Genomic DNA, 111,820 nt, shown 5'->3' on the forward strand with positions numbered 1-111,820 from the left:
ACACTGGCTGCACACCTACAACCACCACCGCGGACACACCGCACTCGCAGGCCACCCACCACTCAGCCGCGTCCCCAACCTCACAGGTCAGTACAGCTAGGGCCGCCCGAGCGCCTCGGCGAACAGCGGCGCGACCTTCGCCAACACGGACCGGCCCGGCTTGTCGACCCAGTCCGTGTTCGTGAAGACGAGCGACTCGGCCCGGTCACCCTTGCCCAGCACCAGCACACAGATCCGCACCCCGATGGGGTCGGTCGGCGCCGCGCAGAACCCGTACTGCGCATCCGCCACCTTCGGCGCCGTGAACTCGCTGACCGACCCGAAGTCAAGGTGCTGCACCGTCACGTGGCCACAGGCGAGCGCCTTCTTCACACCTGCCACGACCTGAGCACCGGTGTAACCGTCGTACTCGGCCACGAGCTGCGCGATCTCGCCGCTCTCGCTGTTCGAATGCGCCTGGGCACCCAGCTTCGCTTTCGCGTCCCAGGGCTGCGCCGCACCGCAGGCGTTCACCAGCCGCAACGGCGTGGTCTCGCCGATGACGTACTCGACCGGCTGCACGTACTCGTCCTGCCCGACCTTCGCCAGTTCGTCCTCGGTCGGCAGCAGCCGCTCCAACGTCGGCGGATGCACCACCGACGAAGGCGGCGCGCTACTCGACACGGGCGGCGCCTTCGTCGTCGCACTCGGCCCGGTCGTCGCCGCACCGGACGAACATCCCGCGACGATCACCGCGAGACCGGACACCGCCGCTGTTTTCCACAAAATCCGTCTGTGCACGCACCAAGATCGCCGATCACCCGGTGATCGTTACCGGTCCTTGGCGAACGCCGCGGCGAACATCGGCAGCGTCGTCAGCAGGCTCTTCTTCGCCTTGCCGGGTTTCAGGCCCTCGTCGTTGATCTCGGTCGATTCGAGCACCTCCGCCCGATCGCCGTGGGCGAGAAACAGGACGCACTTCCGGACATCAGGAGTGTCGGTGGCCGCGCCGCAGAACCCGTGCTGCGCGTCGACCCCGGGGAGCGCGGGGGCGGTGAACTTTTCGTCCACCTTGAAGTCCTCGGCCGTTTCGGTGAACGTGCCGCAAGCCATGGCGGCCTTGATCTGGGCAACCACCTGCGCGCCGGTCACGCCGTCGTAGCGGCCCATGCGCTCGTCGACGGTCTCGGAGGTCAGTGCCGGGTTCGCGCCGCCGCCCATCTTGAACCAGCCGGCCGAGCTGCCCTCGACCACGGCCTTGTCCCACGACTCCATCGCCTCGTTCTCACAGGCGACGATGAGCTTCTTCGGGTACACGACGCTGATGGTCGACCGCGGCTGGTCCTCCACCGCGAACCCCGTCGGGGCCAGCGCCTCGTCCGTCGGCAGGAACTGCGACAGATCCGCCGGCTTCGGGATGTGCGACTTCCGGCTCGTGGTCGGAGGCGGGGTCGACGTGCGTGTCCCGATCCCGGCCTTCACCTCGCCCGAAGAGCATCCCGCGAGCACCAGCACGAGACCGGCTAAAACGACCGTTTTCCTCAGCACGGCAGCAAGATCGTCGATCACCCGGCGATCGTTAGCGGCCGTCGTCACACCGTTACGAGAAGGACCAGCCGTGCCACGAGTGCACGGTCGTGAGGACCACCGCGTGTTCCGGCGGGTGCTCGGCGTACTGCGGGTACTTCGCCACCAGCCACGACACCGGCTCGGCCCGCGCGGCCGGATCCAGCACCTGCGCGACGCCGTCCGCGCGGGCCCACCACAGCTGGGACCAGTCGTCGGAGTAGGCGTCGACGAGGAAGGACACGGCCGGGTTCTCCGCGATGTTCGCCAGGCGGCGCAGCGCGGTCGTCGACTTGGGTTTGTGGTCGACGGCGAAGGCGATCGAATCACCGGACACCGCGAAGGTCACCGGTACCAGGTGTGGCACGCCGGCAGCCGAAGCCGTCGCCAGGCGGGCCACGCGGGAGGCCGCGAAGCGAGCTCGCGCTTCCGAAGCGGACAACCGCATGATCAGGCCAGCGCGGGGGAGTCGAGGGTCAACGTGCTCAGCTCGGTGTCCAGCGAAGCCCGCGCGCCCAGTGGCAGCGTCGGCGAGGACGCCACGTGGCCGAAGCCGAAGTCGCCCAGCACCGGGATGCCCAAGGGGGCCAAGCGGTCCAGCACCAGCGCCCGGATCTCGGCCGGGTCGCCGCACGCGGCCCACGAGCCCAGCACCACGCCCTGCGCGCCGGCGAACCAGCCCGCGCGCAGCAGCTGCGTCAGCATCCGGTCGATCCGGTACACGCTCTCGGTCACGTCCTCCAGCAGCACGATCCCGTCCGCGGCCGAACCTTGCTCCGCCGTGCCGAGCCCGGCCGCGAGCAGCGACAGGTTGCCACCCACCAGCACGCCCGAGGCGCGGCCCGGCACGAGCACGTCGGCGGCCGGCGCGTGCAGCACGCGCGTGCGCTCCGGTTCGAACAGCGTGCGCCGCAGGTGCTCGGCCGCGGTCTCGTCGAACAGGACCGAAGCGGGCATCGGCGAGAACAACGTGTCCAGGCCCAGGTGGGTGGCCACGGCGCGGTGCAGCGCCGTCACGTCGGACGAACCCGCCAGCACCTTCGGCCCGGCAGCGCGCAGCGCCGCCCAGTCGATCAGGTCCAGCATCCGCTGCGCGCCGTACCCGCCACGGGCCGCGAGCACGCACGACACCTCCGGGTCGAGCCACGCGGCCGTGAACTCCGCCGCCCGCACCTCGTCCGGCGCCGACAGGTAGCCCGACGTCGAGCCGTGCACCGCCTCGCCGACCCGCACCTTCACACCCCACCCGCGCAGCACCGGCAGCGCCGCGTCGAGCAGATCCGGCGCGACGGGACCGGACGGCGCCACCAGCGCCACCGTGTCCCCGGGCGCCAGCCGCGGCGGTCTCATCGGGACAGCTCCAGCTTCGCCACGTCCGGCGTCGCGAACCCGAACACCTGGCCGTAGAACGACAGTTCGGCCTCCAGCGCCGTCACGATCGTCTCCGCCCGCCGGAACCCGTGCTGCTCACCCGGGAACCGCAGGTAAGCGTGGTCGACGCCGCTGCCGGCCAGGCCGGCGACGAACCGGTCCGCCTGCTCCGGCGGGCAGATCTGGTCCTCCAGCCCCTGCAGGAACAACACCGGCCCCGCCAGCGAACCCGCGTGCGTGATCGGCGAACGCTCCCGGTAGCGGTCCGCGGTCTCCGGGTACGGGCCGACCAGCCCCACCAGGTACTGCGACTCGAAGTCGTGCGTCTCGCCACCGGCACCCGTCCACGTGGCGAGGTCCAGGATCGGGAACTTCACCGTCGCCGCCGCGTACGTGCGGGTCATGGTGATCGACGCCGCCGACGTGAACCCGCCCGCGCTGCCACCCCGGATCCCGAGCCGCGCGCCGTCGGCGGCGCCCTCGGCCACGAGCGCCTCGGCCACCGCCACGCAGTCGCCGACGTCCACCACACCCCACTGCTCGCGCAGCCGCTCCCGGAACGCCCGGCCGTACCCGGTGGAGCCGCCGTAGTTCACGGCCACCACGCCGATGCCACGGCTGGTGAAATACGCGATCGTCAGGTCCAGCGCCGCGTCGCTGCGCCCGGTCGGCCCGCCGTGCACGTGGACCAGGAACGGCGGCCGCTCACCCTCGGGACCGGTGAAGTCCGGGTTCCGCGGCGCGAACACGAACGCCGGGATCCGCGAACCGTCCGCCGCGGTGAACACACGCTCCTGCGGCACCGGCAGGTACTCCGCCGGCGGCAGGTCGGACGGCTGCGGCGTCAGCGCCGTCCACGTGCCCGCTTGGAGATCCACGCGCACCACGGCGCTCTCGCGGTCCGCGCCCCCGGCGATCCCCACGACGCCACCCGGCACCACGGCCAGCCCGGACGTCGACCACACGCTCAGCTCCGGCACGACCGGCGTCACCGAACCGGCGTGCTCGTCGAGCACCGCCAGCCCGTCCGTGGTGAGGACGGCGTGCCGCCCGCCGCCGAGCGGCACGAACCAGCTCGCGCCGAGCTTCCACATCGCGCCGCCGATCTCCCGCTCCACCGGCGCCAGGTTCACTACCGTCCCGTCGAGCCCGACGCGGTGCAGGTTCCACCAGCCCTCCGGATCGAGCAGCGCCAGCAGCCGGTCCGGCGTCTCCCACTCCACCTGGCAGACCGCCACGTCGGCGCCACCGGCCAGCACCCGGGCCTCGCCGAACACCCCGTCGCCGTCCACGGGCGCGACGAACAGCTCCGTGCCGTCCCACGGCATCGCCGGGTGGTCCCACGCGAGCCACGCCGCGTGCGCACCGTCGGGCGAGAGCTGCGGCGCCGTGAAAAACCGATGCCCCGCCACGAGCACGCGCTCGGCCCCGCCCGCGACGGGGATGGCCACCAGCTCACGGGAGATGTCCGTGCGGCGCGGTCCGGTGCTGCGCTCCCGCACCGCCCACACCTCACCGGCGCGGCCCGCGCGAAGATCGCTGTAGCGCACGCCCTGCGGCTCGGCCGGCTCCGGCGTCAGCGCGCTCACCTCACCGGCGACCGACGCGTACACCCGCTGATCGGCCCAATGGGTGAAAACCACGACGTCGCCGATCGCGACCCACGGCCGGCCGCCGTACTCGTGCACCCGGTTGCGGACGTTCCACGGCGCCGGCAGCACGTCCTCGACCCCGCCACCCGGCACCGCGCGCACGAGCGCCACGCGGCCGCCTTCGGCCGGTCGGGCCTCGGCCCACCACAGTTCGTCACCCACCGTCGCCGGCCACTGTGCGCCACCTCCCGCGGCCGCCACGTCCGCCGCCGAAACGGGTGAGGTCCAGGTTCCGTATGAAGAGATCTGTGGCACCCGGAAAGCCTAACGGCGATCCGCTGCGTGTCCGCACCCGCACGCACCGCACCGAAATCCCGGTCAACCAGGGGCGGCGGATGCCGATCATGCGCCCGTGGCCTAGGGTCGGGGGTGCTATGTCTCGCGTAATCCACGTCTTCCGCAAGCCCGACCGGTTCGTCGCCGGAACGGTCGGCGAGCCCGGCGATCGCACGTTCTACCTCCAGGCGTCGGAAGATGTCAGGACGATCAGCGTGACGATCGAGAAACAGCAGGTCGTCGTCCTCGCCGAACGCCTCGGCTCCCTTCTCGAGGAGGTCGCCAGCCGCTTCGGCGCCGACGTGCCCACCGACGTCCCCGACGACCATCTCGACGTCGACCCCCTCACGGTGCCCGTCGAGGAGGAGTTCCGCGTCGGCACCATGGGCCTCGGCTGGGACGCCGACTCCAGCGCCGTCGTGATCGAGCTGCTCGCGATCACCGAGGGTGAGGTCGACGAGACGGTGGTCCTCGACGACACCGAGGAGGGCCCCGACGCCGTGCGCGTGTTCCTGACCCCGGTCGCCGCCCGCGCCTTCGCCGAGCGCGCCGACCGCGTCGTCAACGCCGGGCGCAAACCCTGCCCGCTGTGCGGCGAGCCCCTCGACGCGACCGGGCACATCTGCCCCCGGCAGAACGGCTACCGCCGCGACGTCGACGTGGCCGAGGACTGAGGGCGCCGGTGGCCAGCACTCCGCCGGAGCCGACGGACCCCGCCGCGCGCGAATTCGTCACGCACGGCCGCATCGACGTCGAGGGTCGGCTCGTCGACGCCTCCAACGTCACCCTGTTCTGCGCGATCGAGCTCGACGGCGTCACCGGCCGGGTGGTCTACAAGCCGGTGTCGGGGGAGCGGCCGCTGTGGGACTTCCCCGACGGCACCCTCGCCGGCCGTGAGGTCGCGACCGCGATGATCGCCGACGCGTCCGGCCTCGGCGCCATCCCGCCCACCGTCCTGCGCGACGGCCCGTTCGGGCCCGGCATGGTCCAGCTGTGGGTGGAGACCGCCGAGGACGGCGACGTCGTCGACGTCTGCGCGCCCGACGAGGTCCCCGAAGGCTGGCGCACCGTGCTGCACGCCCACGACCGCCTCGGCGACCCGGCGGTCCTGGTCCACGCCGACCACCCCGGGATGCGTGAGCTGGCCGTGCTCGACGTCATCGTGAACAACACCGACCGCAAGGGCGGGCACCTGCTCGCCGGCACCGACGGCCGCGTCTACGGCGTCGACCACGGCATCTGCCTGCACACCGACCCGAAGCTGCGGACCGTGCTGTGGGGCTGGATCGGCGAGCGCCTCGGCGACGAGGCCGCGGAGAAGCTGCGCAAGCTGCGGTCCGACCTCGACAGCAAGCTCGGCGCCGACCTCGGCGAGCACATCACCACCTTCGAGGTCCGCGCGCTCTCGCAGCGGACCGACTTCCTGCTCGCCGAAGGGGTCTTCCCCGAACCCGGCGACGACTGGCGCGCGATCCCCTGGCCGCTCTTCTGAACGACTCGCTCGACGCCACGGCCCGCGCGAGGCTCGTCGACCGGTTCGGCGCAGGCGTCGGACCGTGGTGCGACGCGCTGCCCGAACTCGTCACGCGCCTCGCGCAGCGCTGGACCCTCACGGTCCGGGAAGCGCGCCCGGGCAACACCGGCCGGACCCTGCTGTGCGACAGCCCCGACGGTCCCCGCGTCCTGAAACTGTGCCCCGATCCCGCGATCGCCCGGGCCGAGGCCACGGCGTTGCAGGCGTGGGCCGGCCTGCCGCGAGTCGTGCAGCTGCTCGACACCGACCTCGCCGCGGGCGCGATCCTGCTCGAAGGCCTCGTGCCCGGCACCCCCCTGACCGGCGCCGACGTCCCCTGGAACCAGGTCCGCGACCTGCTCGGCCAGCTCCACGGCGTCGGCGCGGACGGCCCGTTCCCGACCCAGCTCGAGCGCGTCCACGCGATGTTCGACCTCGCCGAACGCCGCTTGCGGGGCAGCACCGCGCAAGCGCACCTGCCGATGCACGTCCTGCGCACCGGGCGCACCCGCGCCGAAACCCTCGCCACCACCGGCCCCGTCGCTCTCGTCCACGGCGACCTGCACCCCGGCAACGTCCTCGACGCCGGCCCGGCCCGCGGCCTCGTCGCGATCGACCCCCGCCCGTGCATCGGCGACCCGGCCCTCGACAGCGTCGACTGGGCGTTCCTCCCGCTAGCCGACGGCGGCGCACTCGACGACGGCCTCGCCGAGTTGCCCGACCCCGGCCGCACCCGCGCGTGGTGCGTCGCGCTCGCCCCGCTCGTCGCGATGGGACCCCTGCGCCGCACCGGCCCGACGCCCTTCACCGACGCGGTCCTCGCGCTCCTGCGGTAGGTGTGGCGCTCGTCACTGTTCGGCTCCGGGTTCAACCGTTGCGGTGCCGAGCTCCGTGTCGCGGGATGCCGGACGAGCACGCGCCGGCTCCCGCTGCCGAAGGACTGACATGACCGCAACGAAGGCTCCCGGCGCGATGACCCGCGAGATGCGCATGGTGCACACCGCGCTGCGCCGCGAGTTCGGGCTGATGCCGAAGCTGATCACCGGCGTCGCCGAAGGGGACACTGCGCGCGCCGCGCTCGTCGCGGGCCACCTCGAGCTCGTCAGCACGATCCTGCACCACCACCATCACGCCGAAGACCTCGAGATCTGGCCGCACCTGCTCGACCGCTGCCCCGCCGACGTCGCGCCGCTCGTGCACGGCATGGAACGCCACCACGAACGCATCGCGTTCCTCGGCGTCGACCTCACCGAGGCCGTCGCGGCCTGGCGCAGCGAGCCGGACCCCGTGCACCGCGACGCCGTGCTGGCCGTGCTCGACCCGCTGATCACCGTGCTGTACGAGCACCTCGGCGCGGAAGAGGACTACGTGCTCCCGCTGATCGAACAGCACATCACCGCCGCCGAGTGGAACACGATGGCCGCCCAGGCCGCGGCCGCGCTCCCGGCCGAGAAGCTCCCGCTCGTGCTCGGGATCATGATGTACGAAGGCGACCCCGGGGCCGTCCAGGACACCCTCGGCAATCTGCCCGCCGAAGCCCGCGACACCCTCGCCGAGCTGGCGCCGCGCCTGTACGCGGACCTCGCCGAAACCCTCCACGGCACCCGCACGCCCCCGAAGGAATCCGCGCACGCCCGCTGAACCGGCCCGTCACGGCCCAGCGGCACGGCCACTCGTCACGGCCACAGGAGCGGCACCGCCTTCTCCAGCGCCCAGCCGATGACCACGAACCAGCCGGCGATCCACACGAACGCCGGGATCGAGGTGAGCTCGGCGAGGCCGGCCGCGTCGTCGGTGTGGTCGCGCAGGCCGTGGCGCACCCGGTTGGACACGATCGCGGCCAGCCCGCCGATCTCGCTGGTGAGCAGCAGCCACGCCTCGCCGTACGCGACGGCGTTCTGCACCCACCCCGGTGCCGCCCGCCAGACGGTGAAGGTGACCATCCCCAGCGCGACCACCGCGGCGAAGGTGATCAGGTCCCGCGTGACCACCAGCACGAGCACCATCACCAGCGTCGTGAGCGCGAGAACGGCGGGCGCGTGGCCGTGGCGCAGCAGCCCGGCGGCACCGAGCCCGGCCAGCGACGGCATCGCGTACCCGGCCACGCGCGTCAACGTCCGCGACCACGGCGACGGGGCCCACGACCACGTGGCACCGCTGTCGGCGCCGGTGATCGCGATCCGGTACACCCCGCCGCCGGTGAGGACGCTCGCCAGCGCGTGCCCGGCCTCGTGGAACACCGTCCCCAGCACGTTCGCGTGCCCGATCAGCAGATCCTTCTCGCTCGACAGGAACGCGAACGTCCCCGCCGACACCGCGGCCGCGAACAAGCCCGTCACCAGTACCAACCACTGCCCGGGCGCCTCGACCGTCCCGGTCAGCGACCCGAAGATCCCCCCACCCGCCATGACCTCGACCTCCCCTGGGAACGGCAGGAACCCGAAGAGTCGCACGTGGGTACGACATTTCCGGCGCCTCGAAGGACGTCAAGGATCAAGAGCCGCCCGGCGTGGCGGCACGACTTCGGCCTGCGAACCGCACTACGGTGCTCGGCCGTGCGCTCACATTCGTACGACGACGTGCTGTCGGGTCCGCGCAAGCGGAAGATCCCCGAGATCCCGGCCGAACCCGGCCTTGTGGTCGAAGATCCCGCCAGCGGCTACTGCGGCGCGGTCGTGAAGATCGAGTACGGCAATGTCGTGCTCGAGGACGCCAAGGGCCGCCACCGCGTGTTCCCGCTTGGCCCGGCGGCGTTCCTGCTGGAGGGCAAGCCCGTCACGCTCGTGCCGGTCCGCAAGGCCGCCGCGCCCGTCAAGAAGGTGTCGGCGTCCGGCTCGGTGAAGGTGCAGGGCCTGCAGGCCCGCGTCGCACGGGACTCCCGGATCTGGGTCGAGGGCAAGCACGACGCCGAGCTCGTCGAACGCGTGTGGGGCCACGACCTGCGTGTGGAAGGCGTGGTCGTGGAGCCACTGGACGGCGTCGACGTGCTGGCCGGGAAGATCGCCGAGTTCGGCACCGGGCCCGGCCGCCGCCTCGGCGTGCTGGTGGACCACCTCGTGACTGGCAGCAAGGAGTCACGGCTGGTCGCGCAGATCCGGGACGAACAGGTGCTCGTGACCGGTCACCCGTACGTGGACATCTGGCAGGCCGTGAAACCCGCCGCCGTCGGCATCCGCGCGTGGCCGGAGATCCCACGCGGCACCGAGTGGAAGGTCGGGATCTGCGAGGCGCTCGGCTGGGGCGAGACCTATGAGGGCTGGCAACGGGTCCTGGCCGCCGTGAGCAGTTTCCGCGACCTCGAGACGCCGCTCATCGGCGCCGTCGAACGGCTCATCGACTTCGTCACCGAACCCGCCGAATGACCCGGAAATGAGCCCGGTATGCCCGATTTCGGGCAAGGTCACGCGTCGGTCACGTCGAGTCACTTGCCCGGTGCGAACCGGCGCGATCTGAGAGCATGAGCACATGGCAGCAGCATTGATCTGGCTGATCATCGGCATCGTCCTGATGATCGCGGAAGTCATCTCGGGCGACTTCGTGTTGATCATGCTCGGCATCGCCGCGCTGCTCGGCGCCGGCTCCGAAGCGATCACCGGCAACATCTTCATCGACGTCGCCGTGTTCGCCGTCAGCTCCGTCGCACTGCTGGCGCTGGTCCGCCCCGCGCTCAAGCGCCGCTTCCTCGCCGGCTCCCACACGCCCACGGGCACGGACGCGCTCATCGGCGCCCGCGCCGTCGTGGTGTCCACAGTGGACTACGACGCCGGGCAGGTGAAGATCGGGGGAGAGATCTGGTCGGCGCGCGCGGTGCACGAGTCGCACCCGCCGATCGCGCCGGGCACCAGCGTGACCGTCGTCGAGATCTCCGGCGCCACCGCCGTGGTGGACGTCGTGTCGTGATCGCGAGAACTCCGGAAAACGGTACTAGGTAAGGGGAAACGCTCTTGTCGACAATTGCGATCGTCGTGGTCGCGCTTCTGGTCTTGTTCGTCATCATCACGGTGGTCAAGGCGATCATGGTGGTGCCGCAGGCCCAGTCGGCGGTGATCGAGCGACTCGGCCGGTTCCGCACGGTCGCCTCGCCCGGCCTGACGTTCCTGGTGCCGTTCCTGGACAAGGTCCGCGCCCGGATCGACCTGCGCGAGCAGGTCGTCTCGTTCCCGCCGCAGCCGGTGATCACCGAGGACAACCTGACGGTCAACATCGACACCGTCGTGTACTTCCAGGTCACCGACTCGCGCGCCGCAGTGTACGAGATCTCCAACTACATCATCGGTGTCGAGCAGCTCACCACCACCACGCTCCGCAACGTGGTCGGTGGCATGAGCCTGGAGCAGACGCTGACCTCCCGCGACGCGATCAACAGCCAGCTGCGCGGCGTCCTCGACGAGGCCACCGGCCGCTGGGGCATCCGTGTCGCGCGGGTCGAGCTCAAAGCGATCGACCCGCCGCCGTCGATCCAGGACTCGATGGAGAAGCAGATGCGCGCCGACCGGGAGAAGCGCGCGATGATCCTCACCGCCGAAGGTCAGCGGGAGTCGTCGATCAAGACGGCGGAAGGCCAGAAGCAGAGCCAGATCCTCTCCGCGGAAGGCCAGAAGCAGGCCGCGATCCTCGCGGCCGAGGCCGAGCGGCAGTCCCGCATCCTGCGCGCGCAGGGTGAACGCGCCGCCCGCTACCTGCAGGCCCAGGGTCAGGCGAAGGCGATCGAGAAGGTGTTCGCCGCCATCAAGGCCGGCCGACCGACGCCCGAGGTGCTCGCCTACCAGTACCTGCAGACCCTGCCGCAGATGGCGCAGGGCGACGCGAACAAGGTCTGGATGATCCCGAGCGACTACGGCAAGGCCCTCGAGGGCTTCGCCCGCGCGCTCGGCGCCCCCGGCGACGACGGCGTGTTCCGCTACGAGCCGCCGAAGGACGACACCCCCGAACGCCCCGACCTCGACGACGACGAGGTCGCCGGCTGGTTCGACACCTCGACCGACCCGAAGGTCGCCGAGGCCGTCGCCGCCGCGGAAGCCGTGGCGCGCAAGGAGGTGCCGAGCCCGCTCAACACCCCGCCGCCGCGCCGCGCTCTCGGCGGCCCCACCTCGACGCCGGAAGCCGCGGCTCCGGCCGCACCGGTTGAGGAAGAGCCGCCCGCACCGCCGGCCCCGACCACGCCGCCGCCCAGCACGCCGCCGCCGGGGCTCCAGCAGCAGAACCCGCAGTCGCTCCCGCAGCCGCAGCCCCCGACCACTCCGCCGAGTGGTCCGTACCAGGGCCCGCCGCAGCAGTTCGGCGGTCAGCAGGGGCAGGGTCCGGGCAGCGGGCCGTTCCCGCAGCAGGGCCCGTTCGGCGGACCCCAGGGCGGGCCGCCGCAGCAGCGCCGCTGACGCACCACGCGAAAGAGGGGCGCCACACCGTCATTCCGGTGCGGCGCCCCTCTTTCGTCGTCAACGGCGGGCGTAGACGCTCACGTCGTCGATGTTCGCTTTCGACCGGTCCGGCAGTGCGATCACACACAGGACCGTGACCACCGCGGACAGCACGATGTAGATCGACACCGAGTACGGCGTGCCGGTCAGGTGCAGCAGCCACGTCGCCAGCAGCGGCGCGGGCCCGCCCGCGAACACCGACGCCAGCTGGTACCCGAGGCCGGCGCCGCCGTAGCGCAGGTGCGTCGGGAAGCTCTCGCCGATCAGCGCGGCCTGCGGCCCGTACTGCATCGCGTGCGCGGCCAGCGACACGATCACCGCGACGAAGATCAGCACGTGTCCGGCGTGGCTGAGGATCGTGAAGTACGGGAACGCGATCACCGCCGTGAGCACCGAGCCGCTCAGATACACCCGTTTCCGGCCGATCCGGTCGGAGAGCTGCGAGAACACCGGGATCAGCACCAGCTCCGCCAGCGCGCCGACGAGCACCGCGTTGAGGATGAACGTCTTGCTGAACTCGGGACGTTCCACCACGTACACGAGCACGAAGCTGGTGAACAGGTAGAACGGCATCTGCTCGCTGAAGCGCAGGCCCGCCGAGAGCAGGATCTCCCGCCAGTGGTGGCGCACCGCGTCCTTCACCGGCGCCTTCGACGTCTTCTTGTTCGCCACCACCCCCGCGAACATCGGGGTCTCGAGGATCCGGAGCCGGATCACGAGACCGATGACCACGAGCACCAGGCTGAGCAGGAACGGGATCCGCCAGCCCCACGAATCGAAGTCCTCCTGCGACAGCGTGGCCGACAGCAGGGTCATGCCACCGGTTCCGAGCACCAGCCCGACCGGCACGCCGACCTGGGCGAAACTGGCGAGCAGCCCGCGACGGCGTTGGTCACCCCATTCCATCGCGAGCAGAACCGATCCGCTCCACTCACCACCGATCGCGATGCCCTGCACCAGGCGCAGCAGCACCAGGATGATGGGAGCCGCGATCCCGATCGACGCGGTCCCCGGCAGCACCCCCACGAGTGCCGAGGACAAGCCCATCAGGAGCAGGGTGACGATGAGCGTCGCCTTGCGCCCCAGGCGATCGCCCCAGTGCCCGAAGATCGCCGCGCCGACCGGGCGTGCGGCGAACCCCACCGCGTAGGTGGCGAACGACTGCATCACGCCCGCGTAGCCGGTTGAAGAGGGGAAGAACAGGTGGGGGAAGACGAGTGCGGCGGCGGTGTTGTAGAGGAAGAAGTCGTACCACTCGATCGTCGTCCCGATCGACCCGGCGAGCGCCGCCCGCCGCACCTGCACTCGACGGTCTCCGGAGGACGCTGCGACTGACTTGGTGACTTCGTTGTCGCCTAGAACCATGATGCACACCTCTCGTGACTGGCGTCACTCAATAGTGTGAGGCACCTGCCCCGGTTCGGCGATTCCTGACGAACGATGCGGGAAGGCCGTTTCATCCCGTCACCCTTTGTGGTCGTATTCCGCCGAAAACCACGGTCTGCGATTGTTCCGGAAAACTTCGCGACGGGATGTCGGGAACCCGGGCGTGACTCCGTCCCCGCGGCGAACACAGACCGAGCCTCACCGAGGAGACCCCCGTGGACCGCAGCGAGATCACCGAGATCCTCAACCGCCCGCTCAGCCAGGACCTGCTGGCGCGCGACCTGACCCGCCTGGCCTACGTCGCCCAGGACGGGACACCGCGCACCGTGCCGATCGGGTTCGCCTGGAACGGCACCGAGATCGTCATGTGCACCACCAAGAACGCGCCGAAGCTCCCTTCGCTGCGCGCCAACCCGATGGTCGCGCTCACCATCGACACCGAGGTGCACCCGCCGAAGATCCTGCTCATCCGCGGCCGCGCGGAGCTGGACGTCGTCGACGGGATCCCCGAGGAGTACCTGCGGATGAACGGCTCCTACGAGATGACCGCCGAACAGCGCGTCGAGTGGGAGGCCGAGGTCCGCTCGCTCTACGACGGCATGGTCCGGATCGTCGTGACCCCGACCTGGGTGAAGCTCATCGACTTCGAGACCACCCTGCCCAGCGCCGTCGAAGAGCTCGTCAAGCAGCGCGCCGAGCGTCAGCACGCCTAGAAGATTTCCGCCGCCGGATGTCGGGAACCCGCGAACGGCTGCGTCCCCCTACCGAACCCGGCCAGAATGGGCCGGACCACACCGAGGAGAACGACGATGGCCAAGTACCTGCTGCTCAAGCACTACCGCGGCGCGCCGGCCGCGGGCAACGACGTGCCGATGAACCAGTGGACCCCCGACGAGGTCACTGCCCACGTGCAGTACCAGCGCGACTTCGCGGCCAAGCTCCAGAGCACCGGCGAGTTCGTGGACAGCCAGGCGCTCTCGCAGGAAGGCACGTGGGTCAGCTCCGGCGGCGAGGGCCGGCCGCCGGTCACCGACGGACCGTTCGCGGAGACCAAGGACCTCATCGCCGGCTGGGTGATCATCGACGTCGAGTCCCACGAGCGCGCGGTCGAGCTCGCCGGCGAGCTGTCCGCGGCGCCGGGTGCGGGCGGCAAGCCGGTCCAGGAGTGGCTCGAGGTGCGCCCGTTCTACGGCGAGTGCCCCGCCATCACCGAATGACGGTGCCGGTGGACGAGACCCTGCTGCGGACCCTCACCCCGGCGGTGATCGGGATCCTCGGCCGCCGCGGAGCCGATTTCGCGGCGGCCGAGGACGCGGTGCAGGAAGCCCTGGTGGAGGCCGTGCGCGTGTGGCCGGACGACCCGCCGCGTGACCCGAAGGGCTGGCTGGTCACCGTCGCGTGGCGCAAGTTCCTCGACGCCGCGCGCGCCGACTCCTCGCGCCGCAACCGGGAACTGCGCGCGGACGAGGAGCCGGAACCGGGCCCGAGCGAGGTCGCCGACGACACGCTGCAGCTGTACTTCCTGTGCACGCACCCGTCGCTGACCCCGGCTTCGGCCGTCGCGCTCACGTTGCGCGCGGTCGGCGGGCTGACCACGCGGCAGATCGCGCAGGCCTACCTCGTGCCCGAGGCGACGATGGGCCAGCGCATCACCCGGGCCAAGAAGACCGTGGCGGGCGTGCGTCTGAACCGGGCCGGCGACGTCGCCACGGTTCTGCGGGTGCTGTACCTGGTTTTCAACGAGGGCTACTCCGGGGACGTCGACCTCGCCGCCGAGGCCATCCGGCTCACCCGCCAGCTGGCCGCTCGGATCGACCACGAGGAAGTCGCGGGCCTGCTCGCCCTGATGCTGCTCCACCACGCCCGCCGCCCCGCGCGGACCAGCACCGACGGCCGGCTCGTCCCGCTGGCCGAACAGGACCGCAGCCAGTGGGACACGCGCCTGATCGCCGAGGGCGTCGACATCCTGCAGGCCGCGCTCGCGCGCGACCGCCTGGGCGAGTTCCAAGCCCAGGCCGCGATCGCCGCGCTGCACGCCGACGCCCAGTCGGCCGAGGAGACCGACTGGGTGCAGATCGTCGAGTGGTACGACGAGCTGGTGCGCCTCACCGACAGCCCGGTGGCCCGCCTCAACCGAGCCGTCGCGGTCGGCGAAGCCGACGGTCCCCGCGCAGGCCTGGCCGCGCTCGCCGAACTCGACCCCACCCTGCCCCGCCACACCGCGGCGTCGGCCTACCTCCACGAACGCGCCGGCGACCCCGCCACCGCGGCCCACCTCTACGCCGAAGCCGCCGCGGCCGCCCCCAACCTGCCCGAACGCGACCACCTCACCCGGCAGGCCGCCCGGCTGAACTCCCGGCTGCGCGAGTGACGCCGCGTCGTTGAGACTGGTCGGCCAGGACATCGCGTAGACGTCGCGGTAGAGCTCAACCCGCGGCAGGTCACGTCGCCGCCCTGCCCGGCGAAGTGGCCGGGCCGCGGCGCGCGCGACCCACGTGCCCTTCACCAGCGAGCGCCCCGCGACTTCTCGATCGCCGTGCGCATAGCCTGCGACCGAGAAGTCGGCCGCGAGCTCAGTGGCCCAGTGCCGCTCCGGCGATCCCACTCCGGCGATGGCGATGTTGCGCGCGTGCGCCCTCCGAATCCGTGCTCACCCCCTCTGGCGCGGCGCACTGCGGGTTGACACGTAGGATTTCTCCTACCTATTGTTTCCGGCATGACCGTCTCCCGTATCCAGTTCGTCACCGTGCCGGTGGCCGACCAGGCGAAAGCGCGCGACTTCTACGTCGAGAAGCTCGGGTTCGAGGTCGTGGTCGATCGCGGCGGGCCGGCCGGGCGGTTCGTGATGGTGGCGCCGAAGGGGGCGCAGACCGGTCTGGTGCTGGTCGACTACCCGATCTCCGGCGTCACGCTCACCGGGCCGCTGCACTTCCAGCTCGACACCACCGACCTCGACGCCGACGTGGCCGCGTTGCGCGGCCACGGGATCGAGGTCCCCGAGCCGCAGGTGATGCCGTGGGGTCGCGCGACCTCGTTCCGCGACCTCGACGGCAACGGTGTCGGCCTGCTCGAGCCGTCGGCGTTCGGCAACCGGCCGGGCTGAGCGGCGTGCCGGTCAACGACGACGTCTTCGCCGCGCTCGCCAACCCGGCGCGGCGCGAGGTGCTGCGGATGCTGCTGGAGGGCCCGATGGCCGCCGGTGATCTGGCCGGGCGCTTCGACATGCGCCGGCCCAGCCTGTCGGAGCACCTGCGCGTGCTGCGGGAGGCCGGACTGGTCACCGAGCAGCGTGCCGGGCGCAACCGCGTCTACTCCCTCGAAGCCGCACCGCTGGAGGAAGTGACGACGTGGCTGCACCCGTTCGAGCAGTTCTGGCGCACCAAGCTCACCAACCTGCGTGACCTGCTCGACGAGGAGGACCTGTGACCGAGGCCGTGCCGAACGCGGAAGTCCCGACGGCCGTGCACGTCGACCAGTTCCTGCCGCACCCCGCGCGCAAGGTCTGGCGCGCGCTCACCGAACCGGAGCTGCTGGAACGCTGGCTCACGATGCCCAACGACATCAAACCCGTGGTGGGACACCGGTTCGAGCTGCTCGCTCAGCCCGTGCCGGCGGCCGGGTTCGCGGGCGGGCCGGTGCAGTGCGAGGTGCTCGTGGCCGACCCCGAACGCGAGCTGAGCATCAAGTGGGGTCCGAAGTGGACGGTCACGTGGCGGCTCGTGCCGGAGGGCACCGGCACCCGGCTGTTCCTCAGCCACGAGGGCTTCGACCCGGACGACGAGTTCGAGCGCGTCTCCCGCCGGATCATGGGCGGCGGCTGGCGCTCGCACGTGCCGCGAGCCCTGGAACGCGTGCTCAGCGCGCTGCCCGGCTGAACCCGGCTACGATCAGGCACCGTGACGGAGTCCAAACCGCTGCGCGCCGACGCCCGGCGCAACCGGGCCAAAGTGCTCGAAGCCGCGGAGACGGTGTTCGCGGCCAAAGGCACGGGCGCCCCGACCGAAGAGGTCGCACGCGAGGCCGGCGTGGGCGTCGGCACGGTGTTCCGGCACTTCCCGACGAAGGAAGCACTGCTCGAAGCGGTGCTCTACGCACGGCTGCACCGCTTCGTCGACGAGGCCGAGGCGGTCGTCGCGCAGGACTCACCCGACGCCGGCGCCGCGTTCTTCACGTTCCTGACCAGCTGGATCGAGATGTCCAGCGCGAAAAACGCCTACTTCGAAGCCCTCAGCGCCGCCGGCATCCACGTGCCACAGGCCGGCTCGGACGTCGCCACCCGACTGCTGGAGGCGCTCGGCGTGCTGCTGCGCCGCGCGCAGGACGCCGACGCGGTGCGCGCCGACCTCACCGTGGCCGAGCTGATCCCGGTGATCATCGGCACGGCCAAGGCCGCCGAGCACATCGGTGCCGACTGCGCCCTGCGCGACCGCGTGGTCGCGATCCTCTTCGACGGCCTGCGCCCCGCCTTGTCAGCCGCGCACGCGCCGCGCGTCGGCGCTTGATCCGAGCGTGCCTGATCCGAGTGCACCGGACCCGAACGGCTCCAGCACGGGGCGTTTCGGGCTCATCGTGTCGCCGGACGACTCGCCCCGCAGGCGGCGCTGAACCCACGGCCACGCGTGCTCGCGGCTCCAACGCAGGTTCTCCTCCCGGCGTTCGCGGGCCGACAGGCGCGGGCGCGGCCCCAGCTCGGCCGAGGTGAGGTCGTGGGGGACCCCCAGCACGCCGAGGACCGCGATGGCGACCTCGAGGTGGCCGCGGGAGTTGAGGTGCAGGCGGTCGGGTGCCCAGAGCCGCCGGTCGCGCAGCTGCCGCATCGACCACATGTCCACCAGTAGCGTGCCGTGGCGGGCGGCGATGCCGCGCACGTTCTCGTTGTAGATCGCGACGCGCCCCCGCATCTGCCGGAACAACGCGTCTTCGACCCCGTCGACGCCGGTGAACAGCACGACCCGCGCACCGGTGCCGCGCAGCCGGGCGACGGCGAGCTCGTAGGAGTCGGTCAGCGCGTCGATGTCGACCTTCGGGCGCATCAGGTCGTTGCCGCCCGCGTAGAGCGTGACCAGGTCCGGTTCCATCGCGATCGCCGGCTCGACCTGCTCGGCGAGCACCTGGGGCAGCAGCTTCCCGCGGATGGCGAGGTTGGCGTAGCGGAAGTCCGGCTCACGGGCGCCCAGCACGTCGGCGACGCGGTCGGCCCAGCCGCGCACGCCGTTCGGCGCGGCGGGATCGTCGTCGCCGACACCTTCGGTGAAGGAATCGCCCAGGGATACCAAGCGGTTGGTCATAACGGGAACCCTAATGCAGCCCGAAACGTCCCTTGATCGGCTGCGGTGTCACAGAGTGACGAGATTCGCTGAGATTTCTCCACGGATGGATGAACTTCTTGGGGTCTCCGTCCGTTGTTGCGAGTGTGAAGTCACGATCCGGTCACCGTCGTTCCCGGCACGGCGCGCTGGCACTCGCCATCGTCGCTGGTGCGGGCCTCGCCGGCGGCTACGTCACCGTCCAGAAGGGTGCGGCCGCGTCCGCCGAGGGGCACGCCGACACGGCCGAAGTCGCGCACACGCGCGCGGGCGCCGCCGGGCAGGGCTCGTCGGCTCAGCCCGACGCGGCGCCCAGCAGCACGGCGCCGGCTCTGCCGCCGAGTGTGATGCCGTTCAACGCGAAACTCACGTCGAAGGACATCCCCGTCGAAGGCGGCGGCGTGCGCGGCGGAGGCTGCAGCGGTTCGCTGATCGCGCCGGACTGGATCATCACGGCCGGGCACTGCTTCCACGACCTCGACGGCACCCGCGTCGGCGGCGCGCCGCAGTACCACATGACGGTGGCGGTCGGGAAGATCAACGACGACGACCCGCGCGGGCACGTGGTGCAGGCGGTGGACGTGCGCCAGTCGCCGGTCAACGACCTCGCGCTGGTCAAGCTCAGCGCCCCGATCACGGACATCGCGCCGCTGACGCTGCCGACCGGTCCGCCGAAGGTCGGCGAGGACGTCGACTTCGTGGGCTGGGGCTCGCTCTCGGCCACCGTCGTCGCGCCGGCCGACCACATGAAACGCGGCCACTTCGAGGTCAGCGACATCCGCCACACCGAGCTCGACATGAGCCCGCGGGAGGCGCGCACCGTCGAGAACAGCCCGTGTCACGACGACTCGGGCTCACCGTTTTTCGTCCCCGAGGGCGACCAGAAGGGCCGGCTGGTGGCGGTCGAGGACAACGGCCCGGACTGCCCCCAGCCCGGCGTGGAGACCACTGCGCGCGTGGACACGATCCTCGACTGGATCCACGAGCAGATGAGCTGAGTCAGGCGCTGAGCTGCCGGGCCCGGTGGTCGGCGACGTTGACCCGGGTGCCACACCGCGTCGAGCAGAACCGGCGGCGGCCGTTGCGCGAGGTGTCCACGAACGCGATCCCGCAGCCCTCGCGCGCGCACAGGCCGAAGCGGTCGGGTGCTTCGCACACCAGGTGGGCGAGCCCGCCGGCCGAGTGCGCCTGCACGCGTTCCACTGCCCCCGCGTCCTCACTCGCGTAGTGCAGGTGCGGGGGCTTGCCGTCGTGGCCGGAGATGTGCGGGCGCACGGCCGCGGTGGCGAGCAACCGGTTCACGAGCCCGATCCGATCTGCGCTGCCGGCCGCGAAGACTTCACGCAGCCGCCGGCCCCAGTCGAGGATCCGGGCGCCTTCGTCGTCGGTGAGCCCGGTCAGCATCATGCCGTGGGCGCGGCAGGTGTCCAGCACGTCGTCCGCCGGGACGCCGTCGTCCCGGACCAGAGTGGCGAGCGCCGCGGCCACCTGCGCGCCGGAGCCGCCGTAAGGGTTGAAGTGCACTGACTCATTACAGCACGATCGGCGCATGGATGAGAACCGTTGCCCCCGTTGTGGCTGGCCGCTGGCCGAACTGCCCCCGTCCGCCGTCGTGCCCGGCTCACGCGGCAGCCGGGCCGACTACGTCCGCTGCCTGTGCGGCAGCTGGGTCGCGCGGCTCGGTGGCGTGGTGGTCGGGTCGACGCGCCCGGCTACCAGTGGGCGGGCCGGCTGAGGCGCTCGGTGAGCCGGGTCGTGGCGTCGCCGCGGGCGGCGTTGACCTGCGACTGCGTGAGGAACAGGCACGCGGTGAGGTCCGCCCCGCGGACGTCGGCGTCGCGCAGGTCCGCCCCGATCAGGTCGGCCTGGCGCAGATCGGCGCGGCGCAGGTCCGCGGCGATGAGGTAGGCGCCGCGCAGGTTCGTGCCCCGCAGGTCCGCGTTCGCGAGCCTCGCTCCGATGAGATCGGCGCCGCGGCGGTCCTTCTTCTTGCCGCGCACCCCGCCCCGCACGAGCCGGCTCGTGGCCTGCAGCAGCACGTCCACGCGGGCGCGCTGCCCGGCGACGTCCACGGCGAGCAGGGTGTCCGGGTCGGTCAGCGTCAGCGCTTGAGTCTCGCCGAGCGCGGTGTCGAGTTCGGTGTGCAGCTCCCGCGTGACGTCGAGGGACCGCGCTTCGGTGAGGTACCAGAGCAGTTCGTGCAGCTGGCGCATCACGGGCAGCGCGGCGAACATCTGCTTCGCACCGCCCGGTTCGCTGCGCCAGTCCCGCCCGCCGAACGTGATCTGTGAGATCTTCTGCCCGGCGCCGAAACAGTCGTAGACGGTGCAGCCGGAGAATCCCTTGTCCCGCAAGCGGTCGTGGATGCCGCAGCCGAACTCCGGCTCGAGGTTCGGGCACGGGTCGCCGGCGGCCTTGTCCATCGCGAAGTCCGCGGAGCGGGTGAAGGTGAGGGCGACGCAGCAGAGCCCGAAGCAGCTGCCGCAGTCGGCGGTGAGCGGATCGTGGTGGGGCAAGTGTTCTCCAGGCTGCGGGGTTGCTGCCAGCGTATCGGCGGCGCTTTCGCCGCTCGGCGCAACGGGTGTGCAGCGCGCCGGGCGGGCGGTGGCTCCTCGGTCAGGGCACCCAACCGGCCGGTTTGTCCGGGGAGAAGTAGGCGGCGAACATGTCGAGGGCGGGTTCGACCAGGCGGGCGTACCGGCCCTCGTCGAAGCCGGCGTGCTGATCGTTGCCCAGCTGGAGCGAGCCGACGCCGGCGCCGAGGGCGATGAACAGCCCGACGCCCCGCTCCGAGGCGGCCGCCGGGTGCAGCTCGTGGCGGTCGACGGCCGCGGCGAACGCTCGCGTGGTCAGCTCCTGTACCGCCAAGCTGGGCCGATACGCCCGCGCCGACGGCTCGAACCCCGGCACCGCCGGGAGGAACAGCAGCTGGGACAAGGCCGGGTGGTCGACCGAGAACCGGACCGTGGCGGCGGCGATCGCGCGCAGGGCCGCCCAGCCCTCCGGCACGGCCGCGACCGCCGTCCGGACGACGTCCAGGTGCTGCTCCATTCCCCGTTCGAACAGCGCGTTGTACACCGCGAGCCGCGAGTCGAAGTACTGGTAGAGCGACGACTGCCGCAACCCGACCCGTCGCGCCACCTCCGACAGGTTGAGCGCGGCGGCGCCCTGCTCGGTCACGACGTCGAGCGCCGCGTCGAGGATCTCGTCGATCGCTTGCAGCCGCAGCCGCTCACGCCGGCCCGCCGGTGGCGAGGCGTGGCGAGGGCCGCCGTCGGCGTCGAGGCCGGCCGAGCCGGGATGCGGGTTGAAAGATCCCATGACTTGCAGCGTAGACAGCCCGATAGGCTATCGGCCACACTATGGCCTATCGGAACCGCCGTCGACGAGTGTCGAGAGGCTGGTCGAGCGGCGGTGAGAACGCTTCTGCTCCCGGGAGGGGACGATGGGCGAGCTCACTCGCGACGAGGTGCACCGGCACGTCGAAGCCGACCCTCGGACGCTGTACGACCTGGTGTCGGACGTGACCCGGTCGCCCGAGTGGAGTCCGGAGGTGATCGAGTGCCGCTGGCTCGACGGTGCGAGCAGTGCCGCGGTGGGCGCCACGTTCGTCGCCCGCAACAAGCGGCGCTGGTTCACCTGGTCGAACAAGCCGGTCGTCGAAGTCGCCGATCCGGCGCGGGAGTTCGGCATCCGCCGCACCGAACGCGGCGGCGGCAGCATCCGGTGGCGGTACGTGTTCCGCCCGGATGGGACCGGTACCGCGGCGATCGAGTCCTACGAGGTCGTCGAATCCGTGCCGCGGGGCCTGCACGTGATCCTGCGGGTGTTCTTCGGGGTCCGGGATCTGGAGGCCGACCTCAACGCGAACATGCGCGTGAGTCTGGAGCGGCTTGCGCGGATCGCCGAACGAGAATCCGCCAAGGCCTGACTCGCCACGACCGCACGTCAGCCGGTGCCGGTGTCGTCGGGGAACCAGCTGGCCGCGACCAGGTCGACGGCGCTGCGTTCCGGGGCGCGGGCGGCGTGGTCGTAGGTCTGCTGGGTGGTGTCGATGCTGCTGTGGCCGACGTCGGCCTGCACGTGGACCAGCTGGGCGCCCGCTTCCACGGCAGTGGTGACGTAGAAGTGGCGCAGCGCGTGGGGGTGCATGGCGCCGGCGATGGGTTCGAGTTCGGTGCCGCCGGTGGCGGTGATGCGGCGGAGCAGCTGCCAGATCGCCTGGCGTTGGTAGCGGTTGCCGGTGCGGGTCTGCAGGAGAGGTGACGGTGGGGCGTGACGCGCCTGCATGCGGCGTTCGACCGTGGTCTCGCGTGAGGCGGCCGCGGTGTCGCGGGCGGAGAGGTAGCTCATAAGCGCGTTCTCCGCCGGGACGCTCAGGTAGACCACGCGCGTCTTGCCGCCCTTGCCGAGCACGCGCAGGGCGCGGCGGCCGCGGGTGACGTGCAGGTCGGAGCGGTCCAGCCCGCACAGTTCGCTCACGCGCAGCCCCAGCGTGAACAGCGCGACCACGGCCACCGCGCGTGCCGTGTCCAAGGGACTCGCGCCGCGGCGGGGGGTGCCGGCGGCGGTGTAGAGGGCGCGGACCTGGCGCGTGGTGAGCGTGACGGTGCCGGACGTGCTGCTCGCGGCCGTGGCGAGGCCGAGCCGGCGGCGGTTGAGCGCGGCGGGGTTTCCGGTGACGAGGCCGGTGTCGGCGAGGTAGCCGTAGAGCGCTTTGACGGTGGCGAGCATCCGGTCGCGCGTCGCGGGTGCGGCGTCGGCGGTGGCGAGGGTGTCGAGCCAGCTCTTGACGTCAGCCGAGGTCGCGGCCATCGGGTCGAGGCCACGGGTGACGCACCAGCGGAACCAGTGGTGCGCGCGCAGCCGGCCGCGGGGTGCGGGCGGGGGAGCGGTGGCCGTGGCCGGGCTCGGGGTGAGGCGGAGTGCGTCGGCGTAGTGGAGGACGGCGGTTCGCCAGGTGTCGAGGTGACGGCCCGGTTCGGCCCACTCGGCGAGGTCGGCCGCCGTGACGGGCAGGCCGAGTCCTTCGGCGTAGGTGCGGCGGGTGGCCTGGTTGCCGTAGCCGGCGAGCCACTCCGCGATCGCGTCGAGCAGCGCGGCGGGGTCTTCGACGCCCGGCCAGACGTCGTGGTCGGCCGAGAGGGGGTACCCAGTTTTCGAGCCGGTTCCGAGGCTCACGATCTCACTCACAGCAGCCGGTTCCGTCACTCTCCGTCGACCGATCATCTTCTCGGGTAGCTTAGCAACAAAAGCTCTGTTCTGTAGCTGACCTGGGTATTAAGTTAGATAACTACAACCTCGGTTATCGGTTACATAACCAATCGGATAGGGTTCAGGGGTGACTGAAGGAGCTGTGATCGAGGACCGGACGGCCGCGCTGTGCGGGTTCAGGCAGTGCCGGGCGCCGTTGCCGCCGCCGGGGCCGCGCGGGGGCCGGCCGTTCGAGTTCTGTCCGGACCGCCGCTGGCCCGGAGACCGCACGTGCAAGCAGCTCGCCGCCGCCGACCAGGCGCTGCGGGAAGCACTGGGCGGCTCGGTCTCCCACGCCGGGCTGACGGACGCGGCCGCGGAGTTCGTGCGCGCCGCCACGGAACTGGGCGGGCCGCTGCAGACGCTGCGCAACGCCCTCGACAGCGTCGCCGCCCGCGCGCAGGACGAGGTGACCTCCGCGCTCACCCGCGCGGAAACCGCGGAAGCCCGCGCCACCGAAGCCGACGGCCTGCGCCAAGCCGCCGAAGCCCGCGCACTGGAGGCCGAAGAAGCCACCGCCGCCGCCCAGGCTCACGCCCAGGAACAGGTCGAGCTGGCGAAAGCCGCGCAGGAAACCGCCGCGCAAGCGGTGAAAGCCCGCAAGACGGCCGAGCTCGACCAGGCCCGTGCCGAAGCGGCCGCCACCGCCGCGGCCGAACGCGCCGACCAGGCCGCCACCGACGTCTGCTCCGAACGCTCCCGTGCCGACGCTCTCGCCGCGGAGCTCGCCCAGCGCTCGGAGCAGCTCGCCGTCCGCACCACCGAACGCGACGCCGCGCTCACGAACCTCGCGCAGTCCCGCGCCCGTGAGGAGGAGGTCCGCCGGGACCTCACGGGCCGGCTCGACCAGACCACCGAGACACTCGCCGTCGCCCGGGCTTCCCTCGGGGACCTGGAGCAACGCCTGGACGCTGCCCACCAGCACCAGCGCACGGAATCCGCTGCCTCAGCCGAAGCCCTCGCCGAGGAACGCAGCCGGGCTGCCGTCCTGGCCGGCCGGCTGGACGCGGCCCACGAACAGCTGACTTGCGCCGCGGAGCACCACAACGGCCTGCGATCCCGGCTCGAGCGCGTGCACCGGCTCGCGCTGGTGACCCCCACCGAGAACACCGACCTGCGCGCCGACCTGCTGGCGGAACTGCTCGACCTGCCCGGGGAAACCCCTCGGCCCTGACCGTGAAGTTTCACCCTCGCGCCGCCTGGCCACCGTGGTGACTGCCCGCTCGGGCACCTGCCGCAGGCGGCCTGGACCGGCCGTTTTCCCTTGCGCGGCCAAGGGAAAACGCGAGCAGCATGCTGCTGCCGCACCGCGTGAGCAGCGGCCCGGCAGCTCTCGCGGAGCCCGCGCCGATGCCGTCTGACGTGCGCGTTCATGCCTTGCGGCCCCGACGGCACGCGCGGGACATTGGCCGCGGGGAATCGGACACGGGAGGCAGAACGTGACGACGGGACAGTCAGCACAGGCACAGACCGATCCGACCTTCTACCGCAGCCCCGGCGACGCGATCGCGGCCCCGCCGGAGACGCTCGCCTATGTCGTGGCGTTCGACCGGACGGCCGCCAAACCGGACGCCCTGGCGACGGTCGACGTGGATCCCGACTCGGGTACCTACGGCAGCGTGGTCGGCTGGTCGGAGCTGCCGGGCAGCGGCGACGAGCTGCACCACTTCGGGTGGAACGCGTGCAGCAGCGCGTTCGCCCACACCGGCCACGACACCGACGGCCTGCGCCGCCGGTTCCTGCTGCTGCCCGGGCTGCGTTCCTCGAACGTCCACGTCTTCGACACCCAGCCCGACCCGCGGCAGCCGGTCCTCCACAAGACGGTGACCGCGGCGGAGCTGGCCGAGAAGGCCGGGTACTCCCGTCCCCACACCTCCCACTGCGGGCCGGACGGGGTGTACTTGTCGTGCCTCGGCGCCGGCGAAGGCTCGGCCGGTCCGGGCGGCATCGCGCTGCTCGACCACGACACGTTCGACGTGGTGCGCGCGTGGGAGACCGAGCGGGGCCCGCAGTACCTGGCCTACGACGCGTGGTGGCACCTCAACCGGAACGTCCTGATCAGCAGCGAGTGGGGCACCCCCGCGATGATCGAGGACGGCATCGACCCGGAGCTGCTGCTGGGCCACAAGTACGGGCATTCGCTGCACTTCTGGGACCTGGCCGAGGGCCGGCACCTGCAGAGCGTCGACCTCGGTGAGCAGCACCAGATGGTGCTCGAGGTGCGTCCGTCGCACGACCCGGACGCCACGTGGGGGTTCGTCGGTGTGGTGGTGTCCACCGAGGACCTGTCGGCGTCGGTGTGGCGCTGGCACCTCGAAGGCGACACCTGGGCGGTGGACAAGGTGATCACCGTGCCCGCCGAGCCCGCCGACGCCGCCGACCTGCCGCCGGCGCTGCGGCCGTTCGGGGCCGTGCCGCCGCTGATCACCGACATCGGCCTCAGCGTGGACGACCGGTTCCTGTACGTGTCGTGCTGGGGCATCGGTGAGCTCAAGCAGTTCGACGTCAGCGACCCGGCCCACCCGAAGGAGACCGGCTCGGTGCGCCTCGGGGGCATCACCGGGCGGGTGCCGCACCCGTCCGCGCCGTCGCTGCAGCTCTCGGGTGGTCCCCAGATGGTCGAGGTGAGCCGCGACGGTCGCCGGATCTACGTCACCAACTCCCTCTACGGCGCCTGGGACGACCAGTTCTACCCGGACGGTGTCGGGGCCTGGATGGCGAAGCTCGAGACCGATCCCGTCCGCGGCGGCCTGCGCGTCGACGGGAAGTGCTTCCTGCACGGCGAAGACTTCCGTGGCCTGCGGCCGCACCAGGTCCGGCTGGAGGGCGGGGACGCCTCGTCGGACTCGTACTGCTACCGCTGAGGGCCTTGGTCAGTTCGCGATTTCCGTGAAGGGCGAGTTGCAGAGACTGCACGTGATCGGCCCCAGCTCGAGAACCGACCGAGCGGCCCGGATGCGGCGCGGCTTGTCGCACCCGCACACCGCCGCCACGTAGTTCGGCCCACCGCGGTGAGCGCCGCGGCCGTCCACCGGCGCGATCACGACCGGAACCGGTGCCGGCACGACGACGTCGGGCTGGTCGGGATCCGTGGGCAGCGGTTCCGGAGCCCGCGCGCGGACCGCGACCTCCTGTTCGGTGTGCCGCCACACCGTCAACGCCCGTTCGAGAACGCGCAGGGAACCCGCGTAAGCGTCGATCGTCGCGGGCAGGGCGGTGGTGGCCGACCACCCGATCCGGTCCGCCTGCTCGGCCCGCACGCCCAGCTCGTGGGCGAGCGCCGCGAACCGCTTGTTGTGGTACCGGCCGTCGCTGACGTCGACGATGTCCCGGGTCGCGGCCAGGCCGTGCGCGGCTTCGTGCAACGTGGTGGCCAGGATTTCCGCGGCGGGGCGGCGCAGGCCTTCGGCACCGAGGAAGAACTCGGCGCGAGGGTCCTCGCCGGGGCCGACGTGCCAGCGGGAGCGGGCGAAGTGGCCGTGGATCTCGGTGGTGGTGCCCATCGTGCCGGACGCCAGGACGAGGATGGCGTCGGGCACGTCGGGGTGCCGGCTGCGGATTTCCGCCCACAGCTGTTCCATCGCGTGCATGACGCGGGTCGTCGGGCCGAGCTCGGGGGTCACGCCCGCGATCTTGCCGCTTAAGCGGTAAGCAGGCCACCGAGGGTGGGTAGTACGTCCTGCCTCGGGGCCTGGAAGCCGCCGATCTTCTGTTCGAGCAGTTCGGCCAGCCGCAGCGGGGTGCGGTCCTCGAACATCGGGCCGATGAGCTGGACCCCCACCGGCAGCCCCTCGGGGGACTGGCCCGCTGGTATCGCGGTGGCGGGCAGGCCGGGCATGGTGGCCAGGCCGGCCCAGACGAGCTGGTCGAAGTACGGGTACGCGGCGCCGTCGATGTCGATCCGGCGTTCGAGCGGATTGGGGTGGTGGTCGTGACCGAACGCCGGAGTCGGCGTGATCGGGCAGACCACGGCGTCGAACTCGGCGAAGAGCTGCCGCCAGCCGTGGCGGTGGAGCTCGCGGCGGTTGTTCACCTCGAGCCAGTCGCGGTGGCTCAACACCATGGCGCGCAACCGCGTCGCGTCGAGGCTCCGGTCGTCCGCGTTCAGTCCGGCCGCGCGGGTCTGCAGCTGCTCGTAGGCGTCGATCGGAAACCGTGCGACGGAGCCCGAAACCAGCAGCTGCATGTACAGCGTCGCGGCTTCGGCCAGGTCGGGCAGCAGCGGAGTTTGCCGTTCGACCCGGGCGCCGGCGTCGGAAAGTGCGTCGGCCACCCGGTTCACGCCCGCCCGCACCGCGGACCCGGTCGGGACGAGCGGGTGCTCGTCGAGGACCAGGACGCGGAAGTCACCGAGCCGTTCGTGGCGCGGGGGCGGCAGTGTCACGTTGTGCGCCTTGCCGTGGGTGAGCGGGTCCGGTCCGGCCATGACGTCGAGCAGGAGTGTGAGGTCACGGGCGGTGCGTGCCATCGGGCCGACGACGGCGAGGTCGAGGTCGACCGGCAAAGCCGGTGCCGGCGGCGCGACCATGCCACGGGTCGCGGCCAGTCCGAGTGTGGGTTTGTGCGCGTAAATGCCGCAGAAATGCGCGGGGGTGCGCAGTGAACCGGCGAGGTCGGAGCCGATGGACAGCGCGCAGAATCCGGACGCGAGGGCCGCCGCTGATCCGCCGGAGGATCCGCCCGCCGTGCGGTCGTGATTCCACGGATTGTGGGTGGTGCCGTAGATCTCGTTGAAGGTCTGGATGTCTTGCAGCCCCAAGGGCACATTGGTCTTGCCCAGCACGACCGCGCCCGCGGCCTTGAGCCGCGCCACCTGGACCGCGTCCTCGGCCGGCACGTAACCCCGGTGCTGCGGCATGCCCCAGGTCGTGGGCAGCCCGGCGATGTCGTAGGACTCCTTGACTGTCACCGGGATGCCGAGCAGCGGCCGGTCCTCGCCGCGAGCGCGCGCCTGGTCGGCATCGCGCGCGGCGGCTCGCGCACGGTCGAAGTCCGGCACGCAGATCGCGTTGATCACCTTGTCGTCGCGCTCGATCCGGGCGATCGCCTCGTCGGTCAGTTCCGCCGAGGTCACTTCACCGGCATGCAATGCGGCCGCCAGCTTTTCGGCCGGCTGAAAACTCCACTCCATGATTTCGACCCTAGGGGCCGCTCGAACAGGTCATAAAATGCCGATTCGCACAACGGGATACCCGGCCCGATTTCTCGTGCTCTCGGGTCACAGAAAATTCGCCGCGCGGTGCCCAGGGGTGCTGGACCGGATGCGGACCCTGGGCGCCCGCGACGTCGGTCAGCTGAGGTGCTTGATGACCTCGGCGAACGCGGCGAGGTGCGGTTCGAGCACGCTGATGTAGGTGGTGCCGAAGGTTTCGCGGTAGCGCTCCAGCCGCTCGGCGATCTCGCGCGGCGAGCCGACGAGCACGCCGGGCAGCTGGGTGAGCTGTTCGTCGGGCAGGCCGCTGGCCTGGCGGATGATGCCGAGGTCGAGCTCCTCGACGCTGTCTCCGACGGCCGCGACGAACAGGTTCAGCTCGATGTCGCCGAAGCGGTCGCCCGCGGCGTCGCGCAGCACCTGCACGCGGTGGGCGAAGGCGTCTTCCGGGGCGGTGCCCGGAGTGACGCCGGCCATGATCGAGAAGCTGAAGATGTCGGCTTCACGGCCACCGAGCGCCACCATGCGGTCGCCCGAGCCGGACAGCATGATCGGCGGCACGGGCGCACCCGTTTCGGCGGCGAGCAGTTCGCGCGTGGCCTTGAGCGTGGACTCCAGCTTGCGGATGCGCTCGCCGCCGGAGCCCATCGGCACGCCGGCGGCCTCGAACTCGTTGGGCATGTAGCCGGTGCCGAGGCCGAGCTCCAGCCGGCCGTCGGTGAGGCGCTGCACGTCGGCGACGTCGCGGGCGAGGTAGGCGGGGCTGAGGACGCCGGCGTTGAGCACGTAGGTGCCCAGCCGGATGCTCGTGACGTCGGCTGCCGCGACCAGCGCGGGGAACGGCGAGGCCATGCCGAGGTGGTCGGGGACCTGGAGCACGTCGTAGCCGCGGTCCTGCACTTCGCGGGCGCGGGCGCGCCAGTCCGTGCGGGAACCGACGTTGAGCAGGGAGACCCCGAAGCGGAAGGGGTGGTTCGTCATAGGGGCGGATCCTTCGCATGCGAACGGACGGAGAGAGCCGGTACGGCCTGCGGCTCACACGTACGCCACGCTAGCCCCGTTCACCGCCATGATCGAGATCACGGGATTTCGGAACCCTTACCGGTGACGCGGGGCTCGCGCAGGTGGTCGAGGACCCGCCCGAGCTGGTCGACGAACTGCACGCGCTCGGCCGCGAGCAGGGGTGCGGTGAGCTCGGCCTGCACGTCGTCGAGGGTCCGGGTCATCGCGGCGAGGTGGGTGCGGCCCGCGCCGGTGAGGGTGACGACGTTGCGGCGCCGGTCGGCCGGGTCGGGGGCGCGCAGCACGAGGCCGCCGGCCTCCAGCTCGCTGACGGCCTCGCTGACGGCCTCGACGACGTAGCTGCGGTCGATGCGGCAGCGCCGTCCGAGCGCGGCCTGGCTCGCGGGGCCGAACTCGTCGAGCGCGGCGAGCAGTGCGTAGTGGTAGCGACGGAACCCGGCGGCGTCGAACGCCTCGCCCACCAGCCGCGTGACCTGCGTGGCGAGCTGGGCGACGAGCCAGCTGGGCCGGCTGCGCAACAAGATGGGGACGCGGTCGTCCGCCGGAGTGTCCATGGTGGAAGCGTAATCAGCGGCCCGCACCGGCACCGCCGCTCGGCCCTGACCCGTGCCGGCGAGCAGAGCGCCTCGCTGGTGTTTGGTCCTTCTCGATGGCGGCGGCGGAGACGAGCGTCGCCGCGGTGAGGCTGCCCCAGAGGGCGGCCGGGCCGTGGGCGGCGAGCGCGGTGATGACCGCCGGGGAGACGGCGAGGCCGAAGCCCGTGGACAGCTGGAAGCGGGCGAGGGCGCGGCCCAGGACCGGTACCGGGGCCAGGGTGGTGACGAGCGCGGTCGCGCTGCCGGCGTAGATGATCTCGCCGAGGGTGCAGACCACGGACACCGCCGCGACGGCCGGGGCTCCCCAGCCAACGCCCAGCGACGTGGCCGCCAGAAAGCCGAGGTAGGACCCGGTGATCACCACACCGGCGAGAGCCAGCACGGTGCGCCGGGAGAAGCGGGACAGCAGGACGGTGACGGGAACCTGCAGGGTGACCACCAGCACCGTGTTGGCGACGAAGATGGCTGCCGGCCACACCGGGGACGCGTGCAGCTGTGTCACCAGGACCAGGGGAAGCGCGACTTCGGGGACGTTGAGGCAGAAGACGTAGACCACGTTGGCGGCCAGCACCGTGCGCATCCGAGGTGCGGGCCGATCGGCCCCGTCGTCGGCCGGAGCAGCGGCGGGATGTGCGCGGATGTGCACCGACCACGCCAAGGCCGCCGCGGCGAGGTAGGCGAGTCCGGTGACGGCTGCCAGCGCCTGAAGTGCGGTGGTGCCGCCGGTCAGGCATGCGGTGGCGAGGAGGGCGCCCGCGCCGAGGCCGGCATTGCGCAGTGCGCGGCCTCCCGCGAGTGCCGCGTCCCGTTCCCGGCCGTGGGAGACCGTGGCCACGAGGGCGGCGTGGGCGGCCGGCCAGGCCTGGTTGCCGATGCCGAGGAACAGCGCCGCCGTCGCGAACAGCCAGACGTGCCCCGCGGGGACGGCGAGCAGCAGCGCCACGCCCAGCACCCGCACCAGCATCGACGCCGCCACGGCCGTGCTGCGCGCGCCCCGGTCCAGCCACCGGCCGACGGCGGGCATGCACACCAAGCCCGCGACGGCGCCGACGGTCATGGCGATGCCGGTGACCGGCGGGGAGAGCCTGAGCACCGTCACCCCGTAGAGCAACAGGAAGGGCCGCAGCAGGCCGGTGCCGAGCGCGTCCACGGCCAGGGCGACGGCGTAGCGGGGGCCGCCGGAGGCACGGACGAGGGCGCCCGGCCGGATCTTGGTGGTGGTTGCCATGGCGTCCACGGTGCGGCCGGCCGCCGGGATCACCGCGTCGGTTGACGGACCCCGTCAATCGACGCGGTCTCCAGCCGTCGGACCGGCGAAGATGAGGGGATGACGTTGAGGATCGACATCGGCGGCCTGCCGTCCGGGGGTCTCCGGTTCGCGGCGTCGCCGCTGGCCGAGCTGACCGCGATGCTGCACGTGCTGGCCGAGCCCGGGCATCACCCGCAGCTCGCCGGCTGGGCGGGCGAGGTGTGGGCGGGGCTGCGGCCGGAGCTGGCCGAGCGGCTCAGGGAGGCGGAGTTCCTCTGGCGTTCCTCACGAGCCGACTTCCTGGTCCCCGCGCGGCCCCGGCCGACCCTCGCCGAGGAGCTGGACGACGTGGACCGGATCGACGACGAAACCTACGTGACGGCCGCGCTCATCACCACGTGCGGCAGCAACCGGGTCCACTTCTCCGGGCCGTCACCGCTCGCCGACGCGACGGCGCGCGAGCGGGCCCTGGACCTCGCTCAGGCCCGTGGCGCGCTCCAAGAGGCTTTCGCGGAACGGCTGCTCGCGGACCCCGCAGCCGTGCGGGCCCGGGTGCGCCACACCCTCGAACAGTGCGCCGAAGCGTTCTTCGGCGCCGCCTGGCGGGGCGTCGCCGCGCAGCTCGCCGCCGATCTGCGGCTGAAGAACGATCTGCTGAAGCGCCAGGGTACCGGGGCGGCGCTCGCGTCGGTCTCCGGCGCCGTCACCCTGGCTCCGGACGGCAGCTGCATCATCGTGGACAAGCTGCAGGACAACGCGACCGCCGCCCGCGACACCGGGGTCACGTTCCTGCCCAGTGTCTTCGGCCGCCCGCACCTGGTGGCGATCCACGCGCCCGGGTGGCGGCCGGTGGTGCAGTACCCCGTCGCCGCGGCGAGCCCGTCGGCGCCGGTCTCGCTGGAAACGGTCACGCTCCGGCTGGAAGCACTCGCGCATCCGGTGCGGCTGCGGCTGCTGCGCACCCTGGCCCGCGGCCCGCACACGACCGGCGAACTCGCCCACGCCTGGGAGCTCTCGCCCCCGGAGGTCTCCCGCCACCTCGCCGTCCTGCGCCGTGCGGGCCTGCTCACGACCCGCCGGCACGGCCGGTACGTCCGCTACACCCTCAACCTGCCCGATCTGACGGCGCTGGGGACCGATCTGCTGGCGGCCGTCCTGCGCTGAGCGGCTTCGGCCCGGGTGATCGCCGGGAGCGAACCGGCCACGCCGTGAGCGAACGGCGCCCCCACGGCCGCGCCCGCGCTCCTACGTTCGGGGCGGACAGGGATCTCGCACCGAGTGAGGAGAAGACGATGACGCTGACGGTGGTTCCCGAAATGCACGCGGCGGGGCAGCAGCCGAACGAGTCGGTGTACGAGCAGTTGCTGCGCGACCGGATCGTGTTCCTGGGCACGGAGGTGACCGACGAGGTGGCGAACCGGATCACGGCGCAGCTGTTGCTGCTGGCCGCGGATGACTCGGAGAAGGACATCACCTTCTACCTGAACTCGCCCGGGGGTTCGGTCACGGCGGGGATGGCGATCTACGACACGATGCAGCTGGTGAAGCCGGACGTGGCGACCTGGGGGCTGGGGTTCGTGGCGTCGATGGGGCAGTTCCTGCTCTCGTCGGGCACGCCGGGCAAGCGGCACCTGCTGCCGAACACGCGGATCGTGATGCACCAGCCGTCGGCGGGGATCTCGGGGGCGGCGACGGACATCGCGATCCAGGCCGAGGTGTTCGGGAAGATGAAGCGGCGGATCGCGGAGCTGACGGCGGCCCAGACGGGGCAGTCGGTGGAGCGGATCACCGCCGACGCCGACCGTGACCGGTGGTTCGACGCGCAGGAGGCGCTGGCCTACGGGTTCGTGGACCACATCGTGGGTGCGGCGCGGGTCGCCACGGCCTGAGATCGTCCGGGGTGGACCGGAGCCGGTTTCACCTTTGCCGTGCGGTGCCGCGGCCCGGGCGAGCGGCGACGATGGTGGCCGGTGCGGGCGCGGGCCCGTCCGGTCATCTCGTGGCACGGGCTCGGGCTCGGGGAGGAGCACCCTGGTGATGCGGTCGTCGAAACGGGTCCCGTCTCGCAGAAGACTCCTGCTCGCGCTGATCGCGGGCGTGGTTGTGGCGGGTTGTTCGGCTCCGGCGGAGGAGCCCGTCAGCGTTCCGGCCACCGACGGTCCGGTGGCCCAGCAGTTGAAGAGTGCGGTGAGTGACGCCGGCGCGGTCGTCCACCTGCAGGCGTTGCAGCGGATCGCCGACGAGAACGGCGGCAATCGGGCGTCCCCGGGCCCGGGATACGACGCGAGCGTCGACTACGTGGCCGGTGTCCTGCGGGCTGCCGGTTACCAGGTGGACACACCCACTTACGAGGGGTCGCGACAGCGGGGCACGATGCGCAACGTCGTCGCCCAGACTCGCACCGGCAGCCCCGACCACGTGGTGGTGGTCGGGGCTCATCTGGATTCGGTGAAGGAGGGGCCGGGCATCGTCGACAACGGTTCGGGTGTGGCGGCGCTGCTGGAGATCGCGAAGCGGCTCGGTCCTTCGGCGGCGTTGCGCAACGCGGTGCGGTTCGCGTTCTTCGGGTCCGAAGAGGACGGTTCCCAGGGCTCGAAGGCTTACGTGCGCGGGCTTTCCACCGAGGAGCTCGGCAAGATCCTGCTCTACCTCAACGTGGACATGATCGCTTCGCCGAACGGCGGGTACTTCGCGCAGGGCGGGGTGGGTGACGACCGGTCCGCGTCGGGTCCGCCCGGTTCGGCCACCGTCGCCGGCGTGCTCGCCGGCCAGCTGAAGCAAACCGGGGTGGAGCCGCAGATCATCGAGTTCGTCGGCGACGATGAATCGGCGTTCGTCGAGGCCGGGATCCCGTCGGGTGGCGCGGAAAACGGTGACCGCAAGCGGAAGTCGGAGCCGCAGGCCCAGGCGTGGGGCGGGTTGGCCGACGAGCGGTACGACCCGTGTTATCACCGAAGCTGTGATCGCCTCGACAACGTCAACCAGGTGGTGCTGAGCCACTACCTGGACGCGATTGCCGGGACGGTCGCCCACTTCGCGACGTCGGCGACCTCGAACCTCCGGTGACGGGCTCCGGCGGCGCGGTCAGGCCGGCACGCGGGTGCGGTACTGCTGGGGGCTGCGGCCGTATTCGCGTTTGAACGCGGCGCTCAGCGCGAACGCGCTGCCGTAGCCGACTTGGCGGGCGATGGCGCCGATCTTGGTGTCGGGTTGCTGGCGCAGCAGGTCGGCGGCGAGGGCGAGGCGCCACGCGGCCAGGTAGGCCATCGGGGGTTCACCGACGGTCGCGGTGAAGCGACGGGCCAGGGCGGCGCGGGAGACACCGGTGCCGGCGGCGAGCTCGGCGACGGTCCAGGGGTGTGCGGGCCGGTCCTGCAGCAGCCGCAGCGCACGACCGGCGACCGGGTCGTCGTGGGCGCGGTACCAGGCCGGCGCGGGCGAGCCGGGGCGGGCGAACCAGGTGCGCAGGGCGGCGATGAGCAGCAGGTCCAGGAGCCGGTCGAGCACGGCTTCCTGGCCGGGCACGTCTCTGCCGATCTCGGTCGCGAGCAGCGGCACGAGCGCGTTGTCCCAGTCGGCCGCGCGCACGAGCAGGGTCTGCGGCAGGGCGGCGAGCAGCCGTCGCGACGCTTCGCCGACGCGGGGGTAGGTGCCGGTGAGCAGCACTGTGGTGCCGCCGCCCGGTGTGCCCCAGGTGCGGACGCCGACGTCGACGAGGTCGACGAGGTGCTCGCCGTCGGGGGCGCGGCATTCCTGGCCGGGCAGGATCACCGCCTGCGGTGGGGTGGCCGGGTCGTCGGCGAACAGGTACGGCTCGGGGCCGAGGACGACCGCGATGTCCCCGGCGCCGAGGTGTGTGGCGTCGTCGTGGTCGGGCACGAGCCAGGCCTCGCCGGTCACCACGGCCACGACCGTCAGCGGGGCCTCGTCCTCGATGCGCAGTGACCACGGTGGCGTCAGGACCGAGCGGAGCAGGAAGGCCCCGTGCGCGCGGGGCCCGTCGAGGAGCGCGGCGAGCGGATCCATGCGAGCAGTGTAGACGCTGGAACATGGGATCGAGCCGATGAACCATGGAGAGTCTCATTCATCGGCGCTTCACTGGCTCTCATGACGAAAACAACTCTGGTTCTGGGTGGTACGGGCAAGACGGGGCGCCGGGTGTCGCAGCGGCTGGCTGCGCGCGGTGCCGAGGTGCGGGTGGTCTCGCGGGGCAGCGAGCCGCGGTTCGACTGGGCGGACGACATGACGTGGGCGCCGGTGCTCGACGGCGTCGGCTCGGTGTACCTGACGTTCTATCCCGACCTCGTGGTGCCGTGGGCGGCGCCGGTGATCCGGGCGTTCTGCGCGGAGGCGGTGGCGGCCGGGGTGGAGCGGATCGTGCTGCTGTCCGGGCGGGGCGAGGAGGACGCGGCGGTCAGCGAGCAGGTGGTGCGCGAGTCGGGCGCGGCGTGGACGGTGCTGCGGGCGAGCTGGTTCTTCCAGAACTTCAGCGAGCACTTCTTCCTCGAGCCGGTGCTGGCGGGCGAGATCGCGTTGCCGGCCGGGCAGACCACGGAGCCGTTCGTGGACGCCGACGACGTCGCCGACATCGCGGCCGAGGCGCTGACCACGGGTGCGCTCGACGGCCGCACGCTGGAGCTGACCAGCCCGCGGCTGCTGACCTTCGGCGACGTGGCCGGGGAAATCTCCGCCGCGATCGGGCGGGATGTCCGCTATCGTCCGGTTTCGGCGGACGAGTTCGTGCGGCTCGCGACCGACGGCGGGGTGCCCGAGGACGAGGCGCGGGTGCTGGTCGAGCTGTTCGCGCGGGTGCTGGACGGGCGCAACTCGCACGTGACCGGCGACGTGGAGCTGGTGCTGGGGCGCCCGGCGCGCGATTTCGGCGATTACGCGCGCTCGACGGCGGCGACGGGCGTCTGGACGCGGTGAGCCGCGCCGGCTGGGGAAGGGAGCACGGCATGTCCACGGTGTCCGGGGTGGTGCTGGTGGTCGCGATCGTCGCGGCGGGGTTGATCGCGGGGTTGTTCTACTCGTACGCGGTGTCGGTGATGCCGGGACTGGCACGCGCGGACGACCACACGTTCGTCACGGCGATGCGCGAGATCAACATCGCGATCGTCAACGGCTGGTTCCTGCTCACGTTCCTCGGCGCGCCCCTGCTGGCGGCGGCCGCGGCGGTGCTGGATCTGGCATCCGGCGGGCGCGGGGCGCTGCCGTGGCTGATCGCCGGGTTCGCGCTGCTGCTGGCGATGATCGTGATCACGGCGGTGAAGAACATCCCGATGAACAACGCGCTGGACCGCGGCACGGCGCCGCTGGCCGAACTGCGGGCGCGGTTCGAGACGAGCTGGGTGCGGTGGAACCTGCTGCGCGCGTTCGCTTCGACGGCCGGATTCGCGTGCTTGCTCGGCGGGTGGCTGGCGCGCGGGACCGGCTGACGCGATGCTCAAGCCGGTCCCGCGGCGCGCTCGTCAGTCGGCGACGCGGAAGTACAGGTCGGTCTCCCACTTCGTGGCGTCGGGTTCCACTCGCGGGTCGGTGCGGTAGACCTCGAGGCGCCCGGTCCAGTGCTCGCCGTCGGCGGCCTGGGTGCGGTCCCAGCGCACGCCTTCGGCCGCGCCCCACTCGAGCAGTTCGGCGGTGGCGGCGACGAGTCCGTCGGGTGCGCCGTAGTGGGTGGCCAGCACGTACTTCCCGCCGGGCACGACGTCGTTGCGGTACTCCTCGCCCAGCTCGACCGGCGCGGTGACGGGCACACCGGCTTCCACCGTCAGGCTCGCCATGTCCGAGCCGATCACGAGGTAGCGGAAGAACGGCGCGCCCGCCGGCGCGACCTCGCGTTCGGCGAGGGCGCCGACGATCGTGGCGATGCGGTGCGCGACCTCGCGCAGCCCGTCGAGGCCGACGGTCGCGCGGTAGCCGACGTAGGGCTGGTCTTCGCGCTCCACCAGGGACGGCATGGGGTTCTCCTCTGGGTTCGGGTCAGCCCAGCATGGGGCGGACTTCGATGGTGCCGTACGCGGCGGCGGGGTGGCGGGAGGCGATTTCGACGGCCTCGTCGAGGTCGGCGCAGTCGATCATGACGAAGCCGCCGATCTGTTCCTTGCTCTCGGCGAACGGGCCGTCGGTCAGCAGGACGTCTCCATCGCGCACGCGGACGGAGGTGGCGGTGGCCGGCGGGTGCAGGCCGCCACCGCCGACGAAGATGCCGCGGGCGAGCAGGTCGTCGGACCAGCCTCCGCACCCGGCGATCTTCTGTTCTTCCGTGGGCTCTTCGCCGGCGATCATGAGCAGGTAACGCATGAGCGGTCTCCTAGGCGTGGGTGAGGACTTCGGTCAGCCGGGTGGCGAAGGGGCCGGGCTCGCCGGCGAACCCGCCGTGGTCGCCGGGGAACTCCACGGCTTCCTGCCCGAGCGCGCGGGCGAGTTCGAGCCCGGCGGTGTGGGCGGGGGTGCCGGCCGCGGCCTTGCCGACGGCGACGACGAGGCGGGTGTCGGTGGCGCGCAGGGCGTCGAGGTCGGGTTCCCAGGCTCCGATGGCGGCCATGAGGTGGCCGAAGAAGAAGGCGAAGTTGCCCTGCATCCGTTTGCCCTGCTCGATTTGCTCGGCCGAGGGGTGAGCCGGTGGCGGCGGCACGTCGAAGCCGGAGGCGGCCATGAACGCGCCGAGCGCGGCTTCGATGCCCTGCTCGCGGTAGATCGCCGGGATGTCGGGGAACTCGGCGAGCATTTCGCCGAGGTAGCGGCTGATCGGCGGTTCGTGGGCGACCAGGGTCGCCACCTCGCCCGGGTGGCGCCGGGCGTGCTCCAGCATCGTGATCGCGCCGCCGCTGTTGGCGAACACGTGCGCGGGCCCGCCGCCGATTTCGGTGAGCAGGCGGTGCACGTCGTCGGCGTGCTCGCCGACGAGGTCGCGGCCGGGTTCGCCGGCGATCGGGCTGCGGGAGATGCCGCGCGGGTCGAAGGTGACCACGGTGTAGTGGCCGGTCAGGTGCGGGCGCAGGCCGGTGAACGCCGTGGCGTCGGCGGGTCCGCCGGGCACGAGCAGCAGCACGGGGCCGTCGCCGTCGACGTCGTAGGTCAGCTCGGCGCCGGGCACGCGCAGGGTCTTGGTGATCATCGCGGTCCTTCCGGTTCACGGGTCGGTTCGTCCAGCCGACGAACGGGCGGCGCCGGGACCGACACTCCGGCGCGGGATTTTTCGGGCGATGTTTCGGCGAGCCTGCGCCGCAGGTAGCTGCGCTCGGCGTCGGTGCGGGTGAGGTCGAACGCGTCGGTGTATGCGGCGTGGGCTTCGGCGGTGCGGCCGAGGCGGCGCAGGAAGTCGGCGCGGGTGGCGGGCAGCAGGTGGTAGCCGGCGAGCGTGCCGCGGGCGGTGAGCTCGTCGGCGAGCGCGAGGCCGGTCGCGGGCCCGAAGGCCATCCCCGCGGCGACCGCGTGGTTGAGCTCCACGACGGGGGTGGGCAGGTGCCGGCGCAGCTCGCGGTAGAGGCCGGCGATCTGGGCCCAGTCGGTGTCGGCGGCGCGGGCGGCGGTGGCGTGGCACGCGGCGATCGCGGCCTGCACCTGGTACGGCCCGGGGCTGCGGCGGCGCAACGCGGCTTCCAGCAGGGTCGTGCCCTCGATGATCGCGGCGGCGTCCCAGCGGCCGCGGTCCTGTTCCTCCAGCGGCACCAGCTCCCCGTTGCCGGCGACGCGGGTCGCGCGGCGGGCGTGCTGCAACAGCAGGAGCGCGAGCAGACCGGTCGCCTCGGGTTCGTCGGGCATCAGGTGCACGAGCACGCGGGCCAGGCGGATCGCTTCGGCGGCGAGGTCCGGTCGTTGCAGGTCGGGTCCGGCGCTGGCGGTGTAGCCCTCGTTGAACAGCAGGTACAGCACGCCGAGCACGGCCGCGGTGCGTTCGGGCAGCAGGTGCGCGGGCGGCACGCGGTAGGGGATGCCGGCGCTGCGGATCTTGCGTTTCACACGCACGAGCCGCTGCGACATCGTGGCCTCCGGCACGAGGAACGCGCGGGCGATCTCGGCGGTGCTGAGCCCGGCCAGGGTGCGCAACGCGAGCGCGACCTGGGCTTCGACGGCGAGCGCCGGGTGGCAGCAGGTGAAGATGAGGCGGAGGCGGTCGTCGGGCACGGTGGTGTCGTCGGTGGGTGGTTCGTCGGGGACGATCATGCGCGCGGCCTCCCGGAGCTTGCCCGCTCCGACGGCGTCGCGGCGGATCCGGTCGACGGCTCGGTTGCGGGCGGCGGTGGTGAGCCAGGCCCCGGGTCGGGTCGGGATGCCGTCGCGCGGCCAGGTGCGCACGGCGAGGGTGAAGGCGTCCTGGGCGCACTCCTCGGCGAGGTCCCAGTCGCCGGTGATCCGGATGAGGGTGGCCACGACCAGCGACCACTCTTCCCGGAACGCCCGCGCGACGGCGGCCTCCACCGCGGCGTCCCGCCCGTGCTCCTCCACCCGTGCTCCCTCCGGTACCGGCTCGCTCGTACCCGCTCGACGATCGGGCATGCGCGAAACCGACACCTGGTGCGAACCTAAACCGGGGGACCGACAGTCTCCAGGCCTTCAGCGGCGCTCGACGAGCAGCGTCACCCCGTCGAGGATGCGGGCGAGGCCGAAGCGGAAGTGGTGCTCGGGGTTGGACGCGGCGTTGTGGGCCTGGCCGGCGGCGGTGCCGACGCGGCTCGCGCGCGGGAAGTTCGCGGCGTCGGCGGCGGGGATTTCGGTGAGGACGGGCGCGCTGCGTTCCCACCACTCGGCGTCGGTCAGGCCGGTGCGGCGCGCGAGCCGGACGGCGTCGATGGAGCCGCGCGCGGTGCCCTGCACGAGCCCGATGACGAGACTGACGACGGCGTCGAGCTCCAGCTCGTCGAGGTCGAGGCCGTCGAGTGCGCTGAGCTCGCGTTCGTACTTGGCGAAGGTGTTGGGTCCGAGCGGCGGGCGGCCGGTGGTGATCTGCAGGAGCCAGGGGTGGCGGTGGTAGAGGCGCCACAGGTCCTCGGCCACGGCGGTGAGGGCGTCGCGCCAGCCGGTCGAGGGCAGTTCGGCGGTGAGCTCGCCGTGGGCGTCGTCGAGCATCAGGTCGATCAGCTCGGCGTGGCCGGGCACGTAGGTGTAGAGCGACATCGGGGCGACGCCGAGCTCGTCGGCGACGCGGCGCATGGTCACGGCCTCCAGCCCGTCGGCGTCGGCCAGCCGGGTCGCGGTCGCGACGACGTCGGCGACGGTGAGCTTGGGTTTCGGCCCGCGCCGCGGCGGCCCGGGGACGCCCCAGAGCAGCTCGATCGTGCGCCGCGGGTCGCCGCCGCCGGTGTACTCCGTGCTCATCCGCGTCATTCTGCCCTGTATTTCCTCGTACGTCGTACAGAGTTCTGGTAACGTCGGCGGACGGCGTCCGAGACCGACGGGAAGGGGAGTCGTGGGGAGCGCATCGCCGGGGGAGGCCGTCGTCGTCGAGCCGGGTTTCGTCGTGTTCTGGCACCCGGACGGCACGACAGCGGTGGGACCGGGCGAGCGGGGACCACTCGACGTGGTGCTGCGAGACGGTCCGCGCACGGTTCCGGCGCGGCGGGTCCCGGTCGCCGACGCCGTCGAACTGCTGGGCCGAGCCCGCGGCGACGCGTCGGCCGAGTTCTGGTCGATCGCCGCGCAGGCGGGGACGCGCCTGGCCGAGGCCGGATGGACGGGACCGCTGGCACCGGAGGAAGAGCAGTGGCTGCGCCGGCTCGCGGACGCGATGCCGCCGCACGCCCACGCCACCCCGTTGCCCGGTGACCCGGCCCGGCTGCCCGAGCCGTTCCAGCTGCTGCTGCGGTTCCTGCGTGACGTCGCCGGCCTCGCCGCCACCACGCGGGTGTCGCTGCGGCTCGAATCGGACGACCTGGACGACGGTCGGTTCCGCGCGGTGGTGCAGGTGCACGGCGACACGCTCGTGGATGCGGCGGAACTGTGGCGAACCGGTGCCGAGGCGGTCCGCCACGAGGTGCTGCTCCTGCTGCGGCGCTGCGCCGAGGTGTGGCTGGCGCTCGCGCCGCTGCTGGCCGCGCCCGTGCCCGCGGAGGTGGCGCTGCGCGACGACGGCATCCGCGAGCTGCTCGGTGACGCCGCCGGCCGGCTGGCCGAGCTCGGCGTCGCCGTCCACTGGCCCGCCGAGCTGGCCGGGCTCACGGCCCGCGCCGTCGTGCGCCCCGGTGCCGCGCCGGACGACGTGCCGGCGTTCTTCGGGGGCGGCCGCGCGCTGGAGCTCGACTGGCAGCTCACCCTCGGTGGCACGCAGTTGTCGGCGGCCGAGCTGGACGTGCTCGCCGAGGCCCGCCGGCCTGTCGTGCGGCTGCGGGATCGGTGGGTGCTGCTCGACCCGGCGTCGGCGAGCCGCGCCCGGGAGCGGGCGCTGAAACCCCTCGCGCCCGTCGACGCGCTGGCTGCTGTCCTGGCCGGCACGACCGAAGTGGACGGTGCCGAGGTCGAGCTCGTCACCGACGGCTGGCTCGCCACCCTGCGCTCGCGGCTCGCCGAGCTGCCCGGACCGGCGCCGCAGCCCCCGGGTCTGACCGCGACCCTGCGTGACTACCAGCTGCGCGGCCTGCACTGGCTCGACACCGTCACCTCCCTGGGCCTGGGCGGCTGCCTCGCCGACGACATGGGCCTGGGCAAGACGCTCACCCTCATCGCCCTGCACCTGCACCGCGCCACCGGCCCGACACTGGTGGTGTGCCCGGCATCGCTGCTGGGCACGTGGGAAGCCGAGATCCACCGCTTCGCCCCGGGTGTGGCCGTGCGGCGGTTCCACGGCGGCGCGCGCTCGCTCGACGACCTCGACGGGTTCGTCCTCACCACCTACGGCACGCTGCGCGCGGACCCGGCGCCGCTGGCCGCCGTGGCGTGGGACCTGCTGGTGGCCGACGAGGCCCAGCACGTGAAGAACCACCGCTCCGGCACGGCGAAAGCGCTGCGCACGCTGCGTTCGACGGCTCGGGTGGCGCTGACGGGCACGCCGGTGGAGAACACGCTGTCGGAGCTGTGGGCGATCCTGGACTGGACCACACCGGGCCTGCTCGGCACGCTGACGGAATTCCGCGCCCGGTGGGCGAAACCCGTCGAGTCCGGCGCCGATCCCGCCGCGGCGGAACGGCTTTCCCGGCTGCTGCGGCCGTTCCTGCTGCGGCGGCGCAAATCCGACCCGGGGATCGCGCCCGAGCTGCCCGCGAAGACCGAGACCGACCGGCCCGTGGCGCTGACGGCCGAGCAGGCCGCGCTGTACGAGGCGGCCGTGCGGGAGTTGCTGGCCGAAGTCGGGGCGAGCGACGGGATGGCGCGCCGCGGCCGGATCGTCAAGCTGCTCACCGCGCTCAAGCAGATCTGCAACCACCCGGCGCACTACCTGGCCGAAGGCGAGGACGCGCCGCTGTCCGGCCGGTCCGGCAAGCTGGAGCTGCTGGACGAGCTGCTCGACACGATCCTCGCCGAAGACGGCGCGGTGCTCGTGTTCACCCAGTACGTGGTGATGGCGCGGCTGCTGCAACGCCACCTCGAGGACCGCGGGATCCCCAGCCAGCTCCTGCACGGCGGTACTCCCGTCGCCCGGCGCGAGGAGCTGGTCCGCCGGTTCCAGGACGGCGCCGTGCCGGTCTTCCTGCTGTCGCTGAAGGCGGCCGGGACGGGCCTCACGCTCACCCGCGCCGACCACGTCGTGCACTACGACCGCTGGTGGAACCCGGCCGTCGAGGACCAGGCGACCGACCGCGCGTACCGGATCGGGCAGACGCGCCCGGTCCAGGTGCACCGGCTCGTCGCCGAGGGCACCGTGGAGGACCGGATCGCCGCACTGCTGCGGGAGAAACGAGCGCTCGCCGACGCCGTGCTCGCCGGTGGGGAAGCGGCGTTCACCGAGCTGACCGACGCCGAGCTCGCCCAGCTCGTGCAGCTGAGGAGGCCGGCATGACCGACCGCGTCCGAGGGTTCCCCGCGTTCCCCGCGCGCGAAGGCCGGGGGCCGTTCGCGCGCACGTGGTGGGGCCGCGCGTGGCTGCGGGCGATGGAGGACACAGCCCTGGATCTGCGGCAGCTGCGGCGCGGCCGCCGGTACGCCGTCGCGGGCCTGGTCGGGCCGATCACCGTGAGCCCCGGCCGGATCGCCGCGACGGTGGACGACACCGACGGCGGCCCGTTCCGCACGAGCGTGCACCTGGCGGAACTGTCCACAGCGGACTGGGACGTGCTGCTGGGGCGCGCCGCCGACCGGGCCGGGAACCTCGCCGCGCTGCTCGACCGGCACCTGCCGACCGAACTGGCCGACGACGTGCCGCTGCTGCCCGGCATCGGCGACCTGGACCCGGAGTGCGACTGCCCTGGCTTCGAGCTGCCGTGCCGGCACGCGGCCGCGCTGTCGTTCCAGGTGTCGTGGCTGCTCGACGCCGACCCGTTCCTGCTGCTGCTCGCCCGTGGCCGCACCGAACGCGAGGTCCTCGACGAGCTCGGGCAGCGCACCACCCGCCCCGCCGACGGCATCCTGGCCGCCGACGCGTATGCGCGGGTGGTGCCGCCGTTGCCGGACCTGGCCGAGTTCAGGCCGATGCCGCGTTAGGCGTGGGTGCCGCCGTCGATGCGGATCTCGGTGCCGGTGATGAACTCGCCGTCGTCCGACGCCAGCATCGCCACGACGCCGGCGACGGACTCCGGGCGCCCGACCGGATTGCCGACGGGCGTCGCGAGGTCCGTCGGCAGGATCGGCAGGAGCTTGCCGAACAGCGCCCAGTCCACGTCCTGCGGCATCCAGGTGCCCGCGTTGTCGGTGATACCGCTCTTCACGCTGCCCGGCGCGACGCTGACCGCGCGCACGCCCTGCTTGCTGTACTCCAGCGCCAGCGAGTGCGTGAATGCCTGGATCCCGCCCTTGCTCGCCGCGTACGCCGCCATGTACGGGTGGGCGAACGCCGCGGAGGTGGAACTGAAGTTGATCACCACGCTCTTCCCCGTGGCGATCAGCGCGGGCAGCGCCTCGCGCGTGACCAGGAACGTGCCCGTGAGGTTCACCGCGACGATCCGGTTCCAGAACTCCAGCGACGTCTCGTGCGTGTGGGAGGCCTGCAGGATGCCGGCGGCGTTGACGAGCACGTCGAGCCCGCCGAGGTGCTCGATCGCGGCCGCGGTGCCCTTCACCACCGACTGCTCGTCGGCGACGTCCATCACGAAGGTTTCGAGCCGTGGGTCGCCCGCCAGCTCGGCCGTGCCGGCGATGGTCTCCGCGGACACGTCGGTGGCCACCACCCGCGCCCCCTCTTCCAGCAGACGCAGCGTGGTGGCGCGGCCGATGCCGGAACCGGCACCCGTCACGAGGATCCGGCGATCGTGCAAGCGAGTCATGCTGCTCCCTCAGGTTGCTCCGACGATCACCGTACCGAGTTCACCACTGCCTGCCACGGCGCAATTTCGCCAGGCCCGGCATCGACACGTGCCCGATCCGGTACCGCACGGGGTCTTCGTCCGGTGCGTCCCCGGCCCACAGCGTGTAGCGCACCAGTTCCCAGCCGCGCGGGTCGATCACGAGCGCAGCCGAGTGGGCGCCGGCGCGCCGCGCGTGCTCGGTCAGGCCTGCGACCGCCGACGTGATCACCTCACCCGGCAGCACCTCGCGGGGCAGGATTTCCGTGCGTTTGCCGGCCGCCCGCGGTGTGGTCCCGAACGCGGGCCCCTCCTCGAACGCGAGCACGGTCCAGTGCTGCACGGGCGGGCGGCCGAAGTCGTCGACGATCCCGCGGAACCCGCCGTCCCACAGGAACGAATGCATGCCCGCCGGGTCGTGCCAGAGGTAGAAGGGGGAGTACTGGTTGAGCGCCGAGCCGTCGACGCCGCGCTCCCGCACCCCGTACGCCTTGAGTCCCAGCCCGGGGAACTCGTCCAGCAACGGTCCCCGCTCGCGCACCCTGCGGTGGATGATCTGCATGTCGTAGTCGGCGGGCAGGGTGATCTCGTAGTGCATGGCGTGCACGGGTGACCTCCGATCGTCGAGGTCCACACTAGGAGGGCGGGGCATGCGGGCGTACGGGTTCGTGGGAGCCGGGGAGATCACGGCGGCGATCGTCGAAGGGCTCGGCGCCGACGGACCTGCGGTGTTCCTGTCTCCGCGCGGCCGGCAGGCCGGGCAGGAGCTGGCGGCGCGGTTTCCGAACGTGCGCGTTTGCGAGACCAACCAGGACGTACTCGACGCGGCTTCGGTGATCGTGCTCGCCGTCCGGCCCGCCGTGGCCCGGGAAGTGGTGGCAGAGCTGGAGTTCCGGCCGGATCACGTGGTGCTCAGCGCCGTGGCCGGGGTGCCGCTGGCGACGCTGCGGGAGTGGACCGCGCCGGCCGCGCACGTCGTGCGGACCATTCCGCTGCCGCAGGCCGCCCGCCGGCAGAGCCGCACCGCGCTGTTCCCCGACCACCCCGTCGCCCGCGAACTGTTCGAGCCGCTCGGCGGGGTGGTCGTCCCACCGGACGAGCCGACGCTGGACGCCTTCAGCGCCGCCACGGCCACCTTCGCCGCGCACCTGGACTACCTCGCGACCATCGCCTGCTGGCTCGCCGCCCACGGTGTCGAACCGGGCGCTGCCGACGCCTACGTGACGCATCTGTTCGCGCAGCTGGGCCAGTCGCTGGGCACCGCGTCGCTCACCGAGCTGACCGCGAAACACACCACGCCGGGCGGGATCAACGAGCAGCTGATGACCGCGTTGCGCCACGACGACGTGCCCGGCTCGGTGCGCCACGCCCTCGACGCGGTCCTGGCCCGGCTGCGCGAATGACTCAGCTTTCCTTGCGCGCCAACAGATAAGCCTGCGGCGTCTTCTCACGCGGCCCCCTCGCGCGGACGAGCCGGGCCTCCATCGTGAAGCCGGCGTCGGTGAGCAGCCCGGTGATGAAGTCCGGGTCGAGCCGGTAGGCGTAGAGGGAGATGTCGTGGCCGTAGCTGTGGGTCAGGTGCCGGCGCTCGGTGCCGACCTGGAACGCGGTCAGCAGCCGTCCGCCCGGCTCGACCACGCGAGCGAGCTCGGCGACCAGGACCGGCAGCTTCTCCGGCGGCGTGTGGATCAGCGAGTACCACGCGAGCGCGCCCGCCAGCGACGCGTCGGGCAGCGGCAACGCGGCCAGCGACCCGACCTCGAACTCCAGACCCGGATGCGCCGCGCGCGCGACCTCGACCATGCCGGGGGACAGGTCGATCCCGAACGCGGCCAGCCCCCGTCCCGCCAGATACCCCGTGACCCGGCCCGGACCGCACCCGAGATCCCCGACGCGCGCACCGGCGCCCACCAGCTCGGCGAAGGTGTCCAGCATCGCGCGGTCCCACGGGCTCGCGGCGAGATCGTCCTTCAACAGTTCGGCGTAGGACACCGCGACGGTGTCGTAGGCGGTGCGGGTGGCGGACACGAAGTCGGTTTCGGAGGCGGTCATGACCGAGGACGCTAGCGCGCCGGCCGGCGCCGCGTCCGCCGAACGCGCCGCCTACACCCGGGCGCGATCGATGATGGCCGAGGTGTCCGTGCCCGCCGGCAACGTGCCGAACGCGATGCCCCAGTCACCGGCGAACCGCGACGCGCAGAACGCGTCCGCCACCGCCTGGTCACCGTGGCGCACCAGCAGAGAACCCTGCAGCACCAACGCCATCGACTCCACCACGCGCCGCGCGCGGAACTCCACGTCGTCCAGATCGGACAGGTCCTTCTTCAGCCGGTCCACGGCGTCGTCCAGCCGCGCGTCGGCACCCGCGGCCAGCTCGACCTCGGTGAAGAACGCCGCCACCGACTCCGGCTGACGGCCCATCGCGCGCAACGCGTCGAGCGCCGCCACGTTGCCCGAACCCTCCCAGATGGACATCAGCGGGGCCTCGCGGTAGAGCCGCGGCATCCCGGACTCCTCGACGTACCCGTTGCCACCGAAGCACTCCAGCGCCTCGGCCGCGTGCGCCGGCGCCCGCTTGCACACCCAGTACTTCGTGACCGCCAGCCCGAGACGCCGGAACGCCTGCTCCTGCGCGTCGTCCGGCCTATCGCCCGCCGCCGCGAGCCGCATCGCCACCGTCGCGGCCGCGTCGGACTCCACCACGAGGTCGGCCAGCACGTTCGCCATCAACGGCTGATCCACCAGCGCCTTGCCGAACGCGTGCCGGTGCGTCGCGTGGTGCACCGCCCGCACCGCACCCAGCCGCATCCCCGACGCACTGCCGAGCGCGCAGTCGAGCCGCGTGTTGTTCACCATCTCGATGATCGTGCGGACGCCGCGGCCCTCCTCGCCCACGAGCCAGCCCACGGCGTCCTCGTACTCGATCTCCGACGACGCGTTCGACCGGTTGCCCAGCTTGTCCTTCAGCCGCTGCAGCCGGATCGGGTTGCGGCTGCCGTCGGGCAGCACCCGGGGGAGCAGGAAACACGACAGACCACCGGGCGCCTGCGCCAGCGTGAGGAACAGGTCCGACATCGGCGCGGAGGTGAACCACTTGTGACCCACCAACCGGTACGAACCATCGGCGACCGGACGCGCGGTCGTGGTGTTGGCCCGCACGTCGGAGCCGCCCTGCTTCTCCGTCATCGACATGCCCGCGATCAGCCCGCGCTTGGTGCTCGGCTCCCGCAGCCCGAAGTCGTACTCCGTCGCCGCCAGCAACGGCTCGTACAGCGCCGCCAGCTCCGGGTTGGCGCGCAGCGCCGGAACCGCCGCGTAGGTCATCGAAATCGGGCACGTGTGCCCGGCCTCCACCTGACCCCACACGTACAGCTTCGCCGCCCGCGCCGCGTGTGCCCCGGCCCGCTCGTCACGCCACGGCGCGGCCTGCACCCCGTGCGACACGGCGACGCTCATCAGCTCGTGCCAGTACGGGTGGTACTCGACCTCGTCGATCCGGTTCCCGTACCGGTCGTGCGTGTGCAGCACCGGCTCGTTCTCGTTGACGATCCGGCCCCACTCCTGCGCCTGCTCACTCCCGGCGAGCCGGCCCAGCTCGTGGACCTCCTCGGCCGCCCAGCCCGCGTCCGCGCGGTCCAGCGCCTCGAGCAGCGCCGGATCCTGCGCGACGTCGTAGACCAACGGCGGCACCTGGTTGGTGACCTCATGCGTGGCGGACATCGGAACCTCCCAAAGACCGGACGACGAACGTCCGCAACTCGACGACATCACTCACCGCACCGCCCCGCAGCGGCCCGATCAACACCTCCGCCGCGGCGCCCACCAGCGCCGCCGCGGTCAGCACGGAATCCTGCGCGGGCAACGCACCCGACCGCACCCCGGCGGCCACGTGCTCGGCCACCACATCCCGAAACGCGCGCCGGAACTCCAGCCGTTCCGCGTCGATGAGCGCGTCCACCGGCTCGGCCAGCAGCGCGTACGCCAGCCGCGGCGCCTTCAACGCGCGCGCCGCGAACGTCTCGAACACCGCGGCCACCCGCTCCGCCGGCTCACCCGGGCCGGCCGACGCCTCGCGCACCGCCTCGACCTCCCGCGTCACGACCTGGCGGAACACCCGCACGACCAGCTCGGCCTTGGTGGGGAAGTGGCGGTACACCGTGCCGACGGCCACCCCGGCCCGCTCCGCCACCGCAGCGACGGAACAGCCCGCGTAGCCGTGCTCGGCCAGCTGCTCGACCGCCGCGGCGACGATCGAGTCGCGCAGCGCATCGAGCCGCTCCTGCACCTTCCGAGTCCTGCGGTAGGGCACGTCAAGAAGTGAACCACCGATTCATTACTTCAGTCAACCGTACCGTTCGCCCAGCTCACGCCCCAGCCGCGCCAGGCCGGCCCGCACCTCGGGCGGCTCCAGCACCTCGGCCCGGGCACCCCAGCCCGCCACCTGCCGGGCGAGCAGCTCGGCCGTCGGCGCCGCCAGCTCCACCCGCACCCGGTCGCCCTCCTCACCCAGGACCCGGCACTGGCGGCCGAACTGCCGGCGAACCCAGGGGAGGAGCGACCGCTCGACGAGCACCGACGCCGTCGTCCCGCCCCGCCGGGTTTCCACCTCGGCGACCACCTGCGCCCACTCCCGGCCGAGGTCTTCCGGCTGCTCGGCGGGCTCGTCGGTCACGGTCACCGCCGAGATCCGGTCCACCCGGAACGTCCGCCGACCCCGCTCGGTCCCCGCGACGAGGTACCAGACACCGTCCTTGTCCACGAGCCCCCACGGATCCACCAGCCGTTCTGCCGGCTCGCCACCCCAGGTGGTGTACTCCAGCCCGACCCTGCGCCTGCCCACCACGGCCTGCTGCAGCACCGCCACGAACCCCGGCTGCTCCCGCAGCTCACGACCCCACGCCGACGGATCCAGCACCACCGCGCCCGCCGCCGCCCGGGCATCGTCCCGGAACGTCTCCGGCAACGCCCGCACCAGCTTCCGCAACGCCGACCGGACGTCGGGGGACAGGCGCCCCGCCGGCCCCACCAGCACGAACAACGCCTGCGCCTCCGCCGCCGTCAACCCGCTCAGATCCGTGCGCGCCCCACCGACCAGCTGCCACCCGCCACCCCGCCCGGCCTGCGGATACACCGGCACCCCGGCCGCCGCCAGCGCCTCCAGATCCCGCCGCGCCGTCGCGACCGACACCTCCAGCTCCTCAGCCAGGCGCGCCGCCGTCACCCGGCCCCGCGCCTGCAACACCAGGAGAGCCGCCACCAGCCGATCCGCTCGCATGACCCGATCCTCGCAAAAAAAGTGCTCGGTGGATGAGCACTTAACCGTGCTTGGCTGAAGGCACGACAAACCGGACACCACCGCGAAAGGACCAGCTCATGCTGCGAGGAATGGCCACCCTGAACTTCTCCGCCGACGACCTGCGGGCCGCCCAGGCCTGGTACACCGACGTCCTCGGCATCGAGCCCTACTTCTCCCGCCCCGGCTACATCGAATACCGCCTCGGCGACCACGAAGCCGAGCTCGGCATCGTCGACCGCAAATACCTGCCCCCGGCCCCCGACGGCCCCGCCGGCGCCATCCTCTACTGGCACGTCGACGACCTGGCCGGCTCACTCGACCGCCTCCTGACCCTCGGCGCGAAGGAACACGACGGCATCCGCGAACGCGGCCACGGCTTCGTCACCGCGTCGGTCGTCGACCCGTTCGGCAACGTCCTCGGCATCATGTCCAACCCGCACTACCTCGAAATGCTCACTGCCGGCTGAGCCCTGTGCCCCGGACCGAGGACGCGGCCCGGGGCACAGGGGAGTGGCTCAAACAGGCTCGACCACCCGGATCAGCTTGCGGTTGAGGAACTCGCCGATACCCAGCTCCGACAGCTCCCGCCCGAACCCCGAGTTCTTCACCCCGCCGAACGGCATGCGCGGCGAATCGAAGAAACACGAGTTGATGTAGACCATGCCGGCCTCCAAGCGCGCGGCCACCTGCTTCGCGTGCTCGACGTCGGCGTCGAAGACGTAGCCGCCCAGCCCGTACTTCGTCGCATTCGCGAGCGCCAGCGCTTCCTCCTCGCTGTCCACCACGTAGAACGACAGCACCGGACCGAACGCCTCCTGCTGGTAGAGCGGATTCTCCGGCGCGATGTCCGTGACGATCGTCGGCTCGAGGAAGAACCCCGGCCGGTCCAGACGACGACCACCCACGACGATCCGCGCTCCCGCAGCCTCGGCGTCCGCGATCTGCGTGAGCAGCGTATCCAGCGCCCGCTCCATCGCCACCGGGCCCAGCTGCGTCGTCTCGTCCGTCGGATCACCCAACCTCAACGCCGCGAACCGCGCCGTCAGATCGGCCAGCAGCTGCTCGCCCCGCGCACGGCCGACCACGATCACCCGCTTGATGTTCACGCAGCCCTGCGCCGAGTTGAACGTCCGGCCCATCACGATCTGCTCCGCCGCGAATCCGAGATCCGCACCCGGCAGAACCAGGGCGGGATCGCTGCCACCCAGTTCCAGAACCACCTTCTTCAGGTTCCGCCCCGCACGAGAACCGACGGACGCACCCGCCCGCTCGCTGCCCGTCAAGGTCACCCCGCGCACCCGGAAATCCTCGATCAGCGCCGCGATCTGCTCGATGCTGCAGAACAGATTCGTGTACACGCCCTCCGGCGCGCCGGCTTCCTCGAACAGCCGCGCGAACGCGAGCGCGGACTGCGGAACGCTCTCCGCGTGCTTCAGCAGCACGACGTTCCCCGCCACCAGTTGAGCCGCGACGACCCGGGCCAGCTGGTAGTAGGGGAAGTTCCACGGCTCGATCGCCAGGATGACCCCGATCGGCTCGGCGACCACTGTCGCACCGGGCTCGTCGGGCAGTTCTTCGGCCGCCAGGAACCGTTCACCGTTCTGCGCGTAGTAATCCAGGATGTCGGCGACCAAATCGACTTCCAGGTAACCGAACCGGGTCACCTTGCCCATTTCCAGAGTCAGGTGGTCGACGTATTCGTCCCGCCTCTCGCGCAGGATCTGCGCGGCACGGGCGACGATCCGCGCGCGTTCGGCCGCGGGGCGGAATTTCCAGTCCTCGCGGTACCGCTTGTCCGCGGTTTCCAGTGCGGCGAAGACTTCTTCGTCCGACTGCAGCGGGAATTCCTTGACCAGTTCACCCGTGGCAGGGTTGACCGTAGCGAAGCTCATGACTGCTCCTTGTCCGGCAGTGTCAAATCCCGGACCCCAAGCCGGGTCATGGGGAATGGCGTGTCTTCGAGTATTGCGCCGGGCCGCGATTCGAGCCTGTCCCTGCCGGACGTAGGCACCTGAGGCGTGGGGAGCCGTGCCGATCCACCTTACTTGACATAATGTACATTATCGGCACTTGGCCGACCTGCGGAAGGAAGCCCGGAGAGGGGCTTCAGGAGGCTGATCCGAGCGGTATGGGCAGCAGTCGAGAGCACACCCCGGGAAGCCGTCAGGGTTGCGGATCCACTCAACCTGATCGCCTGCCGCAGGACGGCTCCTGAGCGAGCCTCCGGGAGGCCGTCCGGAGACCTCGGCGGAGATCCCCGAGTTCAGGCGTCAACACTGCCCGAAGCACCCATTCAATTCGTCACCGTGACGAATTGAACGCGACTGGCAGGACATCGAAAGCACGCAACCAACACGCGCTCTGGAGCGCTGACAGTCGATCAGCCCGCCGCGGGCCGCCCGAGGCGGTCCCGGCCGACCACTCGAACAGATGAACGATCCCTCGGCAACGCCGGACAACAGAGCTGTAGACGCACGAAACCGGCCAGGCGAGCCGAGGGCGCGAGACCGAGAGAACCGTTGTCCCCCAAGGGGATTCAGCCCTTCCGCAGCCACGTTTCATGCATAATCGCCATTATGCAGCATACCGGATGACCATCCGGACGTCGAAACTGTCGGTGCCGTGCTGTACAAGATCCACATGCTGGTTTCCGAGGCACAGCAAGCGTTCTTCGCGGCACGGCGGCCGCGCAAGGACTCGCCGCACACCACTGCCGCCTACCGTCGTGACCTGGCCGGGATCACCACTCTCCTGCTCCAGGAGCTCGGCCGTGCGCCCGAAGAGCTGGACGTCGGGCACCTGACGGCGCCGGCGCTGCGCACGGCGTTCGGCGCGTTCGCCGACGGGCACGCGAAGAGCTCGGTGCTGCGGGCCTGGTCGACCTGGAACCAGTTCCTCACCTTCTGCGTGTCCGACGGGCTGCTGGCGGGCAACCCGATGGGCGCGGTCGCCCGGCCCAAGACTCCCCCGCTGGTGCCGAAACCGTTGCGGGGTGAGGAAACTCCGGAGCGGTTGCTCGCCGCGGCGGCCGACGGTGCGCGGCGCGCGCGGGATCCGTGGCCGGAGCGCGATGTGCTGGTGCTGGCGCTCGGGCTGGTGGCGGGGTTGCGGGCGGCGGAGATGCGGGCGCTGACACCGCGTTCAGTGGTGGGCCGGGACGGTGAGCTGCGGTTGCACGTGTCGGGCAAGGGCAGCCGGGACCGGTCGATCCCGGTGCAGCCGGTGCTGGCGAAGCTGATCGAGGACTACGGGAAGTCGTGCCGGCGGCGGTTTCCGCAGCTGCGGTTCCCGGCGTCGGAGCCGTTGCTGCGCGACCGGGCGGGTGAGCCGATCGGTCGTGGGGCGCTGGAGTACCTGGTGAAGTCGTGTTACCGGTGGGCGGGGTTGCACGACCGAGTGCCGGCCGGGGCGAACCTGCACGCGTTGCGGCACACGTTCGCGACGCGGCTGGCGGAGGACGGGGCGACGGCGTCGGAGATCATGACGTTGCTGGGGCACGCGAGCCTGGCCACGAGCCAGAACTACATCGAGGCGACGGGGCGGGAGCAGCGGGCCGCGGCCGCGAGCAACCGGACGTACCGGGCGTTGGACGGGCTGGGCGCGGGTGAGGCGGGCTGAGGTTCAGTGGTGGGCCATGTACTGGTCGCGGAGCACGTGTTTGCGGATCTTGCCGGAGCCGGTGAGCGGGAACTCGGTCACGAACTGCCACACCTTGGGTGTCTTGTGCGGTGCGAGGTGTTTGCGGACGTGGGCGAACAGTTCTTCCTCGCCGGTGTCAGCGCCGGGGCGCAGGAGCACGAAGGCCCCGACTTGTTCGCCCCACTCCGGGTCGGGGATGCCGACCACGGCGACGTCGGCGACGGCGGGGTGGTCGAGCAGGACGTGTTCGATCTCGCGGGGGTAGATGTTCTCTCCCCCGCGGATGATCATCTCTTTGACGCGGCCTTCGATGGTGAGGTAGCCGCGGTCGTCCATGCGGGCGAGGTCGCCGGTGTGGAGCCAGCCTTCGGGGTCGATGGCGGCGGCGGTCTGTTCGGGCATGGCGTGGTAGCCGGTCATCACGTGGTAGCCGCGGGTGCAGAGTTCGCCGGTCTCCCCCGTGGCGGCGATTTCCCCGGTGAGGGGGTCGACGATCTTGACGGCGCAGGCGGGCAGGGCGCGACCGAGGGTTTCGGCGCGGTCGTCGGCGCTGTCGTCGGGGGTGGTCATGGTGATGCAGGGCGAGGCTTCGGTCTGGGCGTAGACGATGCACATGGGGACGTCGAGGGTGGCTTCGATGCGGCGGACGAGGGCGGGTGGCACGGTGGCGCCGCCGCTGAGGGCGTAGCGGACGGAGCCGAGGTCGGTCTTGGGGAAGTCGGGGTGGCCGAGCAGGGCGAGCAGCATGGTGGGCACGCCGCCGAAGACCACTCCCCTCTCCTGTTCGAGGAGGGCGAGCTGCAGTGCGGGGTCGAACCAGGGCATGAGGACCTGGGTGCCGAGGGTGGCGATCGGGGCGAGGGTGGCGAGTACGCAGCCGGCGGTGTGGAACAGGGGCATGGGGTTGACGAAGTTCTCGCCGGGGCGCATGTCCAGCGTGCGGGCGTAGGAGAGCAGGGCGTTGTTGGTGATGCCCCGGTGGTGGAGCACGGCGCCTTTGGGGGTGCCGGTGGTGCCGGAGGTGTATTGGATCTGGGCGGGGTCGCCGGGTTCGACGCCGGGCAGGGCCTGGGTGGGCAGCCCGGAGGCGCGGAAGGCGCGCCAGTCTTCGAACCGGATGGTTTCGCGCAGGTGGGGCAGGTCGGGGCGGACGTGGTCGAGGATGGCGGCCATGGGGGTGCCGCGGTACTCGCTGACGAGGAAGACGCCGCAGGCGCCGGACTGACCGAGGACGTGGCGGAGTTCGGCTTCGCGCAGGGCGGGGTTGACGGTGACGAGGGTCAGGCCGGCGAGGGCGGTGGCCATCTCGAGCAGGACCCATTCGGGGATGTTGTTGGCCCAGGCGGCGACGCGTTCGCCGGGTTCGAAGCGGCCGAGCAGGGCGCGGGCGGCGTCTTCGGCTTCGCCGAGCAGCTCGCCGTAGGTCCAGCGTCGACGCGTCGCGGGGTCGGGCAGGCCTTCGACGAGGGCGGGTGCGTCCGGTGCTTGGCGTGCGGCTTCGCGGAGCAGGTCGCCGACGGTGAGTTCGCGGACGGCGTCGAGTTCGGTGGCGGGTGTGAACGCGGCCTTCGTCACGGGCGTCTCCCTTGCTCGGCCGGCGCGCGGCTTCGCTGCCGGCAAGTCCCCCGGGGACATTCCGGACTCTAGTCCGCTCGGCGGGCCGGCGGAGCCGGTTGAATTCACCGCGGAGCCGTTGGAGTTCTCCGTGGGCCGGGGTGGCTTCTCAGCGGAGCTGCTCGAGGTCCTTCGCGGCGTGCACGATTTCTTCGGCGAGGCGGCGCAGTTCGTCGGCGTCGGCGCCGTCGTGGGTGGCGGTGGCGATGTCCTCGGCGGCGCAGCGCAGCTGGAAGAGGCGGTCCTGCAGGGCGGCGATCTCGGTGTCGGAGAGCACGACGGCGTCTTCGGGCAGGCCGCTGCGTTGCAGGGCGGTGCGGCGTTCGTAGGCGCGCTGGCGGCAGGATTGCCCGCAGTAGCGGCGGCGGCGGCCGACGTTGCCGCCTTCGGGCAGGCGGCGGCCGCACCAGCCGCAGTGCTTGGGTGCGTTGCTGCGGCGTGGTACGACCAGTTCGTCGCCGGTCATCGGGTGCTCGGCCAGTTCCCTCACCCGCCAGACCCTAGCTGGCCATCGTGTTCTCATGCCGAGGCCATGCCGGTGGCGCACACTGTGGGCATGCGCCCACCGTTTGCGTACCTGGCCGACCCGCTCCCCCGTGCGTTCGCCCACCGCGGGTGGCACCTGGACGAGCTGGAGGGGATGGAGAACTCGCTGCCGGCGTTCAAGCGTGCGGTCGAGGAGGGGTACCGGTACGTCGAGACGGATGTGCACGCGACGTCGGACGGTGTGGTGGTGGTGCACCACGACGACACGCTGGACCGGACGACCGACGGTGGTGGGTCGATCGCGGCGCAGACGTGGGAGCAGCTGAAGGGGGTGAAGGTCGGCGGGCGGGCGACGTTGTCGCGGCTGGAGGACGTGCTGGAGGAGCTGCCGCAGGCGCGGTTCAACGTGGACGTGAAGGCGAACGGCGCGGTGGAGCCGTTCGTGCGGGTGCTGGAGCGCACGGGTGCGTTCGACCGGGTGGCGGCTGCGTCCTTTTCGGACTCGCGGCTGGCGCGGTTGCGGCGGCTGGCGGGGCCGAAGCTGTGCACGGCGATGGGGCCGCGGTCGGTGCTGATGGTGTGGGCCAACGGGTGGGTGCCGCCGTTGCCGTTGAGCCGGTTGGCGGGCGGGTATCTGGCTCAGGTGCCGGTGAAGCAGGGGCCGCTGACGGTGGTGGACCGTTCGTTCGTGAAGGCGGCGGAGCGGGCGGGGTTCGAGGTTCACGTGTGGACGATCGACGAGCCGGCGCAGATGCGGGAGCTGCTGGACCTGGGTGTGCACGGGCTCGTGACGGATCGGCCGGACCTGCTGCGCGATGTGCTCGTCGAGCGGGGTGTGTGGCAGCAGGCCGGCTGAGCCGCGGTTCTAGCGGGGGCGTTTGCCCTGCCAGGCGGCCTTCCACGTGAGGGGGCCGAGGCGGCCGGAGTCGTTGATGCCGTTGGCGCGCTGCAGGTCGAGGACGGCGGTTTTGGTCTTGTCGTAGTAGCAGCCGGTGCCGGTGAAGCCGTAGCCGAAGGCGTTCATGCGCAGCTGGAAGGTCTTGAGCGCGGGTGCGCAGTCGCCGTAGGCGTAGACGACGCCGGGCCAGGCGGGCATGGCGCCGGGCGGCGCGGGTGGTGCGGGCTGGGGTTTCGGGGCCGGCGGTGCGGGCAGGCCGGTGCCGCCCATGTAGGCGGATTCGTCGTAGGACGGGATGCGCTTGCTGCGTGCGTCGGCGTCGCCGGTGAGCTTGAGCATCCCGGCGCACTGCCAGGGCTGCCAGCCGCGCATCCGGTAGAGGTAGAGCGCGCGGTAGTCCTGTTCGCGGGGGCTGGCCTGGTCGGGGCGGCCTTGGCCGCCGACGCTGCGCCAGGTGGGCAGGTCGAACTGGTAGGCGCCGTAGTAGCCGTTTCCGGTGTTGATCGTGTAGCGGCCGCTGGCCTCGCACATGCGGAGCTTGGCCCAGGAGCTGGAGGCGGGGTCCGCGGACGCGGCGCCGGCGACGGCGAGCTGCAGCCCCAGGACGGCGGCCGCGAGGAGCACGATCCTCACGGCACCGCGGTGAGCAGTGCGAACGCGGTTGGTCATGGGTGCACAGTAAGCACGCGACCCATTGACCACAAGAGTCACACCACGCACACCAGCCTCACACAAAACGGCGAAGAATCGGGTGAGCGACACGCCTCGCGTGCCATTTCGAGCGCCGTTCGGCTCAGCGCGGATGATCGGCGGGCGACGAACCGGACACGGTTTACCCGTTCGGCGGTGTCGCGCGCGGCGGCCCCAGTAGTCTGCCGCCTGACCTGGAGATTCGCGACCGCTGAGGAGCCGTGGATGACGCTGGCCGAGACCCGTGACAAGAAGCGGGAACGGTGGGGCTGGTACTTCTACGACTGGGCCAATTCGCCGTTCTATTCATCGGTCACGACCGTGTTCGGGGCGCTCTACATGAGCACTGTCGCGGCGGCGGACGCGAAGCAGAACATCACCCTTAACGGGGACAAGGCGTGCCTCGACGCGTCCGGTGTGGACGACAAGCTCCACAACTGCGACGTGTCGTTGTTCGGATTGCATTTTCCCGCCGGTTCGACGTGGGGTTACCTGCTGTCGGTGGCGACGGTGGTGCAGGTGCTGGTGCTGCCGATCGCGGGCGCGGTGGCCGACCGGAGCCGGAACAAGCGGCGGATCCTGGGCTGGTTCGCGTGGCTGGGCGCGCTGGCGTCGGCGCTGATGTTCTTCATGGCCGGCTCCGACTGGCAGCTGGGGGCGGCGCTGTTCATCGTCGCGAACATCGGCTACGGCGGTTCGCTGGTCGTGTACTACTCGTTCCTGGTCGACATCGCCGAGCCCGACGAGCGCGACGACGTGTCCGCGAAGGGCTGGGCGTTCGGTTACCTGGGCGGTGGGCTCGCGCTCGCGTTGCAGCTGGCGTTCTACCTCAGCCGCGACGCGCTGGGCGTGGACACGGGCACTGCGGTGCGGATCTGCTTCCTGACCTCGGGCTTGTGGTGGGCGGTGTTCACGATCCCGGTGCTGCGGGCGCTCCCCCGCGTCCACACGCCGGTGGCGGTCGAGCGCGGGGTGTCGGTGCTGCGGGCCGGGTTCCGGGAACTGCGGCGGACGGCGGTGGAGGCGAAGGCGTTCCCGCTGACGCTGGCGTTCCTGGGCAGCTACCTGATCTTCGCCGACGGGATCTCCACGGTGGTGGCGGTGTCGGCGCAGTACGGGAAGGACGAGCTGCGCTTCTCCGACGAGGTGCTGATCGTCACGGTGCTGGTGATCCAGTTCCTCGCCTACGTGGGCGGGGTGCTGCACGGGCTCGTGGCGCGCCGGCTGGGTACGAAGCGGACGATCCTGGGCAGCCTGGTGCTGTGGGTCGTGGTGCTGGTGGGCGCGTACTTCATCCAGCCGCAGCAGCCGCTGCAGTTCTACGCGGTCGCGGTGGGGATCGGGCTGGTGCTGGGTGGCACGAACGCGTTGTCGCGGTCGCTGTTCAGCCAGATGATCCCGGCCGGGAAGGACGCGCAGTACTACTCGCTCTACGTCGTGGGCGAGAAGGGCACGTCGTGGCTGGGTCCGCTGGTGTTCGCGGGCGTCGGGCAGGCGACGGGGTCGTTCCGGCTGGCGATCGTGGCGCTGGTGGTCTTCTTCGTGCTCGGGTTCGTGTTCGTGGCGCTGGTGCCGGTGCGGCGCGCGATCGTGGCTGCCGGGAACCGTCCGCCCGCCGTGCTGTGAGCGGGCGGGCCGGGGCCGGATAGGGTCGATCGTCGTGACTGCCCTCGAAGAAGCCGTTCCCGACGATCCCACCGACGCGCTGTCCCCGGTCCCCGCCGCGCGCGCCCGGGGCGGCCGCCTGAAGTTCTGCTACGGCCCGATGGACTGCGGGAAGTCGACGCTGGCCCTGCAGATCGACCACAACCACGCGCGGCAGGGCCGGCGCGGGCTGGTGCTGGTGCGCCACGACCGGTCCGGGGCGCCGCAGATCAGCAGCCGGATCGGGATCACGCGCCGCGCCACGGAGGTCGGCACGACCACGGACGTGCGGGACCTGGTGCGCGAGCGCTGGGCCGACGGGCAGCACGTGGACTACATCATCGTCGACGAGGCGCAGTTCCTCTCCCCCGCGCAGGTCGACCAGCTGGCGGAGCTGGCCGACGAGGCCGGCATCGACGTGTACTGCTTCGGCATCGCCACCGACTTCCGCAGCCGCCTGTTCCCGGGCGCGGGCCGGCTGTTCGAACTGGCCGACGAGCTGCAGCCGGTGCAGGTCGAGGTGCTGTGCTGGTGCGGGCTGCCGGGCCGGTTCAACGCGCGCGTTCGGGACGACGAAATACTCCGTGAGGGTGACACCGTTGTGGTAGCAGATACCGAACAGTCTGTAGTTGAATCTTCAGCTTCGGCACGTTCCGATGCTGAATCCACTACGGTCCGTTATCAGGTATTGTGCCGCCGACACTTCCGGTTGGGTGACTTGGGTCCCGCAACGGCCCACCACGGTCAGTTACGGTTGTCGTGAACGGAGCGTCAGTAGCCCAACTGGGGGATATCCGCACTTGGAAGGCGGTGTCTGCGTCACGCCGGAGCGCGAAACCTGTCCCAGTAGAGGAAGCTGATGCCGAAGGGTGACACAGCTCATCGTGAGCAACGACATGGTTACCGGGGAATCCCCCGGACGCCGCGTTCGTTGCATAGGGTGAGCAACACCCTGGCTCCACCCGGAGCTGACTGAAAGGACCCCATCATGGCCGACCGTGTTCTCCGTGGAAGCCGGCTGGGAGCGGTCAGCTACGAGACCGACCGCAATCACGACCTCGCCCCGCGCCGAACCGTGCGCTACGCGTGCCCCAAGAACCACGAGTTCGAGGTGCCGTTCTCCGACGACGCCGAGATCCCGACCGTCTGGGAGTGCCGCCTGCACGGCAGCGAGAGCGAGATCGTCGACGGCGGGCAGCCCGAGCAGAAGAAGACCAAGCCCCCCAGGACGCACTGGGACATGCTTCTGGAGCGCCGCTCCATTCCCGAGCTCGAGGACCTGCTGAACGAACGTCTCGCCGAACTCAAGGGACGCCGGACCAGCCGGTCCGCGTGAGTTTCGGCCAGTAGCTGGCTACCGCCCATCCCCCGATCGATCGGCCCCCGTGACCTCCCTCCACGGGGGCCTTTCGCATGTCCGGGTGCCGACACCCCCAATGTCATCCCTTGACCTTGACCTTGACCCGAGGTCAACGTGGATGGTGCGTGCATGACTCCTCGTTCACCGTGGTCGGGCCTGGTCCCGGTCGGCGACACCGCGCTGTTCGTGAGCGACAGCCACGGCCCCGGCCGTCCCGTCGTTTTCCTCAACGGCTCCTTCGCCGCCCAGCGGTCCTGGCGGCGCGTGATCGCCGAGCTCGGCCCCGGCTGGAGACACATCACCTACGACGAACGGGCGCGCGGCCGCTCGAAGCGCTCGGCGGACTACTCCTTCGAGGGGTGCCTTCGCGACGTCGACGCGGTAGTCGAGGCGACCGGGGTCGACCGGCCCCTCCTGGTCGGCTGGTCCTACAGCGCGGCGCTCGCCGTGCACTGGGCCGACCGGCACCCGGCCCGGGTCACCGGCGTGGTCTCGGTCGACGGCGCGGTTCCGTGGGGGCACACCGGCGAGGAAGGCCGGGAGCAGATCCGGCGCATCTTCCGGAAGATGCGGCTGGTTCTGCCGCTCGCACGTCCGTTCGGGCTGGCCGCCTCGATGAGTGCCGCTCAGCACGCGGAGGTCAACATCGAGATCAACGAGGTCTGCGCGGCCCTCGAACCCGTCCCGGACCGGCTGGCCTGCCCGGTGCGCTACGTTCTCGCCACGGGCGCGAACCTCGGTGGTGGCGCGGAGGAGATGGAGCAGATGCGGGCCTCGCTCGACCCGGTCCTGCGCCGGAACCCGAACCTGCGGGTCAGCGCGAAGGTCGGGAGCAACCACACGCAGATCCTGCGCAAGGACTTCCGGGCGGTCGCCGCCGCCGTGCGGGAGACCGCCGACGCACACGGCCACCAGGCGCGATGACGGACGGGGTGACCATCGGCCAGGCGGCCGCGTTCGCCGGCATCACGATCAAAACGGTGCGGCACTACCACAAGCTCGGCCTGGTCGACGAGCCCGCGCGCGACAGCTCGGGCTACCGGCGATACGGCTCGGCCGAGCTGTTGCGGCTGGTGCAGGTCAAGACGCTGGCCGCCGCCGGGGTGCCGCTGGCCGACATCGGCCCGTTGCTCGCCTCGGACGCCGAGTCCTTCGCCGCCGCCCTCGTCGACGTCGAGCGCCACCTCACCGACCGGATCGCCGAGCTGACCGAGCGCCGGGACACCCTCCACCGGCTCGCCTCCGGCGACCGGACCCTGCTGCCCGACCGCGCCGTGGCCATGCTGGAGGGAATGCCCACGCTCGGCTTCACCCCGTACGACGTGCAAACCGCCCGCGAGTCCTTCGTCCTGGCCAAGGCCCTGGTCCCCGAAGGCTTCGACGACTACCTCACCGACATCGAACACGCACTGCAGGACCCGCGTTTCGTCGAGCTGACCCGGCGCACCGCCGAGCTGGCCGCCTGGGCACCGGACGACCCCCGCGTCGCCGAACTGGCCGCCGACCTCGCCGAGCACTACCTCGCCAACCCCGCGCAGCTCAGGATCGTCACCGGCCTGCAAGCCCGCACCGAAGCCCGCCACGCGCTACCGGCTGGTCGCCCACCACCGCGAACAACGCGAATCGGCCGCGGCCCGCCTCACCGCGCTCCTCGAAGCCCGCCTCCTGGCCGCCGGCGTCCGGCTCCCCAAACCCGGCGCACGCTGACCCGTCACCCGAAGCGCCGCTTCATACGTCAGTGGCGGCCGAGCAGGCGCTTGACCTGCTCCAGGCGCCGCTTCACGCCCCACTCGGCGACGCGGAAGAAGGCTTCGCGCATGATGTCGCCGCTCATCTTCGACTGGCCGATCTCGCGGTCGGTGAAGGTGATGGGGACCTCGACGATGTCGAAGCCCGCGTCGGCGGTGCGGCGGGTGAGGTCGATCTGGAAGCAGTAGCCGTGGGAGGCGATCTCGTCGAGCTCGAGCTTCTCCAGCACCGGACGGCGGTAGGCGCGGAAGCCGGCCGTCATGTCGGAGACCTTGAGGCCCAGGGCGATGCGCGAGTACAGGTTCGCGCCGCGCGAGAGCAGCTGCCGGCTCAGCGGCCAGTTGACCGTGCTGCCGCCGGGCACGTAGCGCGAGCCGATGGACAGGTCGGTGTCCGCGACGGCGTCCAGGATCCGCGGCAGGTCCTCCGGGGCGTGCGAGCCGTCGGCGTCCATCTCGACGAACGTGGCGTAGCCCTGCGCCAGGCCCCAGCGGAACCCGGCGATGTAGGCCTTGCCCAGCCCCGCCTTCTCCGTGCGGTGGAGCACGTGGACGCGCTCGTCGGCGGCGGCCCGCTCGTCGGCGAGCTCACCGGTGCCGTCCGGGCTGCCGTCGTCGACGACGAGCACGTGGACGTCCGGGAGTGCCTTGTGGAGCCGGTCCAGAACCGGGCCCAGGTTCTCCCGCTCGTTGTAGGTCGGGATCACCACCAGCACCGGCTCGATTCCTTCGGCCCCCCGCGGCGCCTGCGCCATCCGTCTCCTCCGAATCCGGCGGTTCAGTCCGCCGCGTCCCCTGCTGTCGTGCCGGCGCTCGCGCGCCGAGTGCGAAAACGGAGTACGAACCCGCCGGCGACACCGGCGATCGCCAGTGCCAGCAGTCCGTACTCCGTCCACGCACCGAGTCGATCCGACAGCGTAGTCTGCGTCCGCAGCGGCATGCGGCCGACCAGGGCGTCTGCGGTGAAAAGGCTGGTTGAGCTGGTGATCGTCCCGTCGGGGGCCACCAGGGCGCTCACCCCGGAGGTGGCCGAGACCACCACGGCGCGCCCGTGCTCGACCGCGCGCAGCCGCGACATCGCCAGCTGCTGGTAGCTCATCTCCCCCGGTCCGTACCACGCGTTGTTGGTCGGCACGACCAGCAGCTCGCCGCCGTCGTCGGTCGCTTCGCGGGCGGGGTAGTCGAACGCGGTCTCGTAGCAGATGAACACGCCGACCTTGGTGCCCGCGACCGACAGGGCGGCGTTGCTGCCGTCGCCCGTGCGCATGTCGGCGGTGTCGTCGACGAACGGGGTGACCAGCCGCGCGATGTCGCGAGCGGGCACGTACTCGCCGAAGGGCACGAGCTGCTGTTTGGCGTAGCGCTGGCCCTGCCCGGTCTTCGGGTCCCACACGATCGCGGAATTCTGGGCGGTGCCGTCGGGCAGCCGGTAGAGCGCGCCGATGATGGCGGGCACGCCGTAGGAGTTCACCATCTGGTCCACGGCCGGGTCGTCGCCGTCGACCGCGGTGGCGGTCTCGGGCCACACCAGCAGGTCGGGCTTGGGCACCTTGCCGGCCTGGATCTGCGCGAGCAGTTTTGCGCTCTCCTCGAGGTGGTTCTGGCGCAGCACGTCCCGCTGGCCTTCGAGGGCGATGCCGATGTCGGGTGCGTTGCCCTGCACGGCGGCGACGGTGAGCGAGCCGTCCTGCGCGTCGGTGCCGACCGTCGGCCACACCGCGAGCCCGGCGACGACCGGAAGGAACGTCAGCACCAGCGGCGCGATGAGCTTGCGGTCGCGCAGCTTGCGCTGTTCCCACCAGCGGGCGGCCAGCGCCGCGAGGCCGAAGCCGCTGAGCACCACGGCGAGCCCGACGAGCGGCGCGCCGCCCACCGACGCCAGTGACAGGTACGCGCCTTCGGGCTGGCTGAACGCGACGCGGCCCCACGGGAAGCCGCCGAGCGGGAACCACGCCCGCGGCGTCTCCAGCGCGACGAACACCAGCGCCCCCCACAGCGGTGCCAGCGGCAGCCGGGACACGACCCGGATCAAGACCCCGGCGAGTCCGAAGTAGAGCGACAGCGCGCACGACAGCCCCAGCCACGGCCACGGGCCGAACTCGCGGCCCAGGAAGTCCTGCAGCCACACCAGCAACGCGAGGAAGAACACGACGCCGTAGACGAAGCCGTAGCCGAACGCGCCGCGCAGCGACCGTCCACGAAGGACGAGCGCGAAGCCGGCGAACGCGATCGGCGCCAGCCACCACAGCGGTCTCGGCGCGAAGCTGAGGTAGTACAGGTACCCCGTGGCGCCGGCGGCGACGAGCCGCACCAGCCACGCGCGCGAGAACCGCGGTCGTTTCCGCCGCTTGGAGGTCGTTTCGTGCGGAGCGCCCGGTTCGGGGTCCGCGACAGTCACTGCCACGCCTCGAACTCTAGGAGGCGGAGGTGAACTGGTCGTAGATGACCGTGCCCCCGCGCACGGTCCGCAGGCACTTCGGCAGCGGCGCGCCCGGGTCGAGGCGCGGCAGCGGCGGCACCCCGGAGCGCGGATCGGTGGACCAGCGCTGCACGCGGGTGTCGGCCGTCGCGACGACGAGGTCGGTGGCGTCCCAGATCGCGTAGTGCGCCGGCGCGCCAGGCACGAGGCTGCCGGTCACCCCGTCGTTGACGCCCGCGGCGCGGTGGCCCGCACGCGTGTGGGCGGTGAACGCGGCGCGCGCCGAGAGCCGGGCGGCCGGGGTGTGGTGGTGCACGGCCGCCCGGACGGCGGCCCACGGGTCGAGTGCCGTCACCGGGGAGTCGGAGCCGAAGGCGAGCACCACCCCCTCGGCGGCGAGCGTCGCGAACGGGTTGAGCCCGGCGGCACGCTCGGCGCCGAGGCGCTCGGCGTACATGCCGGTCTCGCCGCCCCAGGCGTCGTCGAACAGCGGTTGCGCCGAGGCGACCACACCCCAGCCGGCGAGGGCGCGGGCCTGTTCGGCGGTGACCATCTCCAGGTGCTCGAGCCGGTGGTGGCGGGCCGCGAGCGCGCGCTGGCCCACCTCCTTCTCGGCGAGCCGGAAGCCTTCGACGACCTCCGCGACGGCGGCGTCGCCGATCACGTGGAACCCGGCCTGCAGCCCGGCCTCGGTGCACGCGGCGAGGTGCTCGCCGATGCCGGCGGCGTCGGTGTAGAGGGCGCCGGACGTGCCCGGCTCGTCGGCGTACGGGCTGCTCAGCGCGGCGGTGCGGGAGCCGAGCGCGCCGTCGACGAACAGGTCGCCCGCCACGCCGTGCGCACCGAGGGCCCGGGCGGTGTCGAGGCCGCGGAGCTCGCCCCAGTATCCGACGACCTCGGGCAGGCCTGGTTCGGCGGCGAGGGTGAGCAGGCCCGCGAAGTCGTCCCGGCCGGCGATGTCGGGGCCGCCGCACTCGTGCACGCCGACGATCCCGCGCGCGGCGGCCTCGGCGAGGAACGCGCGCTGTGCGGCGGTGCGCTGCTGCGGCGTGATCGCGGCGCGCGCGGCCGCGCGGACCTGGTGGTGGGCGTCGCGGGTGAGCGGTCCGTCGGCGGAGAAGCCCGCGGCGGCGCGGGCCCCGGGGGCGAGATCGATCAGGGCGCTGGACACGAGCGCGGAGTGCACGTCGACGCGGCTGAGGTACACCGGCGCCGGGCCGGCGGCGTCGTCCAGCTCGGCGCGGCTGGGCAGGCGCGGGTCGGTCCAGGCCGACTCGTCCCAGCCGTGCGCGAGGAGCACCTGCTCCGGTGCGGCGGCGACGGCGGTGCGGACGGCGGCCAGCAGCTCGCCGGCGCTGCGCACGCGTGTGAGGTCGAGACCGGTCAGGTGCAGGCCGGTGGCGGTGGCGTGCACATGGGCGTCGACGAACGCGGGGGCGACGAACGCGCCGTCGAGGTCGACCACCGTCGCGTCCGGGTGCAGCGCGCGGGCGGGGGCGTCCTGGCCCACCCAGACCACGGTGCCGCCGGAGACGGCGAGGGCTGTCGCGTCGGGGGAAGACGGGGTGTAGATCCTGCCGCCGAGCAGGAGCGTCGTGCTGTCGTTCGTCACGGTGTCGAGTCTCCCCCGCGTCCCCGGCGCCGGCCGTCGGGGGTCGGTTTTCCTCACTCCGCGTGAACACGGTTCCACCCCTGTGAGCCAGGTCACCTGAACGGGTCGGGCGGATCGGCACGTGCTTGGTCCGTGAGGGAGCGCCGCCGCCAGGTGGCCGCCGAAGGGGACGCGCGGTGCGGGGTACCGGCCGCGCGGGAGACAGGGGACTTCGATGCACCAGATCGTCGCGAGCCCGGTGACCGGGCTCATCCAGGCCGAAGACATCACCGACCTCGTCGCGGTGACCGAAGGCGAGGTGCTGCTGCCCGGCGAGCGCGGATACGCCGCCGAGTGCGCCGCGTTCAACGTCAACAACCCGCTCGAACCCGCGCTCGTCGTCGCCGCGGCCTCGACCGCCGACGTGCAGAACGCCGTCCGGTTCGCGCGGCGCCGATCACTGCCAGTAGCGATCAAGGCCACGGCCCACCAGGTCGTGGTTCCGGCCCACGGCGCGGTGCTGATCACCACGAGCCGCATGACCGGCGTGACCGTGGACCCGCGCCGGCGCACCGCCCGCGTCGAGGCCGGCGCCCGCTGGCAGCAGGTCCTCGACGCCGCGGCCGAGCACGGGCTGGCGCCGCTGGCCGGGTCCGCGCCGGGTGTCGGCGTCGTCGGCTACACGCTCGGCGGCGGCCTCAGCCCCGTGATCGGGCGGACCCGCGGTTACGCCGCCGACCATGTGCGGCTCATCGAGGTCGTGACCGCCGACGGCACGCACCGGACCGTGACGGCCGAGACCGAACGCGACCTGTTCTGGGCGCTGCGCGGCGGCAAAGGCAACTTCGGCGTGGTCACCGCGCTGGAGTTCGACCTGTTCCCCGTCACCCGCTTCTACGGCGGCGGCCTCTACTACGCGGGCGAGGACCTGGCCGTGGTGCTGCACGCGTGGCGCCAGTGGGTGCCGCTGCTGCCGGAGGAGGCCACGACGTCGGTGATGGTGCAGCGGCTGCCGCCGGCGCCCGAGCTGCCCGAGGTGCTGCGCGGCGCGTTCGTGGTGCACCTGCGCTACGCCCACCTCGGCTCGCCCGCCGACGCCGAACGGCTCCTCGCGCCGCTGCGCGACATCGCCCCCGTGCTGCTGGACCTGGTCGAGGACAAGCCGTTCAGCTCCATCGGCGAGATCCACCTCGACCCGGCCGACCCGATCCCCTACTACGACCGCACCACCAGCCTGCGCGAGGTCACCGCGGAGACGATCGACGCGCTCGTCGAACTCACCGGGCCGGGCTCGGACTGCCCGCTGCTGGGCGTGGAGCTGCGCGCCCTCGGCGGCGCGCTGGACCGCGAGCCCGCCGCGCCGAACGCGGTGCCCGTGCGCGGGGTGCCGTTCCTGCTGTTCGCGCTCGGCGTCGGCGGCCCCGAGCGTGCCGAGGAGCTGCGCGCGGCTCTCGACAACGTTGTCGGCGCGCTGGAGCCGTGGACGGCCGAGCGCCAGTCGCCGAACTTCCTCTCCGCGGACGAGGGCTTCTCGTCCGCCGCGGTGCGCGCCATCTATGGGCCGGAACGCTACGACCGGCTCGCCGCGGTGAAGCAGGTCTACGACCCGGGCAACCTCTTCCGCGTGAACCACAACATCCGTCCGGCCGCCTGACCCCGCGTGCCGCGGCGGTCACGACCGCCGCGGCACACACAGTCACCGTGCAAGAAGATTTACGCCGTGGGAACGTTATGGCAGGATAATTTAACGCGTTCCCCACGACTTGAAGCATGAATGACTGGAGTACAGATGACTGCGATCCAGGAACCTGTGCCGCCTGCCGCCCACGACCAGCCGTACGAGTACGCCCGCACCGAGCTGGTGGAACCGGACTGGCGCCGCTTCCCCGGCTGGCACGACGTGACCGACGCCGAGTGGCGCGACGCCCAGTGGCAGCGGGTGCATTGCGTGCGCAACGTCAAGCAGCTCCGCGCGCTGATGGGTGATCTGCTGCAGGAGCGGTTCTACGAGGACCTGCTCGCCGACCAGCGTGAAATGGCCACGATGTCGATGCTGCTGCCCCCGCAGATGCTCAACACGATGGCCGCCTCCGCCGGCAGCGACCCGGCGAAGGTCACCGAGGCGTTCTACGCCGACCCGATCCGCCGCTACATGCTGCCCGTGCGCAGCGACCGCGACCTCGCGTGGCCCAGCCACCCGCACTCGGAGCGCGACTCGCTGCACGAGGCGGAGATGTGGGTCGTCGAGGGGCTCACGCACCGGTACCCGACCAAGGTGCTCGCGGAGATGATCTCGACGTGTCCCCAGTACTGCGGGCACTGCACCCGCATGGACCTCGTCGGGAACTCCACCGAGCAGGTCGAGAAGCACAAGCTCGCACTCAAGCCGGTCGACCGCCAGGACGCGATGATCGGCTACCTCAAGCGCACCCCGGGCGTGCGCGACGTCGTGGTGTCCGGCGGGGACGTCGCCAACGTGCCGTGGCCGCAGCTCGAGGCGTTCCTCATGCGCCTGATGGACATCGAGACCGTCCGCGACGTGCGCCTCGCGACGAAGGCCCTGGCCGCGCTGCCGCAGCACTGGCTGCAGCCCAAGGTCGTCGAAGGCCTCGAACGCGTCGCCGTCACCGCCCAGCGGCGCGGCGTGAACCTCGCCATCCACACCCACGTCAACCACGCGCAGTCCGTCACGCCCCTGGTCGCCGAAGCCGCGCGCACGGCTCTGGAGGTCGGCGTCCGCGACGTCCGCAACCAGGGCGTGCTCATGCGCGGCGTCAACGCCACGCCCGCCGCGCTGCTGGACCTGTGCTTCGCCCTGCAGGGCGAGGCGAACATCCTGCCGTACTACTTCTACATGTGCGACATGATCCCCAACGCCGAACACTGGCGCGTCGCCGTGTGGGAAGCCCAGGACCTCCAGCACGCCATCATGGGCTACCTCCCGGGCTACGCCACGCCCCGCATCGTCTGCGACGTGCCGTACGTCGGGAAGCGCTGGGTCCACCAGCTCGCCGACTACGACCGCGACCTGGGCATCTCGTACTGGACGAAGAACTACCGCACGGGCATCGAGCACGCCGATCCTGAGGCGCTGCAGCGGAAGTACCCGTACTACGACCCGATTCCGACGCTGCCGGAAAGTGGGCGGAAGTGGTGGGCTGAGCAGAACGGCTGAGTCGTTCGTGGCGGTGGTGGGCGTCGGCCACCGTGAACGACGCGATTCGAGGGAGTTCCTGAGGCCGGAAAACGGCGGGACGGGAAAAACACTCCCCCGCCACTATCAACTTATAACGCACCCCGGGGCTTGCGGCAAGACCCGGGTGATGCCGCACAATCACCACCCTGAAGCTGCGACCTGCGAAAACGCGGCGGAAATGGTGAAGGGGATCTGTGTCGGCTGAGGGGTACGAACAGGAATTGCAGTCCGAGCGCACCTACGTCGCCGGGCTTTACGCGCGGCTCGACGGGGAGCGGGCGCGGGTGAAGGGCGAGTACGAGGCGGCGCTGGGGGAAAACGGCGGGACGCCCATGGAGCGCGACGTGCGCGTGCGTGCGCTGGGTCGGGAGGTGCGGCGGCTGGACGTGGCGGACAACGGCCTGTGCTTCGGCCGCCTGGACACGCTCGACGGCGACGTGTCCTACGTCGGGCGCATCGGGTTGTTCGACGAGGAGGACGAGTACCGGCCCGTGCTGCTGGACTGGCGGGCGCCGGCGGCGCGCCCGTTCTACACCGCGACCGGGGCGAACCCGGAGAACGTGGGCCGGCGCCGTCAGTTCCACACGCGCGGGCGGCGGGTCGTCGAGTTCACCGACGAGGTGCTGGGCCGGCCCGGTACCGGCGAGCACAGTGACGCCGACGCCGCGCTGCTGGCGGCTGTCAACGCGCCGCGCGGTGAGGGCATGCGCGACATCGTGGCGACGATCCAGGCCGAGCAGGACGAGATCATCCGGCTCGACCACCCCGGCGTGCTGGTGATCGAGGGCGGCCCGGGGACCGGGAAGACCGTGGTGGCGTTGCACCGCGTCGCCTATCTGCTCTACACGCAACGGGAACGGATGGAACGCCACGGCGCGCTGGTCGTCGGGCCGAACCCGGCGTTCCTGAACCACATCGGGCGCGTGCTGCCGTCGCTGGGCGAGACGGACGTGGTGTTCACGACCACCGGCGGTTTCGTGCCCGGCCTGCACGTCACGGCCGAGGACGGGCCGGAGGCGGCGCGGCTGAAGGGTGAGCTGAAGATCCTCGACGTGCTGGCGGCCGCGATCGCCGACCGGCAGCGGACGCCGGAGGAGCCGGTGCCGATCACGCTCGGCGACGTCACCGTGCGCATCGACGCCGAGACCGCGCAGTGGGCCGTCGAAGAGGCGCGCGCGAGCGGGCTGCCGCACAACGAGGCGCGCGACGTGTTCACCGAGATCGTCGGCTACGTGCTCACCGAACGCGCGATCACCCGCATCGGCCGCGGCTGGCTGGGCCGCGACGACCGCGAGGAACGCGCCGACCTCAAACGCACCCTGCTCGCTGACCTCGCCGGCAATCGGCGGTTCGCCGCCGCCGTCGACGAGCTGTGGCCGATCCTCACGCCGCAGGGCCTGCTCGCGTCGCTGTACGAGTCGCCGGAACGGCTGCGCGCGGCCGGCGCCGACGCGTCACTGCTGCGTGAAGACGGCGAAGCGTGGACGGTGTCGGACGTCCCGCTGCTCGACGAGCTCGTCGACCTGCTGGGCCGCGACAAGGCCGCCGACGCGAAAGCCTCGCTGGCGGCGGAACGGGAGCGCAAGACCCAAGCCGCCTACGCCGCCCACGTGCTCGACTCGCTCATCGAACGCGAGGACCTCAACGACGACGTCGGCCTGCTCGCCAAGGACCTCCTCTACGCCGAGGACCTCGCCGACCGGTTCACCGAACGCGACACCCGCGACCTCGTCGAACGCGCCACCGCCGACCGCGACTGGACCTACCGCCACGTGGTGGTCGACGAGGCCCAGGAACTGTCTGAAATGGACTGGCGCGTCCTGATGCGCCGCTGCCCCGGCCGCTCCTTCACCGTCGTCGGCGACCTCGCGCAACGCCGCTCGGCCGCCGGGGCGACGTCGTGGTCCTCGATGCTGGAGCGGTATGTCAGCGATCGCTGGGTGTACCGGTCGCTGACGGTCAACTACCGCACGCCGGCGGAGATCATGAGCGTCGCGGCCGCGGTGCTCGCCGGGTTCGCCCCGGGCATCCGGCCGCCGGAGTCGGTGCGCGCCAACGGGGTCCAGCCGTGGTCCCGGCCCGTCACCGACGCCGACCTGCCCGCCGCGGTCGCGGACTTCGAGCGCACGGAAGCCGCCCGCGAGGGCACCAGCGTCGTCATCGGCCCCCCGGACGTGCCCGGCGCGGTCCCGGCCGCGGAGACGAAGGGGCTGGAGTTCGACGCCGTCCTGGTGGTGGACCCGGACCGCATTCTCGAGGATGGTCCCCGAGGCGCTGCTGAGCTGTACGTGGCGCTCACCCGCGCGACGCAGCGCCTCGGTGTCCTGCATCGCGGCCCGTTGCCGGAGGCGCTGGCGGGGCTGACCGAGATGACGGGGGCGGCCGGGCGTTAGCCAAGCACCGCCGCGGGGCGGGTGGACCACACCGTCACCGGTCCAGCCCACCCGCCCCACGGCGGCCGACGACATCACCTCACGCGGCGGGCGAAGCGACCTCACCCAGGCTCTGGCGGTACTCGAACGCCTCCGGTTCGTCCCGGTAGTCGAGGAGGTTCCCGGCGAGATCAGGCAGGAGCGCCTTGACCTCCGCCGGGGTGCACCGGAAGTACTCGCGCCGGCGGTTGACCCGGTTCAACCGCCGGTCCTCCAGCTTGGCGTGCAGCTGCTGCTCGATCCTCACCGCGTCGTGCGAGAAGAACAGCGCGTGCACGTCGAACCGGAACGGCACCGACGCGTCGCCGAGTTCGCGCACCCGGTCCATCGGCTCCAGCCGGCGGGTCATCCCGATCTTGACGACCTCAGGTCCGAACGAGCCGATGTTGCTGATCACGTAGACGTAGCCCGCGCGAATGTTGGCCTGCCGTTCTTCGATACCCGTCAGCGCGGCCTCGATTTCGGCGAGCTTGCGCTCGAGCTCGGCCACGCCCTCCAGGTCGCCCTTGGCCCGCAGGGCCGCGATGGCGTTGCGGTAGTGCCCCTGCTCCTTGAGCAGCCGTTCCTGTTCGCGACGGTATTCCTGCAACGCCTTCTGCTCTTCCCGCAGAGCCGCACGCCGCTCGCGTTCGTCTTCTTTCTCCTGCTGCTTCTTCGCCAAGTAATCGGCGGTGAGCTCGAGTTCCCGGATCTTCATCGCGTGGTAGGCGGGGTTGACCCGAATCGACGCCATCGCCCCGAGCTTCTCGATCGTCCGGACAGCGGTCTCCAACCGCTTGACCGCGGACGCGAGATTGCCGGCTTTGAGCACGCGCACGCAGTTCTCGGCTTCCGCGTTGTAGGCCCGGAGCATGAGCTTCGACAGATCTCCGACGAACTTGCGCCCCTGGGCCAGCGAGTTGTTGTAGTGGAAGCTGTTCGATGCTTCGACGGCGGCCTTCGCCCGGGTCATGTCTTTCAGGGCGGCTTTCAGCCGTTCGAGCTCGGCCTTGTAGGCCTCGGCGTCGGAGAGCACGTGCCGGTATTGGTAGACCCCCACCTCCTGCATCAGCCGGGCGTCGTCGGTCTCGACCACCTCGGCCCGAAGGGTCGTGAGCTGTGCCTGGAGCCGGGTGAACTCGGCGTTCATCGCCGAGATTTGCTGCTGGTAGCGGGCTTGTTCCGCGTGGAGCCGCTGCGCCTGAGCGGCGATTTCCTGCTGGATGGCGACCGAACCGAGCGCGCCCAGCCGCTGAAGCTCGCCACGCAAATACAGGATCTCGTGTTGCGCCGCTTCGAGTTCCTGTCGCTTCCGCCCACCGAACACCGACGCCTCCCCGGAGATCACCTGCGTCAGGCTGAGTCGTGCGGGGACTGCGCTTCGTTACGGCTCCGGTCGAGCGTTCCAGACCATCACCTGGCCCACGTGCCGCCGGCAATCCGGATGACGCCCGACCCGCCGCTACCCCTCCGCGAGCAGTACCCCGACAGCCAGTTCGAACACCTCGCGCAGCTGTCCGAACAGTGGTGGGCCGGTCGTCGGGGTGATCTGGGCCGTGGTGGAGACCGCGACGCCGCCGCGGGCGTCCGGGGTGGCGGCGGTGAACTGGGTGTAGCCGAGGGTGTTGCCGGTGTGGCCGTAGACGCGGCCGTAGCGGGTGTCGTAGCGGAAGAGGGCCAGGCCGGCCGCGTTGGTGCCCGGGCCGGGTGGTTCGGAGCCGCCCGGGCGGAAGGCGAGCCGGGCGGCGCGGTCGGGCAGGGTGGTGCCGACGTAGCCGCGGATGAAGCGGACCAGGTCGGCGGGGGTGGAGACCACGCCGCCGGAGGCCCAGCTCCAGCCGGCGGCGACGGCGGTCGTCACGTCTTCGGGCGGGCCCGCGACGGTGGTGTCGTAGCCGTGCAGCGCGGGTTCCGGCAGGTCCGGACCAGAAGGGAGGGTCGTGTCGCGCAGGCCCAGCGGCTGCAGCACACGTTGCCGGAGCACGTCCTCGTAGCGGCGGCCGGTGACGGCTTCGCACATCAGCGCGACGAGGATGTTGTCGGAGTTCGAATACGCGTAGCGGCCGCCCGGGCGGAACAGCAGATCGGGATCCACGGCGTACGAAAGCAATTCCCGCGGCGGCGGCGGATTCTGCAGATTCGCGACCAGCGCGTCGCGGAATTCGGTGGTGCCGCTGAAATCGGGGATGCCGCTGGTGTGCCCGAGCAGCTGCCGCAACGTCACCGCCGACCACTTGCGGGGCATCCCGCGCACGGTCCGGCCCACGGCGGTGTCGAGCGAGAGCCGGCCGCTGCTCACGAGGGAGAGCGCTGTCGCGCCGCTGAACGCCTTGGCCACGCTCGCGACCCGCATGTGGTCGTCCGCGCGTGGGGAGCGGCGGGCGCCGAGCCGGGGAACTCCCGCCGTGTAGAGGGAAGTACCTGACCCGCGGCCGATCGCGACGACGACGGCCGGCGGCCCGTGCGGGCTCTCGTGCAGCCGCCGGATCGCCGCGCGCAGCGAGTCCTCCACGCGGGGGCGTCCGGTGGCCGTGGCCGGGCCGGCCGTCCACACGAGACCGCCCGCGGCGGCGAGGGTGGCTTGGGCGAGAATCGCGCGCCTGGACATCACCATCGCACCACGGTAACCGCGGGAAATGCGCAGCCCTAACGTTTCTTGGTCGCCCGGAAATGGGCACGACGGAGAATCGTTCCCCCATCCGCCGGTGCGCATTCCGCGCATTCACTTCACCGGCGGTGAATCACGGGCCGGGCCGGCGGTGCGCTTCCCCGCGCACCGGCGGCCCGGACACCGCTCACGCCATCTCGGGCACGTTCAGGTGCGCGATGGCGAGGTCGAACTCGCGGACGTCGAGCCGTTCGGCGCCCGCTTCCCGCAAAGTGGCCGCGCGCAGCGAGTTGGCCTTCTCGGCGGTACGGCCGAGCGCCTCGGCGCTGTCGTAGCCGATCGAGGCCACGCACCGGCCGCTCGTGCGGTCGACCAGCAGGCTCGCGCTGCAGAACCCGTCGAACTCGGCGAGCGCGGGCAGCGTGGTCATCTTGAACACGTCGACGGCGGCGTCCACGTTCCCGGGATCCACCTTCATCCACGTGCCCCGCACCGCGGCCCCGGCACCGGAATGGTGATCACGGTGCAGCAGCGCGATCTCCCACTCCTCCACCTGCGGCGGCCCGCCGAACATCTCGGCGACCTGCTGCCGGAGCACGCTCATCGCCTGCGCGCTCTCGTGCATGAACTCGGCCGAGCGCCACGCCGTGGTCACGATCGTGCGGCTGTCCTTGCGGCCCACGAGCATCGACAGTCCCACGTTGCCCTCGGTCGCCAGCGCCGCGGGCATCACGTTGTCACGCACGTGCGCGACCGCGTCGTCCAGCGACGCCGGCTTCAGCTGGATCGTCGTGGTGCGAGCGAACACGATCCACCTCCCGCCGGTCGTGGCGGCGCCCCGGTGACGCCACCGGTCCCCCCACCCTCCCCCTGGGCGCGGCGGGTCACAACGCCACGAATTTCACGGCGCCCCGGTCAGAAAGCGGCCGTGCCGTTCGGCGTGCCGAGACCGGTCGGGCCGTCGTAGCCCGAGCCGGCGGTGCAGAGGTACGAACCACCGCACGAGCCGTTGCTGCCGGAGGTCACGTCGAACAGGCCGCCTGGGTGCGCGTACGGCCGCGCGCCGGCCGTGACGCCGCTGCCGGCCAGCGCGTACACCGACGCGACGACGGGCGAGGACAGGCTCGTGCCGCCGACCTGCACCCAGCCGTCGGCGCCCTGCGCGAGCCCGAGCGTGAGCAGCAGGTCGCACAACGCCCCGCCGCCGCAGCTGTTGTACGTGTCGTACACGCCGAGCCCGGTCTTCGGGTCGGCCACCGCGGCCACGTCGGCGACGGTCCGCTTCGCGCACGCGGTGTCGTGCTGCCACTCCGGTTTCGGCTCGAGCGCGGAGCACCCGCTGCCGCTGCCCGACCACGCCGTTTCCGCCCAGCCACGTGAAGTGCCGGCGGCCTTGGTCAGGGTCGTGCCGCCGACCGCCGTGACATACGGGGAGGACGCGGGCCAGCTCACGCCGTAGCCGGCATCGCCGGACGACGCGGTGATGGCGATGCCGGGGTGGTCGAGGTGGGTGTCGGCGGCGGTGATCGTCGGGTCCTCGACGCCGCCGTAGCTGTTGGAGATCGCCACGACGCCGGGCGTCGCGGCAGCCGTGTCGACGGCCGTCATCAGTGGGTCGGTGTCCGGGGAATCGGCCTCCACCAACAGGATGCGGCAGTCGGGGCAGGTCGCGGAGACGGCGTCGAGATCGAGGCTGATCTCCTCCGCCCAGCCGTAGTCCGGTGCCGGCAGCGGGCTCGCCGCCCCGTGCTGGTTCACCTTGCGGAAGCAGCCGTCGGCCGACGTGCACGGCGCCAGCCCCCGCGCGGCGCGGTAGGTCGCGAGGTCGCTCTCGGCGGTCGGTGCGTCCATGGCGTCGACGATGGCGACGGTGCGGCCGTTCGCGTGCCGGCCGCCGAGGTCGTAGGCGGCCTGGATCTCGGCCGGTCCGTAGCCGACCGGCGTCGACGCGACCAACGGTCCCGGCCCGTCCGGCGACTTGATCGCCTTGCCCAGGCAGTGCAGGCGGGCCTGCGCGCACCCGAAGTCGACGAAGCCGCCGGCCAGCAGCGGAGCGGCGTTCGCCGCGGTCGTGGTGGAAGCCGCCAGCGGAACGGCCAGCGCCACCGCCACGAGCACCCGGGCCAAGTTCCTGAGTCGCGACACAACGGCCTCCCTCGATCACGCTGAGACAGCGCGAATGGTCGCATGTAACTCGTTCCGGGTCACCCGTCCGAATGAGGGAAAGTTCCACACCGTTGTTTCCGCCTGGCCCGCCCTCGGCCGTATTGGTCCAGACAACTGTTACCAAGGCGTGACGTCCGGGTCACCGACCGGCGGTTACTTTGTCGTGACTTGCAACAAATCCGTGTCTGTGAATCACCGACGGAGGTGTCGCGGCGTGAACCGGACCTTGGACCGCAGCTCCCCATCCCGCACCTCGCGATGGCGCCGGGCACTGGCCACCGCCGCGCTCCTGGCGGGGGCCGGGCTGGTCGCCGCTCCCCCGGCCTCGGCCGCCGGCGACTACACCCAGGCCGCGGCGTCGGCCGGCGCGCAGCAGGTGCAGCTCACCTTCACCCCGGCGAGCCCGGCGCGCTACGTCGACGTGCACTACACCGGTGTGCCCGGCGCCGGGCAGCAGAACGTGCGCATGACCGAGGGCGGCGGCACCTGGCGCACCACCGTCGGCGGGCTCGGCAGCGGCAGCGTGCTCGACTACTGGTTCACCTACGAGAAGAACGGGCCTCAGTTCGACACCCCGCACTTCACGTTCACCCAGGGCGGCGGCACGCAGGCCGGCTGCCCGGCGCAGCCCGACGTCCCCGACTTCGGGCCGAACGTGCGGATCTTCGACCCGGGCATGTCCGCCGCGTCGATCCAGGCGCAGCTCGACGCCGATTTCAACGCCCAGAAGGACACGCAGACCGCGCAGTTCGCCGACCGCCGCGTGGCACACCTGTTCAAGCCCGGCACCTACGCCGTGCACGATGACGTCGGCTTCTACACCTCCGTTGCCGGGCTCGGGCGCAACCCCGACGACGTGACGATCAACGGCGACATCACCGTCGACGCGTTCAACGCCTCCGACCAGGGCGTGGCGCTGCAGAACTTCTGGCGCTCGGCCGAGAACATGGCCGTGAACCCCTCCAGCGGCAACGACCGGTGGGCCGTGGCGCAGGCCGCACCGTTCCGGCGGATGGACATCCGCGGCGGGCTGCAGCTCTACCCGGCCGGCTTCGGCTTCGCCAGCGGCGGCTACGTGGCCGACACGCGCGTGTCCGGGCAGACCGCGTCGATCTCGCAGCAGCAGTGGTACACCCGCGACTCCGCGTTCGGCAGCTGGGACGGCGGCGTGTGGAACATGGTCTTCTCCGGCACCACCGGCGCGCCGGCGAACACGTTCCCGAACCCGCCTGAGACGACGCTGGCCACCACGCCCGTCTCGCGCGACGTGCCCTATCTCTACCTCGACGGTGGCAACTACCGCGTGTTCCTGCCCGCCCTGCGCACCAACGCGTCGGGCCCGAGCTGGGCCGGCGGCTCCACGCCGGGGACGTCGCTGCCGATGAGCCAGTTCCGCGTGGTCAAGCCCGGTGACACCGCGGCGTCGATCAACAGCTCCCTGGCCGCCGGCTGCAATCTGTTCTTCACCCCCGGCGTGTACCACCTCGACCAGACGCTGAACGTCACGCGCGCCGACACCGTCGTGCTCGGCATCGGTTACCCGACGCTGGTGCCCGACAACGGGGTCGACGCCATGCACGTCGCCGACGTCGACGGCGTGCGGGTGAAGGGCCTGCTCTTCGACGCGGGCACCACGAACTCGCAGTCGCTGCTGACCGTCGGCACGGCCGGGTCGCACGTCGACCACTCGGCGGACCCGACGACGCTGCAGGACGTGTTCTTCCGCGTCGGCGGTGAGCTCGCCGGCAAGGCCACCACGAGCCTGGTCGTGAACAGCGACGACACGATCGTCGACCACACGTGGGCCTGGCGCGCCGACCACGGCAACCCCGGAACGGTCGGCTGGACCACGAACACCGCTGATACCGGTGTGCTCGTCAACGGCGACGACGTGCTCGCGACCGGCCTGTTCGTGGAGCACTACCAGAAGTACCAGGTGATCTGGAACGGCCAGCGCGGGCGGACGATCTTCTTCCAGAACGAGATGCCCTACGACGTGCCGGACCAGGCGTCGTGGAACGCGCCCTCGGGCGTCGCCGGGTACGCGGCCTACAAGGTCGGGGCGAACGTGACCTCGCACGAGGCGTGGGGCCTGGGCAGCTACTGCTTCTTCGACACCAACCCCGCCGTGTCGAGCTACCACGCGTTCGAGGTGCCGACCGCGCCCGGCGTGCGGTTGCACAGCCTGCTCACGGTGTCGCTGAACACCCGGGGCAGCATCACGCACGTCGTCAACGACACCGGCGCGGCGACTCCGTCCGGCACGGTGCCGGTGAACGTGGTCAGCTACCCGTAGCGGCGCGCGACGGGTACGAGGGCTCTTCGCCGGCGTCGCTCCGGCGAAGAGCCCTTTGTCGTCGGCAGATGCCGGCGGTGTCGAAACGCCCTTCGGCCGTTCGTGTAACGGGTGACGAGAGGGAAGGATCGAGCCATGAAGCAGTACCTGCTCAGCGTCTACCAGCCCGACGGACCCACGCCGTCGGCCGCACAGCTCGACCGGATCGTGGACCGGCTGGACGCGCTCAACGCCGAGATGAAGGCCGCCGGCGCGTGGGTCTTCTCCGGTGGCCTGCACGCGCCGGGTTCGGCGACGGTCGTACGCGCCAAGGACGGTGACCTGCTGATGACCGACGGCCCGTTCACCGAGGGCAAGGAGCACCTGGGCGGGTTCACGATCGTGCGCGCGCCGGACCTCGACGCCGCGCTCGGCTGGGCCGGGCGGCTCGCGGAGATCACCACGCTGCCGGTGGAGGTCCGGCCGTTCCAGGGCGAGGCCTGAGCGTGTCCACTGTGGACGCGCTGGACCGGGTGTTCCGCGCCGAGTACGGGCGGACCGTGGCGGTGCTGGTGAAGGTGTTCGGCGACGTCGACGTCGCCGAGGAAGCGGTGCAGGAGGCCTTCGCGGTGGCCGCGAGCCGCTGGCCGGCCGACGGGCTGCCGCCGAGTCCCGCGGGCTGGCTCGTGACCACGGCTCGCCGCCGGGCGCTGGATCGCCTGCGCCGCGAGGCCTCGCGCGCCGACCGGCACGCGCAAGCCGCCCTTCTGCACGCCGGCCCGGAACCGGTCGAGGAGGGCCCGGTGCGTGACGAACGGCTCCGCCTCGTTTTCACCTGCTGCCACCCGGCGCTCGCCCAGCACGCCCGCGTCGCGCTCACCCTGCGGCTGCTGGGCGGCCTGACGACGGCCGAGATCGCCCACGCGTTCCTCGTGCCGGAACCCACGATGGCGCAGCGCATCTCCCGCGCCAAGGCCAAGATCCGCGACGCCGGCATCCCCTACCGCGTTCCCGCCGACGCCGACCTGCCCGCCCGTCTCGGCGCCGTGCTGGCCGTGGTGTACCTGGTTTTCACCGAGGGCCACACGGCGACGTCCGGTGCGTCGCTGGACCGCCCCGACCTCGCGGCGGAGGCGATCCGGCTGGGACGAGTGCTGGCTTCGCTGATGCCCGACGAGCCCGAGGTGCTGGGGTTGCTGGCGCTGATGCTGCTGGTCGAGGCACGCCGTCCTGCCCGCACGGGTCCCGGCGGCGCGGTGGTGCTGCTGCCCGAGCAGGACCGGGGCCGGTGGGATCGTGCGCTGGTTTCCGAGGGGCAGGACCTCGTGCGCCGCTGCCTGCGCCGCGACCGGCCCGGACCGTACCAGCTGCAGGCCGCGATCAACGCCGTCCACAGCGACGCGGCCACCGCCGGCGAGACCGACTGGGGGCAGATCGTGCAGCTGTACGACCACCTGCTGCTCCTGACGCCGACGCCCGTGGTGGCGCTGCATCGTGCGGTGGCCGTCGCGGAGGTCGACGGGCCCGAGCCGGCACTGGCTCTGGTGGACGCCCTGGATCTGGACGGCTACCACCTGCGGCACGCCGTCCGGGCCGACCTGCTGGCACGCGCGGGCCGTCGCGGCGAGGCGGTGGCCGCGTACGACCGGGCAGTGGAGCTCACGGAGAACGCCGCCGAACGGGCCCTGCTGGAACGCAAACGAGCCGGCGTCGCCGAGAACTAGGCGCACGCCAACGCCGACCGCGGCGGGTCGACGAGCGCTCCGGTCGCGCCGATACCGGCGGACGGCTTCAGATCGAGTCCACAGCGCAGCACCGAAGTCGACGCTGCTCAGCGGCCGGAGCGCGCACCGCATGAGCGGTACCGACCGCGCCGGTGCGACCGAGCGCTTCCGGTTCGCTAGGCGTGGCGGACCGCATGCAGGGCGGCTCGGCGCCAGACCGCGGCCGTCATCGGGGCCACGAGCGGGCGGGCGCCCGGCACCGTCATCGGGTAGAGGTCGGCCGCGGCGACCGTGATGTCCCAGGCCGGCAGGGCGAGCTGGTGGGCCCAGGTGGCCTCGACGATGGTGCGGATGGCCTCGTCGCCGCCGGTCGTCAGCGCCGGGGCCAGGGCCGCGCGGGCGGCGGGGGTGAGGGTGTGACCGGCGAGGAGGCGTTCGGCTTCGCGGCGGAGGCGGGTTTTCGCGGCCGGGACGGAGAGGTCGTGGGCGGGGCTGTCGGCGTAGACGTCGCGGGCGAGGTCGCGCACGAGGGCCTGGCGGTCGGCGCCGGCGAGGACCTGTTCGACGAGCTCGGCGCGGGCGTCGGCGGTGCAGTAGATGCCGAGGTCGCGCACCACGTCGGCGGGGTCTCCTGCGGGGTGGACGAGGTTGAGCAGCGCGTAGCGGCCGAGTTCGGTGCGCAGGCGCCCCGGTTCGCGGGCGGCGGGGTCGCTCGGGCCGACGAGCTCGGTGAGGCGGACCGGCACCGGCAGGTCCGCGAGCGGGCCCTGGTCCCCGGCGGGAGCGACGACCAGCAGCAGCGAGTCGGTGCAGCCGGCGCAGTGGTCGGCGATGCGGCGCAGCTGCGGGGTGGCCGTGTTCCACTGGAAGTACCACAGCGCCCGCAGCGTCACCGGGGTGAGCCGCACGCGGCGGGCGCCGACGACGCGGAAGCCGTTGTCGGCGAGCCAGTCCATTGTGGACATGATGCGGCGGGCGGCGATCGCGTCGGGTTTGAGCAGCAGCAGGCCGTGGCCGCTCGCGAAGCGTCCGACGTCGCCGGTGAGGGCGCGCAGGTGCTCGAGCGACTCCTGGAAGTAGGTGTCGGCCGCGTAGCGGGCGCGCTTGTCCGCGTCGCGGGTCAAGGCCTCGTGCGGCCGCTGTCCGTCCTTCTCGTGCCCGTTCATGGCATCCGCTCCCTTCCGGGTGGTGACCAATGTCCCAGTGCGGGACCGGGGAAAACCCCAGAGCCGGGTGCGCTCGCTAGACTCGGGCGGCGATGCGACGATTCCGGTGGTGGTGGGGAGCCCTGGTGCTCGCCTGCGTGGCTGTGCTCGCGGGCTTCTTCGCGTTCTCCGGCCCCGGGCTCAAACCCGGCCAGCCGCTGCCGCGCAAAGGGCCGCCCGGCACGGGCCCGCTGACGGTGGTCGCGATCGGCGACAGCACCGTGTCCGGTGAAGGCGCCGGCGCGTACACCCCCGACACCGACGGCCGCAACGGCGACTGGTGCCACCGGTCGGCCAACGCGTTCGTGCAGAAGGTCCGCATTCCGGACGTCACGGCGCGGGTGAACCTGGCGTGTTCGGGGGCGCCGGCGGAGCAGGTGTCGCTGGGTGGCGTGAAGCAATGGGGTGAGCCGTCGCAGGCGCAGCAGCTGGCCGCGGTGGTGAAGAACCACCGGGTGGCCGCCGTGGTGATCGCGATCGGCGCCAACGACGACCCGAAGTTCTCCACGCAGGTGTCCGACTGCTTCAAGGCGTGGTTCACAGTGGGCGCGCCGTCGTGCAACGTGGCGCTGCGGCAGACGTGGAAGTCCAAAGTGGACGCGATGGTGCCGAAGGTGGTCAACGCCGTCGGTGATGTGAAGAAGGTGCTGGCGCAGGCGGGTTACGTGCCGGCCGACTACCAGCTCGTGCTGCAGTCCTACGCCACGCCCGTGGCCACCGACGTCCCGCCGGGGTTGCAGAACCTCAACGGCTGCCCGTTCCGCACCGACGACCTGCAGTGGATCTCGACCACGGGCATCACCACGCTCTCGGCGGGTCTGAAACAGGCCGCCGTGCAGTCCGGCGCGCGGTTCCTGGACCTGGCGCGCGCGGGTGAGCACCACGAGGCGTGCAGCGGCGGGGCGAACCCGGCTTCGGAGTGGTTCACGCGTCTCACGCTGCACCTGAGCGATCTGGGCCAGGCGGACCGGGCACAGCACGCACTGCAGGAGTCGTTCCACCCCAACGCCGCGGGGCACGCCGCGATCGCCGACTGCCTGTCGGAGTTCCTTGCCGGGCGCGACGGCAACGCCGCGTGCCTGTCCGGGCCCGACGGCAAGCTCCACGCCGTGCCCGAGGTCGCCAACCGCTGACCCGGCCCCGCTCTAGAGGTCGAGCGCGGCCCGCAGTGCGACGTCGATCTGTTCCTGCACTTCCTGGTCGATCTCGGCGATCCGCTCGTCGAACCACGGCCGGTACAGCCGCGTCAGGTTGAGCGTGGACACCCAGTACCGCGCGTCGATCGCGACGCCCAGGATGTCCTGCGGGTCGCGGTCGAGCAGTTCGGTGCCGAGCAGCCAGGGCCGCTCGGACTCGTTCACCCCGTCCGACGACAGGAGCACCACGGTGCGTTCCCGCGCCGGTTCGGTCGGGGGGTGGTACGTCCAGACTTCACCCCTGCGCACGCATGTCCTTTTCCGCCGCCGTCCGTTCCACCTCGTCCGCCTCGGCCGCCGGCGCGGTCGGCGCCTGCTGCGGGGTGTAGCCCGTGCGCACCGCCTCCCGCCGGGCCGCCTTGGACAACCAGGACGAGACCGAGATCCCGTGCGCTTTCGCAGCTCGTTCGGCGAACTCGAGCGCACCACTGTCGAGAGAAAGGGTGACCTTACGTGTTGCCATACCTTTTATCGTACCAGTGGTCGGGCCCGCAGGTGGTTCACGCGATCGCGACGGCCTGCACCACCCGCAGCCTGCCGTCGGCCAGGCCCCGGGTGAGGTTGGCGGCCTTCGCCGCGAAGCCTGGCACGAAGATGTGCAGGCCGAGCGGGTTCGGCGGCTGCGCCAGCACGGCCCGCATGACCCCGGCGGCGGTCTCGGTGAGGTCGGTCCAGTGCGCCACGGTGAAGCCGGCCGATGCCACCATCTCACGCAGCGCGTCGGGGCCGGCGAGGTGGCTGTGGGCGGGTTCGTCGGCCCAGGGCAGCGGGTAGTCGAGCGGCTCGGCGGTGCCCGCGGTGACGTCCCAGATCGCCAGGCGCCCGCCTGGGGCGAGAACGCGGTGGGCTTCACGGTAGAGCGCGGGTTTGTCGGCGACGTTCATCTGGACGTGCTGGCTGAACACCACCGTGAACGCGGCGTCGGGAAAGGGCAGGTCGGTGACGTCGCCGTGGCGGACGTCGATCGCGGGCAGGCCGACGAGGTCGTCGAGCCACCGCGCGGTGGCGCAGTACTCGGCGGTCAGATCGACGGTGCTGACGCGGCAGCCGTGGCGGTCGGCGAGGAAGCGGGACGTGCCGCCGATGCCACTGCCGGCGTCGAGTACCGCATCGGCCGCGGTCACGGCCGCCAAGTCGGCCAGCGCACCCGTGGCGAGACGGCCCATGGTGTGGAAGTCCTCGAGCGTGGCGAGGTCCGCGGGCGCGAGGTGGTCGAGGTCCTTGCCTGCGGCCACGAGCGCCTGCTCGATGGCGGCTCGGGACAGGCCGGTCGCGTAGTGGGTGTCGATGTCGGTCATGAGCCCGCCTTCCCCAGCAACAGTATCTCAAAGATAGTATCTGTAAGATAGCTTACGTGGAGACGGAAAGCCGGACCTACGGCCACTACTGCCTGCTCGCCCAGAGCCTGGACCGGCTCGGTGATCGCTGGACGCTGCTGATCGTGCGCGATCTGGTGCACGGCCCGCGCCGCTTCACCGATCTCGTGGCCGCGCTCGGTGGCATCACCCCCACCACGCTGACCCGGCGGCTGAAGGAGCTGGACCGCGACGGCATTGTCACCGCCGATCGCGAACCGGGCCGGCGCGAGGTCTGGTACCGCCTGACCGCGGCCGGGCAGGATCTCGTGCCGACGCTGGAGCAGCTGGCGCTGTGGGGCCTGCGCAACGCACCGCGACCGCCGGCGCCCGGTGAGTCGACGCATCCGGAGCACCTGCTGTGGGCGGTGCGGATCATGCTCGACGACGTCGGTGCCGTGATCGAGCCCGCGCGCTGGCTGGTGCGCGTGGACGAGAGTTTCGTGCTCGCCTTCGACGGCGTGCGCTGGACGTTGAACCGAGGCGAAACCGCCGGCCCGGACGTCACCGTAACGGCCACCCGGGAGGCGCTGGCGAAGTTCCTGACCGGTCCGCCCGCGGCCCGTGAAGGCGGGTTCGACGGCGTTTCGCTGGCCGGCGAGCCGGCCGCGGTCCGCACGATGCTCGACACGATCGCGGTGTTCCCCCTGGGCCGAGACCAGACGGCCCGGTGAGTGGTGCTGCCCCGCCGTCACAGCGGCGGGACAGCACCACTCGGGATCACAACGTCGGTGAACGCCCCTCGAACGGCGTCGACAGCACCACCGTCGTGCGGGTCGAGACCTTCGCCGCCTCCCGGATGCGGCGCAGCAGGTCCTCCAGCCCGAGCGGGGAGGCGACCCGCACGAGCAGGATGTACGACTCGTCGCCGGCGACCGAGTAGCAGGACTCGATCTCCGTGATGTGCTGGATGCGCTGCGGGTAGTCGTCGGGGGCGGCCGGGTCGTTGGGGGTGAGCGAGATCAGCGCGGTGAGCGGGAGGCCGATCTGCTCGCCGTCGAGGCGGGCGGTGTAGCCGAGGATCACGCCGCGCTGTTCGAGCCGCCGCACGCGCTGGTGCACGGCCGACACGGACAGCCCCACGCGTTCGGCGAGGTCGGTGAAGCTGCGCCGGCCGTCGGCGGCGAGCTCCTGCACGATGGCCTGGTCGAGTGGCTCGAGGGGGCCGCTCATGCGTCGAGCACGACGAGGTCGTGCGGCCGCGTGTTCACGGCCTCGACGCCGGTCTCGGTGACCACGACGATGTCCTCGATGCGGGCGCCCCAGCGGCCCGGCTGGTAGATGCCCGGCTCGACGCTGAACGCCATGCCCGGCTCCAGCGCCAGGGTGTTGCCGGCGATGATGTAGGGCTCCTCGTGCACGTCGAGGCCGATGCCGTGGCCGGTGCGGTGGATGAAGAACTCGCCGAAGCCCGCGGCGTCGATCACCTCGCGCGCGGCGGCGTCGATGGACTCGGCGGTGGCGCCGGGGCGCACGGCGTCGACCGCGGCCTGCTGGGCCTGCTGCAGCACCGCGTAGGTGGCGGCCACGTCGGCGTCGCGGGGTTCGCCGACCGCGTAGGTGCGGGTGGAGTCGGAGTTGTAGCCCTCGGGCAGCGGGCCGCCGATGTCGACCACGACCACGTCGCCGCGTTCGATCACGCGGTCGGAGACGTCGTGGTGGGGGCTGGCGCCGTTGGGGCCGGAGCCGACGATCACGAAGTCGGCCATCGTGTGGCCTTCCTCGACGATCGCGGCGGCGATGTCGGCGCCCACCTCGGCCTCGGTGCGGCCGGCGCGCAGCCACTCGCCCACGCGGGCGTGCACGCGGTCGATCGCGGCACCCGCGGCGCGCAGCGCGGCGATCTCGGCGGCATCCTTGCGCATCCGCAGCTCGCGCACGACGGGACCGGCCAGGGTCTGCTCGGCGTCGCCGAGCGCGGCGCGCAGGGCGAGCACGTGCAGCGCCGGGGTGAAGTCGCTGACGGCGACACGGCGGGCCTTGCCGAGCCGGTCGGCCACGAGCCGGTAGGCGTCGTCGCCGTCGACCCAGGTGAGGACCTCGACACCGAGCTCGGCGGTGGGCACGTCGGCGTAACCGGGGGCCTCCAGCTTGGGCACGACGAGCGCGGGCACGCCGTCGGCGGGCACCACGAGAGTGGTGAGGCGCTCGAACGAGCCGCCCGCCTGGCCGAGCAGGTAGCGCAGGTCGGAGCCGGGGGCGATGAGCAGGGCGTCGGTGTCCGCGGCGGCGGCCGCTTTCGCTGCGCGGTCGAGGCGGGCGCGAAGCGCGGCGGCGTCCGGGGCGGGCGTGTGGAGGGATCGGCGCGACATGCGGCTGAGCCTAGTACCGGCCCGCGCGGGCACCCGTCACCCGGGCGGGGCCGGAGTTTCGAACAGCGGCGGCAACGCCGTGAGCATCAACGCGGACCAGACCACATGGGTCAGCAGCGGCGCCTGGATGCCACCGGTGGCGCGCCGTTGCAGCCCGAACAGGGTCCCCATCACGATCGACGCAAGCACCAGCGCCGGGTTGCGGGTGGCCACGGTGGACAGTGCGTAGACCGCCGTCGAGGTCGCCACCGGCGCACGGGTCACGGAGCTCTGCAGGGAGCCGCGGAAGAAGACCTCCTCGGCGGCGCCGGTGATCAGCGTCGTCGCGTAGACGGCGGGCCCGGAACCGCGGTGGGCGTAGGCGAGCACGCCGGCGATCGCCCGCGACAACGGCGGGATGCGCCGGGCGACGAGCGCGCCGCCGTAGAACACGCCGAACGCGCCCACGGCGACCGCCACCGGCCCCGCGACCGGATGGCACGAGGTGCCCCGCGGGGGCGGTCCCGCCGCCAGGCCACCCGCGATCCAGGTGGCGGCGACGGCGCCCGTGCGGCCGTGGAAGCGGGCCGAACCGGGTGGCGTCGAGAGCGACCAGCCGAGCAGGCCGGTGCCGGCCGCGGTGACCAGCCCGAGCAGCGAGCGCCGCATCACGCCGCCCGCACGCGTTCGGCCAGCGCCGCCAGCGCCGCGGAGTCGAAGTCCATGGGTTCGAACGGTACGACTTCGCGGATCGCCGGGTCGCGCACGACCACCTCGTTGGCCATGGAGTCGATGAGCGTGCGGCCGGTGGCCACGTCGACGTCGGTCACCAGCGCGAGCCAGTACGACGACAGGCGCGGTGAGAGCAGCGGCACGGGCACGATCAGCGGGCGGCGCCCCTCGATGCGGGCCAGCCGGCGGAGCATGTCCAGGTAGGCCAGCTGTTCGCTGCCGCCGATCTCGAAGGTGCGGCCTTCCGCGGCCGGCGCGTCGAGCACGCCGACGAGGTAGCGCACGACGTCGGCGATCGCGATCGGCTGGGCGCGGGTGGCGGCCCAGCGCGGGGTGATCATCGCGGGCAGGTGCTCCACGAGCTGGCGGGTGATCTCCCACGAGATGCCGCCGTGGCCGACCACGATGCCGGCGCGCAGCACGGTCACGGGCACGCCGGTGCCGGCGAGCAGGTACTCGACCTGACGGCGGCTGCGCAGGTGGGCGGACAGGTCGTCGGAGTCGTCGCCGAGGCCGCCGAGGTAGACGATGCGGCCGGTCCCGGCGGCGCGCGCGGCGAGGGCGAAGGCGCGGGCCGCGGCGGCGTCGCGGCGTTCGAAATCGCGGGCGTCGAGGGCGTGCACCAGGTAGTAGGCGGCGTCGACCTCCGCGAGGGCCGTTGCCAGGGAGCGGCTGTCCTCGACGTCGCCGTGCACGGCGGTGCCCGCCCCGTGGTAGTTCGCCGGGTTGCGGGTCATCGCCCGCACGTCGTGGCCCCCTTCGGCCAGCGCCTCGGCGAGACGGCTCCCGACGAACCCGGACGCCCCGGTGACCAGTACCCGCACGCGGCACTCCCCCTTCTCCCTGTTTCCCGCGGGGGTACCCGGGACGGGCCGGTGGAAACCGGGCGGCGCGTCAGGCGGGGTGGTGTGCGGGTGGACGTGGCAGGCTGGGCGCGTGACCGGACCACTCGCCCTCCTCGACTCCGCGAGCCTGTACTTCCGCTCGTACTACGCGCTGCCCGACTCGATGACCGCGCCCGACGGGACGCCGGTCAACGCCGTGCGCGGGTTCACCGACACGCTCGCGCGCATCCTCACCGACCGGCGCCCGTCACGGCTGGTGGCGTGCCTGGACGCGGACTGGCGGCCGAAGTTCCGCACCGACCTGCTGCCCAGCTACAAGGCGCACCGGGTCGCCGTGCCGGGGCACGGCGAGGGTGAGGCCGACGTGGAGGAGGTGCCCGACACGCTCACGCCGCAGGTGCCGATGATCCTCGACGTACTGGCGGCATTCGGGTTCGCCACAGCGGAGGCGGCAGGCTACGAGGCCGACGACGTGATCGGCGCGCTGGCCACCCACGAGCAGGACGCGCCGGTCGAGGTCATCACCGGTGACCGTGACCTTTTCCAGCTCGTGCGTGCGACGCCGACGCCGACGTCGGTGGTGTACGTGGGCAAGGGCTGGGCGAAGGCCGAGGTGCTGGGGCAGGCCGAGATCGCCGAGCGGTACGGCGTGCCGGCCGACCACGCGGGCCCCGCCTACGCCGACATGTCCGCGCTGCGGGGTGACCCGTCCGACGGGCTGCCGGGCGTCGCCGGGATCGGTGAGAAGACTGCGGCGAAGCTCATCACGCAGTTCGGGTCGCTGGAGGAGCTGATCGCGGCCTCGCAGTCGGGTGACTCGCGGCTGCCGCTGAAGACGCGGCTGCGCCTCAAGGACGCGGCCGACTACCTCGCCGTGGCCCCCACCGTGGTGCGGGTGGCCGTGGACGCGCCGGTGGTGCAGTCCGGTTCGGACGCCGTGCCGGTGAGCCCCGCCGACCCGGACCGGGTCGCGGAGCTCGCCGAGCAGTGGAACCTGGGCCGCTCGGTCGAACGGCTGCTGGCGGCGCTGCCGAAGGCGTGAGCGCGGCTCAGAAGTACGTGCCGCACCACGGCCGCGTGTCGGTGGCGAAGAGCATGTCGGCGCGGTCGAGTGCCGCCGGGTCGACCGCGGTGATCCGGCCGGCCTGCGCGAGCGTCGAGGCCCGCCACTCGCCGAGGTAGAGCATCGCCAGGCTGTCGGCGTCGAGGCGCAGGTCCGCGTCGGCTTCGGTGCGCTCGGCGCCGTCCGGACCGACGCGGTAGCGGCCGCGGTTGGCCGGCAGCAGCCGATCGTCCACTTCGAACACGACGGGTTCACTCGGGCCGTAGGTGCGGGCGGTGAGCGCGCCGGCGACGTCGACCAGCCGCAGCCACAGGTCGTCTTCGATCTCGGTGGTGCGGGCGCGGCGCGGGTCGGTGAGCAGCACGGACAGCGGCTCGTCGACCGGACGGAAGCGGGAGGTGACGGTGGCGACGAGGTCGATGGAGAGCAGGAACCGCCACAGCGCGTTGATCGCCTCCGGGGTCGCGCCGTGCACGTCGCGGACCTCCAGCAGCACACCGTGTTCGGGGTCGGCGGCAGTGGACTGGTCCACGCTCTTGAACATCGCGAACGCGTCGTCCGCACCGTTCGGTCCGGTGTGGACGGCCACGCGGTACCCGCCTTCGCGGCTCAGACGGCGGTTGAGGACGACGGGCCACCAGACGTCGGGGCGGGCGATCATGCCCGGCCGGTGCAGCCCGATCCGTTGGTACAGCGCGGGAAGCTGCGCGCGGGCCTCGTCGGCGTCGAGCAGCCGGACGGCGCCGCCGGCTTCGGCGCCTTCGCGCAGCCGCGCGGGGTGGTCGATTCGGACGGTGGCTCCGGAGGTGGCGATGCCGTAGCCGAAGCGGCCGTAGATCACGGCTTCGCTGGCGTGCAGGCAGGCCAGCGTGGTGCCGCGTTCGGCGAGGTCGTTCAGCTGCGCGGTCATGAGTGCGGTGACGACGCCGCGGCGGGTCCAGTCGGCGCGCACGCCGACGCCGTCGACCGCCGTGGCGGGCAGGACCGCGCCGCCGGGGACGGCGATCGTGGTGGCGAACCCGCTGGTGATCCCGATCGGACGGTCGTCGGCGAACGCAGCGAACTTGCCGGGCCCGGCCCAGGAATCGCCGATCTGCGCCCACGTCTCGTCCGAGACCACGGGGCTGTGCAGTGCTTGCCCGAGCAGGTCGAAGGTGGGCCGGCGCTCGTCGTCGGTGATCGGGCGTACCACGAAGTCGGTCATGGCGCGATCCAACCAAGCCCGCGCCGCGGGTGCCACGCGTTTTATTTCGGGGCGTCGACGGTGTAGTCGCCCGCGGTGCCGGTGACGGTGATGGGCACGTGTTTCTGCTCGCCCGCGATGTCGACGACGCACTGGAAGGTGGAGCCGTCGGTCACGGCCTGGCGGTCGGGGCAGCTGACCTCGCCGACACCGTCGATCTTGTAGGTGTCGGCGAGGATCTTGGCGACGGCGGCGTCCATGGCTTTCGCGTCGAACACGCGGCCGGGCCCGGTGGCCGACGCCGGCGTCGCACCCGAGCTCCCCGGCGAGGTGCCGGAGGGTGCCGTGGCGGACGGTGTGACCGTGACGGTCTTGACGGGCGCGGCCGGGTCGGGCTTGGTCGAGCAGCCGGTGGCGAGCAGCATTCCGAGACCGCACAGCCCCAGCACCAGCATCAGCACGGCGCGCATTCCCGCTCCTGTCCCCCGATGCCCGGTTCAGGGCCCTTGGTCAAGGTCAGAAGAAAGTACCGCACCACGACGCCCGGCGCGTGCCGAACAAGGTGTCCACGTGCGACACCGCGGCGTCGTCGAGGACTTCGACGCGGCCGGTGTCGGCCAGGGCCGAGGCACGCCACGCTCCGAAGTAGAGCATCGCGAGCGAGGTGACGTCGAGACGCAGGGCGGGGGCGGCGTCGGTGCGCTCGGCGCCGTCGGGGCTGATGCGGTAGCGGCCGTCGTTGGCGGGCAGCAGCGGGTCGGTCACTTCGAGCACGACCGGTTCGCCGGGGCCGTAGGTGCGGGCGGCGAGTGCGGCGGACGCGTCGATCACGCGCAGCCAGGTCTCGTCCTCGACGCCCTTGACCTTCACGGCGCGCGGGTCGGTGAAGAGCAGCTCGACGGGTTCGTCGAGCGGGCGGGCGATCACGGAGATGTCGTCGACGAGGTCCACCGACAGCAGGAACCGCCACAGCCCGGCGAAGGCGGCGGGGTTGGTGTAGTGGAACTCGAACACGGTGAGTTTCTGCCGGTCGGCGTCGCCGCGTTCGACGTGGTAGACGAGGTAGCCGTCGACGCCGTCCGGGCCGCGGTGCACGGCGGTTTCGACGGGGCTGTCGGAGCGGCGGGCCTGGTTCTCGTTCATGGGCCAGTAGTGCGCGGGCCGCGTGATCATGCCGGGGCGGACGGTGCCGGTGGCGCCGTAGAGGTCGGGCCAGTGCAGCACGGCCTGGTCGAGGCCGAAGACGGTGATCTCGCCGCCAGCCGGTGCTTCCGGGCGCAGCCGCGCGTGGTGGCGGTCGACCACGAGATTGCGGCTGAGGGTCGAGACGCCGTAGCCGTAGCGGCCGTAGATCGCGCCTTCGGTGGCGTGCAGGGACGCCAGCACGACACCGCGCTCGGCGAAGTCCTGCAGCTGCGCGGTCTGCAGCGCGCTGAGCACACCGCGGCGGGTGCGGCCGGCGCGGACGCCGACACCGGTGACGGCCGCGAGCGGCACGCGCGCGCCGCCGGGGAGGAGCACCTCGTGGTCGGCGGCGCGCACGGTGCCGATCAGCTCGGGGTCGAACGCGGCGAACACGCGTGACTCCTGCAGCGCCTTGCTGATCCGTTCCCACTCCTCGTCGCTGCCGGCCTTGACGTGCAGCGCGCCCCGGAACAGGTTCCAGGCGGCGCGCTGCTCGTCGGCGGAGGACAGGAGCCGTACGGTGTGGTCGCTCATGCCGGGGATCATCCTGCGGCCCGCCGGGTGCGGGCCACTGATTTACCCGGCGTCACGGTGCACACCCGGTCACTGGGCGGCGGGCGGCGAGACCTCGTAGTTGCCGTCGCTGCCCTTGACGGTGATCGGGACCTGCTGCGGCTTGCCGTTGATGGTCGCGGTGCACTCGAACTTGGCGCCGTCCTCGACCTTCTGCTCGGCCGGGCAGGTGACGCCGCTGACGCCTTCGATCTTGTAGGTGTCGGTCAGCAGCTTCGCGACGTCGGTCTGCATCTGGGTGTTGTTGAAGACCTCGGTCTTGAAGAAGCCGGGGGCGACGAACCCGAGGATCGCGACCACGGCCACCACGACGATGAGCGCGCCGATGCCGATGAACAGGCCGCGCTTGGACTTCGGCTCGTCACCGGGGTCGCCGACGGTCTGGGTGACGGCGGTGGCCTGGCCGTAGTCGTACTGGTTGCCGGCGGGCTGGCCGTAGGGCTGCTGGGCCTGCGGGCCGGTCTGCGGCTGGCCGTACAGCGGCTGCTGCTGCGGGCCGCTCTGCGGGTACCCGCCGCCGGGCTGCCCGTACTGCTGGGGCGGCTGCTGCCGGTTCGGGTCGTACGGCTGGCCGTACTGCTGAGGCGGCGGCTGCTGGCCCCACTGAGGCTGCTGCGGCGCTTGGGGCTGCTGCGGCGGCTGCTGGGGGTAGCCGCCGGGCTGCTGGCCGTATTGGGGCTGCTGCTGGGGCTGGACCCACTGCGTCGGCTGCGAGTCGTAGGGCTGCTGGGGCTGCTGGCCGTACTGCTGCGGGTTGTAGGGCTGCTGTTGCTGCTCCTGCGGCCCGCTCGGCGGGTAGGCGCCGCCCGGCTGTTGCCCGTATTGCGGCTGCTGCCCGTACTGGGGCTGCTGCTGCGGGTCGTTGCCGCCATACGGCGTGCTCATCGTTCGCCTCCGCCTTGATTGCCTGGGGCAGCGCCCTCCTGGTGAGGGGTCGCTGCCCACGGTGTCGAGCGCGATCCAACCACAGGTCCGGGCCGAGCACACGCGTCCACGCGCACCCTGTCCGAGCGGTAACCTCGGCCTGCCCGCGAACGCCCTGTGGCCGAGACCTGTGGTTCAGGCAAAACAGTCACGCCCCGCCGGCCGCGACGACGCCGCGGCGCAGGGCACGCACGGCTTCCGCGGCGGCGGCGCCGACCGGGTCGGCTTTGCCGAGGACGTCACGGATCTGGTCGAGCAGGTCGATCACCTGGCGTGACCAGCGGACGAAGTCGCCGGCGGACAGTTCCTGGCCGTTGGTCTCGGCGGCGGTGAGGACCTTCTCGAGCGATTCGCCGCGGGCCCACCGGTAGACCGGCCACGCGAAGCCGGCGTCGGGTTCGCGGGTGCGGTCGAGGTGGTGGCGGCGTTCGTCCTCGGTGAGGTCGACCCACAGCTTCGTGGTCTCTTCCCAGGCCTTGGGCACGGAGCCGCCGGGCAGGCGCGGCTCCCCCGCCGTGTCGCGGCGGGCCTCGAACACGAGCGTGGAGACGACGGCGGCGAGCTCGGCCGCGCCGAGGCCTTCCCACACGCCGTGACGGATGCACTCGGCGGCGAGCAGGTCGGACTCGCTGTAGAGGCGGGCGAGGCGGTGGCCGTGTTCGGTGACGCGGTCCTCGCCGGTGCCGGGGCCGAGGTAGCCGCGTTCGCCGAGCAGCGCGAGGATCCGGTCGAACGCGCGGGCGAGGGAGTGGGTGGTGGCGGCGACCTTGCGTTCCAGCTGCTCGGTCTCGGTCTGCAGGCGCTGGTAGCGCTCGACCCAGCGCAGGTTGGCCTCGCGTTCGGCCAGCCCGTGGCAGGGGTGGGCGCGCAGGGCGCGCTGCAGGGCGTTGAGCTCGGCGTCGTCGCCCTGGCTGGTGCGGCGGCGCTGACGCCCGGGCAGCGAGATGCCGGAGTCGCGCAGGGCCGAGGCGATGTCGCGGCGGATCTTGGGCGACCGCAGCTCGACGTGCTTGGGCAGGCGGATGCGGCCGAGCGGCTCGACCGGGGCCGGGAAGTCGGCGACCGACAGCGGCCCGGACCAGCGGTCCTCGGTGACGACCACGGGCCGCGGCTCGCGAATCGGGTCCAGCCCCGGGTCGACGACCACGGCCAGGCCCGCGCGGCGCCCGGCGGGCACGGCGATCACGTCGCCCTTGCGCAGCTTCTCCAGCGACTCCGCGGTGCCGGCGCGGCGGGTGGCGGTGTTCTGCCGGGACAGCGTTTTCTCGCGGGCGGAGATCTTGGCGCGCAGCTCGACGTATTCGAGCATCTCGTCGAACTCGCCGGTGACGGCCTTCGCGTAGCCCTTGAGGGCTTCCTTGTTGCGCTCGATGCGCCGGGCGGTGCCGACCACGGACCGGTCGGCCTGGAACTGGGCGAACGACTGTTCGAGCAGCTCACGGGCGGAGTCGGCGCCGACCTGGGCGACGAGGTTCACGGCCATGTTGTAGCCGGGCCGGAACGACGAGCGCAGCGGATAGGTGCGCGTGGAGGCGAGGCCGGCGACCTGCTTGGGGTCCACGCCGGGCTGCCACGCGACCACGGCGTGGCCCTCGACGTCGATGCCGCGGCGCCCGGCGCGGCCGGTGAGCTGCGTGTATTCGCCGGGGGTGAGGTCGACGTGGGCTTCGCCGTTGTACTTGACCAGCCGCTCGAGGACCACGGTGCGGGCGGGCATGTTGATGCCGAGCGCGAGGGTCTCGGTGGCGAACACGGCCTTCACCAGGCCGCGCAGGAACAGTTCCTCGACGGTTTCCTTGAACGCGGGCAGCAGGCCCGCGTGGTGGCCGGCGAAGCCGCGTTCGAGCGCTTCGCGCCACTCCCAGTAGCCGAGCACGCTCAGGTCGCCCTCGGGCAGGTCGGCGGTGCGCTCGGCGACGATGCGGCGGATCTCCTCCACCTGTTCGGGTCCGTTGAGCCGCAGGCCGGAGCGCACGCACTGGGCGACGGCGGCGTCGCAGCCAGCGCGGGAGAAGATGAACACGATCGCGGGCAGCAGCCCGGCCGCGTCGAGGCGTTCGACGACCTCGACGCGCGAGGGCGGGCGGAAGCGTTGCGGGCGGGGCGCGCCGCGGCGTCCTCCGCGGTTGCCGCGCAGCGACGCGGGGGCGAAGCGGCCGAGCTCTTCGGCACGGCGCAGCAGGCCGGGGTTGATGCTCAGCTCGGCGTTGGGGTCGGCTTCGTCCTGGCCGGCGAACAGGTCCATCAGGCGGTTGCCGATGAGCATGTGCTGCCACAGCGGCACGGGCCGGTGCTCGTCGACGACGACGGTGGTGTCGCCGCGGACCTCGACGAGCCATTCGCCGAACTCCTCGGCGTTGCTCACGGTGGCCGACAGCCCGACGACGCGGACGTGTTCGGGCAGGTGGAGGATCACTTCCTCCCAGACGGCGCCGCGGAAGCGGTCGGCGAGGTAGTGGACCTCGTCCATCACGACGTAGCCGAGCTCGGGGATGGCGGAGCTGCCGGCGTAGAGCATGTTGCGCAGGACCTCGGTGGTCATCACGACCACCTGCGCGTTGCCGTTGATGGAGGTGTCGCCGGTGAGCAGGCCGACGGCGTCGCTGCCGTAGCGGGCGACGAGATCGGCGTACTTCTGGTTGGACAGTGCCTTGATGGGCGTGGTGTAGAAGCATTTACGGCCTTCGGCGAGCGCCAGGTGCACGGCGAACTCGCCGACCACGGTCTTGCCGGCGCCGGTGGGCGCGCACACGAGCACGCCGTGGCCGTCTTCGAGTGCCTCGCAGCCGCGGACCTGGAAGTCGTCGAACTCGAACGACACCTCGCCGGCGAAACGCGTCAGCTGGGGGTACTTGCCGCGGCGGCGTGAGACCGCATAGGCCTCGGCCGGGGAAGGTGAAGGGCTAGTGGCCACCCCGTCAGGGTTCCACACGGCACCGACAGTCCGCACGCGGCGTGCCGACCGGGGTGTGGCCGTGGGGTTACGGGGCGACGACGGTGAGCGCGCCGGGCACGCAGGTGGCGGTGACGGGGGTCGTGCCTTGGGATTCGCCGTCGGCGTAGGCGGGCCAGCCCGGTGCTGTGCCGGTTTCGCTGCCCGTTTCGATGCTCAGCTTCCGGGTGCGGAGGGTGCGGACGGCGGGGTGGTCGAGGTGGGCGCCGGTACGCAGGCCGGGCAGCAGGCGCAGCAGTTGCAGGCGGCCGGCGGCGCCGATCACGGTGACGTCGAAGAGCCCGTCGTCCGGGGTGGCCCGGGGGCAGATGGGGACGCCGCCGCCGTAGTAGGGGGTGTTGCCGACGGCGACGAGGGTGGCGTCGAGCTCGACGGTGCCTTCGTCGGTGTGGAGGGTGACGGGGCGGGGGCGGAAGGCGGCGAGTTCGGCGAGGATCGCGACGTCGTAGCGGCGGGGTCCCGACGGCCGGCGGAGGCGGTTGGCGCGGGCGTTGACGGCGGCGTCGAAGCCGGAGCACAGGACGGTGGCGAACCAGGCGCCGGCCGCCGTGCCGCCGTCGATGCGGCCGAGGTCGAGGCGGCGGCGGGTGCCGGCGCGCAGGGCTTCGGCGAGGGTGTCGGCGGAGGCGAGGGCGTCGGGTGGGGTGCCGAGGGCGCGGGCGAAGTCGTTGCCGGTGCCGCAGGGGACGAGGCCGAGGGCGACGTCGTGCTCGGCGCAGAACTGCACGCCTTGGTGGGCGGCGCCGTCGCCGCCGAGGACGATGAGCACGTCGAGGCCGTCGGCGTGGGCCGACCGCATGAGGGCACGGGATTCGTCGACGCTGGTGGCGACGAGGACGTCCAGCCGGTCCACGGCGGGGCGCAGCCGCTCGGCCACGGTGTCCGCGATCCGGGCGGCCGCTCCGTGGCCGGAGGCCGGGTGGACGGCGAGTGCCGCGTTGAGCCCCATCCGCTGGGGTCTAGGTGATGTCGTCGGTCGAGTGGCCGCGCGGCGCGGTCGCGGGCTCGTCTTCCTCGACGGTGCTGGGCGTGTAGTCGAACGGCGCGGCTTCGTCGTCGTCGAGCTTGTCCCAGCCCTCGTCTTCGCGGATCTTGTCGCGCTTGCGGTCGTGGAAACGCGTGATCTGGATGGCGATCTCGAACAGCACGGTGAGTGCGGCGGCGAGGCCGAGCATCGAGAACGGGTCCGACCCGGGGGTCGCGAACGCGGCGAACACGAACAGCGCGAACAGGATGCCGCGGCGCCAGCGCCGCAGCTGCTGGTATTTCACGACGCCCACGAGGTTGAGCATCACCACGATGAGCGGGAGCTCGAAACTGACGCCGAAGATGATCAGCAGCGACAAGATGAACGAGATGTACTTGTCGGCCGTCAGTGCGGTGACGAACTGATCCTGGCCGAAGCCGGCGAGCAGGGCCAGCGCGTGCGGCACGAGGAAGTAGGCCAGCACGGCGCCCGCGGCGAACAGCAACGATGCGAAGCCTACGAAGGTGAGCGCGTACTTGCGCTCCTTCGAGTACAGACCGGGGGCGATGAAGGCCCAGAACTGGTACAGCCAGAACGGCGAGAGGAGCACAGCGCCCGCGGCGACGCCGACCTTCAGGCGGACCATGAAGATCTCGAACGGCTGTGTGGCCAGCAGCCGGCAGCCGGTCTGGTCGCCACCCAGCCGCTGCGAGGCCGGGATGGCGCAGTACGGCCCGTTCATGATCTGGCCGAGCGACGGGATCGGACCGAGGTGCTGTTCGAACCAGATCCAGCCGAAGATGCCGCCGATGACGATGAACAGCAGGGCGAACCCGAGCCGGCGCCGGAACTCGTAGACGTGCTCGATGAGCGTCATCGTGCCGTCGGGGTTTTTCCGGCGGCTGCGGCGGCCTCGCTTGGTGCGGCCCGCGCCTGTGCCGTTGGCGGCTTCCGCCACTGGTCGTTCCGTTCTCGTCGTAGCCCGCCGGAGCGCGCTGGGTGTTCAGCGCGCTCCGCGGACCGGGGACCGGGTGGTGTGGTCGGGCCTCAGCTGGCGTTCTTCTGCGGCTGCTCGGTGGCGGCCTGCTGCTTCTTCAGCTCGTCGAGCTGGCGCTGGAGGTCGGCGACCTGCTGGTCCTGGGCCGGGGCGGTGGCCTGCGGGAGCTGGCGGGTCTCGACGTGCTCGGCCTCGTCCTTCTGCTCGCCCGTGAGGTCCTTGGTCTCGGCCTTGAAGATCTTCATGGACTTGCCGATGGAGCGGGCGGCGTCCGGAAGCCTCTTGGCCCCGAACAGCAGAACCACGACGAGCACCAGGATGATGATGTGCCACGGCTGCAGCGCGTTCATGGCGGTGGCCTCCTTGTTTCTTTAGTCGTTGCCGATGTTACTGGTTTCCGGTGCGTCGCGGCGCTGCGCCACGGCCACGCGAAGTGCTGCGGACCGGGCGCGGAGCAGTCCCGTCCGGTCCTGGGTGTTCGTAGCCACCATGCTCAGGGTGCGGCGGAACTGGCGCAAGACTCTGATCGTCCGTACTGCCAGGAGGATCAGGACGAGCAGGCCCGCCGCGAGCACTACGTAAGTGGGCAGGTACGACACGTGGGTTACCTTAACGGCCGTAGGTTGACGGTAGGTGACGGGATCGGGCCACGGCGTCGGCCGCTCGCCGTCGAACCGCGTCAGCCAGTGTGACAGGGCTCTCCACCTGCGCGTCTCCGGCCAATCCGAGGACCAAACGGACCATCCAGGACTCGTCCGCATAGCGCATCCGGATGCGGAGCCGGCCACCGTCGAGCTCCGCGAGCTCTTCGCACGGGTAGTACTCCGCGACCCAGCGCGCGTCGGGGTCGAGCACGAGCTCGGCCTCGCACTGGTCGGGCCGCGCGGAGAACACGCCGTCGGAGAGGTCGGTGGGCCGCGCGTGGGCCGGGGGCGCGGCGGGTTCGTCGAGCACGGTCAGCTCGTCGATGCGGTCGAGCCGGAACAGCCGCACGTCCTCGACGCGGCGGCACCAGGCTTCGAGGTAGCCGACGGCCTGCACGATGAGCAGCCGCATCGGGTCCACGGTGCGTTCGGTCATCTGGTCCTTGGACGCGGTGTAGTAGCGCATCCGCAGCGCGCGTCCGGCCTGCAGCGCGGCCGCGACCTCCTCACGGGTCTTCGCGGCGCGCTTGCCCTCGCGCACACCGCCGCCGACCACGACACCGGCCGGCTGGGCCTGGCCCGCGGCGGCCTCGATCTTGGCGATGGAGCGGCGCACGGCGTCGCCGTCGACCACGCCGGGGGTGTCGGCGAGCGCGCGCAGGGCCACGAGCAGGGCGGTGGCCTCGCTGCCGGTGAGGCGCAGGGGGCGGCTCATGCCGGCGTCGTGGGTGACGACGATGGTGTCGCCTTCGAACGACAGGTCGATGAGGTCACCGGGGCCGTAGCCGGGCAGGCCGCACATCCACAGGAGCTCGAGGTCCTTGCGCAGCTGGCGCGGGGTGACGTCGAAGTCGTGGGCGGCCTCGTCGATGCGCACGCCCGGGCGGGCGAGCAGGTAGGGCACGAGCGCGAGCAGGCGCGGCATGCGTTCGGTGGAGCCGCTCATCGGCCGCTCCCCTGCTCGGCGCGGGCGAGGACGGCTTCGAGGCGGTGCTGCACGGATTTGGCGAGCACGTCGGGTTCGAGCACGAGCACGTCGGGTCCCTGTGCGGCGATCCAGTCGGCGGCCGACTCGGGGAAGAACAGGCCGATCTCGATGAGGTCGCCTTCCTCGCCGTCGATCGTGTCGCGGCCGACGACCTCGCCGCGGCGGCGCACGCCCGCGGCGCGCCCGTCGGCGACCCACAGGCGGGCGGTGGTGACGGGGCTGGCTTCTTCGCTGCCGCCGGTGACGGACACGAGCTGCAGCAGGTTCACGCCCTCGGGCCTGACCACCGCGCCCGGTTCGCCGATCGGGGTGACTTTGCCGGTGACGCGGGAGAGCCGGAAGCAGCGGGTCGCGCCGCGGTCGCGGTCGTGCCCGACCACGTACCAGCGGGCGCGCCAGGACACGACGCCCCACGGTTCGAGCTCGCGCATGCGGCGTTCCGGGGATCCGCTGCGGCGGTATTCGAAGCGCACGGCCTGGCCGCTCTGCACGGCGGCGAGCAGCGGCCCGAACGCCGGTTCGGCCCGCACGCGGGGTTCGATCACCGTGGGTGCCTGGTCGTCGACCTCGACGCCGGCGGCGCGCAGCTTCACGAGCGCGCCCTGAGCCTGCCCGGTCAGCTCGGGCGAGTCCCACAGGCGCACGGCGAGGCCGACGGCGGCCGCTTCGTCCGGGGCCAGGTCGATCTCGCCGAGCTCGTAGTCGCGGCGGGCGATGCGGTAGCCCTCGACGGGGTCGAAGGCGGAGTTGCGGCCGGTCTCCAGCGGGATGCCGAGCTCGCGCAGCTCCGTTTTGTCGCGTTCGAACGTGCGGAAGAAGGCCTCGTCGCTGGCCGCGTCGGCGTACCCGGGGACGATGCCGCGGATCCGCTCGGCGGTGAGGTACTGCCGGGTGGACAGCAGGGCGAGCACGAGGTTGACCAGCCGTTCGGCGCGTGCGGTGGACACCCGTACAACCCTAGCTCGCCTCGTCCGCCCCGATCGTGAGGTTCCCCGAACGCGTCGCGGCCCTAGCCTGGAACCATGGCTGAACGTGTACTGATGGTGACCGGAGCGTCGCGCGGGATCGGGGCGGCGACGGCCAGGCGGGCGGTCGCGGCGGGGTTCCGGGTGGCGCTCGTGGCCCGGAAAGCCGAGGCCCTGGCCCCGCTCGTGGCCGAGTTCGGCGACGAAAACGCGCTGGCGCTGGCCGCGGACGTCACCGACTGGCCGAGCGTGTCGGGCGCGGTCGAGGCGACGCTGGCGCGGTTTTCGCGGCTGGACGCGGCTTTCGCGAATGCCGGGATCGGCATGGGCGTGTCGTTCTTCGGCGACGGTGGCGCGGAGCCGGAAGAGTGGCGGGAACTGGTGCTGACGAACGTCTACGGTCCGGCGCTCACGGCGCGTGCCGTGCTGCCGGCGTTGGCGGGCACGAGCGGTCATCTCGTGCTGACGGGTTCGGTCGCCGGCCGCTATCCCCGCAAGGGGAGCCTGTATTCGGCGACGAAGTGGGCGGTGAGCGGGCTGGCGGCGGGGATCCGGGAGGAAGCCGTGGGCACGGGGGTGCGGGTGACGCTGGTGCAGCCCGGCATCACCGACACCGACATCCTCACCGACGAGCAGCGGCGCAAGCCGAAGCTCGAGGCCGACGACGTCGCCCGCGCGGTGCTCTACGCGCTGGAGCAGCCGCCGACGGTGGACGTCAACGAGATCATGGTGCGCCCGACCGGCCAGGTCCTCTAACGCTCCAGCCGCGCGACGCGGCCCCCGGTCCCGCTGGCCCAGCAGGCGCCGAGGGGTGTGCAGTCGACCGTGTCGAAGCTGCCGGTGTCGAACGGCGTCCAGTGGCGGCCGCCGTCGGGGCTGAGGTCGCTGCCGCCGGGGCCGACAGCGATCACCGACCCGCCGAGCCACGCGAGCCCGGAGCGGTAGCCCGCCGGGTACTGCGCCGGCGTGCGCCAGGTGCGGCCGCTGTCACCGCTGAGGGCGACGGCCGGGCCGGGGGCGGTGGGGTCCGCGAAGTCGCCGCCGATCGCGACGCCTTGCCACGGCGTGCGGAACGCGAGCGCGAACACGCCGGCCGACGCGCTGCTGGGTAGCGGGGTGTCGGCGACGGTCCAGTGGTGCCCGGCGTCGCCGCTGTGCAGCACGCGGGCGCGGGCGCCGCCGCCCATCGCGAGCCACGCGTCGAACGGCCCGGAGGTGGCCACGCACTGCCCGCTCGCCGCGAAGCCCGCTTCGCCGGGCAGGGCGGGCGGGAACGCGCTGTCGGGGATCTGCCGCCAGGTGCGGCCGCCGTCGGCGGTGGCCTGCACGCGGAACTTCCCGTCGACGGGGTCGCTCATCGCGAGGCCGCGCCACGGGTCGAAGAAGGCGAGGCAGTCGTAGAACGCGGCCGGATCGGAGTTGGTGAACGTCTGGCGCCAGTGCCGGCCGGCGTCGTCGGTGCGGTAGACCCGCGAGTCCCCGCCCGGGCCGATGGACAGCACCACGGCGTGATCGGCGTCGAAGGCTTCGATGTCACGGAACTCCAGCGTTTCCGTGCCGGGCGGCCCGACGGGGCTCCACGTGCGGCCGCCGTCCGTGGTGCGCAAGACGGTCCCCTGCGTGCCGCTGACCCACGCCACGCGCCCGCTGACGGCCGAAAGCCCCCGGAACTGCGCCGTGACCCCGGTCGGCGTCAACCGCCACGACGGGAGCCGCTCAGCCGCGCCCGCCACCCCACCGGCCACCAGCGGCAGCACCGCGCCCAGCAGAACCACCAACGCCCGCACGACCCGCATGCGGCGATCTTGCCGCACCCGGACGGCGACTTTCGTCGGGAACGCCGACAGGTCCCCCGGCGAGCGGCGCTGTCCGGCCGCGTCCGCCGGAAATGCCCGAGGGCCGCCCCGCGTGGTGCGGGGCGGCCCTCGAGCGCTGCGGTCCTGGCCGGTTACAGCGAGCTGATCAGGCGTTCCACCCGCTCGTCGACCGAGCGGAACGGGTCCTTGCACAGCACGGTGCGCTGGGCCTGGTCGTTGAGCTTGAGGTGGACCCAGTCGACGGTGAAGTCGCGGCCCGCGGCCTGGGCGGCGGCGATGAAGTCGCCGCGCAGCTTCGCGCGGGTGGTCTGGGGCGGGGTGTCCTTGGCGGCCTCGATCTCGCCGTCGTCGGTGACCCGCTTGACCAGGCCCTTGCGCTGCAGCAGGTCGAAGATGCCCCGGCCGCGGCGGATGTCGTGGTAGGCGAGGTCGAGCTGGGCGATGCGGGGGCTGGAGAGGTCCAGGTCGTGCTTCGCGCGGTAGCGCTCGACCAGGCGGTGCTTGATGGCCCAGTCGATCTCGGTGTCGATCTTCGCGAAGTCCTGCTGCTCGACGGCCTCCAGCGCGCGGCCCCACAGCTCGACCACGCGCTCGTTGGCGGGGGTGGAGCCGTTCTCCTTGAGGTGCTGCACGGCGCGGGCGTGGTACTCGCGCTGGATGTCGAGCGCCGAGGCCTCGCGCCCGCCCGCCAGCCGCACCTGGCGCCGGCCGGTGAGGTCGTGGCTGATCTCGCGGATCGCCCGGATCGGGTTGTCGAGGGTGAAGTCGCGGAACTGCACCCCGGCCTCGATCATCTCGAGCACCAGGTTCGCCGACCCGATCTTGAGCATCGTGGTGGGCTCGGCCATGTTCGAGTCGCCCACGATGACGTGCAGGCGCCGGTAGCGCTCGGCGTCGGCATGGGGCTCGTCGCGGGTGTTGATGATGGGCCGCGAGCGCGTGGTGGCGCTGGAGACGCCCTCCCAGATGTGCTCGGCGCGCTGCGAGAGGCAGTACACGGCGCCGCGCGGGGTCTGCAGGACCTTGCCCGCGCCGCAGATGAGCTGGCGGGTGACGAGGAACGGCAGCAGCACGTCGGCGATCCGGGAGAACTCGCCGGCGCGCGTCACGAGGTAGTTCTCGTGGCAGCCGTAAGAGTTGCCCGCGGAGTCGGTGTTGTTCTTGAACAGGAAGATGTCGCCGCCGATGCCCTCGTCGGCCAGCCGGCGCTCGGCGTCGACCAGCAGGTCCTCGAGGATCCGCTCACCGGCCTTGTCGTGCGTGACCAGCTGCGTGAGGTCGTCGCACTCGGCCGTCGCGTACTCGGGGTGCGAGCCCACGTCGAGGTAGAGCCGGGAGCCGTTGGACAGGAAGACGTTCGACGAGCGTCCCCAGGACACGACCCGCCGGAAGAGATACCGCGCGACCTCGTCGGGCGAGAGCCTGCGCTGACCGTGGAAGGTGCACGTGACCCCGAACTCGGTCTCGATGCCAAAGATCCGCCGCTGCATCCCACCAGAGTAGGCGCTGCACCCCCTTGAGCGGTGCGCCGTTCGGGCGGCGACACGCGGTCGGTACGTTGCGGGTGGTGAGAAATCGCGCGAATCTGGCTACGGCGCAGCGCGGCCCACGCCGCACGGAGAAGAGGTCGACGACGGTGTTGCACCAGCTCAGCCGCCCGTTCCGGAAGGTGGGGCGCACCGATCGGGCCCTGATCCGCCGGAGCGCGGCCCTGCCGAAGACCCGGGCCGACGATGTTCTCGGCTGGCTTTCGAAATCCGCGAACAAGTCGCGTCTGTGGTGGGTCGTGGCCGCCGCGCTGGCCTCCCGCAAGGGTGCGACGCGCCGGGGAGCGCTGCGGGGGATGGTCGCGATCGCCGGGGCGAGCGCGGCCGCGAACCTGCTCGGCAAGCCGCTGTTCCCCCGGCGGCGCCCGGCCGAGGACGAGGTGCCCGAGCACCGGCGGCTGCGCAAGCGGCCCACGTCGTCGTCGTTCCCGTCGGGCCACGCGGCCTCCGCGGCCGCGTTCACCACGGCGGTCGCGATGGAGTCGCCGAAGGCCGGGCTCGTCGTCGCTCCGCTGGCGGGAGCGGTCGCGTACTCGCGGGTGCACACCGGGGTCCACTGGCCCAGCGACGTCGGCGCGGGCTTGGTGATCGGCGTCGGGGTCGCCGCGCTGACCCGGCACTGGTGGCCGTTGCACCCCGACGTGCCCGGCCGCACCGCGCACACGGCCGAAGCGCCGGAGATGCGTGACGGCGAGGACATGCTGGCCCTGGTCAACCCGCACTCCGGCGTCGACGGCCAGGACCCGACCGAGGACGTGCGTTACGCCTGGCCCAAGGCGACGCTGCTCTACCCGGACCCGAGCCGGGACCTGCGTGAACAGCTCGCGGCCGAGATCGACGCCCGCGGCGGCTCCGTGCGCGCTCTCGGCGTCGCGGGTGGCGACGGCACGGTCGCCGCGGTCGCGTCCGTGGCCGCCGAACGCGGCCTGCCGCTCGCGCTCATCCCCGCGGGCACGCTCAACCACTTCGCGCGCGACGTCGGCGTGCGGTCCATGCCCGACGCCGACGCGGCCACCGAAGCCGGCAACGCCGTCGGCATCGACCTCGGCGAGGTCGAGGTCCACGGCGCGGGCGAGCCCGAGCACCGCTGGTTCGTGAACACCGCGAGCCTCGGCGGCTACCCCGAGATGGTGCGGCTGCGCGAGAAGCTGCAGCAGAAGCACCCGAAGTGGCCTTCGGCCGCGCTCGCGCTCGCCCGGGTGCTGCGCCGCGCGAAGCCGCTGCCGATCCTGCTCAACGACGAGCCCGCCGAGGTCTGGCTGATCTTCGTCGGCAACGGCACCTACTCCCCCAAGGGCTTCGCGCCGTCGCGGCGCCCGGCGCTGGACACCGGCCTGCTCGACGTGCGCTACCTGCGGGCCGACCTGCCCTACTCCCGCGCCCGGTTCCTGCTCGCGATGGTGACCAACAGCCTCAACGCCAGCCACGTCTACCAGCAACTGGACCTGCCGGAGCTGCGCGTGAAACTCCTCGACGGCAACCGCCGCGTCGCCACCGACGGCGAGGTCGGGCCGCTCGGCAACGAGTTCACCTTCCGCTCCCGCCCGAGCGCCCTGACGATCTACCGCAACCCCGACAACCGGGCTTGACCTGCGCTTTACCCGCTCACAGCGAATCCACAGCGGCTCATCCCTAGCGTGATCACGTCAGGTGCGGGCGACCCTGCCCGCTTCCGTTCACGGCGGGGACTTTCGTGCGCTTTTCCTTTCGCGGTGCCGCGCGCCCGGCGGTGCGGCCGTGATGCCGCAGGCCGCCGTCGACCCGGTGCTGCCGTCCGACATCACGGCGCAGGCGCGTGACCTCGGTCCGCTCGAGTCACCGGTGATCTGGCTGACCGCCGCCGGCGCGGCCGTCGCCGTGCTCGCCGTGACCATCGCGCTCTGGCACCACCGGCGCGCCCGCCGCTGGGGAACCGGCGGCACCGTGGTGCTCCTCCTCCTCGCGGCCGTGACCGCGGTGAACAGCTACGTCGGCTACGTCCGCACCCCCGACGACCTCGGCCGGCTCTTCGAACGCGGCTCCGGCGCGGCCGACGCCGTGGGGATGCTGCTCGACGACGGCGCCGACGAACCCGACGCGCCCGCCGGCTCCACCGATTCCACCGATTCCTCCGCCCAGCACCGTCCCGCGGTCGTCAACAGCGGGCAGCGCATCGACGTGCTCAGCCTCCCCGACCCCGCCGACGCCGTGCCCTCGGGCGAGAACTACGTGATCCTGCCGCCCGGCTACGACGACCCGGCCAACGCGGGCCACCGCTACCCCGTCGTGTACCTCATCCACGGCTACCCCTACGGCGGCCCACGTGACTGGCTCACCTCCGGCGCCGCCCCGGACGCCCTGCGCGACCTCGAAGCCGACCACGTGATCGCCCCGATGATCGTGGTCAGCGTCGACCTCACCGCCGGCGTGCCCAGCAAGGACTGGGAAGGCCTCGACGTCCCCGGCGGGCCGCAGCTGGAGACCTACCTCGCGAAAACCGTCGTCGCCGGCGTCGACCACCACTACCGGACCCTGGCCGACCGCCGCCACCGTGCCCTCGGCGGCATGTCCGGCGGCGGGTTCGCCGCCCTCAACACCGGCCTGCACCACCTCGCCGAGTTCGCCACCCTCGTCATCGCCCTGCCCTACGACGACCTCAACGACTCCATCGGCATCCTCGACGGCCACCCCGGGGCCATCGCCGCCAACACGCCACGCCGCTACCTGCCGACGATGACGTTCACCGCACCGATCTCCGTCCTCCTCGCCGCCGGCACCGGCGCACCCACCGACGTCGCCACCGCCCGCCGCATCGCCGAAGCGCTGCACCGCCGCGGCCAGGAAGCCGTCGTCCACACCGAACACGGCTTCAACCACACCTGGCACACCGCCCGCGCGACCCTGCCCTACCTCCTGGCCTTCGCCGACCAGAACTTCCGCAGCCCCACACCGACGTCCTGAACCGGCCGTCCAAAGCAGGACCGGCAAAAGCAGGCCCGTCACAAGCACAGTGGGCCGCCCGGAAACCCGGACGGCCCACTCGCACAACGCGCGTCACTCCTTGGCGGAGTCACCACCCGAGTCACCCTCGGCCGGCTTCTCGGCCTCGTCCTTCGCCGGCGGTTCGGGCAGCAACGCCTCCAGCGCCGCCCCCGTCAACCGCCGGAACGCCCGCCGCGGCCGCGCCCGGTCCAGCACCGCCACCTCGAGCTTGATCTGGTCCGGCGGCGTCGCCCCGTTGCCGTTGCCCGACGCCGCGACCGTCGCCCGCAGGCCCTCGATCGCCGTCGCCAGCGCCGTCGCCAGATCGTGCTCCGGGTCCACAGTGTCCTTCAGCTTCGTGCTGATCGGCTCCGTCTGACCACCCATCACCACGAACGGCGACTCGTCGAAGATCGAGCCATCGTAGGTCAGCCGGTACAGCTGGTCCTCCGACTGGTTCGCCCCGACCTCGGCGACACACACCTCCACCTCGAACGGCTTCAGCTGCTCGGTGAAGATGCTGCCCAGCGTCGCCGCGTAGGCGTTCGCCAGCGCCCGCGCGCTCACGTCACGCCGGTCGTACTGGTAGCCCTTCAGATCCGCGTGCCGGATCCCCGCCACCCGCAGGTTCTCGAACTCCGAGTACCGGCCCACCGCGGCGAACCCGATGCGGTCGTAGATCTCCGACACCTTGTGCAACGTCGCCGACGGGTTCTCCGCCACGAACAGCACCCCGCCGGAGTACTTCAGCACCACCACGCTCCGGCCGCGCGCGATGCCCTTGCGCGCCAGCTCGGAACGCTCCCGCATCAGCTGCTCGGGAGAGGCATACAACGGCATCGTCACGGTGTCGGCTCCACGTTCTCCGGTGTACCGGCGGTAGAAGGTTCAGCGTTCGGGAAAGTCACCGGCGATCAGCTCGGCCGGTGGTGCGTGCGCTCGGCGCGGCCGGCCACCACGGCCTCCGCCACCGCCGCCGTCTGCTCCGACGGCAGCTGCACCGCACCGGTCTCGGCGGTGATCGTCACGACGCTCGGGAAAATGCGCCGCACCAGGTCCGGCCCACCACTCGCGGTGTCGTCGTCCGCCGCGTCGTACAACGCCTCCACGGCCGCCCGCACCGCGGCGTCCACATCCGCGTCAGGGTCGTACAGCTTCTTCAGCGCCGACTTCGCGAACAGCGAACCCGAACCGACACCCGCGTACCCGGCGTTCTCCTCGTACCGCCCACCGGCGGCGTCGTACGAGATGATCCGGCCGGCGCGCTTCGCGTCCTCGGCCTCCAGGTCGTAGCCCACGAACAACGGCACCACGGCCAGGCCCGCCATCGCCATGTCCAGGTTGGCCTTCACCATCCCGGCCAGCTTGTTCGTCTTGCCGTCCAGCGACAGCGACACACCCTCGATCTTCTCGTAGTGCGCCAGCTCCACCGCGTACAACCGGACCATCTCCACGGCCAGGCCCGCGGTCCCCGCGATCCCCACCGCCGAATACTCGTCCGTGACGTGCACCTTCTCGATGTCCCGGCTCGCGATCAAGTTCCCCGACGTCGCCCGCCGGTCACCCGCGATCAGCACACCCCCGGCGAACGTCAGCGCCACGATCGTCGTCCCGTGCGGCACCGCCAGCTCACCCGCCCCGGACGACGGCACCCGCCGCGCCGGCAACAGCTCAGGCGCCTGCGCCCGCACGAAGTCCGCGAACGACGACGAAGCCGGCGAGAAATACGAAGCGGGCAGGCCGGGTCCCGAAAAACCCGCCCGAGGGAAGGTGTTGTCCATACGTGTTCTTGGTTCCCATCTGTATCGGCTGAAGAAACAACGCTGAGGCCGCGTGCCGAAGCCACGCTGTGGCGAACTCTGCCGCGCAGTATGTCGCTCCGCACCGCCGCCGGCTCGGTGGACACTCCTTCGACGACGCTCCCGGTACGACACCGCGTGCAACGGCACGCCAACCGACAACCGCCCCCGGAAACCCGAGGGCGGCTACCGGCCGCGAACGACTACTCGCCGCCCTTCTGCACGTAGGCGCGAACGAAGTCCTCGGCGTTCTCCTCCAGCACGTCGTCGATCTCGTCGAGGATCGTGTCGACGTCCTCGCCGAGCTTCTCGCGCCGCTCCTGGCCCGCCGCTCCGGTGGCTTCGAACTCCTCGTCGGAGTCCCCACCGCCGTGCTTCTCGATCTTCTCCTGCGCCATATCGCCTCCCGGTGTGGCCGATGATTCCTAGCCTACCCAGCAGCCCCGACATTCGGGGCAACGCCGCGGTCCCGATCAGCCCCGTGCCGATCCGGACTAGTCCGAACCGGTGATCGCCTCGACCAGCTCCTCGGCCGTCGCCGCCGCGTCCAGCAACTTCCCGACGTGCGCCTTCGTGCCCCGCAGCGGCTCCAGCGTCGGGATCCGCACCAGCGACTCCTTGCCCACGTCGAAGATGACCGAATCCCACGACGCGGCCGCGATCGACGTCGCGTACTTCTCCAAGGCCCGGCCCCGGAAATACGCCCGGGTGTCCGACGGCGGAGTCGTGATCGCCGCCTGGACCTCCTCCTCCGTGACCAGCCGCTTCATCGAACCCCGCGTGACCAGCCGGTTGTACAGGCCCTTCGCCAGCCGCACGTCCGAGTACTGCAGGTCCACCAGCCGCAACCGCGGCGCACCCCACGCCAGCTGGTCCCGCTCCCGGTACCCCTCCAGCAACCGCAGCTTCGCCGGCCAGTCCAGCCGGTCCGCGCACTCCTGCGGATCCCGCGCCAGCGCGTCCAGCACCTCGCCCCAGACCCGCAGGACCTCCTTCGACGCCTCGTCCGCACCCGTGCGCTCGAGGTTCGCCGACGCGACTTCGTGGTAGGCGAACTGCAGGTCCAGCCCCGAGAACTTCTTCCCGTTCGCCAGCTCGACCTTCACCTTCAACGTCGGGTCGTGGCTGATCTTGTGCACCGCCCGCACCGGCTCGTCCAGCTTCAGCTCGTCGAACCGGATCCCCGACTCGATGAGATCCAGGATCAGCGCCGTCGTGCCCACCTTCAGGTAGGTCGAGTACTCCGACAGGTTCGCGTCACCGATGATCACGTGCAGCCGCCGGTACTTGTCCGCGTCCGCGTGCGGCTCGTCGCGCGTGTTGATGATCCCGCGCTTGAGCGTCGTCTCCAGGCCGACCTCGACCTCGATGTAGTCCGACCGCTGCGACAGCTGGAACCCGGCCTCTTCACTCTGCTGGCCGATCCCGACCCGGCCCGACCCCGTCACCACCTGCCGCGACACGAAAAACGGCGTCAGCCCGGCGATGATCGCGGTGAACGGCGTCGACCGCGAACACAGGTAGTTCTCGTGCGTGCCGTAGCTCGCACCCTTGCCGTCCACGTTGTTCTTGTACAGCTGCAACGGCGGCTGACCCGGCACCGACGCCGCCTTCAGCGCCGCCTCCTCCATCACCCGCTCGCCGGCCTTGTCCCAGATCACCGCGTCCCGCGCGTTCGTGACCTCGGGCGCCGAGTACTCCGGGTGCGCGTGGTCCACATACAGGCGCGCACCGTTCGTCAGGATGACGTTCGCCGCACCCAGGTCCTCCACGTCCGGGTCGTGCCCCGGCCCACCAGGACCCGTCAGGTCGAAGCCCCGCGCGTCGCGCAACGGCGACTCCACCTCGTAGTCCCACCGGGCCCGCCGGGCCCGCGGAATGTCAGCAGCCGCCGCGTAGGCGAGCACGACCTGAGTCGAGGTGAGCACCGGGTTCGCCGTGGCGTCCCCGGGCACGGCGATGCCGTACTCGACTTCGGTTCCCATGATCCGACGCATACCCGACACCCTACGGGGTAAGGCCGTGCGACGATGCCCCCATGCCAGGCAGTGACGAACTCGTTGCCCTCTATGACCGCGCCGGCCACGTCGTGGGCCAGGCACCCCGCTCCCGCGTCCGCGCCGAAGGACTGTGGCACGCCGCCGGCGTGGTGCTCCTCCGTTCGGGCGACGGCCAGTCCGTGTACGTCCACCTCCGCACCGCGGACAAGGACATCTTCCCGTCCACCTGGGACTGCTGGGCCGGCGGAGTCGTCGCCGCGGGCGAAACCCCCGCCGACTGCGCCCGCCGCGAGCTCGCCGAAGAGCTCGGCGTCCACGGAGTGGAACCGGAACCCCTGTTCACCAAGATCTACGACCAGGGCACCGTCCACTGCCACAACTTCGCCTACGAAGTCCGCTGGGACGGCCCCATCCGACACCAGGCCGAAGAGATCGTCGAAGGCCGCTGGCTTCCCCTGACCGAACTGCGCGCCTGGGTCGACGACCCCGAAAGCCCCTTCATCCCCGACGGCCGCGAAGGCGTCCAGGAATGGTTCCGCCGCTACGGCTGAGCAACCAGCTTCGCCACGACCTTCGGCAGCAACCGCTTCGCTGCGTCCGCCGCCCGCGCCGGCGTGCTCGCCGCCACGCTCAACGCCGACACCAGCTCACCCTTCGCCAGCAGCACTGTGCAGGTCGACCCGTCGCACCACGCCCGCTGCTGCGAAACACCCGGCTGCGGCGGAATGGCGAGCACCTGACCGGCACAGTCCG

The 111,820-nt window shown here is 71.9% G+C and carries 113 protein-coding genes and 1 pseudogene (1 of these 114 cut by a window edge); 48 read left to right on the forward strand and 66 right to left on the reverse strand.

What is annotated here, in order from left to right:
- Window positions 1–96: 96 nt before the first annotated feature.
- From AB0878_RS03150 to AB0878_RS03170, 5 genes are all read right to left on the reverse strand, one after another.
- Window positions 97–747 carry a hypothetical protein gene (locus tag AB0878_RS03150; protein WP_366575989.1) on the reverse strand — a complete coding sequence of 217 codons (651 nt, stop codon included), beginning with the start codon at window positions 745–747 and terminating at the stop codon, window positions 97–99.
- Window positions 748–810: 63 nt separating this feature from the next.
- Entirely contained in the window at window positions 811–1,548 is a 738-nt protein-coding gene (locus tag AB0878_RS03155; protein WP_366575991.1) for a hypothetical protein, read from the reverse strand.
- Window positions 1,549–1,579: 31 nt separating this feature from the next.
- Window positions 1,580–1,993, reverse strand: coding sequence for a TIGR03668 family PPOX class F420-dependent oxidoreductase (locus AB0878_RS03160; RefSeq protein WP_366575993.1), 414 nt, complete (start codon window positions 1,991–1,993; stop codon window positions 1,580–1,582).
- 2 nt (window positions 1,994–1,995) lie between these two features.
- Entirely contained in the window at window positions 1,996–2,895 is a 900-nt protein-coding gene (locus AB0878_RS03165) for an LD-carboxypeptidase (protein WP_366575995.1), read from the reverse strand.
- On the reverse strand, window positions 2,892–4,823 hold the full coding sequence (locus AB0878_RS03170) for a prolyl oligopeptidase family serine peptidase (RefSeq protein ID WP_366575997.1): 1,932 nt from the start codon (window positions 4,821–4,823) through the stop codon (window positions 2,892–2,894). The genes AB0878_RS03165 and AB0878_RS03170 overlap by 4 nt, the downstream gene beginning before the upstream one ends.
- Before the next feature lie 119 nt (window positions 4,824–4,942).
- Here AB0878_RS03170 and AB0878_RS03175 point away from each other — a divergent pair, with 119 nt between their 5' ends.
- The 4 genes from AB0878_RS03175 (at window position 4,943) to AB0878_RS03190 (ending at window position 7,998) form a co-directional block, all read left to right on the forward strand.
- Complete coding sequence (locus AB0878_RS03175; RefSeq protein ID WP_366575999.1) at window positions 4,943–5,518, forward strand: DUF3090 domain-containing protein; 576 nt, start codon at window positions 4,943–4,945, stop codon at window positions 5,516–5,518.
- Between the two features lie 8 nt (window positions 5,519–5,526).
- A complete protein-coding gene (locus AB0878_RS03180) occupies window positions 5,527–6,336 on the forward strand; it encodes an SCO1664 family protein (RefSeq protein ID WP_366576001.1) in 810 nt (269 codons plus the stop codon).
- A gap of 77 nt (window positions 6,337–6,413) precedes the next feature.
- The gene (locus AB0878_RS03185; RefSeq protein ID WP_366576978.1) at window positions 6,414–7,193 is read left to right on the forward strand and encodes an aminoglycoside phosphotransferase family protein; all 780 of its coding nucleotides are present in this window, start codon (window positions 6,414–6,416) and stop codon (window positions 7,191–7,193) included.
- A 109-nt stretch (window positions 7,194–7,302) separates the two neighbouring features.
- Complete coding sequence (locus AB0878_RS03190) at window positions 7,303–7,998, forward strand: hemerythrin domain-containing protein (RefSeq protein WP_366576003.1); 696 nt, start codon at window positions 7,303–7,305, stop codon at window positions 7,996–7,998.
- Window positions 7,999–8,033: 35 nt separating this feature from the next.
- Here the strand turns inward: AB0878_RS03190 and AB0878_RS03195 are convergent, their stop codons facing one another.
- On the reverse strand, window positions 8,034–8,810 hold the full coding sequence (locus AB0878_RS03195) for a M50 family metallopeptidase (RefSeq protein ID WP_366576005.1): 777 nt from the start codon (window positions 8,808–8,810) through the stop codon (window positions 8,034–8,036).
- A 102-nt stretch (window positions 8,811–8,912) separates the two neighbouring features.
- Here AB0878_RS03195 and AB0878_RS03200 point away from each other — a divergent pair, with 102 nt between their 5' ends.
- The 3 genes from AB0878_RS03200 to AB0878_RS03210 all read left to right on the forward strand — a co-directional run bounded on the left by AB0878_RS03200 (window position 8,913) and on the right by AB0878_RS03210 (window position 11,732).
- A complete protein-coding gene (locus tag AB0878_RS03200; protein ID WP_366576007.1) occupies window positions 8,913–9,719 on the forward strand; it encodes a DUF3097 domain-containing protein in 807 nt (268 codons plus the stop codon).
- Between the two features lie 103 nt (window positions 9,720–9,822).
- Window positions 9,823–10,257 carry an NfeD family protein gene (locus tag AB0878_RS03205; protein WP_366576009.1) on the forward strand — a complete coding sequence of 145 codons (435 nt, stop codon included), beginning with the start codon at window positions 9,823–9,825 and terminating at the stop codon, window positions 10,255–10,257.
- 53 nt (window positions 10,258–10,310) lie between these two features.
- A complete protein-coding gene (locus AB0878_RS03210) occupies window positions 10,311–11,732 on the forward strand; it encodes an SPFH domain-containing protein (RefSeq protein WP_366576979.1) in 1,422 nt (473 codons plus the stop codon).
- Between the two features lie 60 nt (window positions 11,733–11,792).
- Here AB0878_RS03210 and AB0878_RS03215 read toward each other — a convergent pair whose 3' ends face one another.
- Window positions 11,793–13,139, reverse strand: coding sequence for an MFS transporter (locus AB0878_RS03215; RefSeq protein WP_366576011.1), 1,347 nt, complete (start codon window positions 13,137–13,139; stop codon window positions 11,793–11,795).
- Between the two features lie 236 nt (window positions 13,140–13,375).
- On the opposite strand from AB0878_RS03215, the gene AB0878_RS03220 reads away from it, so the two are divergent.
- From AB0878_RS03220 to AB0878_RS03250, 7 genes are all read left to right on the forward strand, one after another.
- Window positions 13,376–13,873, forward strand: a complete 498-nt coding sequence (locus AB0878_RS03220; RefSeq protein WP_366576013.1) for a pyridoxamine 5'-phosphate oxidase family protein — start codon at window positions 13,376–13,378, stop codon at window positions 13,871–13,873.
- A gap of 96 nt (window positions 13,874–13,969) precedes the next feature.
- Entirely contained in the window at window positions 13,970–14,377 is a 408-nt protein-coding gene (locus AB0878_RS03225) for a YciI family protein (protein ID WP_366576015.1), read from the forward strand.
- Window positions 14,374–15,531, forward strand: a complete 1,158-nt coding sequence (locus tag AB0878_RS03230; RefSeq protein ID WP_366576017.1) for a DUF6596 domain-containing protein — start codon at window positions 14,374–14,376, stop codon at window positions 15,529–15,531. Before AB0878_RS03225 ends, AB0878_RS03230 begins: the two co-directional genes overlap by 4 nt.
- A 345-nt stretch (window positions 15,532–15,876) precedes the next feature.
- Complete coding sequence (locus tag AB0878_RS03235) at window positions 15,877–16,263, forward strand: VOC family protein (protein ID WP_366576018.1); 387 nt, start codon at window positions 15,877–15,879, stop codon at window positions 16,261–16,263.
- A gap of 5 nt (window positions 16,264–16,268) precedes the next feature.
- Complete coding sequence (locus tag AB0878_RS03240; RefSeq protein ID WP_366576020.1) at window positions 16,269–16,586, forward strand: metalloregulator ArsR/SmtB family transcription factor; 318 nt, start codon at window positions 16,269–16,271, stop codon at window positions 16,584–16,586.
- A 35-nt stretch (window positions 16,587–16,621) separates the two neighbouring features.
- A complete protein-coding gene (locus AB0878_RS03245) occupies window positions 16,622–17,035 on the forward strand; it encodes an SRPBCC domain-containing protein (RefSeq protein ID WP_353074175.1) in 414 nt (137 codons plus the stop codon).
- A gap of 21 nt (window positions 17,036–17,056) precedes the next feature.
- On the forward strand, window positions 17,057–17,662 hold the full coding sequence (locus AB0878_RS03250) for a TetR/AcrR family transcriptional regulator (protein ID WP_366576022.1): 606 nt from the start codon (window positions 17,057–17,059) through the stop codon (window positions 17,660–17,662).
- On the opposite strand, the gene AB0878_RS03255 is transcribed toward AB0878_RS03250, so the two are convergent.
- Window positions 17,630–18,448, reverse strand: coding sequence for an SGNH/GDSL hydrolase family protein (locus AB0878_RS03255; protein WP_366576024.1), 819 nt, complete (start codon window positions 18,446–18,448; stop codon window positions 17,630–17,632). The two genes, AB0878_RS03250 and AB0878_RS03255, sit on opposite strands and share 33 nt — an antisense overlap.
- 125 nt (window positions 18,449–18,573) lie before the next feature.
- On the opposite strand from AB0878_RS03255, the gene AB0878_RS03260 reads away from it, so the two are divergent.
- Window positions 18,574–19,464, forward strand: coding sequence for a trypsin-like serine protease (locus AB0878_RS03260; protein ID WP_366576026.1), 891 nt, complete (start codon window positions 18,574–18,576; stop codon window positions 19,462–19,464).
- Window position 19,465: 1 nt separating this feature from the next.
- Here the strand turns inward: AB0878_RS03260 and AB0878_RS03265 are convergent, their stop codons facing one another.
- Window positions 19,466–19,990 carry a CGNR zinc finger domain-containing protein gene (locus AB0878_RS03265; RefSeq protein WP_366576027.1) on the reverse strand — a complete coding sequence of 175 codons (525 nt, stop codon included), beginning with the start codon at window positions 19,988–19,990 and terminating at the stop codon, window positions 19,466–19,468.
- Between the two features lie 25 nt (window positions 19,991–20,015).
- Here AB0878_RS03265 and AB0878_RS03270 point away from each other — a divergent pair, with 25 nt between their 5' ends.
- On the forward strand, window positions 20,016–20,201 hold the full coding sequence (locus AB0878_RS03270; RefSeq protein WP_366576029.1) for a hypothetical protein: 186 nt from the start codon (window positions 20,016–20,018) through the stop codon (window positions 20,199–20,201).
- On the opposite strand, the gene AB0878_RS03275 is transcribed toward AB0878_RS03270, so the two are convergent.
- Window positions 20,179–20,982, reverse strand: a complete 804-nt coding sequence (locus AB0878_RS03275) for a pentapeptide repeat-containing protein (protein WP_366576031.1) — start codon at window positions 20,980–20,982, stop codon at window positions 20,179–20,181. The two genes, AB0878_RS03270 and AB0878_RS03275, sit on opposite strands and share 23 nt — an antisense overlap.
- 100 nt (window positions 20,983–21,082) lie before the next feature.
- A complete protein-coding gene (locus tag AB0878_RS03280) occupies window positions 21,083–21,787 on the reverse strand; it encodes a TetR/AcrR family transcriptional regulator (protein ID WP_366576033.1) in 705 nt (234 codons plus the stop codon).
- A gap of 124 nt (window positions 21,788–21,911) precedes the next feature.
- On the opposite strand from AB0878_RS03280, the gene AB0878_RS03285 reads away from it, so the two are divergent.
- The gene (locus AB0878_RS03285; protein ID WP_366576035.1) at window positions 21,912–22,397 is read left to right on the forward strand and encodes an SRPBCC family protein; all 486 of its coding nucleotides are present in this window, start codon (window positions 21,912–21,914) and stop codon (window positions 22,395–22,397) included.
- 17 nt (window positions 22,398–22,414) lie between these two features.
- Here AB0878_RS03285 and AB0878_RS03290 read toward each other — a convergent pair whose 3' ends face one another.
- Window positions 22,415–23,659: a tyrosine-type recombinase/integrase gene (locus tag AB0878_RS03290; protein ID WP_366576037.1), complete on the reverse strand. Its 1,245-nt coding sequence runs from the start codon at window positions 23,657–23,659 to the stop codon at window positions 22,415–22,417.
- Between the two features lie 148 nt (window positions 23,660–23,807).
- On the opposite strand from AB0878_RS03290, the gene AB0878_RS03295 reads away from it, so the two are divergent.
- A complete protein-coding gene (locus AB0878_RS03295; RefSeq protein WP_366576039.1) occupies window positions 23,808–24,893 on the forward strand; it encodes a response regulator receiver protein in 1,086 nt (361 codons plus the stop codon).
- A gap of 265 nt (window positions 24,894–25,158) precedes the next feature.
- The gene (locus tag AB0878_RS03300; protein ID WP_366576041.1) at window positions 25,159–26,583 is read left to right on the forward strand and encodes a selenium-binding protein SBP56-related protein; all 1,425 of its coding nucleotides are present in this window, start codon (window positions 25,159–25,161) and stop codon (window positions 26,581–26,583) included.
- A 9-nt stretch (window positions 26,584–26,592) separates the two neighbouring features.
- Here AB0878_RS03300 and AB0878_RS03305 read toward each other — a convergent pair whose 3' ends face one another.
- From AB0878_RS03305 to AB0878_RS03325, 5 genes are all read right to left on the reverse strand, one after another.
- Window positions 26,593–27,342: a hypothetical protein gene (locus tag AB0878_RS03305; protein ID WP_366576043.1), complete on the reverse strand. Its 750-nt coding sequence runs from the start codon at window positions 27,340–27,342 to the stop codon at window positions 26,593–26,595.
- A 17-nt stretch (window positions 27,343–27,359) separates the two neighbouring features.
- A complete protein-coding gene (locus AB0878_RS03310; RefSeq protein WP_366576045.1) occupies window positions 27,360–28,850 on the reverse strand; it encodes an amidase in 1,491 nt (496 codons plus the stop codon).
- 159 nt (window positions 28,851–29,009) lie between these two features.
- Window positions 29,010–29,852, reverse strand: a complete 843-nt coding sequence (locus AB0878_RS03315; RefSeq protein WP_366576047.1) for a TIGR03621 family F420-dependent LLM class oxidoreductase — start codon at window positions 29,850–29,852, stop codon at window positions 29,010–29,012.
- A 98-nt stretch (window positions 29,853–29,950) separates the two neighbouring features.
- The gene (locus tag AB0878_RS03320; protein ID WP_366576049.1) at window positions 29,951–30,448 is read right to left on the reverse strand and encodes a MarR family winged helix-turn-helix transcriptional regulator; all 498 of its coding nucleotides are present in this window, start codon (window positions 30,446–30,448) and stop codon (window positions 29,951–29,953) included.
- A gap of 13 nt (window positions 30,449–30,461) precedes the next feature.
- The gene (locus AB0878_RS03325; RefSeq protein ID WP_366576051.1) at window positions 30,462–31,718 is read right to left on the reverse strand and encodes an MFS transporter; all 1,257 of its coding nucleotides are present in this window, start codon (window positions 31,716–31,718) and stop codon (window positions 30,462–30,464) included.
- A 99-nt stretch (window positions 31,719–31,817) separates the two neighbouring features.
- On the opposite strand from AB0878_RS03325, the gene AB0878_RS03330 reads away from it, so the two are divergent.
- From AB0878_RS03330 to AB0878_RS03340, 3 genes are all read left to right on the forward strand, one after another.
- Window positions 31,818–32,903 (forward strand): helix-turn-helix domain-containing protein, encoded by a 1,086-nt coding sequence (locus AB0878_RS03330; protein WP_366576053.1) that lies wholly within the window; start codon window positions 31,818–31,820, stop codon window positions 32,901–32,903.
- Between the two features lie 128 nt (window positions 32,904–33,031).
- Window positions 33,032–33,628, forward strand: coding sequence for an ATP-dependent Clp protease proteolytic subunit (locus AB0878_RS03335; protein ID WP_366576054.1), 597 nt, complete (start codon window positions 33,032–33,034; stop codon window positions 33,626–33,628).
- A 298-nt stretch (window positions 33,629–33,926) separates the two neighbouring features.
- The gene (locus AB0878_RS03340; protein ID WP_366576056.1) at window positions 33,927–34,805 is read left to right on the forward strand and encodes a M20/M25/M40 family metallo-hydrolase; all 879 of its coding nucleotides are present in this window, start codon (window positions 33,927–33,929) and stop codon (window positions 34,803–34,805) included.
- An 18-nt stretch (window positions 34,806–34,823) separates the two neighbouring features.
- On the opposite strand, the gene AB0878_RS03345 is transcribed toward AB0878_RS03340, so the two are convergent.
- Window positions 34,824–35,765, reverse strand: a complete 942-nt coding sequence (locus AB0878_RS03345; protein ID WP_366576057.1) for an AraC family transcriptional regulator — start codon at window positions 35,763–35,765, stop codon at window positions 34,824–34,826.
- 81 nt (window positions 35,766–35,846) lie between these two features.
- Between AB0878_RS03345 and AB0878_RS03350 the strand changes: the two genes are divergently transcribed.
- Both AB0878_RS03350 and AB0878_RS03355 read left to right on the forward strand, forming a co-directional pair.
- The gene (locus AB0878_RS03350) at window positions 35,847–36,668 is read left to right on the forward strand and encodes an NmrA family transcriptional regulator (protein ID WP_366576059.1); all 822 of its coding nucleotides are present in this window, start codon (window positions 35,847–35,849) and stop codon (window positions 36,666–36,668) included.
- Window positions 36,669–36,697: 29 nt separating this feature from the next.
- The gene (locus tag AB0878_RS03355; protein ID WP_366576061.1) at window positions 36,698–37,177 is read left to right on the forward strand and encodes an anthrone oxygenase family protein; all 480 of its coding nucleotides are present in this window, start codon (window positions 36,698–36,700) and stop codon (window positions 37,175–37,177) included.
- A gap of 33 nt (window positions 37,178–37,210) precedes the next feature.
- Here AB0878_RS03355 and AB0878_RS03360 read toward each other — a convergent pair whose 3' ends face one another.
- The 5 genes from AB0878_RS03360 to AB0878_RS03380 all read right to left on the reverse strand — a co-directional run bounded on the left by AB0878_RS03360 (window position 37,211) and on the right by AB0878_RS03380 (window position 41,069).
- A complete protein-coding gene (locus AB0878_RS03360) occupies window positions 37,211–37,699 on the reverse strand; it encodes a GyrI-like domain-containing protein (RefSeq protein ID WP_366576063.1) in 489 nt (162 codons plus the stop codon).
- A gap of 22 nt (window positions 37,700–37,721) precedes the next feature.
- Window positions 37,722–38,042 carry a YciI family protein gene (locus AB0878_RS03365; RefSeq protein WP_366576065.1) on the reverse strand — a complete coding sequence of 107 codons (321 nt, stop codon included), beginning with the start codon at window positions 38,040–38,042 and terminating at the stop codon, window positions 37,722–37,724.
- Window positions 38,043–38,052: 10 nt separating this feature from the next.
- Window positions 38,053–38,859, reverse strand: a complete 807-nt coding sequence (locus tag AB0878_RS03370; RefSeq protein WP_366576067.1) for an alpha/beta hydrolase — start codon at window positions 38,857–38,859, stop codon at window positions 38,053–38,055.
- Window positions 38,856–40,190, reverse strand: a complete 1,335-nt coding sequence (locus tag AB0878_RS03375; protein ID WP_366576069.1) for an RNA polymerase sigma factor — start codon at window positions 40,188–40,190, stop codon at window positions 38,856–38,858. Before AB0878_RS03375 ends, AB0878_RS03370 begins: the two co-directional genes overlap by 4 nt.
- 108 nt (window positions 40,191–40,298) lie before the next feature.
- On the reverse strand, window positions 40,299–41,069 hold the full coding sequence (locus AB0878_RS03380) for a TetR/AcrR family transcriptional regulator (protein WP_366576071.1): 771 nt from the start codon (window positions 41,067–41,069) through the stop codon (window positions 40,299–40,301).
- 82 nt (window positions 41,070–41,151) lie between these two features.
- Here AB0878_RS03380 and AB0878_RS03385 point away from each other — a divergent pair, with 82 nt between their 5' ends.
- Together AB0878_RS03385 and AB0878_RS03390 are read left to right on the forward strand one after the other, a co-directional pair.
- Entirely contained in the window at window positions 41,152–43,674 is a 2,523-nt protein-coding gene (locus AB0878_RS03385; RefSeq protein WP_366576073.1) for a DEAD/DEAH box helicase, read from the forward strand.
- Window positions 43,671–44,315, forward strand: coding sequence for an SWIM zinc finger family protein (locus tag AB0878_RS03390; RefSeq protein ID WP_366576075.1), 645 nt, complete (start codon window positions 43,671–43,673; stop codon window positions 44,313–44,315). Before AB0878_RS03385 ends, AB0878_RS03390 begins: the two co-directional genes overlap by 4 nt.
- On the opposite strand, the gene AB0878_RS03395 is transcribed toward AB0878_RS03390, so the two are convergent.
- Together AB0878_RS03395 and AB0878_RS03400 are read right to left on the reverse strand one after the other, a co-directional pair.
- Complete coding sequence (locus tag AB0878_RS03395; protein ID WP_366576077.1) at window positions 44,312–45,094, reverse strand: SDR family oxidoreductase; 783 nt, start codon at window positions 45,092–45,094, stop codon at window positions 44,312–44,314. The genes AB0878_RS03390 and AB0878_RS03395 overlap by 4 nt on opposite strands.
- Window positions 45,095–45,134: 40 nt before the next feature.
- Window positions 45,135–45,764, reverse strand: coding sequence for a DUF4865 family protein (locus AB0878_RS03400; protein ID WP_366576079.1), 630 nt, complete (start codon window positions 45,762–45,764; stop codon window positions 45,135–45,137).
- Here AB0878_RS03400 and AB0878_RS03405 point away from each other — a divergent pair.
- Entirely contained in the window at window positions 45,763–46,515 is a 753-nt protein-coding gene (locus AB0878_RS03405) for an NAD(P)-binding domain-containing protein (protein ID WP_366576081.1), read from the forward strand. The two genes, AB0878_RS03400 and AB0878_RS03405, sit on opposite strands and share 2 nt — an antisense overlap.
- Before the next feature lies 1 nt (window position 46,516).
- Here the strand turns inward: AB0878_RS03405 and AB0878_RS03410 are convergent, their stop codons facing one another.
- The 4 genes from AB0878_RS03410 to AB0878_RS03425 are packed head-to-tail and all read right to left on the reverse strand — an operon-like array spanning window position 46,517 to window position 50,387.
- Window positions 46,517–47,164, reverse strand: coding sequence for a class I SAM-dependent methyltransferase (locus tag AB0878_RS03410; RefSeq protein WP_366576083.1), 648 nt, complete (start codon window positions 47,162–47,164; stop codon window positions 46,517–46,519).
- Window positions 47,165–47,215: 51 nt separating this feature from the next.
- The gene (locus AB0878_RS03415) at window positions 47,216–48,832 is read right to left on the reverse strand and encodes an acyl-CoA dehydrogenase family protein (protein ID WP_366576085.1); all 1,617 of its coding nucleotides are present in this window, start codon (window positions 48,830–48,832) and stop codon (window positions 47,216–47,218) included.
- Window positions 48,816–49,421: a TetR/AcrR family transcriptional regulator gene (locus AB0878_RS03420; RefSeq protein WP_366576087.1), complete on the reverse strand. Its 606-nt coding sequence runs from the start codon at window positions 49,419–49,421 to the stop codon at window positions 48,816–48,818. Before AB0878_RS03420 ends, AB0878_RS03415 begins: the two co-directional genes overlap by 17 nt.
- A gap of 33 nt (window positions 49,422–49,454) precedes the next feature.
- Window positions 49,455–50,387: a YafY family protein gene (locus AB0878_RS03425; protein WP_366576089.1), complete on the reverse strand. Its 933-nt coding sequence runs from the start codon at window positions 50,385–50,387 to the stop codon at window positions 49,455–49,457.
- Between the two features lie 98 nt (window positions 50,388–50,485).
- Between AB0878_RS03425 and AB0878_RS03430 the strand changes: the two genes are divergently transcribed.
- Window positions 50,486–50,875 carry a VOC family protein gene (locus tag AB0878_RS03430; RefSeq protein WP_366576091.1) on the forward strand — a complete coding sequence of 130 codons (390 nt, stop codon included), beginning with the start codon at window positions 50,486–50,488 and terminating at the stop codon, window positions 50,873–50,875.
- A 48-nt stretch (window positions 50,876–50,923) separates the two neighbouring features.
- On the opposite strand, the gene AB0878_RS03435 is transcribed toward AB0878_RS03430, so the two are convergent.
- On the reverse strand, window positions 50,924–52,300 hold the full coding sequence (locus AB0878_RS03435) for an aldehyde dehydrogenase family protein (RefSeq protein ID WP_366576092.1): 1,377 nt from the start codon (window positions 52,298–52,300) through the stop codon (window positions 50,924–50,926).
- A gap of 730 nt (window positions 52,301–53,030) precedes the next feature.
- Between AB0878_RS03435 and AB0878_RS03440 the strand changes: the two genes are divergently transcribed.
- Window positions 53,031–54,026, forward strand: a complete 996-nt coding sequence (locus AB0878_RS03440; protein ID WP_366576093.1) for a tyrosine-type recombinase/integrase — start codon at window positions 53,031–53,033, stop codon at window positions 54,024–54,026.
- Window positions 54,027–54,029: 3 nt separating this feature from the next.
- Here AB0878_RS03440 and AB0878_RS03445 read toward each other — a convergent pair whose 3' ends face one another.
- Both AB0878_RS03445 and AB0878_RS03450 read right to left on the reverse strand, forming a co-directional pair.
- Window positions 54,030–55,622: an AMP-binding protein gene (locus tag AB0878_RS03445; RefSeq protein ID WP_366576095.1), complete on the reverse strand. Its 1,593-nt coding sequence runs from the start codon at window positions 55,620–55,622 to the stop codon at window positions 54,030–54,032.
- 148 nt (window positions 55,623–55,770) lie between these two features.
- Window positions 55,771–56,127, reverse strand: coding sequence for a hypothetical protein (locus tag AB0878_RS03450; protein WP_364180209.1), 357 nt, complete (start codon window positions 56,125–56,127; stop codon window positions 55,771–55,773).
- Window positions 56,128–56,217: 90 nt separating this feature from the next.
- Between AB0878_RS03450 and AB0878_RS03455 the strand changes: the two genes are divergently transcribed.
- Complete coding sequence (locus AB0878_RS03455) at window positions 56,218–57,003, forward strand: glycerophosphodiester phosphodiesterase (protein ID WP_366576097.1); 786 nt, start codon at window positions 56,218–56,220, stop codon at window positions 57,001–57,003.
- Between the two features lie 9 nt (window positions 57,004–57,012).
- Here AB0878_RS03455 and AB0878_RS03460 read toward each other — a convergent pair whose 3' ends face one another.
- Window positions 57,013–57,714, reverse strand: a complete 702-nt coding sequence (locus AB0878_RS03460; RefSeq protein ID WP_366576099.1) for a transglycosylase family protein — start codon at window positions 57,712–57,714, stop codon at window positions 57,013–57,015.
- 246 nt (window positions 57,715–57,960) lie between these two features.
- On the opposite strand from AB0878_RS03460, the gene AB0878_RS03465 reads away from it, so the two are divergent.
- The 5 genes and pseudogenes from AB0878_RS03465 to AB0878_RS03485 all read left to right on the forward strand — a co-directional run.
- Entirely contained in the window at window positions 57,961–59,361 is a 1,401-nt protein-coding gene (locus AB0878_RS03465) for an MFS transporter (protein ID WP_366576101.1), read from the forward strand.
- 34 nt (window positions 59,362–59,395) lie between these two features.
- On the forward strand, window positions 59,396–60,142 hold the full coding sequence (locus AB0878_RS03470; RefSeq protein WP_366576103.1) for a thymidine kinase: 747 nt from the start codon (window positions 59,396–59,398) through the stop codon (window positions 60,140–60,142).
- A gap of 225 nt (window positions 60,143–60,367) precedes the next feature.
- A complete protein-coding gene (locus AB0878_RS03475) occupies window positions 60,368–60,715 on the forward strand; it encodes an RNA polymerase-binding protein RbpA (RefSeq protein ID WP_091613651.1) in 348 nt (115 codons plus the stop codon).
- Window positions 60,716–60,868: 153 nt separating this feature from the next.
- Window positions 60,869–61,663 (forward strand): alpha/beta fold hydrolase, encoded by a 795-nt coding sequence (locus AB0878_RS03480; protein ID WP_366576105.1) that lies wholly within the window; start codon window positions 60,869–60,871, stop codon window positions 61,661–61,663.
- Window positions 61,660–61,815, forward strand: a pseudogene (locus tag AB0878_RS03485) (MerR family transcriptional regulator); the annotation flags it as partial. The gene AB0878_RS03480 and the pseudogene AB0878_RS03485, both read left to right, overlap by 4 nt.
- Before the next feature lie 659 nt (window positions 61,816–62,474).
- Here the strand turns inward: AB0878_RS03485 and AB0878_RS03490 are convergent.
- From AB0878_RS03490 to AB0878_RS03500, 3 genes are read right to left on the reverse strand one after another with little or no spacing between them, the layout of a single operon-like run.
- Complete coding sequence (locus tag AB0878_RS03490; protein ID WP_360601452.1) at window positions 62,475–63,242, reverse strand: polyprenol monophosphomannose synthase; 768 nt, start codon at window positions 63,240–63,242, stop codon at window positions 62,475–62,477.
- A 23-nt stretch (window positions 63,243–63,265) separates the two neighbouring features.
- Window positions 63,266–64,891 (reverse strand): apolipoprotein N-acyltransferase, encoded by a 1,626-nt coding sequence (gene lnt / locus AB0878_RS03495; protein ID WP_366576107.1) that lies wholly within the window; start codon window positions 64,889–64,891, stop codon window positions 63,266–63,268.
- Window positions 64,892–64,901: 10 nt separating this feature from the next.
- On the reverse strand, window positions 64,902–66,518 hold the full coding sequence (locus AB0878_RS03500; RefSeq protein WP_366576109.1) for an amidohydrolase: 1,617 nt from the start codon (window positions 66,516–66,518) through the stop codon (window positions 64,902–64,904).
- A gap of 214 nt (window positions 66,519–66,732) precedes the next feature.
- Here AB0878_RS03500 and AB0878_RS03505 point away from each other — a divergent pair, with 214 nt between their 5' ends.
- The 3 genes from AB0878_RS03505 to helR all read left to right on the forward strand — a co-directional run bounded on the left by AB0878_RS03505 (window position 66,733) and on the right by helR (window position 72,086).
- Complete coding sequence (locus tag AB0878_RS03505) at window positions 66,733–68,151, forward strand: FAD-binding oxidoreductase (RefSeq protein WP_366576110.1); 1,419 nt, start codon at window positions 66,733–66,735, stop codon at window positions 68,149–68,151.
- Window positions 68,152–68,286: 135 nt separating this feature from the next.
- On the forward strand, window positions 68,287–69,672 hold the full coding sequence (locus AB0878_RS03510; RefSeq protein WP_366576111.1) for a lysine 2,3-aminomutase: 1,386 nt from the start codon (window positions 68,287–68,289) through the stop codon (window positions 69,670–69,672).
- A 215-nt stretch (window positions 69,673–69,887) separates the two neighbouring features.
- On the forward strand, window positions 69,888–72,086 hold the full coding sequence (gene helR / locus AB0878_RS03515) for an RNA polymerase recycling motor ATPase HelR (protein WP_366576113.1): 2,199 nt from the start codon (window positions 69,888–69,890) through the stop codon (window positions 72,084–72,086).
- 79 nt (window positions 72,087–72,165) lie between these two features.
- Here the strand turns inward: helR and AB0878_RS03520 are convergent, their stop codons facing one another.
- The 4 genes from AB0878_RS03520 to AB0878_RS03535 form a co-directional block, all read right to left on the reverse strand.
- Window positions 72,166–73,452: a DUF4041 domain-containing protein gene (locus AB0878_RS03520; RefSeq protein WP_366576114.1), complete on the reverse strand. Its 1,287-nt coding sequence runs from the start codon at window positions 73,450–73,452 to the stop codon at window positions 72,166–72,168.
- A 114-nt stretch (window positions 73,453–73,566) separates the two neighbouring features.
- On the reverse strand, window positions 73,567–74,718 hold the full coding sequence (locus AB0878_RS03525; protein WP_366576116.1) for a serine hydrolase domain-containing protein: 1,152 nt from the start codon (window positions 74,716–74,718) through the stop codon (window positions 73,567–73,569).
- A gap of 181 nt (window positions 74,719–74,899) precedes the next feature.
- A complete protein-coding gene (locus tag AB0878_RS03530) occupies window positions 74,900–75,520 on the reverse strand; it encodes a hypothetical protein (RefSeq protein ID WP_366576118.1) in 621 nt (206 codons plus the stop codon).
- Between the two features lie 107 nt (window positions 75,521–75,627).
- Window positions 75,628–76,857: a peptidase S8 gene (locus AB0878_RS03535; RefSeq protein WP_366576120.1), complete on the reverse strand. Its 1,230-nt coding sequence runs from the start codon at window positions 76,855–76,857 to the stop codon at window positions 75,628–75,630.
- A gap of 235 nt (window positions 76,858–77,092) precedes the next feature.
- Here AB0878_RS03535 and AB0878_RS03540 point away from each other — a divergent pair, with 235 nt between their 5' ends.
- The 3 genes from AB0878_RS03540 to AB0878_RS03550 all read left to right on the forward strand — a co-directional run bounded on the left by AB0878_RS03540 (window position 77,093) and on the right by AB0878_RS03550 (window position 80,877).
- The gene (locus AB0878_RS03540; RefSeq protein ID WP_366576122.1) at window positions 77,093–79,174 is read left to right on the forward strand and encodes a hypothetical protein; all 2,082 of its coding nucleotides are present in this window, start codon (window positions 77,093–77,095) and stop codon (window positions 79,172–79,174) included.
- Between the two features lie 135 nt (window positions 79,175–79,309).
- Window positions 79,310–79,657, forward strand: a complete 348-nt coding sequence (locus AB0878_RS03545) for a YciI family protein (RefSeq protein WP_366576124.1) — start codon at window positions 79,310–79,312, stop codon at window positions 79,655–79,657.
- Window positions 79,654–80,877 carry a sigma-70 family RNA polymerase sigma factor gene (locus AB0878_RS03550; protein WP_366576981.1) on the forward strand — a complete coding sequence of 408 codons (1,224 nt, stop codon included), beginning with the start codon at window positions 79,654–79,656 and terminating at the stop codon, window positions 80,875–80,877. The genes AB0878_RS03545 and AB0878_RS03550 overlap by 4 nt, the downstream gene beginning before the upstream one ends.
- A gap of 176 nt (window positions 80,878–81,053) precedes the next feature.
- Here AB0878_RS03550 and AB0878_RS03555 read toward each other — a convergent pair whose 3' ends face one another.
- A complete protein-coding gene (locus tag AB0878_RS03555; protein WP_366576125.1) occupies window positions 81,054–82,043 on the reverse strand; it encodes a nucleoside-diphosphate kinase in 990 nt (329 codons plus the stop codon).
- A 92-nt stretch (window positions 82,044–82,135) separates the two neighbouring features.
- Between AB0878_RS03555 and AB0878_RS03560 the strand changes: the two genes are divergently transcribed.
- Window positions 82,136–83,215, forward strand: a complete 1,080-nt coding sequence (locus tag AB0878_RS03560) for a GDSL-type esterase/lipase family protein (RefSeq protein WP_366576127.1) — start codon at window positions 82,136–82,138, stop codon at window positions 83,213–83,215.
- A 12-nt stretch (window positions 83,216–83,227) separates the two neighbouring features.
- On the opposite strand, the gene AB0878_RS03565 is transcribed toward AB0878_RS03560, so the two are convergent.
- The 3 genes from AB0878_RS03565 to AB0878_RS03575 are packed head-to-tail and all read right to left on the reverse strand — an operon-like array spanning window position 83,228 to window position 84,576.
- Window positions 83,228–83,527, reverse strand: a complete 300-nt coding sequence (locus AB0878_RS03565; protein ID WP_360601482.1) for a hypothetical protein — start codon at window positions 83,525–83,527, stop codon at window positions 83,228–83,230.
- Entirely contained in the window at window positions 83,514–83,741 is a 228-nt protein-coding gene (locus AB0878_RS03570; protein WP_360601484.1) for a hypothetical protein, read from the reverse strand. Before AB0878_RS03570 ends, AB0878_RS03565 begins: the two co-directional genes overlap by 14 nt.
- A 37-nt stretch (window positions 83,742–83,778) precedes the next feature.
- The gene (locus tag AB0878_RS03575) at window positions 83,779–84,576 is read right to left on the reverse strand and encodes a class I SAM-dependent methyltransferase (RefSeq protein ID WP_366576130.1); all 798 of its coding nucleotides are present in this window, start codon (window positions 84,574–84,576) and stop codon (window positions 83,779–83,781) included.
- Window positions 84,577–84,632: 56 nt separating this feature from the next.
- Between AB0878_RS03575 and AB0878_RS03580 the strand changes: the two genes are divergently transcribed.
- A complete protein-coding gene (locus AB0878_RS03580) occupies window positions 84,633–85,307 on the forward strand; it encodes a helix-turn-helix domain-containing protein (RefSeq protein ID WP_366576131.1) in 675 nt (224 codons plus the stop codon).
- 46 nt (window positions 85,308–85,353) lie between these two features.
- On the opposite strand, the gene AB0878_RS03585 is transcribed toward AB0878_RS03580, so the two are convergent.
- Genes AB0878_RS03585 through AB0878_RS03600 form a run of 4 tightly spaced genes read right to left on the reverse strand, consistent with a single transcriptional unit; the run spans window position 85,354 to window position 88,480 of the window.
- A complete protein-coding gene (locus tag AB0878_RS03585) occupies window positions 85,354–85,806 on the reverse strand; it encodes an Lrp/AsnC family transcriptional regulator (RefSeq protein WP_009078207.1) in 453 nt (150 codons plus the stop codon).
- On the reverse strand, window positions 85,803–86,945 hold the full coding sequence (locus AB0878_RS03590) for a Xaa-Pro peptidase family protein (protein ID WP_366576133.1): 1,143 nt from the start codon (window positions 86,943–86,945) through the stop codon (window positions 85,803–85,805). The genes AB0878_RS03585 and AB0878_RS03590 overlap by 4 nt, the downstream gene beginning before the upstream one ends.
- Window positions 86,946–86,981: 36 nt before the next feature.
- Entirely contained in the window at window positions 86,982–87,593 is a 612-nt protein-coding gene (locus AB0878_RS03595; RefSeq protein WP_366576135.1) for a CPBP family intramembrane glutamic endopeptidase, read from the reverse strand.
- Window positions 87,593–88,480, reverse strand: coding sequence for an NAD(P)H-binding protein (locus AB0878_RS03600; protein ID WP_366576136.1), 888 nt, complete (start codon window positions 88,478–88,480; stop codon window positions 87,593–87,595). The genes AB0878_RS03595 and AB0878_RS03600 overlap by 1 nt, the downstream gene beginning before the upstream one ends.
- 112 nt (window positions 88,481–88,592) lie before the next feature.
- Here AB0878_RS03600 and AB0878_RS03605 point away from each other — a divergent pair, with 112 nt between their 5' ends.
- Window positions 88,593–89,543 carry a 5'-3' exonuclease gene (locus tag AB0878_RS03605; RefSeq protein ID WP_366576138.1) on the forward strand — a complete coding sequence of 317 codons (951 nt, stop codon included), beginning with the start codon at window positions 88,593–88,595 and terminating at the stop codon, window positions 89,541–89,543.
- Between the two features lie 7 nt (window positions 89,544–89,550).
- Here the strand turns inward: AB0878_RS03605 and AB0878_RS03610 are convergent, their stop codons facing one another.
- The 11 genes from AB0878_RS03610 to AB0878_RS03660 all read right to left on the reverse strand — a co-directional run bounded on the left by AB0878_RS03610 (window position 89,551) and on the right by AB0878_RS03660 (window position 100,925).
- Window positions 89,551–90,768, reverse strand: coding sequence for a GNAT family N-acetyltransferase (locus AB0878_RS03610; RefSeq protein ID WP_366576140.1), 1,218 nt, complete (start codon window positions 90,766–90,768; stop codon window positions 89,551–89,553).
- 41 nt (window positions 90,769–90,809) lie between these two features.
- Window positions 90,810–91,217, reverse strand: coding sequence for a DUF4333 domain-containing protein (locus AB0878_RS03615; RefSeq protein WP_366576142.1), 408 nt, complete (start codon window positions 91,215–91,217; stop codon window positions 90,810–90,812).
- Between the two features lie 46 nt (window positions 91,218–91,263).
- Window positions 91,264–92,466, reverse strand: a complete 1,203-nt coding sequence (locus tag AB0878_RS03620) for a GNAT family N-acetyltransferase (RefSeq protein WP_366576144.1) — start codon at window positions 92,464–92,466, stop codon at window positions 91,264–91,266.
- A gap of 69 nt (window positions 92,467–92,535) precedes the next feature.
- A complete protein-coding gene (locus tag AB0878_RS03625; RefSeq protein ID WP_366576146.1) occupies window positions 92,536–93,390 on the reverse strand; it encodes a DUF4333 domain-containing protein in 855 nt (284 codons plus the stop codon).
- Between the two features lie 187 nt (window positions 93,391–93,577).
- Window positions 93,578–96,343, reverse strand: coding sequence for a DEAD/DEAH box helicase (locus AB0878_RS03630; protein ID WP_366576147.1), 2,766 nt, complete (start codon window positions 96,341–96,343; stop codon window positions 93,578–93,580).
- Window positions 96,344–96,410: 67 nt separating this feature from the next.
- Window positions 96,411–97,331: a YegS/Rv2252/BmrU family lipid kinase gene (locus AB0878_RS03635; protein WP_366576149.1), complete on the reverse strand. Its 921-nt coding sequence runs from the start codon at window positions 97,329–97,331 to the stop codon at window positions 96,411–96,413.
- A 10-nt stretch (window positions 97,332–97,341) separates the two neighbouring features.
- A complete protein-coding gene (gene tatC / locus AB0878_RS03640) occupies window positions 97,342–98,307 on the reverse strand; it encodes a twin-arginine translocase subunit TatC (protein ID WP_366576151.1) in 966 nt (321 codons plus the stop codon).
- Between the two features lie 89 nt (window positions 98,308–98,396).
- Window positions 98,397–98,696, reverse strand: coding sequence for a Sec-independent protein translocase subunit TatA (gene tatA / locus AB0878_RS03645; RefSeq protein ID WP_366576152.1), 300 nt, complete (start codon window positions 98,694–98,696; stop codon window positions 98,397–98,399).
- Window positions 98,697–98,717: 21 nt separating this feature from the next.
- Complete coding sequence (locus AB0878_RS03650) at window positions 98,718–98,945, reverse strand: bacteriophage holin (protein ID WP_285966923.1); 228 nt, start codon at window positions 98,943–98,945, stop codon at window positions 98,718–98,720.
- Window positions 98,946–98,955: 10 nt separating this feature from the next.
- Window positions 98,956–99,936 carry a WYL domain-containing protein gene (locus tag AB0878_RS03655; RefSeq protein ID WP_366576154.1) on the reverse strand — a complete coding sequence of 327 codons (981 nt, stop codon included), beginning with the start codon at window positions 99,934–99,936 and terminating at the stop codon, window positions 98,956–98,958.
- Window positions 99,933–100,925 carry a WYL domain-containing protein gene (locus tag AB0878_RS03660; RefSeq protein ID WP_366576155.1) on the reverse strand — a complete coding sequence of 331 codons (993 nt, stop codon included), beginning with the start codon at window positions 100,923–100,925 and terminating at the stop codon, window positions 99,933–99,935. The genes AB0878_RS03655 and AB0878_RS03660 overlap by 4 nt, the downstream gene beginning before the upstream one ends.
- A gap of 75 nt (window positions 100,926–101,000) precedes the next feature.
- Between AB0878_RS03660 and AB0878_RS03665 the strand changes: the two genes are divergently transcribed.
- Window positions 101,001–101,699, forward strand: coding sequence for an SDR family oxidoreductase (locus AB0878_RS03665; RefSeq protein ID WP_366576157.1), 699 nt, complete (start codon window positions 101,001–101,003; stop codon window positions 101,697–101,699).
- Here the strand turns inward: AB0878_RS03665 and AB0878_RS03670 are convergent.
- Both AB0878_RS03670 and pafA read right to left on the reverse strand, forming a co-directional pair.
- On the reverse strand, window positions 101,696–102,730 hold the full coding sequence (locus tag AB0878_RS03670) for an oxidoreductase (RefSeq protein WP_366576983.1): 1,035 nt from the start codon (window positions 102,728–102,730) through the stop codon (window positions 101,696–101,698). The genes AB0878_RS03665 and AB0878_RS03670 overlap by 4 nt on opposite strands.
- A 161-nt stretch (window positions 102,731–102,891) precedes the next feature.
- Window positions 102,892–104,250: a Pup--protein ligase gene (pafA, locus tag AB0878_RS03675; protein ID WP_220240774.1), complete on the reverse strand. Its 1,359-nt coding sequence runs from the start codon at window positions 104,248–104,250 to the stop codon at window positions 102,892–102,894.
- Window positions 104,251–104,396: 146 nt separating this feature from the next.
- Here pafA and AB0878_RS03680 point away from each other — a divergent pair, with 146 nt between their 5' ends.
- Both AB0878_RS03680 and AB0878_RS03685 read left to right on the forward strand, forming a co-directional pair.
- A complete protein-coding gene (locus AB0878_RS03680) occupies window positions 104,397–105,896 on the forward strand; it encodes a phosphatase PAP2 family protein (protein WP_366576159.1) in 1,500 nt (499 codons plus the stop codon).
- Window positions 105,897–106,047: 151 nt separating this feature from the next.
- The gene (locus AB0878_RS03685) at window positions 106,048–107,247 is read left to right on the forward strand and encodes an alpha/beta hydrolase-fold protein (protein WP_366576161.1); all 1,200 of its coding nucleotides are present in this window, start codon (window positions 106,048–106,050) and stop codon (window positions 107,245–107,247) included.
- Window positions 107,248–107,340: 93 nt separating this feature from the next.
- Here the strand turns inward: AB0878_RS03685 and prcA are convergent, their stop codons facing one another.
- From prcA to dop, 4 genes are all read right to left on the reverse strand, one after another.
- Window positions 107,341–108,114, reverse strand: a complete 774-nt coding sequence (gene prcA, locus AB0878_RS03690; protein WP_366576163.1) for a proteasome subunit alpha — start codon at window positions 108,112–108,114, stop codon at window positions 107,341–107,343.
- Between the two features lie 68 nt (window positions 108,115–108,182).
- On the reverse strand, window positions 108,183–109,049 hold the full coding sequence (prcB, locus tag AB0878_RS03695) for a proteasome subunit beta (RefSeq protein ID WP_364048730.1): 867 nt from the start codon (window positions 109,047–109,049) through the stop codon (window positions 108,183–108,185).
- A 221-nt stretch (window positions 109,050–109,270) separates the two neighbouring features.
- Window positions 109,271–109,465, reverse strand: a complete 195-nt coding sequence (locus AB0878_RS03700; protein WP_220240779.1) for a ubiquitin-like protein Pup — start codon at window positions 109,463–109,465, stop codon at window positions 109,271–109,273.
- Between the two features lie 96 nt (window positions 109,466–109,561).
- Complete coding sequence (gene dop, locus AB0878_RS03705; protein WP_366576166.1) at window positions 109,562–111,064, reverse strand: depupylase/deamidase Dop; 1,503 nt, start codon at window positions 111,062–111,064, stop codon at window positions 109,562–109,564.
- Between the two features lie 41 nt (window positions 111,065–111,105).
- On the opposite strand from dop, the gene AB0878_RS03710 reads away from it, so the two are divergent.
- Complete coding sequence (locus AB0878_RS03710) at window positions 111,106–111,618, forward strand: NUDIX domain-containing protein (protein WP_366576168.1); 513 nt, start codon at window positions 111,106–111,108, stop codon at window positions 111,616–111,618.
- Here AB0878_RS03710 and AB0878_RS03715 read toward each other — a convergent pair.
- On the reverse strand, window positions 111,609–111,820 hold the end of the coding sequence (locus AB0878_RS03715; RefSeq protein ID WP_366576169.1) for a hypothetical protein. It continues 415 nt past the right edge of the window; the window shows 212 of its 627 coding nt (coding positions 416–627); its start codon lies beyond the right edge, outside the window; the stop codon is at window positions 111,609–111,611. The genes AB0878_RS03710 and AB0878_RS03715 overlap by 10 nt on opposite strands.

The sequence above is a fragment of the Amycolatopsis sp. NPDC047767 genome (genome assembly GCF_040704195.1).
In the GTDB taxonomy this organism is placed as follows: domain Bacteria; phylum Actinomycetota; class Actinomycetes; order Mycobacteriales; family Pseudonocardiaceae; genus Amycolatopsis.

Bases quoted from the DNA above. Each gene is read 5' to 3' on its own strand.
- AB0878_RS03560 (WP_366576127.1), top strand. From the start codon at position 82,136: ATGCGACGATTCCGGTGGTGGTGGGGAGCCCTGGTGCTCGCCTGCGTG.
- AB0878_RS03710 (WP_366576168.1), top strand. From the start codon at position 111,106: ATGCCAGGCAGTGACGAACTCGTTGCCCTCTATGACCGCGCCGGCCAC.
- AB0878_RS03665 (WP_366576157.1), top strand. From the start codon at position 101,001: ATGGCTGAACGTGTACTGATGGTGACCGGAGCGTCGCGCGGGATCGGG.
- AB0878_RS03700 (WP_220240779.1), bottom strand. From the start codon at position 109,465: ATGGCGCAGGAGAAGATCGAGAAGCACGGCGGTGGGGACTCCGACGAG.
- AB0878_RS03320 (WP_366576049.1), bottom strand. From the start codon at position 30,448: ATGGACACTCCGGCGGACGACCGCGTCCCCATCTTGTTGCGCAGCCGG.
- AB0878_RS03360 (WP_366576063.1), bottom strand. From the start codon at position 37,699: ATGCCGTCCCTGGTGGAGCGCGAAGACCAGCCCTACGTCGGCTACCGC.
- AB0878_RS03190 (WP_366576003.1), top strand. From the start codon at position 7,303: ATGACCGCAACGAAGGCTCCCGGCGCGATGACCCGCGAGATGCGCATG.
- AB0878_RS03590 (WP_366576133.1), bottom strand. From the start codon at position 86,945: ATGTCGCGCCGATCCCTCCACACGCCCGCCCCGGACGCCGCCGCGCTT.
- AB0878_RS03410 (WP_366576083.1), bottom strand. From the start codon at position 47,164: ATGACCGCCTCCGAAACCGACTTCGTGTCCGCCACCCGCACCGCCTAC.
- AB0878_RS03450 (WP_364180209.1), bottom strand. From the start codon at position 56,127: ATGACCGGCGACGAACTGGTCGTACCACGCCGCAGCAACGCACCCAAG.
- AB0878_RS03310 (WP_366576045.1), bottom strand. From the start codon at position 28,850: ATGGAGTGGAGTTTTCAGCCGGCCGAAAAGCTGGCGGCCGCATTGCAT.
- AB0878_RS03595 (WP_366576135.1), bottom strand. From the start codon at position 87,593: ATGCGGCGCTCGCTGCTCGGGCTGGTCACCGCGGCCGGCACCGGCCTG.
- AB0878_RS03460 (WP_366576099.1), bottom strand. From the start codon at position 57,714: ATGACCAACCGCGTTCGCACTGCTCACCGCGGTGCCGTGAGGATCGTG.
- AB0878_RS03230 (WP_366576017.1), top strand. From the start codon at position 14,374: ATGACGGTGCCGGTGGACGAGACCCTGCTGCGGACCCTCACCCCGGCG.
- tatA (WP_366576152.1), bottom strand. From the start codon at position 98,696: ATGAACGCGCTGCAGCCGTGGCACATCATCATCCTGGTGCTCGTCGTG.
- AB0878_RS03465 (WP_366576101.1), top strand. From the start codon at position 57,961: ATGACGCTGGCCGAGACCCGTGACAAGAAGCGGGAACGGTGGGGCTGG.
- AB0878_RS03225 (WP_366576015.1), top strand. From the start codon at position 13,970: ATGGCCAAGTACCTGCTGCTCAAGCACTACCGCGGCGCGCCGGCCGCG.
- AB0878_RS03545 (WP_366576124.1), top strand. From the start codon at position 79,310: ATGAAGCAGTACCTGCTCAGCGTCTACCAGCCCGACGGACCCACGCCG.
- AB0878_RS03280 (WP_366576033.1), bottom strand. From the start codon at position 21,787: ATGGGATCTTTCAACCCGCATCCCGGCTCGGCCGGCCTCGACGCCGAC.
- AB0878_RS03620 (WP_366576144.1), bottom strand. From the start codon at position 92,466: ATGAGCGACCACACCGTACGGCTCCTGTCCTCCGCCGACGAGCAGCGC.
- AB0878_RS03430 (WP_366576091.1), top strand. From the start codon at position 50,486: ATGCTGCGAGGAATGGCCACCCTGAACTTCTCCGCCGACGACCTGCGG.
- AB0878_RS03625 (WP_366576146.1), bottom strand. From the start codon at position 93,390: ATGAGCACGCCGTATGGCGGCAACGACCCGCAGCAGCAGCCCCAGTAC.
- AB0878_RS03380 (WP_366576071.1), bottom strand. From the start codon at position 41,069: ATGACGCGGATGAGCACGGAGTACACCGGCGGCGGCGACCCGCGGCGC.
- AB0878_RS03215 (WP_366576011.1), bottom strand. From the start codon at position 13,139: ATGGTTCTAGGCGACAACGAAGTCACCAAGTCAGTCGCAGCGTCCTCC.
- AB0878_RS03335 (WP_366576054.1), top strand. From the start codon at position 33,032: ATGACGCTGACGGTGGTTCCCGAAATGCACGCGGCGGGGCAGCAGCCG.
- AB0878_RS03270 (WP_366576029.1), top strand. From the start codon at position 20,016: ATGGATGAGAACCGTTGCCCCCGTTGTGGCTGGCCGCTGGCCGAACTG.
- AB0878_RS03685 (WP_366576161.1), top strand. From the start codon at position 106,048: ATGCCGCAGGCCGCCGTCGACCCGGTGCTGCCGTCCGACATCACGGCG.
- AB0878_RS03585 (WP_009078207.1), bottom strand. From the start codon at position 85,806: ATGAGCGGCCCCCTCGAGCCACTCGACCAGGCCATCGTGCAGGAGCTC.
- AB0878_RS03415 (WP_366576085.1), bottom strand. From the start codon at position 48,832: ATGTCCGCCACGCATGAGGTCACCAACCAGGTGCCGCCGTTGGTCTAC.
- AB0878_RS03475 (WP_091613651.1), top strand. From the start codon at position 60,368: ATGGCCGACCGTGTTCTCCGTGGAAGCCGGCTGGGAGCGGTCAGCTAC.
- AB0878_RS03555 (WP_366576125.1), bottom strand. From the start codon at position 82,043: ATGAACGGGCACGAGAAGGACGGACAGCGGCCGCACGAGGCCTTGACC.
- AB0878_RS03575 (WP_366576130.1), bottom strand. From the start codon at position 84,576: ATGACCGACATCGACACCCACTACGCGACCGGCCTGTCCCGAGCCGCC.
- AB0878_RS03395 (WP_366576077.1), bottom strand. From the start codon at position 45,094: ATGACTCGCTTGCACGATCGCCGGATCCTCGTGACGGGTGCCGGTTCC.
- AB0878_RS03235 (WP_366576018.1), top strand. From the start codon at position 15,877: ATGACCGTCTCCCGTATCCAGTTCGTCACCGTGCCGGTGGCCGACCAG.
- AB0878_RS03480 (WP_366576105.1), top strand. From the start codon at position 60,869: ATGACTCCTCGTTCACCGTGGTCGGGCCTGGTCCCGGTCGGCGACACC.
- AB0878_RS03175 (WP_366575999.1), top strand. From the start codon at position 4,943: ATGTCTCGCGTAATCCACGTCTTCCGCAAGCCCGACCGGTTCGTCGCC.
- AB0878_RS03490 (WP_360601452.1), bottom strand. From the start codon at position 63,242: ATGGCGCAGGCGCCGCGGGGGGCCGAAGGAATCGAGCCGGTGCTGGTG.
- AB0878_RS03365 (WP_366576065.1), bottom strand. From the start codon at position 38,042: ATGCGTTACCTGCTCATGATCGCCGGCGAAGAGCCCACGGAAGAACAG.
- dop (WP_366576166.1), bottom strand. From the start codon at position 111,064: ATGCGTCGGATCATGGGAACCGAAGTCGAGTACGGCATCGCCGTGCCC.
- AB0878_RS03525 (WP_366576116.1), bottom strand. From the start codon at position 74,718: ATGGTGATGTCCAGGCGCGCGATTCTCGCCCAAGCCACCCTCGCCGCC.
- AB0878_RS03165 (WP_366575995.1), bottom strand. From the start codon at position 2,895: ATGAGACCGCCGCGGCTGGCGCCCGGGGACACGGTGGCGCTGGTGGCG.
- AB0878_RS03510 (WP_366576111.1), top strand. From the start codon at position 68,287: ATGACTGCGATCCAGGAACCTGTGCCGCCTGCCGCCCACGACCAGCCG.
- prcB (WP_364048730.1), bottom strand. From the start codon at position 109,049: ATGGACAACACCTTCCCTCGGGCGGGTTTTTCGGGACCCGGCCTGCCC.
- AB0878_RS03315 (WP_366576047.1), bottom strand. From the start codon at position 29,852: ATGACGAACCACCCCTTCCGCTTCGGGGTCTCCCTGCTCAACGTCGGT.
- AB0878_RS03285 (WP_366576035.1), top strand. From the start codon at position 21,912: ATGGGCGAGCTCACTCGCGACGAGGTGCACCGGCACGTCGAAGCCGAC.
- AB0878_RS03350 (WP_366576059.1), top strand. From the start codon at position 35,847: ATGACGAAAACAACTCTGGTTCTGGGTGGTACGGGCAAGACGGGGCGC.
- AB0878_RS03635 (WP_366576149.1), bottom strand. From the start codon at position 97,331: ATGGGGCTCAACGCGGCACTCGCCGTCCACCCGGCCTCCGGCCACGGA.
- AB0878_RS03355 (WP_366576061.1), top strand. From the start codon at position 36,698: ATGTCCACGGTGTCCGGGGTGGTGCTGGTGGTCGCGATCGTCGCGGCG.
- AB0878_RS03455 (WP_366576097.1), top strand. From the start codon at position 56,218: ATGCGCCCACCGTTTGCGTACCTGGCCGACCCGCTCCCCCGTGCGTTC.
- AB0878_RS03205 (WP_366576009.1), top strand. From the start codon at position 9,823: ATGGCAGCAGCATTGATCTGGCTGATCATCGGCATCGTCCTGATGATC.
- AB0878_RS03345 (WP_366576057.1), bottom strand. From the start codon at position 35,765: ATGGATCCGCTCGCCGCGCTCCTCGACGGGCCCCGCGCGCACGGGGCC.
- AB0878_RS03615 (WP_366576142.1), bottom strand. From the start codon at position 91,217: ATGCGCGCCGTGCTGATGCTGGTGCTGGGGCTGTGCGGTCTCGGAATG.
- AB0878_RS03390 (WP_366576075.1), top strand. From the start codon at position 43,671: ATGACCGACCGCGTCCGAGGGTTCCCCGCGTTCCCCGCGCGCGAAGGC.
- AB0878_RS03610 (WP_366576140.1), bottom strand. From the start codon at position 90,768: ATGACCGACTTCGTGGTACGCCCGATCACCGACGACGAGCGCCGGCCC.
- AB0878_RS03400 (WP_366576079.1), bottom strand. From the start codon at position 45,764: ATGCCCCGCCCTCCTAGTGTGGACCTCGACGATCGGAGGTCACCCGTG.
- AB0878_RS03325 (WP_366576051.1), bottom strand. From the start codon at position 31,718: ATGGCAACCACCACCAAGATCCGGCCGGGCGCCCTCGTCCGTGCCTCC.
- AB0878_RS03570 (WP_360601484.1), bottom strand. From the start codon at position 83,741: ATGGCAACACGTAAGGTCACCCTTTCTCTCGACAGTGGTGCGCTCGAG.
- AB0878_RS03405 (WP_366576081.1), top strand. From the start codon at position 45,763: ATGCGGGCGTACGGGTTCGTGGGAGCCGGGGAGATCACGGCGGCGATC.
- AB0878_RS03370 (WP_366576067.1), bottom strand. From the start codon at position 38,859: ATGATCACCAAGACCCTGCGCGTGCCCGGCGCCGAGCTGACCTACGAC.
- AB0878_RS03425 (WP_366576089.1), bottom strand. From the start codon at position 50,387: ATGCGAGCGGATCGGCTGGTGGCGGCTCTCCTGGTGTTGCAGGCGCGG.
- AB0878_RS03330 (WP_366576053.1), top strand. From the start codon at position 31,818: ATGACGTTGAGGATCGACATCGGCGGCCTGCCGTCCGGGGGTCTCCGG.
- AB0878_RS03435 (WP_366576092.1), bottom strand. From the start codon at position 52,300: ATGAGCTTCGCTACGGTCAACCCTGCCACGGGTGAACTGGTCAAGGAA.
- AB0878_RS03160 (WP_366575993.1), bottom strand. From the start codon at position 1,993: ATGCGGTTGTCCGCTTCGGAAGCGCGAGCTCGCTTCGCGGCCTCCCGC.
- pafA (WP_220240774.1), bottom strand. From the start codon at position 104,250: ATGCAGCGGCGGATCTTTGGCATCGAGACCGAGTTCGGGGTCACGTGC.
- AB0878_RS03255 (WP_366576024.1), bottom strand. From the start codon at position 18,448: ATGACCAACCGCTTGGTATCCCTGGGCGATTCCTTCACCGAAGGTGTC.
- AB0878_RS03505 (WP_366576110.1), top strand. From the start codon at position 66,733: ATGCACCAGATCGTCGCGAGCCCGGTGACCGGGCTCATCCAGGCCGAA.
- AB0878_RS03655 (WP_366576154.1), bottom strand. From the start codon at position 99,936: ATGAGCGGCTCCACCGAACGCATGCCGCGCCTGCTCGCGCTCGTGCCC.